This is a genomic window from Bartonella raoultii, from assembly GCF_019659805.1.
Classification (GTDB): Bacteria; Pseudomonadota; Alphaproteobacteria; order Rhizobiales; family Rhizobiaceae; genus Bartonella; species Bartonella raoultii.
Window position 1 is genome coordinate 115344 of the sequence record NZ_JAIFRO010000004.1, and the last position, 111234, is coordinate 226577.

The following is a 111234-nucleotide window of genomic DNA, read 5'->3' on the forward strand; positions in this document are numbered from 1 at the left end:
GCAAGCATAGATTTTCTATTCACTGCAATCCAAAATGAAACAATAAAATTCCAAGCAACTACACATTCCTATAAAAGTCAAAAAGCACTTATCAATCAGCGTAAACAGCAATTATATGCAACAGTATTCAGCCATACCAATACGCATATGCCCAGTCTACAATCTATTACAAAGAAATTTTAAGTAATACGATTGTCATTCCTCTTTGCGTGTGTGCTAACAAATTAATCCCTCCACCCTACTTGTGAAACACTGCAGACAAAAAGCAAAACATGCCCCAACTAAAAATTTCAGCACATCAGCAAAATGTTTGGAAGACAACGCATAAATGCAAATAACGCATAGGACATGTAGAAATGCCTAAAAATGATGAAAAAAATACGTGAAAGAGGAATATCATGGCTTTCCAATTGTTTACAGAGCTTTTCAATATCATTGAAACGGCAACACAAACATATATCACCGATATTTCAAAAACAGTGATTACTGTAGCAACACCCTTCATCTCTACCGGGCTTACAATCGCTTTTATCGTCTATGCTATACTCGTCATGCGCGGTACAATAGAAATGCCTGTCTCTGAATTCTTAAGCCGATGTCTAAGAATGAGTATTGTCATTTCCATCGCAATAACCTCTGGCCTTTATCAACAGGAAATCACAGACATTATAATCAAGACCCCTTCTGAGTTATTCCAAGCACTTATAAAAGACCCTGCCGATAACACAAAATTAAGTGATTTGCTTGATCAAGCCGCCAAAAACGGTTTCAGCTATGCTAACCAAAATTTCGAAGAAGCTGTCTATTTTAATTCCGACGGTTTTCTCTTTGCTCTCTTTGGTATCCTCATGTTGCTCGCAACATGCAGCTTCCTAGCAATTGGCAGTGCATTCATTCTGTTAGCAAAAGTTATAATCTCACTTCTCGCCGGACTTGGACCATTCTTCATTCTTGCACTACTCTGGCAAGCAACACGTCGCTTCTTTGACCAATGGATCGTACAAATCTTGAGCTATACAATTCTTATCGTATTCCTCTCCACTTTATTTAATCTCATGATGCGTATCTTCTTACTTTATACGCAAAGTATGCAAATTGATTACTCCTACAATATGGGTTACACGCTTGGCGGGGCAATTATCTTGTCTATTATTTTCACAATACTGCTGTTCAAACTCTCAGGCATGGCCCATTCTTTAGCAAAAGGCATAACGCTTGGGCATCTGTGGAGAGGTTCTTATAAAAACTAGAGGATCCAAACAATAATATTTCTTCATAAAAACAAGAAACCAATAAGCAAAGCTCTCCAATAAAAAATATCTAGGCGCCAAGTGAATATTTTCATCACAAAAAGTAAAATTAAGAAAATAAAAACTATCGCAAACTATACAATTTAATTTATAATCAAAATTGAAATAGTGACAAAAAAGTGCTAGGCTGTATTTTACAGTCATAAAAGATGGATTTTAAAAATGAAACCAATCATTTCTATCGTTTTGATTGCCGGTCTTTTATCAGCTTGTGCATTGGCTCCAAAGCCAAAACAACCAAACAATTAGAATCGCGTACCCATTAACAAAACAGTCCCTATTGAAATTCAACGAGAAGCAGTATGAGAAAAAAACAAGCTAAACCAGTCAAAGCAGAAAAACTCAATAGTTATTATGAAGAAAGCAGAGGTTTAGAATGGAAACGCGTTGGCAGTGGAAGTGTCAATCTTTCTGTAAAGTGGACAAACAAAATATTAAAGCTGCTTATGATAATAAGCGCCGTTGCGCTTTTAGAAATGCCAAAACTCGCAATTTCACAACCAGCAAATCCTACGCAACGCAAGGGGGGCCAAGCAGCTTCTCCGCAACGTAAGGGGAAACCAGCAACTCCTCCGCAACACCAGGGGGATATGGCGAATGTAAAAAGTGTTAAAGCCATGCAAGAACAAGCGCCCATTTTACAATCAAAAAACGGTATGGCAGAACTTTTTATGAGTCTTGGCCAGCTTGAAATTTCAATGCACGAACACGTGGAAAAGCTATCAGAACAAAGTGAGCTACTAACAAAACAATTTCAAACAATACAACAACAGTTTAAGAGAACAGAAAAAATATATGAATCTATAACAGGAAATCGTATAACGGAAGCTAATAAAAAAGCAATCAATACATTAGAAGAATATATACAAGCAATTTTAGGGCCAGATGCAGATATAACAAAATATATATCGGATAATGATATATTGCTAACGGCTGTTCCCACACAAGATGAAGCCAATAAAGTCAATAACATCTTGAAGAGCTATGAACTAAAGAATGCGCGACAATTAATTAGTAATTACAAGTATGACCGAAAATACATTTCTCAAAAGGTCCAAAATACAATCGCTTTTGGAGAAAATATAAGCAGAAAATCTTTTGTTATGGCGCATAATCGTTTTGAAGCACTCAAAAAATTGGTAGAAAGAATCGAAGACACAAACGATTTGAAAAGTATTGCTGAAATACAAGCAAGCATAAGATTTTTATCGAGTGCAATACAAAATGAAATAATAAAGTTCCAAATACTTACAGATTCTTATAACAATCAAGAAGAGCTGCTCAATCAGCGTAAACAGCAATTATATGCAACAGTGTTCCGCCATACCAATACGCATATGCCTAGTCTACGATCTATTACAAAGAAATTTTAAGTAATACGATTGTCATTCCTCTTTGCGTGTGTGCTAACAAATTAATCCCTCCACCCTACTTGTGAAACACTGCAGACAAAAAGCAAAACATGCCCCAACTAAAAATTTCAGCACATCAGCAAAATGTTTGGAAGACAACGCATAAATGCAAATAACGCATAGGACATGTAGAAATGCCTAAAAATGATGAAAAAAATACGTGAAAGAGGAATATCATGGCTTTCCAATTGTTTACAGAGCTTTTCAATATCATTGAAACGGCAACACAAACATATATCACCGATATTTCAAAAACAGTGATTACTGTAGCAACACCCTTCATCTCTACCGGGCTTACAATCGCTTTTATCGTCTATGCTATACTCGTCATGCGCGGTACAATAGAAATGCCTGTCTCTGAATTCTTAAGCCGATGTCTAAGAATGAGTATTGTCATTTCCATCGCAATAACCTCTGGCCTTTATCAACAGGAAATCACAGACATTATAATCAAGACCCCTTCTGAGTTATTCCAAGCACTTATAAAAGACCCTGCCGATAACACAAAATTAAGTGATTTGCTTGATCAAGCCGCCAAAAACGGTTTCAGCTATGCTAACCAAAATTTCGAAGAAGCTGTCTATTTTAATTCCGACGGTTTTCTCTTTGCTCTCTTTGGTATCCTCATGTTGCTCGCAACATGCAGCTTCCTAGCAATTGGCAGTGCATTCATTCTGTTAGCAAAAGTTATAATCTCACTTCTCGCCGGACTTGGACCATTCTTCATTCTTGCACTACTCTGGCAAGCAACACGTCGCTTCTTTGACCAATGGATCGTACAAATCTTGAGCTATACAATTCTTATCGTATTCCTCTCCACTTTATTTAATCTCATGATGCGTATCTTCTTACTTTATACGCAAAGTATGCAAATTGATTACTCCTACAATATGGGTTACACGCTTGGCGGGGCAATTATCTTGTCTATTATTTTCACAATACTGCTGTTCAAACTCTCAGGCATGGCCCATTCTTTAGCAAAAGGCATAACGCTTGGGCATCTGTGGAGAGGTTCTTATAAAAACTAGAGGATCCAAACAATAATATTTCTTCATAAAAACAAGAAACCAATAAGCAAAGCTCTCCAATAAAAAATATCTAGGCGCCAAGTGAATATTTTCATCACAAAAAGTAAAATTAAGAAAATAAAAACTATCGCAAACTATACAATTTAATTTATAATCAAAATTGAAATAGTGACAAAAAAGTGCTAGGCTGTATTTTACAGTCATAAAAGATGGATTTTAAAAATGAAACCAATCATTTCTATCGTTTTGATTGCCGGTCTTTTATCGGCTTGTGCATTGGCTCCAAAGCCAAAACAACCAAACAATTGGAATCGCGTACCCATTAACAAAACAGTCCCTATCGAAATTCAACGAGGAGCAGTATGAGAAAAAAACAAGCTAAACCAGTCAAAGCAGAAAAACTCAATAGTTATTATGAAGAAAGCAGAGGTTTGGAACGGGAGCTCATAAGCGAATTTATAAAATCACGCAGAACAGCTTGGCGTGTAGCAGGTGTTGTTGGCATTTTTGGATTATTCGGTATGATGTGCGGAGTGATTGGTTTTTCCCAACCCGCTCCTACTCCTTTGGTTTTACGCGTTGACAACACGACGGGGGCGGTTGATGTCATCTCTACCATACGCGAACATGAAACCAGTTACGGAGAAGTTGTAGATAGGTACTGGCTTAATCAATACGTATTAAACCGCGAAGCTTATGACTATGATACTATTCAGTTAAACTATAAAACGGCAGCACTTTTAAGTGCACCAACAGTGCAACAAGAGTTTCACAAAATTTATGAAGGTGACAATGCGCCTGACAAAATCCTTTCTAATAAAGCGCGCATTATAGTAACAGTACGATCAATCCAGCCTGATAGGCAGGGTCAAGCAACCATACGTTTTACAACACAACAATATGACAGCAACGGTGTAGTTGGACCAAAACAACATAAAATTGCAACAATTAGTTATACCTATGTTGGTGCACCAATGACATCATCTGATCGATTGCTTAATCCCCTTGGTTTCCAAATAACGAGTTACCGCACTGACCCAGAAGTACTTTTGAATAATTAAGGAATTGATTTTTATGAAAAAACTTGTGTTTGTGGCCTTACTCACCTCGTTTTCCTCCCTCTATACGATACCTGTTCAGGCGCTTAAAACCCCATCCAGTTCACAATATGATCATCGTATTCGCTATGTTTCATATAACAGTGATGATGTCGTTCAAATTGAAACCGTTCTTGGTGTAGCAACACATATCATTCTTGAAGAAGGCGAGCGTTATATCACCCATGCTTTTGGTGATTCTGAAGCCTATGCCTTTGCGCATAAAGGGCAGCATATATTTATTAAACCCAAAGCAGAACTTGCTAACACGAATCTTATCGTTGTCACTGACAAACGCAGCTATAAATTTCGATTACAGTTTCGCAATGACCGAGCTGGAGCAACTTATGAGTTAGCATTCCATTATCCTGATTCAACATCTAAAGATGTAGATGATAATAGCCAACATCTTGCTATTGAACGTGGTTTTCATCAAGGCGCAAAAGGTTATAATCTTCGTTACACTATGAGTGGTCACCAAGATATTGCCCCAATAAATGCTTGGGACAATGGACGTATTACCTATTTCAAGTTTTCCGCCAATATGGATATGCCCTCGATTTACGTAGTAGATGCTGAAGGCAATGAAAGCTTAATACCGCGTACCATTGTAGGCAGTTCCAATGATATTATCGCTGTTCATAAGGTTAACCCTAAATGGCTCATACGCCTTGGTAAACGTGCTCTAGCGGTTTTCAATGAAGCTTATGACCCTAATGGTATACCAAACACAACTGGGACAGTGTCCTCGATGGTTCATCGTATTAATAAAGGAGGAAAATAATGTTTGGTAAGAAGAAAGGAGATGAAATTAACAAAAGTACAGCATTGGACGATACCCAGCAAAGACATATTGAAGGTGCGTATGGTAGCTCTGAGCTCGGTTTAGAACGCCGTCCAACCATTCCTGGTGCACGTACATTGTTAATAGTAGGAATCATTGCCATAGTAGCAATACCAATCATGCTGTCTTGGAAAGCTCTAAAAATGCGTAACGCTGTAAATGTTGAAGAAGAAAAACCTCAACAAACGGTGCAACAAATTATTCCAAGCTATACCCCTCGGATCATAGAAGAACGAAAAACTATAGAAGAATTGGAACATCCAACACATCTGGATGAAACAACACAATCGATTTCACCGGCTTGGGCCCAACTTATTCAAACAACAATGCCCCCCCATTTGGTTAAAGATGCTGAGGATTTAGCACGCAAACGTATGCTCAGTTCAAGTCTTAACGGCGGTGGAAGTAGCGAAAGCACAGCAAGTGATACAAAAAATGATAGCGCGAACACCAATAGAGGTAATAGCGAATTATTCGATAATCTCCAACCTGTACGGTTAGGTCAATCATATGCAGGGCAACTCCATAACCGTGATCTCCTCATTACGCAAGGAACACAGATAGATTGCACACTGGAAACCAAAATCATCACATCACAACCTGGAATGACCACATGTTATTTAACACGTGATATTTATTCTACAAGTGGTCGTGTTGTGTTGCTTGATCGTGGTTCTAAAGTGGTTGGTTTTTACCAAAGCGGCATACAACAAGGACAAATGCGTGTATTTGTACAATGGTTGCGTATTGAAACACCTTCTGGTGTTATCGTTAATCTTGACTCACCTGGTACAGGCCCTCTTGGCGAAGCTGGTATCGGTGGTTGGGTTGATACACATTTTTGGGAGCGGTTTAGTGGTGCAATCATGGTGAGTATCATCGGTGATTTTGGAGAATGGGTGAGAAACAAAATTGGTTACGGAAATAAAGATAAAGATAAAGAAAGACTACAAAATGCACATAACGCCGAATCACTCGTAACCGATGTTATTCAAAATTCAATCAACATTATGCCAACACTTTATAAAAACCAAGGCGAGAGAGTAAATATTTTTGTTGCTCGCGATCTGGATTTCAGCAATGTCTACAGTCTCGTTACACGATAACCGAATACAGAAAGATCAAGCAGTTGCACAACTTTTGCAACCACTTGACCATTTCTTAGAAGATCCCCAAATTACCGAATTATCAATTTGTCGCCCCGGTGAAGTATGGACCAAAAGCTTTCAGGGGTGGCAGGTACACAATGTACCAGAACTAACAACCTCTTTTTTACAAACGCTTATTACAGCTATTATCGTTTATAACGGTATGGCTCCGCAAAGCATTAATTATGTTTTATTGCCTGGTGGACAGCGTGGTACAATTATACAAACACCTGCTGTCATCGAGGGCTCCCTATCCTTTATGATTCGTAAACATACTCTCACGGTTAAGACGTTAGAAGAACTCGATAAGGAAGGAGTATTTGATAACTGTGCCGATGTAAGCTTTAATAAGCCTTCAGAAAGAGAAGCAAAAAGCTTTTTACTGAAGCAAGATTTCACACGGTTAGAACCATTTGAAGTTCAACTCTTGCAATACAAACGTGATAGGAAAATTCTTGAGTTTTTAGAACAATGTATTCTTTACAAACGCAACATCATCATCGCTGGTAAAACAGGATCAGGTAAAACAACATTTGCCCGCTCCTTAATTGAAAAAGTTCCCGTAGAGGAGCGCATTATCACAATTGAAGATGTACATGAACTGTTTCTCCCGAATCATCCAAACCATGTACATATGATTTATGGCAATGGTGCAGGCCGTGTTCCTGCTGATGAGTGTTTAGATGCATGTATGCGCCAATCACCTGATCGTATTTTTCTTGCAGAATTGCGAGGCAATGAAGCATGGGAATATCTTAATTCCTTAAACACTGGACATCCGGGATCAATTACAACAACACATGCCAACAATGCTTTGCAGACATTCGAACGGTGTGCTACACTGATTAAAAGATCAGAAGTGGGTCGCCAACTTGACATAGAAATGATAAAGCTTGTGCTTTACACTACAGTGGATGTCATATTGTTTGTGAAGAATAGACAACTCTCTGAAGTCTTTTACGATCCTATTTTTTCCAAATCGAAAATAATTTAAATAAAGCTCTTTTCTTAGCAAAATTATAGCCGCAACAAATTGTTGCGGCTATTGATAAAATCTTTGAGAATCAGCCTTTTCTTTTACTTAACTTCTCTGATCAGTTTTTCGCACATTTAACAAACAGAGAAGATAAAAATTGATAATCATATCCTCACAAGAAGAATCAATCACTTAAAAGATTTTTAGTGTTTAGATTTATTTTTTTAAAATATGTGATTTACCGTATCAAAATTTCCGAAAAAGAAATAAAGTTGTCAATCATAGAGGAATAAAATATCTGATAAGATATGAACATTTACCTATTGCAAATAGTATCTATTCTTAAAACAATAGCTTATCGTTCAAAAATGCATTGTTTCCATTACATCGCACTTACATTATATGCTTTTCGATTAAACAATTATCCTATCATTTCTCAGAAAGCTCAAGATATCATTCAATTTCATTTCATAGAGATAAAAATTCAATACGATAATAGAAAATAGAACAGATATAATAGATTAGGAATTCTCTTTCTTAATTCTTCAAAGAATGCATTATAACACTTTTACTTTTTTATCAAAAAATGCATTTTCATAGATAAATGAGGAGTGCAAAATGAAAGCTTCTAAAATTACATCAGCATAAAATATCATTTTTATCATGATAGAGTCATCGAGAGCGCAACAAAACGTTACAAAAGCATTTGCATATTCACAATATACCCTCTCAAAGAAATCTATTTTCTTTTTAAAAGAACGATAATAACTTACCTTATGATAGTAATATGGAAAATCAATAAACTTTTATAGACTAAACACCATACAAGATATTAAAATACCAAAAGGTCACGCATGCCAATGCATATTTTAGAAGCTTTTTTTTAGCCTTTTAATCGATAAATTTTTAAAGACGCCGTTCAACCATAAGTTTTTTAATTTCAGCAATTGCTTTTGCTGGATTTAAACCTTTTGGACAAGTTTGTGCGCAATTCATAATGGTATGGCAGCGATAAAGGCGGAAAGGATCTTCTAAATTATCAAGACGTTCGCCACACATTTCATCGCGAGAATCTGCAATCCAACGATAAGCTTGGAGTAAAATCGCTGGCCCCAAATAACGATCACCATTCCACCAATAACTTGGACATGATGTCTGGCAACATGCACATAAAATACACTCATAAAGACCATCAATTTTTTGGCGATCCGAATAACTTTGTAACCATTCCTTTGCCGGCTCTGGTGAAACAGTTTGCAACCAAGGCTCAATGACCCGATGTTGCGCATAAAAACGTTTCAAATCAGGAACCAAATCTTTAACAACTGGCATAGAAGGCAAAGGATAGACCTTAATAGGATGCTTTACTTCATCCATCCCTTTTGTACAGGCGAGAGTATTTGTACCATCAATATTCATCGCACATGATCCACAGATTCCCTCACGACATGATCGGCGCAGTGTCAAGGTTGGATCGATATGATTTTTAATAAACAAAAGCCCATCAAGAATCATAGGACCACAAGCAGAGCGATCCACATAATAGGTATCTAAATGGGGATTTTCTTCATCATCAGGCGACCAACGATAAACATGAAACTCTGTCAGCTGCGTAGCACCTTCAGGCTTAGGCCAAATTTTCCCTGCTTTGACTTGAGAATTTTTGGGAAGCTTAATTTGTACCATAATTTATTCTCCCCTTAGTAAACACGTTTTTTAGGTGCAATACGTTTTAAATCGATTCCACCCTCTTCTTCAGGTGTTAAAGGATCAACGTGAACAGGCCGATAAGACAAAGTCACTTTTCCCTCTTTTGATAAACGTGAAACCGTATGATGCCGCCAATTTTTATCATCGCGGTCTGGATAATCTTCACGCGCATGGGCCCCTCGGCTTTCGAGACGCGCTTCTGCAGAATAAACAGTGCTAATAGCATTAATCATCAAATTCTCAAGTTCCAGTGTTTCAACCAAATCAGAATTCCATATAAGAGAACGATCTGTAACTTTGAGATCAGACAATTCCCCCCAAATTTTAGTCATCCGCTGACATCCTTGTTGTAAAGAATCTTCTGTACGGAAAACAGCAGCATCTTCCTGCATAGTACGTTGCATTTTTTCCCGCAATACAGCTGTCGGTATTGCTCCTTGAGCAAAGCGCAAGCGATCAAAGCGGGCCATAATTTTATCAACCGCCTCTTCATTTATAGGTGGAATATCTGCATTTCTATCAACCACTTCTCCCGCACGAATTGCGGCAGCACGCCCAAATACGACCAGATCAATCAATGAATTAGAGCCCAAGCGATTGGCACCATGAACGGAAGCACAACCTGCTTCCCCCACAGCCATCAAACCTGGTTGCACACGATCAGGTGCATCAGCTGTTGGATTGAGAACCTCTCCATAATAATTGGTTGGAATCCCCCCCATATTATAATGAACCGTTGGAAGGATAGGGATAGGTTCTTTTGTTACGTCAACCCCAGCAAAGATTCGTGCTGATTCAGAAATTCCTGGCAAACGTTCGTGCAAAATAGCAGGATCAATATGGTTTAGAACCAGATGAATATGATCCTTTTTGGGTCCCACACCACGCCCTTCACGAATTTCAAGTGTAATACAACGCGATACCAAATCACGTGACGCCAAATCTTTAAAAGAAGGCGCATAACGCTCCATAAAACGCTCACCTTCTGAGTTGATTAAATAGCCACCTTCACCACGGGCTCCCTCTGTAATTAAGCAACCAGAACCATAAATGCCTGTAGGATGAAATTGCACAAACTCCATATCTTGCAAAGGTAATCCAGCACGCGCAATCATTCCTCCTCCATCACCTGTACAAGTATGAGCTGATGTTGCAGAGAAATAAGCACGTCCATATCCTCCCGTAGCGAGCACAACCATCTTAGCAGAAAAACGATGTATAACTCCATCATCAAGATTCCACGCCACAACACCTGTACAGACACCATCAGTCATGATCAAATCAAGTGCAAAATATTCAATAAAAAACTGCGCATTATGCTTTAAGCTCTGTCCATAAAGGGTATGTAAGATAGCATGCCCAGTGCGATCTGCAGCAGCACAAGTTCGTTGCACTGGTGGACCTTCACCAAATTCTGTTGTATGGCCTCCAAAAGGACGTTGATAAATTTTTCCTTCTTGTGTACGGGAAAAAGGTACCCCGTAATGTTCTAATTCATAGACAGCAGCAGGTGCATTACGCACCAAATATTCCATTGCATCGGTATCGCCTAACCAATCAGATCCTTTCACGGTATCATACAAATGCCACTGCCAATTATCAGGTCCCATATTGGAGAGCGAAGCAGCAATACCACCTTGCGCAGCAACAGTGTGTGATCTTGTAGGAAAGACCTTTGTAATACAAGCTGTTTTTAAGCCTTGCTCAGCCATACCAAGTGTTGCGCGTAAACCCGCCCCCCCTGCACCGACGACGACGACATCAAATTTATGATCTACATAATGATAAGGGGCATTACCTGCTCTAGCGCCCAGAGATGATCCTGTGCTCACCATATGTTCAACCCCCTAACGCAATTTTTAAAAGAGAAAAAATAATTACACCGCCCAAAATAAAACAAAACAAAATATTTAATACTAAAAAAAATATTCGAAGACTTTCACGCGGTACATAATCTTCAATAACAACCTGCATTCCAAGTTTCATATGATAAAGAACGGAAAGAGTCATCAACCCCATTAAAACGGCGACAATAGGATGTGAAAGCCGCGTACGTATAAAAGTATAATCTTTTCCGACAAGCGAAAGAATAAGAACGATAAAAAAGATCAAAAGAGGCAGATTTATAAAGCCTGTCACACGCTGTAACCAAAAATGCTCTGTTCCCTCATGTGCACTTCCACGTCCTCGTACCTTTCCAAGTTCGGTTCGAAAATCTTTTTTCATATTCCTTTCCACCCCCATCTAAACAATGGTATATCCAATAATCCAAATTGCAAAAGTCACAATAAGAGAAATAAACACTGTTGTCCATGCCGTTGCCGTTGCTTTTTCCTTCATCAAAAGAGAAGGTTTCATATCCCACACAATATGCCGAATTCCCCCAACCATATGATGAACTCCAGCAAGGGTATAGAGAAATAAAATACAAAGGCCAAGCCAAGAACTATAAATGGCATGAACTATTTTAAAAGACTCCTCCCCACAAGCAATTGCAGTTAACCAAATGGCAAGAAAAATCATTCCAAAGTAAAGTGCCACCCCCGTGATACGATGAGCAATAGACATAGCCATCGTAATGGTCCAACGATAAATACTTACGTGGGGAGAACGGGGGCGTTCTTTTATCCTATTTGTTTCTATCATAAAATATCCTGACCTGATTTCACTGCAACCGCATTATACGTAAAAAAGCCCGCATAAAACGACCAAGTGCATTATCATTTATACCTATTTAGCATCTTAAGATGCAAATCTTACAGGTCGGTTATCTCAAATAACGGATTAAAGGTCGCGCATAAAAAAAACCGATCATTTTACAGACAAAATCCATAAAACGCGCCTTAATTTAATACAATTTTTTCTTCACGTCAAAGGCCTAACATTATTTCTTATAACATAAACATGTATTTTCTCAGCAATCTTCTCTTCTACGCCCCAAGATGCATGATATGCGCGATACTGTTTTACATCCCAATATTCCAAGTATTTTTGAATATTTTCCTGTTTTTGATGTACAAAAACGACTTCTTCAGTAACGAAGACAAATTATTTATGACATAAAAAAGCGGCTTTTCCGCCGCTTTTTTCATCAAATTTAGAAGAAACAAATTTTTATTCAGCAGCTTGCGTTTCCGCATCGGTGATGACAGTTGTTTTTTCTACACCCTCTGCAATCTTTTCAGTTTTTTTGCGATAATCTCTTTTTTCAGAGATACGTGCTGCTTTCCCTCTTAAATTACGAAGGTAATAGAGTTTTGCACGACGCACTTTTCCGCGACGCACAAGATCAACGCCTTCAATCAAGGGAGAATAAAGAGGAAACACACGCTCAACACCTTCACCATAAGAAATCTTACGCACTGTAAAGGTTTCATTTAAGCCACCGCCAGAACGTGCAATACAAACCCCTTCATAAGCTTGAACACGTGTCCGCGTACCTTCGGTCACACGCACCATGACACGCACTGTATCTCCTGCTTGAAATGTTGGCAGTTGGCGTTGTTTTTCAATTTTTGCACATTGTTCAGCTTCAAGCTGCGCAATAATATTCATTTCTTTCATCCTTCATGTTCTTTATCGAACAGTCAGAGCGCTCACCTCTTACCAAAAAAGCCTTTTCACACAAAGAAAAAGAAACTCTTTAGGCTATGCCTTACACAGGAGCGAATACACCATCCCTTAAATCTTTTATTTTGGAGTAATAGAAAACCCTTCCCAAGAAAACTCTCTCAAAAGAGAGCCATGCAATACACTACCTTACAAAAGGAATCAAGTTTTCTGACGATTTTTATCATAAAGAGCATAGAGATCAGGACGACGTTGATATGTCAACAATTCGGCTTGCTGTTGACGCCAATCTGCAATTGCTTTGTGATGACCTGACATCAACACAGACGGAATCTGTCGTCCTTCAAAAACAGCAGGACGTGTATACTGGGGATGCTCCAGCAAACCATGCTCAAAACTTTCACACTTTCCAGAAACTTCATTCCCCATTACGCCAGGAAGAAGACGTATAATGGCATCCAAAAGAACCAATGCAGCCGTTTCCCCTCCTGAAAGAATATAATCACCAATGGAAACCTCTTCTAGTTCTCGCGCTTCTATAATCCGCTCATCAACACCTTCAAAACGCCCACAGATCAACGTCACACCCGAATCATGTGCTAGAGAGCGTGCATAAGCTTGGTTAAAAGGACGCCCACGCGGACTCATCAATAATCGAGGCGAATCATTTGGACAACTATCAAGTGCAGCAGCCAACACATCCGCCCGCATTACCATTCCAGCACCTCCACCAGCTGGAGTATCATCAACACTATGGTGTTTATCCAAAGCAAAATCTCTAATTTGTATGGTCTCCAACGCCCATATGCCTCGCTTTAAAGCTTGCCCTGCCAAAGAATAACCCAAAAATCCAGGGAACATTTCAGGATAAAGTGTCAAAACACGTGCTTGAAAATTCATTTTTATTTTTTCATCCTTATTGTGAATCAGAGCGCATAAATAATTTATGTAAGTTGCTTGAGCTTAACTTAAGTGTCATCAACTTCACTTTATTTGCTTAAATAAAAATTCTTCATTCCCACGCTATTTGTCCTCATTTTTCTAAATTCTATGAAGAGAGATAATGCCCATATTCCTCGTTGTAAAAGCTTGCTGTGCTCAAAAATACTCCAAAATTTAAGAAATATTTCAAAAACCAGAAAAAACATCCAAAAATATATTTTAGGGTTCACGCTATTTCTTCTCTCTCACTTAAACCAGCAGCGACTGGATCAACAACAAGAAAACCGGAAGCAATACAAATGTGTGGTACTGCTACTTTGCTAAAAGGAATAAACGCAGTTTTGCCATCATTTTCACGTATTTCAAGCAAATCACCTGCCCCAAAATTACAGAAACCTTTCACCGTTCCTAAGGTTTGTCCAGCAGAATTTTGAACACGAAGGCCTATGAGATCAACTTGATAAAATTCATCTTCAGCCAAATCGTCAATTAATTGATCACGCGCAACATAAAGGCGAATCCCCTTTAAAGCCTCTGCAGTACTGCGATCTTCAATCCCTTTAAAATGTATAATAGCATTACTTTTTTGCACACGAAGGGTTACAATTTCATAAGAATGCCCCATATCATCATAAAGAATGCCATAGTTTTTTAAACGCTGTGGTTCACCGCTCAATACCTTAACCAAAACATTTCCTTTTATCCCATGAGGTAGACCAATAATGGCAAGATAGACTTTATTTTTAAGCTTTTTTCTATTATATTTCATACACAATATTATCTCTCAAAATTATCTCTCAAAAATGAATTCCTCAATCTCATAATTTTCTACTCAATCTTGTTGCCATATTAAAATTCTTTCCAAAAGACTTTTCTTGGTAACAAAAGCAAATGAATAAAAAGGAGAAGTCTTATGGCAAATGTTATGCTCTTTTACAAAGATATTACCCCAATCAACAAAGTTTCTCATAAAAAACTAAAATTTGCCCCTCCCAATGATATGTCCTTTGCCAAAGATACCCACTGGGTTCCTTTAGCAAGTAGTGAATATTTTCAAGCAGCACTAGACTATCCGATTTTATTTATGTGCGCAGAAGATGAACAAAAGAAAAAGCATTATACATCTGCTGCCCTTGTTGGTATTTCTAACGACGAAAATATCTATATTGTTTCTGATAAAAGCTGGAAAAAAAATACATATGTTCCTGCTTTTGTCCGCCGCTACCCTTTTGTTCTTGCACAATTTAAAAATGAAAAGGAACTTTCTGTTTGTTTTGATCAACAATCAGGTATGTTTAATGAAGTTGCAGGCACAGAGCTCTTTAATTCCGATGGATCTATTTCTCCCTTTATGGAAGAACGTATTCGCTTTCTTGAAAGCTTTAAAATTGCTATGGAAAAAACCTCTGAATTTATCGATACTCTTGTGGAAATGGATCTTCTCAGCCAAAAATCAATCAATGTAAAAAATGACCAAGGGCTTTCAGCACAATTGGAACATTTCTGGGTTGTTGATGAAGAAAAATTCAATAAACTCTCTGCAAGCCAACTGTCTAAGCTTCACAAAAATGGCTTCCTAGGGTTGATTTTTGCGCATTTAATGTCAACACACAATCTTTTAAAAATACTTTCCTTAAAAGGTGAAACACAAACGGCCAATCACGAAGAGCAACCTCAAAATCAGCTCGCAAACAAGAATGGTCACTTCAATGATGAAAAAATGAAAAAGAAAGAAACAATAAATTAGATTAGGATGCCTATAAAAAACGACAAAAGAAAAGACAAAAACGTTTTTCTTATACCAGCAGATCCTGCTGTTTTAACAGCGCGGAAAGATTGGTTAGAGTGTCTTACAAAAACACGTCGTATGGCAACACGAACAGTGCAGGCCTATGAACGTGATACACGACAATTTTTGTCTTTTCTTTGTCAACATTTAGGACATGAACCAACGTTTCATGATCTTGCCCATTTACGGGTGATGGATTTACGTGCTTATCTTGCTCATCGCCGCATATACGATATAAGCGCTCGCTCTTTAAGTCGGGCAATAGCCGGTTTGCGTTCTTTTTTTCGCTACTTATCACGTGAAGGAATCGTTCACATCTCTGTTGCAAAACTTATCCGTACTCCAAAACAACCAAAGTCACTTCCAAAGCCTTTGGCGATAAAATCGGCACTTCATATCGTTAAACAAGAAAATCAACAAGAAAATGAACCATGGATCATTGTACGAAATGCGGCTGTCTTAATGCTTCTTTATGGCTGTGGAATGCGGATATCAGAAGCTTTAAGCCTTACACCCGCACAATTTTCTGATCCAGAAAAAAACAGTTTATTCATAACAGGAAAAGGAGGAAAAACACGCCTTATTCCCCTCATAAAAGTTGTTTATGAAACTGTACAAAACTATCTCAAATGCTGCCCCTATCCTTTAGAAGATCATCAACCTATGTTCCGCGGTGCACGCGGGGGTGTTTTACAGCCCGCTATTATTCAACGAACTGTACGAAATTTGCGTGTAAGCCTTGGTTTACCAGAAACTGTTACGCCTCATACACTGCGTCACTCTTTTGCCACCCATCTTTTATCACGAGGAGGTGATTTGCGTACCATTCAAGAACTCCTTGGACATGCTAGTCTTTCTACGACTCAAGCCTATACTCATGTGGATACAGATTATTTATTAGAAATTTATAAAAAAGCCCATCCTCGTTCTTAAAGCAAGACAATCAAAATGAAACGCACAACAGAAAGGTTATGAAAAAACAGAAACTTTTTTAGTATCAAAAAGTTGAAAACTGTTTTTTATACGAACCACAGTTATCATAGGCCTTATTTATAAAAATTTTAAAGAAAATAGCCTTTCAAACATCCCCCACTCACTCTATAAATCAACAGAATGGAAAAGGAAAAAACAAACCTATTTTCATATAGCAGCCTATCACACCCCTATAAGCAATTTCTTGTATGCTTTTTAGCCAATATCATTCTAGCGCTTTTCCACGCGACATCCCCCTTAGCAACCAAAGCTTTGAAAACATTCAAGTTTATTTGCACAAAGAAAGATGTTAAACAGATTCCACTTCAAGTGCCAAAGCATGTACACAGGTTGCAAGCTCTTCTTTTAAAACGTGATAAATTGCTCGATGTATTTCCACACGCGTCATGCCTGCAAAAGAAGAAGACAAAATTTTTATCCGAAAATGTGTTTCCCCTTTACCATCAAAAGCATGCTCATCATGAGGATGCCCCTCATGGAGATGACTCTCATTAATCACCTCAAGTTTCTGTGGATGGAAAGCATCTTGGAGCTTCATCTGAATCACTGTTTGAACTGTTGTAGACATTTTTTGTTCCTTCACAAAACGAACAGTGCTATACTGTTCTTTCATGGCTATATAATGCATCTTTTTCATGACCAAATGAGTGTGAAAATAAATTTTTCAAAAGTCAATTCTTGTCAAATTGATTGATTTTGCATAAATCAAAGATATGAAAACAACATCTAAATTATTCGATTCAATTCGCATCAGCGCAAATAAAAAGCAAAAGGCTGAGTTAGAAACGCAACAGTGTCAATGGGAAGGTTGTGAGAAAACAGGTTCTCATAAAGCACCAGCAGGTCGAAATCATGAAGGGCAATATCTCTATTTTTGCATTGATCATGTGCGTGCTTACAATAAAAATTTTAATTATTTTTCTGGTCTTAGTGATAAAGACATTGCTAAATTTCAAAAGGATGCTCTTACAGGACACCGCCCAACATGGCCTACAGATTTTAGCAATGGAGAATCAAAAAAAACAGCTGCCAATTATGCAAAAATTCGCTCTGGTACAGCAGCCTATCAAAATCGTATACGCGATCCATTTTCACTTTTTACGCAACGCCATTCAGCCAATCATTTTTCAAGAAAATTAAAACCCTTAGAAGCTAAAGCTTTTGATACATTGGGGCTACAAGCAAATGCTTCTGCTGAAGATATCAAAATGAGATATAAAGAATTAGTAAAAAAACATCATCCTGATTCCAATGGTGGAAATCGTTCTTCAGAAGAACGTTTTCGTGATGTTTTAAACGCCTATAATTTATTAAAAAAATCTGGCTTGTGCTAGGAACATATGCTTTTATAAATTGGTTTTTCTTAAATACTGCATCATGTGCACAAAACAGTAAAAGTAAAGAGTAAAAATCCTCTTTCCTATCTAAGCCTCGCATTATAGGGCATTGCATAAGTGCTCTAACTCTTGTATCGTCATTTTAATGAGTGAAAATGAATAGCATCCCTTCCCTTTCAGAAAAGCAATGACAAAAATAAGTCCTACTGTAGAAAATATGCCTGACATTACCCTTTGTGCACGCGATTTGTTTCATATTGATACAGATATGCAGGTACCTGCTTTTAGTCTGTCAAGTCCCCATGTTCCAGAAAAAGACCCTGATTACCTTTTTGATAAACAGACAACTTTAGCGATTTTAGCAGGTTTTGCATTCAACCGTCGTGTGATGATTTCCGGTTATCATGGAACAGGGAAATCAACCCATATAGAACAAGTTGCTGCACGTCTTAACTGGCCTTGTCTTCGCATTAATCTCGACAGTCATGTCAGCCGTATCGACTTAATAGGAAAGGATGCTATCGTTTTAAAAGATGGCTTACAAATCACAGAATTTAAAGAAGGGATTTTGCCATGGGCGTATCAAAACAATATTGCTCTTGTTTTCGATGAATATGATGCAGGCCGCCCCGATGTTATGTTTGTCATCCAACGGGTTCTTGAAGCTTCTGGACGATTGAGTTTGCTAGATCAAAGCCGTGTTATTGTTCCTCACCCAGCATTTCGTCTCTTTGCAACCGCCAACACAATTGGTCTTGGTGATACAACAGGGCTTTATCATGGTACACAACAAATTAATCAAGCACAAATGGACCGTTGGTCTATTGTCACAATATTAAATTATTTACCCCATGATAAAGAAGTTGATATCATTTGTTCAAAGGTCAAATCTTTCCAAACACAAGAAGGAAAAAAGACAATTTCACAAATGGTCCATGTTGCTGACATGGTACGTCAGTCTTTTATTAATGGAGATCTTTCAACAGTAATGAGCCCGCGTACTGTTATAACTTGGGCAGAAAATGCAAAAATTTTTCAAAATATTGGTTTTGCGTTTCGCTTAACTTTTCTCAATAAATGTGATGAACTCGAACGTAGCACTGTTGCAGAATTTTACCAACGTGCCTTTGGAGAAGAGATTCCTGAATCATGCATTTATGGTGTTTTACCGTAAAGGGATCTATCAATTATGGCTGTGAAAACAAGTAATAACAGCAAAAGTCAAACAAACAATTCTCCCAACAACAAGCTTGATGGAAAAGTTTTTAAAAAAGCGCTTTCCACCTGTATGCGTGCAATTGCTGGTACATCTAAGCTTGAAGTTTGCTTTAGTCATAACAGACCATCCTTAAAAGAAAACTATGCACATTTACCGGAATTATCACAACAACCAACACATAAAGATATCAGCATTACCCGCGGATTAGGCGATTCTATGGCTTTACGCAAAGCATTGCATAATAACCGTATTCATATGCAATTTGCCCCTGTAGAATCAGAAGCGCGCGCTATATTTGACGCTCTTGAACAAACGCGTGTCGAAGCAATCGGTACATTAACCATGGAAGGCATTGCACATAATCTTGATATCATGCTGGCTGATAAATATGCAAGAGCGCATTATCAAAGGATAAATAGCCAAAATGAAGCCCCCATACAAGAAGCAATGGCACTTTTATTACGCGAAAAGATAACACAGCGCCCTCCCCCAAAAGAGGCTGGAGCTGTATTGGAGTTATGGCGTCAAGAAATCGAACAAAAAGCCTCCACACAACTTACTGAACTCACGCATCATATTCATAATCAACAAAGATTTGCACAGATTGTTCGTCACATGCTTGTTGCCCTAGAAATGGCCGTCCAACAAACAGAAACTTCTGAGAATGAAAATAATAAAAACTTAAAAAACGAATGGGAACCTCAAAACCCGACAGAAGAAGAAAGCAAAAATAAAAATCACAAAAAAAGTGAAGAACAAACAAACACTGACCAAGAAAGTGATACGCAAGGCAAGGGAAAAACGCAAGCAACACAAGCAAATGACAAAGACCAAACTGAAGAAGAGTACAAAAAAAGCCCTTTGCAAGAAAAAATGAGCAAATCCAAGTGTCTTTCTTCTCTTTCAGAACAAATGGGAAGACTTGCTGACTATAAAATTTTCACGCGTCAATTTGATGAAACTTTAGAAGCAACAGATTTGTGTTCTGAAAACGAATTAGATCAGTTACGCCATTATCTTGATAAACAAATCTGTCATCTTCAAAGCATTGTTGGACGTTTAGCAAACCGGCTCCAACGCCGTTTAATGGCACAACAAAATCGCAATTGGAATTTTGATCTTGAAGAAGGATATCTCGATACAGCGCGGCTTTCACGTCTTATCATTGATCCTCTCCAACCACTCTCATACAAAATGGAAAGCCCTACCCAATTCCGCGATACAGTGGTTTCACTACTCATTGACAATTCAGGTTCAATGCGCGGGCGTCCAATCACCGTTGCTGCAAGTTGTGCAGATATTTTGACGCAAACTCTTGAACGCTGCGGTGTAAAAGTTGAAATTTTAGGCTTTACGACCAAAAGATGGAAAGGAGGAAAATCACGTGAACAATGGCTTGCCCAAAATAAGCCCAATCATCCAGGACGCCTTAATGATTTGTGTCATATCATCTATAAAAGTGCTGATACACCATGGCGTCGAGCACGACGCAATTTAGGTTTGATGATGCAAGAAGGGTTATTAAAAGAAAACATCGATGGTGAAGCACTCATTTGGGCGCATCAACGTCTTTTATTACGGCGTGAACACCGTCGCATTCTCATGGTAATTTCTGATGGAGCACCCGTGGATGATTCGACATTATCTGTTAACTCCAGCAATTATTTAGAAAAACATCTACGTACAGTGATTCAAGAAATTCAAACACATTCACCTATAGAGCTTATTGCCATTGGCATTGGCCATGACGTCACACGTTATTACCAACACGCTGTCACAATTATGAATGCTGAAGAACTTGCCGATGCCATCACAAAACAATTAGCCATGCTTTTCAGCAACCAAAAACTTTCCCCACATCAGTATTTTTGAGAAAAAATAACATTCTATGCATTGAATTACTGAAAACAAAAAGAAGCAAAATCAAATAACAAATCATATTACATCATGAAAATTCATGGAACAGGAATTGAAAAACCTCAAACAGATTTAGATAAATATATTTGAAAAAAGAAAACCACTGAATTAATCAGTCGTTCTCTAAAATCCATTTTAGTCGCCGGATTTTAAAAATAAACATTGGAAATAAGCAATGTCCAAAAAAAGTGAACTAACTAGCCTAAAAAGACGTATTAAATATGCCAATTCACATCTTAGTACAACATTAGGTATTGAAACTATGGATGAATTTAATCCTAGTGTACCCGTTACGACTAAGAATGTTAAGAAAATGAGCAGAGAACTTAAAAAATGGCAAGAGAAAAAGAAGTTTTTACAAAAAAAAGAAAATTTTGCCATTCTCGCTTTAAACTTTAACGAAAAAATTCCTCATAATGCTTTTCAATTTAACGCATATCCTGAAACAACTAAACAACTTGAAATCTTCAACAAATATTTAAAAATGTTAAAAAAAATGTCATATTTAGTGAAGACAAAAAAGTAACATTTACAAAAAACTTTTTAAAAGTAAAAGATCAAATAATTTCAGATATACTGAAAAAAATATATTAGAAAAAAAGATCTTTACAAAAAATATGATAATTTACCAGATTCTGTTCAAAAAAACTTAGCAGATCTTACATATTCAATTTCAAAATTAAAAAAATTAAAATCAGAAAAAAATTTCTTCAAAGAAAGTGATTTAAAAGGATTTAGCTTAAAATATCACAAAACTTTTATGGATATTGCAAAATTATGTGGAATTCCTGAATTAGGAAAGTGGATTAAAGAGCAAGGTCCTCATATGTCCTTTTATCTTTACAAAAAGGGATTTTCAATTCCTGATTTTTACATTCAATTTCAAATTGGTGAGGATAAAACATCCATTATAAATTCTGTTATACAAGCCTTATCTGACTTATTAAAGGATACAGAAATTATCAAATTTAGAATTAATGAATATGACGAAGAAATTAAAAAGTTCGCTAGAAAAATAAGAAAAAAATTCTAAATTTTATGCTCATAATCTTAGTTACGATTATGCAATTATGAGATCATGGTGTCACTTTAATAAAGAAAATTCAATTGTACCTAAATTTAAAGATTTTATCATGCCAAATGACAAAATTTTAAAATCAACACTTTCATTTGGTTACAAAAAAATTAATTTAATAGATTCATTACCTTTATTCTCAACATCTCTAAAAAATATAATGGAAACTTTTACAGATTTAAAAAAAGGTGAAACACCTCTTTTTAAAAATATCGATGATGTCATTATCAAGGAAAAAGATATTGATTATTGTTTAAATGACTCCATTGGATTAGCTCTCGCATTAAAAGAAAGATTTAAATTTGGTAATCAAAAAATGACATTAGCATCAGATGCTAAATCTATATAGGAAAAGATAATTGAAAAAAATTTTAATAAAATCTTAAAAAGTAAATATTTGATACCTCCGTTAGATTTACAAGATGATCAATTATTAAGACCAGCTTATAAAGGAGGCTTCTGTTTTTTAAACAAAAATCAAGATAGTCTCATTAAAAAAGAAATTGAAGTTTATGATGTTAATAGTATGTATCCCGCAATAATGTTAAATCCATTGCCAATTGAAAAACCGATATATGTAACAGGAAAAATTGAAACAGAGGAAAGCATATTATTTGTGATGAGAAGCAAGAGAAGCCTTATCTTTTGAAAAGTTTTGATAAAGGGGAAGTTTCAAAATGCTCAGAATTGTTCCATAAGGAATCAACATAAACAAACTCATTACAATTTTTACCGAAAAATCGCCAAAGGCCAACGAGAGCCAAACTGGAATCTCAATCGCCCCTAAAACGGTATTCCCTATGAGGGAACTATTCGGATAGTGCGTTATGTGATCAAAAAAAGCAAAAAAACTAGAAAAAGCAAGAGAAAAAAATAAAACTGTATCCAATGCCGAACCAACCAACGCCGCAGCTAGAGGAGCTTTCCACCATGTTTTTCGCCGTAAAGGTGCAAAAACAACAATATCCAAGAGCTGTCCAAAGAGAAAGGCTAAACTAGAAGCAATTGCCAATCGTGGTGTCGCCAAAATCCAAGAAACAAAAATACCAGCAAAAAAACCAGCATAAACCACACGTCGCGCCGCAGTGGGACCATAAAAACGATTGGTTAAATCATTGACCAGAAAAGCAAACGGGTAGGTAAAAGCTCCATAAGTCAATAATTCATTCAAACCAAACCAATAGACAGGGTACTGAACCAAAATATTAGAAGCAGTCACAGTACAACACATAGCAAGAACAGAAAAAGCAATATATCTCCTCTTTTGCCATGCAAGTAAAAGATCGTGTTTTGAAGACATTTTTTTAACCTGGGATATGGAACCAATCAAAAACACTAATCAAAAAGCAAAAATAACATACCCTCCACTCAGATAACCTTGTTTAGGGTAAAAAAGCAATTACGCTGCTTGTTCGGTCTTTTGTTCAGCTTTTTTCTTAACGATTTGACGTTTTAACAAACGTGCACGTTGTGACAATTCTTTATCATCAGCTTTTATTAAAAAACCATCGAGACCACCACGGTGCTCAACAGAACGCAAAGCACTTGCAGAAATACGCAAGCGATAACTTTGCTGTAACACTTCCGAAATCAATGTCACATTGCAAAGATTTGGTAAAAAACGCCGCCGAGTTTTATTATTCGCATGACTAACATTGTTGCCATATAGAACCGCTTTTCCTGTCAATTCGCAAGCACGAGACATAAACTTCACCTTTAAACTCTAGAAACTCTTAAATCCCAAAATCCGCTAAAAAGAACGAATGCAAAATATGCAGAATATTCCCTTAAACGAGCATTCCTGAGGGAGTATTTTTCTAATAAGATGTCAACACCAAAAGGTCAAGTCTTTTATAACGCCTTTTACATCCCCCATATACCAATTTTTCTACCTTTTTGTATAAATAAAACGTAGAAAATGTTTTGTTTTAATATTTCCCATGTTAAAAGAACATATCCTCTTTATAAAAGGAAGTGTTCATCATGAGCAAAATAGACCACTCCATGACAGAGCTTCAACACAAAAGCACGCGTTTTTCCTCTTTTTTATTTAGCATTTTATGTTTTGTTTTTTTTCTTCTCTTCAGTGCGTTAGGCGTATGGCAAATACAACGCTTAAACTGGAAAACAAATCTTATCACCAGTGCCAATCAGCGTATTCATTTACCCCCTATTCAAGCACCCACGCAAGATAAATGGAAGCATGTTACTTTTGAAAACGATGAATATCGCCCTGTTATTATAACAGGCAAATTGTTGACAAATAAGAATATTTTTGTCACCGCCGTTGCACAAGATACCACGGGCTATTGGGTTTTAACACCTTTAAAAGCAGCTGATAACACGCTAACTTTTATAAATCGTGGGTTTATTCCCATGGATACACGCCATGATTTCCAAAACTTAGAGCAACCGCATAGGAACACTTCTCCTCAGCAACATTCTGATACAGATGCAAAGCAAACAACCATTGTAGGTCTGTTACGCATGAGTGAAAAAAACGGTTTTTTTCCACGTAAAAACAATCCAGATACGAATTTATGGTATACGCGAGATCTCCCTGCTATGGCAAAAAAACTTGGCCTTTCCACGGTCGCTCCTTATTTCATTGACGCTGGGAAAAAAACAGCACCTCAAGAAAAGCTTCCCATAGCGGGTCTTACTGTTGTTCATTTTCGCAACAACCATCTTGTCTATGCCATTACGTGGTTTATTTTAGCTGCCGGTGTTCTTGGGGCTTCTCTTTTTTTGATCAGACAGAAAGACTAAAAATGTACATCTCTCAGTCTGAAATCTAGAAACACCCCCCCTGTAAAAAACAGATACATAAAACTTTCCCATCTTCCTAACTACTAATGCATAAACACCGACACATTGAGCATTTTAGTTGCTTCTTTGTTTTTCAAAAACAACAGCACGTAAGCACCCGCATATATTCCCGTAAGAAAAATATGTTTTACAGCAGTTCTTTTTTATAAAAACAACACGCACGCATCACCTCATCCTTTCTTTACGGGCTTAAAAATAAATCCTAAAAGAACTTAAAAACAAATTTTAGAGAGGCTTACGAGAAAATTGCCGCGCAACTGAATCAATATTACCACGACAAATACCCATATCATTAAGTTCATATGTAGAAAGATGGCTTAATGCTTTTACTGTTCGACGATAACGCCGCCAATGATAATAAGAACGCAGAATATTCATCTCTTTTACTCTTAACTGTTACTGTTACACTCTAAGGTGCATTATAGAGTAAATAATAAAAAAGAGTTGTGTTATAATTGCATAACGGACATGTGTTTATCACATAAAAAAAGCGATTTAAAATTATCTTAAGGAAAGAATACATTGACTTATAAAGAAAGCATATGCATGTGCATGATATTAAAATTCCCTATACAATAAGTTTTTTTACAAATTTTACATGTAAAATGAAAAAACATCATACATTTTCTTAGTGAAAAATCTTTCCTCTTTTAAACTATCTTCAAATACCAAGAGCAGAAACAACATGAATTTAAAAGAGCATAATGATGCCGATATGCCCCTAAACACAAAAGATGATTCTCTACCATAAATCTTGGTGCAAAATTGTTGAGAAATGATTATCTCTCAAGCATAAAATGATTAATGGCGGAAATGCCGTACACCTGTAAATACCATAGCGAGTCCTTCTGCATCGGCTGCTGCAATGACTTCTTCATCGCGGATTGATCCCCCCGGTTGAATAACAGCTGTTGCACCTGCTTGAGCAGCTGCCAACAAACCATCTGCAAAAGGAAAAAACGCATCCGATGCAACGACACATCCTTTTGTGAGAGGTTCCACCAACCCTGCTCTTGTTGCACTTTCTTGTGCTTTAAGCGCAGCAATTTTAGCCGAATCGATACGGCTCATTTGACCTGCACCAATTCCAACAGTAGCACTATTTTTAGCATAAACAATAGCATTTGACTTAACATGTTTGGCTACCCGAAAAGCAAATTGCAAATCACGCATTTCTTCTTGACTTGGTGCCCGCTTTGTTACCACTTGCAATTTAAGATCATCAACCACCACATTATCACGCGACTGCACTAAAATTCCTCCTGCCAGTGTCTTTGCAAAAAGTCCTTCACTACGAGGATCAGGAACACCACCTGTTATGAGCAAACGAAGATTTTTTTTGCTTGCGATAATTTCACGTGCAGCCATTGTTGCTTCAGGAGCAATAATGACTTCCGTAAAGATTTTAACGATCTCTTTTGCACATTCTTCATCAAGAGGCTGATTTAATGCAACAATACCACCAAAGGCTGAAACATTATCACACATCAAAGCTTTCAAATAAGCCTCTTTCAAACTGTTCCCTTCTGCAACACCACAAGGATTTGCATGTTTAATCAAGGCAACAGCAGCAGTCTTTTTAGGATCAAATTCTGCCACAAGTTCGAAAGCTGCATCTGTATCATTCATATTGTTATAAGAGAGTGCTTTCCCTTGTAAAAGTTCGGCTGTTGCAACCCCAAAGCGTTTTTCACTATTACGATAAAATGCTGCTTTTTGATGCGGATTTTCCCCATAACGCATCACGCTTGCAAGATGTCCAGAAAGACTCTGCCACTCTGGTGTTTCAATTTTTAAATCCTTCGCAAACCACGCTGCTATAGCAGCATCATAAGCAGCCGTATGCGCATAAGCACGCATTGCGAGTTGACAACGCATAGAAAAACTTAAACATCCACTATATTTTTTTAATTCAGCAAGAATTGCATCATAATCACTCACAGTTGTGACAACACCAGTATAGGCATGATTTTTTGCCGCAGCACGAATCATGGCTGGTCCACCAATATCAATATTTTCAAGAATGGTTTGTCCATCAGCTCCTGATTGAACAGTTTCTTCAAAAGGATAAAGATTTACCACCAAAAGATCAATTCCATGAATACCATGCTTTTCCATAGCTTGCTGATGGCTAGGATCTTCTCTTACACCTAACAACGCTCCATGAATCAAAGGATGAAGTGTTTTAACACGTCCATCCATAATTTCTGGAAACCCTGTTATTTCAGCAACATCTTTTACTGGTAAACCTGCTTCTATTAAGGTTTTGGCTGTTCCTCCTGTTGAAATCAATTCAGCACCATAAGTATGAAGTGTTTGTGCAAATGCAACCAAACCCGTTTTATCAGAAACAGAAAGAAGAACACGACGAACCTGATGAAGATCAGGTATGGGAAAATTTTTTGCAACAACACCCATAATAAAAGCCCTAAAAATAAAAGAGTTAAAATTCAAGCAAAACCAGCTTATATATTCATAGCATACGCTTTTATCAAAATATACAAGCAAGGATAGAATGCTTCTTTTAACACACAAAGAATAACGTTCTTTCTCCTTATAAACTGCTTAAAAAAATCTTTTGCGGAGCATTTTATGGTAAAATGACAAAAGAAAATTAATATTCAAATCGAATACCTGCTCAACGGGTGTGAAAAAAATGCATTATTGCTTTACGGAATGACGCACAAAACGCCAACGTACTTTTTCTTGAAATGCGGGACGAAAATATAAAACGATTTGTTGTGTACGTTGCGGACCTGTAGGTTCAGCAAAATCGATTGAATCTTCAAGACAAATATCAGTATCGGGCGATATAAAAGACCATACTTGTTCGCCTTCAACAGTTAAACGTACACAGTTACCATCATAATTTACCTCAACCTGCGGATGGAGATGAAATCGAATAGCAACATTATTTTTTTCCATTTGACTGATTCTATGTCTGTTTAACCGCCCCTCATTTGGCATAAAAAAACGGTCAAATCCCTCAATAACTGCTCCATTTGTTGCTAAAATAAGACCACGCTCATGGATAAGATTAAAATGACGTACATAACCATTATGACGCGCAATAAAACCCGTCTTTTCTGCATCTTCTATACGGTGTACTTTAACATCTGTTGGCCCTCCCAGTAAAAGAGAAGTACCATTCTTTTTTTTATGAAAAGCACCAACCGAACAATCATTTACTGTAGCTGTTGAATGTGCGGCCGTGACCCTTCCAAAATGTCGATACTCTTCATGCCCATAAGGATCAACACCAATATTGATAATAAAACGTTTGCCTTGTGAAGACATTTCAAAAGACAAACATCCTGAACAAGCATGCTCTGCAGCAAAATGCGGTGGAAACTTTCCTGTATCTGCAAGCACTGTTGTTTGATTGGCTTTTAAACGTTGAAACCCTGAATAACGTGCATAACTAAAAGGATGACCCACTGTTTCATCCAGTTCCAAAAGGGCTAATAATTGTTGCGATACAAGTGGTCCAACCCCATTAAAATGCGCTAATGTTTGATCTTCATGGATAAAAAACCGCAAAGCGGGTAACATACGTTCAACAGAATCGATAAGAATTCGTGGTGCTGTTTCACTGCTGTGAACAAACAGATGACGTAAAGACAATAAATCCGCTAATAAATTAAGTAAAATAAGAGGGCTTCGTGAAATATGTCCACCATCAACCAAAATTTGACAGGAGAGCTCTTCTATAAGAAAAGTTTGCACCTTTTTTTTCATGGACGCAGAAACAGGAAGAGCAAGAGAAGCAAGCGTTAAGGCTATTGCTGCTTGTAACCGTTGAGCATTGTGTTCCATGCTAGAAATCGTGATACGCAAATAACGAAATTGCAAACCAAGCGCACGTAAAAAACGCTTTTCAAACCGCTCACTTGCTCCTTCCAACAACATTCTTGAATGACAAATCCATGAAATCAAGCGTCGTGCGACGACATCGCTACTCCAAGCAAGACCCTTTACTTTTTTGCCGTTATGGTCAAGCCAGTCTTCTAAAAGCGCGCGCGCATGTGCTGCAGCTAAATCACTCTCTGCTGCTGTCATATGGCGCAACCAATGAAAATCATGAAGAGCAGCTTCCCATTCTGACGTTGGTGGAAGTAATGAAAAAGGAGAATCAGCACCAGCATGAACGGTATATCCAGCAAAAGCAAAACGACCGTGATAAAATTCATGCACCACCTTGGGATCAGTTAAGTGCAAATCAATGGGATGCGCTAAAATTTTATGAGGACGAAATCCCGAAAATCGCCAATGAAACAGCGGTCCAATCGATAAACGCCGTATTAATTGGTGCATCGTATAAACAAAAGCTTCTGCCTTTGCTTGAGAACCATTTACCGCAACCGCCACAATTTCATCTCCATTCATACCTTAACTGAGCATAATTTCAATGATTTGAGTAAATGAAGCGTTAATTAAGCCACTTTTCGCAAACGTGCTGCAAAAAAACCATCCATTCCTAAAAAGATATTTTTTTCAGCATCAAAATTTTCCTGACAAAAATCTGCCGGTGTTGTACGCAAGACGCCTTTAACAGAAAGCAAATGCGCCATAGCACCCATTTCTTCTACACAAAAAGGCTCTAAAACAATATCATCACGTACTGATAAAATTTTTTCAATAAGATCTTCACCTTCTTCTTTTGCCAATGAACAATTGGAAAAAACAAGGCGGCCCCCTTTTTTTACCAAAGCAATTGCAGCGACAAGCAAATCATATTGCAATGCCGCTAATTTAACGACATCATCTTTTGATTTTGTCCATAAAACATCGGGGTGACGACGTATTGTTCCTGTAGAAGAACAAGGAGCGTCAAGAAGGACAGCATCAAAGAGCTGTATGGGATGAAAATTTCTTATATCTGCTTGACAAGTAGAAACTGTAAAATTTAACCGCTCCATATTTTCTTTTAAACGCTTTAATCGATTAACAGAAAGATCAACTGCTGTTACCTTCGCACCTTGTAAAGCCAATTGTGCTGTTTTTCCTCCAGGACTTGCGCAAAGATCAGCAACGTGTTTTCCTTGAATCTCTCCCAGCAAGCAAGCAGGCAATGCAGCAGCAAAATCTTGAACCCACCAAGCTCCTTGCTTATAACCTGGTAAATCAGAAACAGAACCCTCCAAACGGCTTAATCGAACAGAACCATTGGGTAAAACAACCCCTCCCAATTGCTCAGCCCATCCAACACTATCAGATTTAACTGTAATATCGAGGGGTGGTTCAAAACTTTGCATCTCTAAAATTTTATTTGCCTTTTTACGCCCATAGCTTGAAACTAAAAGCTGTCCAAACCATGTTGGAATATTTTCAAGGCTAGGCGTTTTTTGGCGCAAAAACACCACTTCACGTGCAACATTACGTAAAAGAGCATTCACCACCCCTGAGAATCTACGCATACGAGGATCACTTTTTGCCACACGTACTGCTAAATCAATGGCAGCATGATCAGGAATATCAAGATAAAGAATTTGTGCAACACTGATATGCAGAAGATGCTGCAGAGAAAATGCTTGGGAAGGCAAAGGACGTGTTAAAAAACGTGATAAAACTTCTGTAATCTGTCCGCGATGGCGCAATGCTGCTCCTAAAACAGCCCGACACAATAAACGATCTCTGTGTGAAAGCTCTAAATATTGTGGATGCCCATGTTCATGGTCCGTCAAACCAGAGAGCGACGTTTTTTTATCAAGCACTGCTCCTAAAAGGCGAACACATACCTGCCGAACAGCAAATCCTGGAGCATTCTTTTGAAAAACAGTCGCCGCTTTTTTATGTTTCAAAACAATACCCTTATAATTTTTTCTAAAAAGCTTTATGAACGCGTTTTTTTGGAATCTTCATAACGAAGCCAAGAAGGACGTTTTGTAGCATGTTGAAAATCATGTTTTTCCTTTTCACCTGATGCATTAATTTCCCCATTACGCTTCCAAGCTCCATAGATGAATTCTCTATTTTTTTCGTGCAAGTCATCTTTTTCATTCCATTCAGATGCTCTAGCACGCATTCCGTTTATCTCTTCTGCCCTTTTCATCTCTTCTGCTTGTTTATGAAGAGCAGCAATACGGTTTGCAGTCGCTGGATGCGTAGAAAAAAGACTATCAGCCCCTTCTCCATTCAAAGGGTTAATAATAAACAGGTGTGCTGTTGCTGGGTTATGCTCTGCCTGTTCATTGTATATTGCATTCCCCCCACCTGCAATTTTATGCAATGCTGAAGCCAACCATAAAGGATTTCCACATATTTGAGCACCTCTCCGATCAGCAGCATATTCACGTGTGCGACTAATTGCCATTTGCACCAGCATTGCAGCAAAAGGTGCCACAAACATGGCAATGAGTCCTCCAATTGCTCCTGCACCATGTGAATTCTCTGAAGAATGACGCGATCCTCCCATAAAAAAAGCAAAATTTCCAAGCATTGAAATTGCCCCTGCAATAGTTGCGGTCAGGGTCATTGTCAGCGTATCACGATGCTCGATATGCGCAAGTTCATGCGCCATAACACCAGCAATTTCTTCTTGACTTAACTGTTTTAATAATCCAGTACTTGCAGCAACAGCTGCATTTTGCGGATTACGTCCTGTCGCAAAAGCATTTGGCTGTGCGCTTTCAATCACATAAACTTTAGGTTGAGGAAGAGAAGCTTTTCTTGCAAGATCGCTTACAATCTTATAATAAATTGGTGATGAATGTTGATCAACTTCACGAGCACCATACATACGTAAAACGATTTTATCTGAATTCCAATAAGAAAAGAAATTGAGAGCACTTGCTAGCAAAAGTGCAATGACCATACCATTTCCCCCTCCAACGAGATAACCAACTCCCATAAAAAGAGCAGTCATAAAAGCCAAAAGCATGGCTGTACGCATTATATTCATTACGCAAAAAACTCCATGATAAAATACAAACAATATTATATGATGGGGTTTGTTTTCTGCTTCTTCAATGGAATAGGTGTAAAATGGATAAAAAAGATGAAAAAATAAGCAAAGAAAATATAATGTTGAGCAAACAACGGCCTCTTTCACCTGAAGCACAACGTGCTCTCAATGAAGCCGCGGAAAGACGTAAATGTGAAAAAAAAGAAGAACAACCACTAGAAAATGGTGGGCGCGGCGGCAAAGATCCTTCACGCTATGGTGATTGGGAAATTAAAGGCCGCGCTATTGATTTTTAGTCGACAACTGTCGACTAAAATAATCCGTCTTTTTAAGAGAAATTTTTTCAAAAGACGCAAATAGAGAATCGTTGTTCTTTTATATATAAGCTTTTAAAGGCACCGTTTTGTCTTAATAAGGGCCTTACTTCTCATGCTCATGACGCAGATTCTGCTTGGGCAGCAGCCGCTTCTTCAGCTGCTTGCTTTTCCGCCGCTATACGTTCTTGTGCTTTTTTTCCTGGTTGCCCTTTTTGTGGATTATTGCGGGTTGGACGTTTTTTTAAGCCAGCTGCATCTAAAAAGCGCAAAACACGATCTGTTGGCTGTGCACCCTGACCAAGCCAATATTGAATACGTTCTTCATGAAGTTTTACACGTGGTCCATCTTTAGGCAACATAGGGTCCCATGCGCCAACACGCTCAAGAAACCGTCCATCACGCGGACTACGAACATCCGCAACAACGATATGATAGTAAGGACGCTTTTTTGAACCTCCACGGGACAAACGAATTTTTAGTGCCATATTTTTTCTCCTATTGTCAATTCTGGCTTTCGTTTACATTAATTTTCTTTGTTTTATACTCCTCAGCAACCTCTTCATGATGCCGCACAACTTCTTTAATGATAAATTTTAAAAGTTTTTCAGTAAAATCTGGATCGACATGACTATCGACAGCTAATTGCCGCAAACGAGCGATCTGATTTTTTTCACGCAGAGGATCAACAGTTGGTAACGCATAACGGGCTTTTAAATGTCCTACGGCTTTTGTACAGCGAAAACGCTCTGCTAAAATATGAATTAACGCTGCATCAAAGTTATCAATTGATTTGCGTAAATATGTTAATTCTTGCAATATTTCTTCCTGCATCACATTTTTCCCGCTTTATCTCTTACTTTTTCTTAGGATGCTGAGGAAAATTTCCCCTCTCAGCAGAATCACTGGAAAGCCCAGGAAAGGAAACGCCGCCTCTAGGAAGCCCAGGTAAAACACTTCCTCCACGATCGCTTTCAATTTGCTTTTGAAGCATTGAAAGTTGCTTTGGATCAAACTTCGATAAATCCGGTATTGCTCCAGCATCTGCCTTAGATGTTCCCATACCTCCTAAGCCCAATTTAGAACCAAGACTACCGAACATTTTTCCCATCACAGAGCTTTTTCCTTTTCCCCCCATAGCTTTCACCATATCCGCCATTTGGCGATGCATTTTCAAAAGTTTATTAATATCCGCAGCATTTGTACCAGATCCTTTAGCGATTCGTTGTTTACGGCTATGTTTTAAAATTTCTGGATTGGCACGCTCTAGAGGTGTCATAGAGGAAATAATAGCCAATTGACGATCAAATAAACGATCATCAAGACCAGCAGCAGCAATTTGGTCTTTAACCTTTCCCAAACCTGGCAACATACCCATAATACCGCCCATACCACCAAGTTTTTTCATTTTTTGTAATTGTTCTGCAAGATCATTGAGATCAAATTTTCCAGCCTGCATTTTTTTTGCAAAAGCAGCAGCTTTTTCATGATCCATCGTTTCAGCAGCTTTTTCCACCAAAGAAACAATATCACCCATTCCAAGAATACGATCTGCAATCCGACGAGGATAAAATTCTTCCAGCGCCTCTATTTTTTCACCGGTTCCAATTGCCTTAATAGGCTTACCCGTAACAGCACGCATAGAAAGAGCAGCACCACCACGTCCATCACTATCCATCCGTGTTAAAATAATTCCTGTAATTCCGACACGTTCATCAAAAGAACGTGCAAGATGAACAGCATCTTGACCCGTTAAACTATCAGCAACCAGCATAATTTCATAAGGGAGAGAGCAGGCTTTAATTTCAGCCAATTCAAGCATCAAAGCTTCATCAATATGGTTACGCCCTGCCGTATCAAGAATCAGCACATCATAGCCACCCAATTTTGCTGCTTGCACAGCACGTGATGCAATATCGACGGGAGATTGCCCCGCAATAATAGGCAAACTTGCCAATTTTGCCTGTTCTCCCAATTGACGTAGTTGTTCCTGCGCGGCTGGACGGCGTGTATCTAATGACGCCATGAGAACTTTTTTATTGTTCTTATCCGTTAAACGCTTTGCAAGTTTAGCTGTTGTTGTTGTTTTCCCCGAACCTTGCAAACCAATCATCATCATAACAACAGGTGCTGGAGCATTCAAATCACTGAGAGCTTGTTCATTTCCGAGGATATGCACCAGTTCATCATGAACAATTTTCACAACCATTTGACCTGGTTTAATGGATTTAACAATTTCGGCTCCGACAGCTTTTTCACGAACCCTATCGATAAAAGAGCGCACAACATCAAGCGCAACATCGGCTTCTAATAAAGCACGACGAATTTCACGCAGGGCTTCTGCAACATCCTGATCCGACAAAGCACCACGCCCTGTTAAATGGGACAGGATAGAGCCAAGTCGCTCTTGCAAGGATTCAAACATTCTCTACCTCATTGCTACCTAACACACAAACCAAAATGGCACCCGAGAACGCATCGCGCCGTCGGGTGTTGACCTCTGAGATCTCTTTATACCCTTTCAACTGGGGTCTCAGTCGGTGGCTCCAAGTTAATTTTGTCACTGAAAGCTTGCTCTTTCAAACAATAAAACCCCATCTTTGTCAAGGTTTATCATATAATAACTTTTTCAATGGAGAAAAACCAGAAAATATTATACCTCAAAATTCTCAACCTCAATAGGTATAAAACGCCCTGTTTTCTGTTCCATACTCCACAACGCACCGCTTGAAATATCAAACCAAACACCATGTAATGTCAAAAGATTCTGCTCTATTCGCGCCTTGATCCACGGAAATGTCTCTAAATTTTTTAATGAATGATAAATAGAAAGTTGTTCTAATGCAGTGTGCTGTTCTGACAGTGTCAAGGATTTATTGTCCATAACTGTTTTGGCTGCAAACGTTAAAAGATTGATCCACGGACCAATAAAATCATGTGACTCTAAAGACTTGTGTCCCCATTCAAGAGCAGTACTTACTCCCCCACAATGCGCATGACCAAAAACAACAATGTGTTTTACTTTAAGCAACTGTACAGCATATTCAAGAGCCGCTGATGTTGCATGGTGTTGGTTATCAGGAGAAAAAGGAGGAACCAAATTCGCTACATTACGTAGCGTAAAAATTTCCCCTGGTTTAGCATCAAAAATTGTTTCTGGTACCGCGCGCGAATCACAACAAGCAATGACCAGAACTTCAGGCTTTTGCCCTTTAAGGGCCAATTGTTGATAATGTGCTGTTTTATGTAAAAAGTGATTTTTTATAAAGGATTTGTAACCGTTTAACAGTCTTTCTGGCAAAAGTGTCATTTTCTACTTACTTTCAATTTGCTCTTTTTTTAAAAAAAACTATTAACATACAAAAATACTAAAATGTCTCCTCATAAACACGAAGAATTTCTTTAAAAGCAAAAGAAATAACTTTATCCTCTCCTAATAAAAAACTATTCTCTTTAGAGAGAAGGTGCTACACTGCTCAAAATGATATAATGATCTTCTCCGATGAGAAAAAGTCTTCAAGAAAACATAAAAATAAAAGGGAAAACTATTGTGTTACAGGAAAAAACATCAGAAAAAAAAAGCAATCAAGATGAAATAGAACAAATCCTTTTTGCTCATACTGATAAAGAAGATATCAATTGCTATAAGGACGAAGAACTCCAAAAAGCGACAACCACCGCTATTGAAGCATTTAACCTCCATAAAGCAGGCAAAAGCACCATTTGCTTTGCTCAAAACTTAACCCGCAATAACAAACCTATAACAGTTATTACCCTCGTTAACGATAATAAACCTTTTCTTCTCGATTCCATTTTAAATATCTTTAACCAGCATAAAAACCGTATTTATTTAATTGCCCATCCAGTCCTTGATTGTGCTTCTGGACAACGCATCAGTCTGATGCAAATCCATATTGAGTCATTAAACGAGCAACAAATACAAAGCCTCAACAAAGAACTTACTTTAGTTTTTGAACAGGTCAATGCTGCTGTACAAGATTGGAAACCTATGCTTCAAGAAGTTGAAAAGCATATCCATGCCTATCAAACCAATCTTCCTGCACATTACAAAAAAGAAGGTGAAAAAGCCATTGCTTTTCTTAACTGGTTAATGGATGAAAATTTCATCTTCCTTGGTATGCGCACTTATGATTTTATTAAAAATAAAAAACCCATAAAATCCTTTACAGCTAGTAACGTCGAACTTGGTATTCTCACCGATAACTCTGTGCGTATTATTGGTGATTCTCGAGTGGAAGAGCCCCCCCAAGAAGTTCTCTCCTTTATGGAAAGTGATAACCTACTCATTGTAACGAAAGCCAATAGTCGTTCAAAAGTTCATCGCTCTGTTTGGCTTGACTATATTGGCCTTAAAATCTTTGATAAAGAAGGAACCCTTTGTGGGGAGTTGCGTATTGTTGGATTATTTACTTCTTCTGCCTACACACGTTCTATTTTACAAATTCCTTTCTTGAAAGAAAAAGCCCAAACTATCATTCAACGCCTTGGATATAATCGCACTGATTACTCTGGAAAAGCCCTTATTAGTGTTTTAGAAACCTATCCAAGAGATGAAATGTTCCGTTCCAGCGTTGATACCTTAACAGAAAACGCTAAACTCATCATGCAATTAGATGAGCGACCACGTTTACGCGTACTGGCACATACAGATTCTTTTGAACGCTTTGTTTCTATTCTTGTCTATATTCCTCGTAACCAATACAGCAGCACTATTCGCGAAAAAATCGGTGAATATTTCGTTGAACTCTACAAAGGTGATTTTTTTGAATCCTATCCACTGTTTTTAGAAAGTACACTCACACGCGTTTATTATATTATTCATCGCAAAGGAAGCGAGACTGCTCCTTTTATCGAGCGTAGCATACTTGAACAAAATGTACGTTCTATAGCACGCAGCTGGGAAGATAGTGTTGAAGAAATTGCCCTTACCCGTAAAGTAACAAATAAACAAATGCATTTGGCAAGCCAATTCCCTATTAGCTACCGTGATTTGTTTTCCGTTGAAGAGGCCATTGAAGATGCAGGACATATTTTAAGTCTTCATGACAACAAGCCTCTTTTTGTAACATTTTATCATGCACACAATAAAGAACGAAACATCATTTCTCTCCGGCTCTTTCATCGCCATGAAGCACTCGCTCTTTCCAAGCGCGTTCCTCTCCTTGAAAATATGGGATTTCGCGTTATTGCTGAACAAACACTTAAATTACCAGATGACAATGGACACTCTGTATATCTTCATGATATGCAACTGGAAAGTGCCTTTCAACTCCAGATTGATTTTGACAAAAATGCTCAAAAATATGCTGAAACATTTGAAGCTATTTGGGCACAAAATGCAGATAACGATGCCTTTAACGCTTTAACCCAAACAGCAGAACTTGATTGGCATAAAATTGTTATTTTACGCCATTATGGACGCTACCTCCAACAAGCTGGCATTCCTTATTCACAAGATCGTGTTGCTCAAACTTTAAATGCTTATCCTGATATTACCCAAGATCTTTATGCTTTATTTCATTTAAAATTTCATCAAAGCCATACAAAAAAAGAACGAGAAACAAATCAACCAATTATTCAGCAGCGTATTGAAGAAAAGTTACAAAAAGTATCAGGTTTAGATGATGATCTCATTTTACGTCGTTATCGTAATCTGATCGAGGCAAGTTTACGAACCAACGCCTTTACGCCTCTTAAAAATGGAAGTCCAAGGCGTATTTTAGCAACCAAATTGGATCCACGCAAAATTGAAGGTTTACCTGAACCACGTCCTTATCGAGAAATTTTTGTTTACGGCCCAGAAGTTGAAGGGGTTCATTTGCGTTTTGGTCCTATTGCCCGCGGCGGAATTCGTTGGTCTGACCGCGCCTTAGATTACCGCACCGAAATACTCAGTCTGGTCAAAGCGCAACAGGTTAAAAATGCCGTTATTGTCCCTGTAGGCGCAAAAGGAGGCTTTTATCCTCATCGACTTCCTCAAACCAATGATCGTGCTGTCATAATAGAAGCAGCACGACAAGCGTATATTGACTTCATCACAGCATTGCTTTCCATTACCGATAATTTGGTTAATGGTAAAATAAATGCTCCCCATGATGTCATCTGTCATGATGACCATGACCCTTATTTTGTTGTTGCTGCAGATAAAGGTACAGCGACCTTCTCTGATACAGCCAATACTCTTAGCCAAGAAAATCATTTTTGGCTCGATGATGCTTTTGCCTCTGGGGGATCCGCAGGTTATGACCATAAAGCCATTGGAATTACAGCCAAAGGTGCATGGGAAGCAGTAAAAAGACATTTTCGAGAATCTTTCCATCGCGATATTCAAACAACACCTTTCACCTGTGTGGGCGTTGGTGATATGTCAGGTGATGTTTTTGGAAATGGAATGCTCCTTTCCAAACAAACACAATTGATCGCTGCTTTTGATCACCGCGATATCTTTATCGATCCAAATCCCAATATAGCCGAAAGCTATGCAGAACGCATGCGTCTTTTTCAACTTCCGCGTTCCAGTTGGCAAGATTATGATCTGCAAAAATTATCAAAGGGTGGAGGCATCTTTTCACGTAAAGAAAAAACCATTACTCTTTCACCTGAAGCAGCACAAGCTATTGGTTTTGAAAAGAAAACAGGAACGCCCTTTGAAATTATCTCTGCAATTCTTAAAGCACCAGTTGATCTTTTATGGTTTGGTGGTATTGGCACCTATATCCGATCTGCAACAGAAACCGATGCTCAAGTTGGTGATCGTGCCAATGATGCACTTCGCATTACTGGTCAACAAGTACGCGCTAAAATTATTGGTGAAGGTGCTAATCTTGGTGTTACACAACGTGGCCGAATTGAATATGTCTTAAACGGTGGACGATGCAATACGGACGCGATCGATAATTCTGCTGGAGTGAATTGTTCAGATATTGAAGTCAATCTTAAAATTGTTCTTGCATCAGCCCTTCGGGCCAAAACACTTACCCGTGAAGCACGCAATCAACTCCTGAAAACAATGACCCCTCAAGTTGAACAGCTTGTACTACGTAATAATTATTTACAACCACTTGCTCTTTCTCTCGCAGAAAGCCAAAGCGCTGTTGATTTGCCTTATCAAATACGATTTATGCATGATTTAGAGCAAAAAAAGCTTCTCGATCGTAGAGTTGAAGTTCTTCCTGATGAGCAAACGTTGCAAAAAAGAAGAACCCAAGGACAGGGCCTTGTGCGTCCAGAACTTGCTGTTATTTTAGCCTATGCTAAATTAACCCTCAAAGAGGAAATTGCCCATAATCCCATCGTTGATGATGATTATTTCAACACAACTTTGTTGCATTATTTTCCAACCCAAATTCAAGAAAAGTTTGAGCAGGAGATCATTAACCACCAGTTGCGTCGTAATATTATCGCAACGCTTATTGCAAATGATATTGTCAACCGTGGAGGACCAACTTTTGTTAATCGACTACAAGATGCAAAAGAACAAAAGGTTGAAAATATTATTCGCGCTTTTATTGCTGTTCGTGACGGTTTTGAAATTCCCCAATTATCTGATCAAATTGATAATCTTGATAATAAAATACCAGGTTCTACGCAAAATAAATTCTATGCCGCAATTACTTCAATGCTTTTTGAAACAACCCATTGGGCTTTGTACAATATGAATTTTTCTGTTGCATTAGCAGAAGTTGTCAAAACAATCAAACAAGCCCGCACTCTGATTGAAAAACAACTCACACATTCAAATGATAAAGACATTAATCAAAAAATTAAGGAGAAAACAACACACTATCGTGAAGAAGGTGCTCCAGAAGCTTTAGCAAAACAATTGGCTCTCTTGGAAGCTTCTCCCATAATTTGTGATATTGCCTTAATTGCAAAACAAAGCGACAGCGATCTGATTAAAACGGCAGAGATTTATTTTTCATTGACTCAAATCCTTCGTGTAAACCGCATTTATGAAGCAAGCCGGACAATTCCTATCCTTGATTATTACGATAGTATGGCCTTAAACCAAGCTAAAGAAAATATTGTCGAAAGTTTACGGGAAATTGTTATAAAAATTCTAAAAAACCATGGCGCACAAAAAGATCCATTTGCTGCTTGGATAAAACCAAAAGAAGATCAAATTCATAATATAACGAACCGTATTGGTGCTCTTATTGAAAATGATCTCAATATTTCTCGTTTTACTTTTGCAGCAGGGTTGATTTCAAAACTTTAAAATCTAGTTTTTCAAGCTTAAAGCAGAATAAAGTTCCAAATTTTTAAAATTTCTTATTGCTTACTCCATTATGGGGTAAGCAATGAAAAATACAAGAAGAGTCATCCACATAATGAAGCATTTACATTTTTGGACAAAATGTTCAAAAGGAAAAGAATATCGACTTATACAAGAGACAAAAGCTATAAGAAGCTTTGCATACTGAGGGGTAGATTTAAAGCTTCTTCTAGATATCCCTTTATCATGAAGAAAAAAGCCTACTAATACGCAACATGAGCGCTTAAAAAAGCAATGTATTATAGTTTTTAATTTTTCAAAAAAGCAGAAACAAGAAAAGATCCATTTGCTGCTTGGATAAAACCAAAAGAAGATCAAATTCATAATATAACGAACCGTATTGGTGCTCTCACTGAAAATGCATCTCCATATTTTTTATTTTATCATTGCAAGTAATATTGGTTACACGACTTTAAAACCCAAATATTCAAACTTTAAAGGGGTGCAAGGCGTCCAAGTTTTACAAATCCTAGTTTTACCCACCCATGATTAATCAGCAAAGAAAAAACAGAAGAACCATCCGCATTTTGAGGAAAACTATTCAAAATAAAAAATAAAGTTTCAAGAGTGCGCTCTTGCGCAGGAAATAAGTGCTGTAAAGTCGTAAGCAGTTTTGTCTTTTGAAGAAAGGAAATTTGAAATTTTGCGGTCAAATACCCCTCATCATCAAAAGAGAACGGCCCGCTAACATGCAACACTCCCCCAGTTTGAAAAGTTAATTCGCTATGCTTTAAAAAACCACTTTTCCCATACAGATGCTGTTTCCAATTTCTTTCATTATGGGCATCAAATAAATTGTCCATATCATCAAAAGTCCACTGTAAATTGCCGTCTACTTTTGGAAAATCAGAAAAATAAGGTGAAAAAAGATAAGAAACATCAAAATCATCAAAAATCATATATCCTGATAATTGATTCTTCTCACGTTTAAGATCAAGTTTTAAAAATTCAGCTGCTATTTTGGGGAGTACATTATTCTGATCTAACGAATGTGTAATGATACCATAAGTATCTTTCAAAGAGACTTCATTTTCAGCATTTTCTTGTCTCATTTTTGTATCTGTTGCCTGTGTTTTCAATTTTCTTTGATGATTTTTCTTTTCAAGAAAAGAAATTTCAAGCCCTTCAGCCCTTAACTTTAATTTTTGATCTCTTTTCCAATAAGGCTCGGTTTCAATCACAAGCTTACGCCAATGTGATACTATAGGAGACTTTCCCATGAAAACAATTGATGCAGGCGAATGAACATTAAATTCTATCCAATGCGATGCATAAACTGGTGCATTAACGGTTAAATGTCCTGTTGATAAAGAAACTCCGCGTAAAGGCCAATCCAATTGAAATTTATCACAAAGAATACCGATACGGAATGGATAACCATTTTTACGCAGATGTACACACGTAGCTGTTATGTCATGAGAAGATATTTTTGCAAATAAATGGGAAACATGGTCTTCTATTTTACGTGAAAAAAAAACCACGTTGCACTATAAATAAATATGAGCATCAAACAAAAAAAACTGTAAAATAAAAAGCGCAAAGCGTGACTTTTCCGCAATAGCCGTAATTGAAAGGACGTAAACACAATAAAAGCTTTCCTTATCTCATAATGATAAACAGTCTTTTAAGCTTCACACAAGCGCATCAGATACGCCAAAAATCTGTTGTAATGCCTCTTCAAACCATTTGCTCAATGCCTGATCATAAATAAGGCGACCTTTGAAATGCGCAGCAGCAGGTTGTGCTCCCTTTTCGGTTAATTTATGTGCTGAACCAACCACTAAACGCTGTATCATAGCACGCGTAAATTCAGCATGAAATTGTAATCCCCACGCATTTTTTCCATAACGAAACGCTTGCGTAGGATATGTATTTCCTGTTGCCAAAAGCACTGCCTCTTTAGGTAAATCAAAAATACCTTCATCGTGAAATTGGTAAACCATTTCTGGCCAATTCATCAGTATTTTTCCTTGTGGAGTAGCTTGGAGTGGATACCATCCTACTTCAACTGTCCCATCACTTTTTGTTCCAACACTGCCTCCTAAATTTCGTGCCAACATTTGTGCTCCAAGACAAATTCCCAAAAAAGGTTTATCCTCTTTCAATGACAAAGAAATCCAATCAATTTCTTTGCTGATATAATCTTCTTTATCATTGACACTCATCGACCCTCCCAACATAACAACACCAGCATATTGCTCCAGTGTAGAAGGAAGGTTTTGCCCCAAAATTGGACGATAAATATCAAGATCAAAACCATTTTCTTGCAAGAATTTCCCCAAACGACCAGTGTATGTAGATGTACGACGATGCATAACAATTGCAATTTTTGGTTTATTGTTTTTTTGTTTTTTATCAGTACATTTTTGTATCAAAAACATTTTTTAACCAATCACTTTTACAACTTAAATGACATCTCACTTTTCAAATGAAAAAAATAGCCGTTTATAATACGCACTATAACCATTCTTTTAAAATAAACGAAACTTCTTTTTTAACAAAGATGCTCCCTCTTCTTCTGTTTTAACGCCTGGATCATCAACATTTAAGTGGGTTTGTTTTACCATTTCTTTTTGATGTGTTTTGACATCTTGTTTGTTTATTTGAGTAAGTCGCAAAGAATTATCTTTTTCTATAGAAAATTCTTCAAGCTTCTTTTCTGTAACAGTATTTTTTTTCACGATATTTTCTTTATCTTCTTTTTTGGGCACAATATTGTCAGCCTCTAATGTAAGAAGAGGCATTCGCGGAGGTGCTTTCCATTCAAAACAATCCAAGCGCCCACTTATAGGAGAAACAGCTAACCAAGAAGGAAAAATAGTGCCATCACACATCCATACTGGATCGCGCTCAGCACGCAGTGCCAAAGAAAGCCATTGACGCATATCCCCTTGCTTATTTCCCTGTGCCTCTTCAATATCTGCCAATAATAAATAAACACTTTCCCGTGGATGATACTGAAGTGCTTTTTGTGCCTGTTCTCTTGCTAATGCTATTTCTCCAGCATCTAAAGCCGCTTTAGCAATGAGAAAAGCCGATTCAAATGTATCTCTATTATAAGAGGCTAGTGTTTTTGCTTTTTTTAACCGTCCAGCAGCCCCTTTTTCTTTTTTTAAATAAAGTTTTCCTAAATCAGGATGAGGATTTTTCTGCCAAGCAGCAATAATCATTTTATCAGCTTTACGCGTTTCATTAAGCTTATAAAGAATATCAGCAGTAATGATGATTACCGGTATAAAATCAGGATCTAATTTATATGCTTTTAAGATAGCTTTACGTGCTTCCATAGGTTTTGTTTCAAAAAGATGGAGTGCTTTCCCACTTAACAGCAAAACTTGGACATGATGACGCTCTGCACTTGAACGAAGAGAACGTGGTAAAGTTTTTTGTGCTTTCTCAAAAAGGGTAAGTGCTTTATCCCACTCACCTTCAGCGCTTAATCGATCAAGTACAGTTTTATGCGCCCATAAAACTGTTGGTGATAAAGCTAGCGCCTCTTCTGCATATTGTTGTGCTGCTTCATAAGCTTTACTCTTCATAGCTTCACGGAACAAACCATAAAGCCCAACCAATTTTGTTTGTGGTTCCTTTCTCATTTCCTCATAAACAGCAATGGCGCGCAACGAATTATTCTGCAAAGACAATGTTTGAGCTTGTAAGAGTTTTGCTAAGGGTTCCTGTTTTTTTGCAAGATATTTTACAACACGTGCTTCCATTTTTTGTGCTAAAAGACCATCTCCTGCAAAAGCTGCAAGAATTCCTTGTGAAAGTGCTTCATAACCGCGCTTTTGGTTACGTTTGTCAAAATAATGAAAAAGAGAATGAGGTATAGAAAACAAGGCCGATAACAACAACCATAAAAGCACCAAAATTCCAACAAACAAAATAAGCAAACTTAAAACAGTAAGCAATGAAGCAGAAAATCTCAGGTGCAAAAATGTAAGGACAAAGATACCGTTGTGATTAGCAACCCATCCCAAAGCCAAACCAATTATACAAACAACAAAAGTATAAATAAAAATACGTATCATCTTAAGCCTATTTACATCTTTGTTGCCTTAACGGATCCTTGCTGTACAGACAGCAGCAACTGTTGAAGAGACCGCTGAACAGCCATGTGTGTTTCAAGTTGATAGATAAAATCTACCGAAACATCTTTTGCACTTTGAGGCAACGTTTTCCATTCACTCAAAGCTTTTTCATAATCACCCATTTGGATAGCAACCTCCATCCGCGCTGTAATTGCACCCAAGGTTGTACCTTCAACATTCCCAATAGGGCGTGAAATGACGAGTCCTTTTACCCATGCCAAAATCCGTTCAAAAAAACTAGCATTTGAAGCAACAATATTTTGCGTAGCAACAATGTCATCTGCAACATGCGCAAAATCAGCTGCAAGTTGTGCTGAACTTGGAAGCCCTATAGAGGCTGTCTTTTGTAATAGCTCAAGTCCATCCATCGAAGGTAATAATTGCTGTAATGTTTTTAATTCATTACTATAAGACCCACCACGCTCTACTGCATTTTTGAGTGAACTGATTGCAATAAAGAGCGCAGTATTTTTTTCTTTTGCTTTATCATTTTGAGCAGTAACCTTTTCCTGCATAGTCTCCACTTGCTTTTTTAACACAGCAAGATCATTTCTATTTTCCTGTCCAACAGATATGGCTTTTTCCATATTTTTTGAAACTTCAATTAAAGTGTTCACATATTCTTCAAGTTCATTTACTTTTTTCTCTAAAGCAGCAAAAGCTTGTTTATTTTCTTTTTGCGATGCTTCATTACTTTGCGTTGTAGCAACACGCTGTGATGAAAAAGAAGAAAGATCTGTTTTCAAGGCATCAATTTCTTGAAGCACATTCTTTAATTGCTCCCGTGTTTCTTCACTTTGATTTTCAACAGTTTTAGCAATTTGTAAGGCTTTTTGTTCTTGAGCATGATTTTCTACAAAAGAAGGAGAAAGAAAACCAGCCCATTGAAGCCCACCCCATAAAGCCAAAGTAATAATGCCCCCTAAAAGCCCTGAAATTGGCAAGAGAATCCACATCATATGCGTTGTAGGTATATTTTGTTTATATTGCTTATTTGGTTTTTCTTCTATATCCGATTTTACAGTATTTTGTATTGTTTGCTCTACATCATGATTCAAAGCTTCATCATTGTGCATACTATCCTGTTTAATCGTAGATTCTTTAGGGCGAGCACTTGTATCACGGGATTTACCTTTAGATTTTGAAGAATCAGCCATTTTAGTCACTTTTTTGTATTTCTTTTTAAAAATAAGATTATAAAATAAAAAAAGCTTTAAACATTAAGTATTTTTTGAATAATAGCGTTTATTTTAGACTTTTTTTATTAATAGTATCTCTTCATCAAAATTTTAACATTGTCTTCTCAAAGGAGATTCTTACAATTATATACTTTTATAAACAAGCTTTTTAGAAAAACATGAGCATTTTATACTAAAAAAGAAGTCTTAATTTTTTAATAAAGCACTTATTAGAGAAGAAAGAGAAGTTCTTTGCATCTTTACCTATCAAATGGTACGCATGCGAAGAAGAAATTTTAACATAAGGTTTTGTCTGAAATGCGCCTTTTGGGAATAGAAACAAGTTGCGATGAAACTGCTGCTGCTGTTATTGAATATCACGATGAAGAAAAAAGCCAAATTCTATCCAATATTGTTTTAAGCCAAATTGAGCATCATACGCCTTACGGTGGTGTTGTCCCTGAAATTGCTGCTCGTGCCCATGTGGAAGTTCTTGATGACTTGATTCTACAAGCACTAACACAAGCAAATACCAACTTGAAAGATATTGATGGTATTGCAGCCACAAGTGGTCCTGGTTTGATAGGAGGGCTTCTTGTGGGAGTCATGAGTGCAAAAGCACTCTCTCTTGCGACAGGAAAACCTTTTATTGCTGTCAATCATTTGGAAGGGCATGCTTTAACAGCTGTGCTCACACATAAGGTTAAATTTCCTTATTTATTATTGTTGGTTTCAGGTGGTCATACACAAACAATTCTTGTTCACGGAATTGGCAACTACCAGCGTTTAGGAACCACCATTGATGATGCGTTGGGAGAAGCTTTTGATAAAACTGCAAAACTCTTAGGTCTTCCTTATCCTGGTGGCCCAGCACTTGAAAAAGCAGCGTTATTGGGTGATAAAAATCGTATTCCTCTTCCACGTCCTTTAAAAGGTGAAAAGCGCTTAGATTTTTCTTTTTCCGGACTTAAAACCGCTGTACGGCAAGCCGCAACAGCAATGGCTCCCCTCACAGAAAATGATGTTGCTGATATTGCAGCAAGTTTTCAAGCTGCTGTAACTGATACAGTGCATGATCGTATTTTTTTAGCTTTGCAACACTTTATCAGTCAGTATCCTCTTTCTTATTATCAAGGGCATCGTCCTCCTGCGTTAGTTGTTGCAGGTGGAGTAGCAGCAAACCAAGCGATTCGTTCAACATTAAAAGACCTTGCACATCAACATGGTTTTGAATTTATAGCTCCTCCCCTTTCCCTATGCACCGACAATGCAGCCATGATTGCTTTTGCTGGTGCACAAAGACTTGCACGCGGAGAAACAAGCCCTCTCGATATTGCTCCTCGCTCACGTTGGCCATTAGATGAAAAAGCGCCTCCCTTAATTGGAATGGGACGCCGCGGAACAAAAGCATAAAATAACATACAAATAGGTTTCTCAGCCCATTACGCAACACTTTATAGTTTGATCTTTTATCAAAATCATCTTTCTATTTTTAAAACAGTTTTTTATTATTTTCCAACAAAACACGATCCATATTGGCTAAAAGCTTAAAAGGACAGGAAAGTAAAACCTTTTTATATGTCATTAAGCTTTTAAAATCGCTTTCCTAGTAAATACTCAATAAAGTGTAAAAAAGCATAGAATAACAAACAATAAGGATTATAAAATACATAAAAGATATCGTTTGTTTTTCCATTAAAATATGCTTATTTTCAAAAAGAAAAGACACAACAATACATCTATTCTTTACACCATTTTAAAGCAAAAATTATAACGAATAAAATAATATTAAGACTTATAAAAGGAACTCTTATGGCTTATTGGCTTTTTAAATCAGAACCCCATAAATGGTCATGGGATATGCAAAAGAAAAAAGGAGCTGAAGGCGAACAATGGGATGGTGTGCGCAATTATCAAGCTCGTAACAATATGCGTGCTATGAAATATGGTGATAAAGGCTTTTTTTATCACTCTAATAAAGGATTAGAAATCGTCGGTATTGTAGAGGTTTGTGCTGAAGCACATCCTGATTCTACAACCCTTGATCCACGCTGGGAGTGTGTGGATATCTGCGCGCTTTGTGATATGCCAACCCCTGTTTCATTAAAACAAATTAAAGCAAATCCTAAACTAAAAAATATGGTGTTGGTCAATGCCAGTCGCTTATCAGTACAACCCGTAACAAAAGAAGAATGGAAAGAAGTTTGTCTGATGGGAAATCTTAAAGTGGACATGTTGTCCATTTAAAGCAATGATAATGAGCATCTCTCTACAAATATTATACCAACTATCTTACATATGAAAAAGGAAACCGGAACACCCAAAAACATAAAAGCTATTGTGAAATCTCTCTAAATAACGATTTTTACAAAGGCATTGTACTCTTTCCGTCATGCTGACTTAACAACGAAAATATATCAATCTGCTTAAAGCATAAAAATGTTTTTTCTCCATACGTGAAAGACCCTATACACAAAAAAACACTTATCAGTACATCATTATAAAAGAAACAACAGGTTGATTTTAAATAATTTCTTTAATTTTCTGGCATAAACGACCATTTTTTACGAAACTACCCTTCATCAACAAGAGCATAAACATGACCTTATAAGGAAAGAATGAACTGCTATGCCCTTTTAATCGTTGAGAAAGATAATGATCTGCTCCCTATTTTGATAGAACAATTACAAATACACAAGAAATTTGAAATTTTTCAAGCCAAAGCAGAAATAACAATAGCTTAAGAGACAAGTATTGATCTGGCTATTTTTGATTTTAAGTTATCGGACCTTGAAGGATATCAAGCCATTAAAATAACGACGAAATTCGCCTCACAAAAAGCAATTCTTAAATACCCTGTACACCAATAACCAAATCGTAAATCGTGAAACACTCTTAGCGCAAGTTTTGGGCTATCACCAAAATATTATCACCCACACATTAGAACCCATATTTACCGTTTACGACAAAAATTGTACAAGCCCCATCTCATGCACAAACTTTTATCGCTTAAATCTTTCAATTTATGAGAATATTTATAACTACAAAATGATTTTTATCTCTTCACTTTTTTACTACAATGCCCATATATTTAAGATGAGGAATATCTCTTACGTAGTTATAAAATTGGCATTATCATGCTTTATGCTTTCCCAATTTATGTATAAAGATGCCTTTTTAAATGATTTTGTTTACGCACCAATCCAACATTTTTGGCATGCGAAAGGCAAATAGGAAAATTGAAAACGAAAGACTTTTATTTTATTGAAAGCGGTGCAAAACAATAAATAAAATTATGAATGATTTTTATAAACCAATGTATTGCTTGCTTGTGGCGATAATGCAGGAATAAAGACGCGTCGTGATTGGCGGCGTTGCACAAGTAAACCTTGATAAACGCGTTTTTGTGCCTGACAGATTAAGAGACCACCAAAATAGGGCAAAAGATAACGTGCAAATGGCTCATAAAAAAATGAAAATGACCGCGCAATATAGCCAGAAAAAGGCATATAATGTACAATTTCTTGCACGGATTCAGAAACAAAATTTGTTTTTTCAAACAAACGTGTAATCTGTTGCCGACTATAAGGCTGACCATAGCCAAAAGGTGTACAAGCATTTCGAGCCCAGAAGCCGGAACGATTAGGAACAATAACAATTAAATGACCATTAGGAGCTAAAACACGCCACATTTCATTTAATGTTTCGAATGCATTTTCTGAATACTCAAGTGCATGAATTAATAAAATACAATCAATCGAAGCATCAGGAAGTGGCAAATCTTCTTCGAAAACAAGCGCGCTAGCAACCTTATCGGGACAGGGCCAAGGAGAAGCTCCCTGAGCTGCAGGCATAAAAGCAAAACACTGCTGAGCACGTTGACGCAATACAGAAAGATAAGGAAGTGCATAACCAAAACCCATAACCCGTTTATCATCAAGATCTGGCCACCATATATTTAATTGACCACACAACGTCTCCTGTACGCGCAGCCCAAGTGTAGAAGCATAAAAATCTCTTAGTGTAACTATATCCAAGTCAATATACCATGTAGAAATAAATTTCGAACATTATAGGTTTATATACCTCATTCATACTTATATGGACTGCTGCTTATTCTCCGCAATAGTGAACAGTTTCAATATTTCATATTTTAAGCATCAAAATCGCATGAAATGTTTTAATGCTCATTTCATTATAAATGTTTTGATCATATTTTTGAATTTTAAAAATATCTTTTGAGTTTGAGAATTTGCATGCCCTAAAAGCTTTACCTACACTCTTTTTTGCACTTATGAAGAATAAAAACCAAGTGATTAATTAAGATGTAGTAACCGTTCAAGATAATTTTTTTCTTCTTCTGAAAGATGCTCTTTACCAAGACGTTTGCGAATTTCTTCTAAAATTTGCCGCGTACGCATTTGGTCACTTTCTTGTGGTGTAGAAACACCTTTCTGTTCTTGATTTGTTTTTGAAGAAAGTGAACGCCCTAATGGATCTTCAAAACTGGGAGCAGTCTTCTTATTTTCTCCCATTTTTTCAAGTTTTTCACGCATTTCTTTTAAAACACTTTGTGCACCTTCTCTTAAAGCTCCTAAAACATCTGATTGATTTTGGATAGATTCTTGGTGATTTTTATGATTAAGAGCCTCTTGTGCAGACTTCATTTTTTCTTCTGCTTTTTTGAATGCTTCACTTACTTCAAATCCTTGTTCTGACAATTCCTTTTCTAACTTTGATAATTCAGATTGCAACTCCGCCTGACGTTTTTGCAAAGATTTTCCTTGTTCTTCTGAAGCATTGTCTCCATGTTGTTGTGTTTTTAACTGATGCGTTTCATTAAGAATTTCTTGCTGACGACGCATCAAATCTCCAAGCTGATCCATTTGTTGTTTCATTTTTGCAGACTGGCTTTCACTCTTTCCTCCATTTTGTTTTTGAACATGCAAATTATCAAGCAACTGTTCAAATTCAGACAACAACTGTTCAGCTGCTAAAGAGGAGCCCATTTTAGCCATTTCCTCAATGCGATTCAGCTTTTCGTCTAATGTATCTTCAGAAAGATTTGGAGTTTCACCAGAGCTTTTAGAATCTTTAGAATTTTGAGAGAGCCTATTTTCTTGTTTTTCTTCAGCCAAAGCATGAATATAATCATCCATAGCTTGACGTAAATCTGCCATAAGGCGTTCAATTTCTGCAGGGGGCGCTCCATAACGCAGTGCATCACGCAAAGCAGCTTGTGCTTGTTTTAAGTTTTTTTGAACAGACTCGATCTGATTATCTTCAATACCTAAAGTAATTTGCCATAAATAATCAACCACATTGCGCAATTCATCTTCTTTTTCTGCCAGAGAAAGTCTTGTCCATGCACTTTGTAAAACGAGAAAATGTGTTGTATTTTGAATCCCCTCTTCTGGACGTACCAGCAAAGCAGAAAGCATATCGAGAACACGTTCTTTTGCAGAAGCATCAAGGGCTAGCAAACGACGCAATTCACTTACAGCACGTGCAACAGGATTTGAAAAAACACGCTGCGGTAATGTCATAACAAAAGTTTTACTACGGCTTTGTTGCCCAAAACCATCTTCTGCTACCAAAGTAATCTTAACTTTTGAACCAGCCCATGGGTGACCAGAGACATCTTGTACCATTCGCATTCTACCTTTGCCACCACGCGGTAAAAGAAGCTTTATTTCAGGAGCCTTATAAAGAGAAGATATCTTCTTGTGTGGATTAAAAAGGGGTTCTATTTCAACAAAAGCCTTTGTTACTCCGTAATCATCATCCAGTTCATATTGAAGTTCTAACGAACCCGTCAAAATTCGCCCTGGTTTTTCTACCCAATGAATTGTTGGAGGCTGATCTTTAATCACCTGCAAATGCCATTGTTGTTGTTTATGACGTGAGGACACAAACAAATCTACCGGATATTTTAAATGTGTTTCGAACTGAACAATTGGATCATTCCAGGGGGTTTTTTCACTTTTTTTTGAAAATAAAACTTTATGGGCGTTCTTTTCAGAAACTGCTTTTACTGTAATACCAGCGCCATTAACAACCCGTACAACGACATCACTGCCTTCAGGAACGGTAACCTGTGTTATCTCCCCTTTTGTTAAATAAATGGGTGCAACACCTGTATAAGCGGGTGGTGTGACCCAAGCATCAATACGCATCAATTTTTCATCAACGATAGGACGAAAATCAAAAGCATCAGATAAACGCCCTCCTAATGAACCAAAAGAAAAACTAAAAGCACAAATAAAAAGAAGAAAGCATAAAGCTCTCAAAGCAAGAGGATCAAAAGCAGCACTATTGGGAGAAACAAATCCCGTTTTCAAATGGTATAATTGTTCCGCCATACGACGTTGATGTTCACGCCAAATAACGGCACGAAAATCTTTATCATTTTCAGAATATAAATGGTCTGTTTGGACACTTAAAGGCTGATTCTTTAGATTATTTGCTTTTTCAAGCCGAAGATTAACATCTTTTATAGTCGGAAAGCGAAAACGAATAAGGAAAAATAAGCTTCCCACTGCGGAAAAAAATATAAGCAAAAGTAACAAGAGATGTGGCCAATATCCCAAAATACTAAAAACACCCAGCCAACTTAGCGAACAAAAGAAACTAAGAACTAAGAAAAATGGCAACAACCGCACCCATATCCTCTCAAATGAGAGAATAAGCCACATCAAAATGCGTACACACAAAAGTTTTATTTTTACAAAACTTTTGATGTTTTCATTTTTCATAGACAAGGATTTGTCCCCTTTTACAATGATAAATAAAGAGCATAAAACCCATCCAAGACAATTTCCAGCAAATAAATTGTTTCACTAAAGTTTAGTATAAATAAGACACAAAATATTTAACAATTCTCAATCCATTCTGGAATATGATCACAGGCTATCAATTGCGCATAATCAAGACGTGGCCGAATGACTGCAAAACGTGTCTCTTGGACGAGAACTTCCGGCACCAAAAGGCGGCTATTATAGGTGCTTGCCATCACTGCACCATAAGCACCCGTTCCCGTAATTGCCAATAAATCGCCAGCAGACAAAATTGGAAGACAACGATCTAATGCTAAATAATCTCCGGTTTCACACACTGAACCCACAATATCTGCACGAATAAGCGGTGTATTTTTAGGAACTTTTTTCACAAGAAGCACATTTTGCCAGGCATCATAAAGCGTTGGGCGTATAAGATCATTCATCGCCGCATCCACAATAACAAAATTCCGTCCTTCTCCCTTTTTTAAATAGAGAACAGATGTTACCAATACGCCTGCTTCCCCAACAATGCTACGCCCTGGTTCTACAATAATATTAAGTCCTAAAGGTGCAATATACTTCTTTACAAGCGCTGCATAATCAAAAGGAGATGGTACTGAAGAATCTTCATTGCCATATGCAATACCAAGCCCCCCTCCAATATCTATATGCGTTATTGCTAAACCATCGCTCAATAATTGACGCACAAAATCTGCGATAATCAAAAAGGCTTCCTCAAATGGTTTTAAATCACAAATCTGACTACCAATATGCATATCGATCCCACAAACATGTAATCCAGGTAAATGAACAGCTTTTTTATAAGCTTCTTTTGCCAACAATAATGGAATACCAAATTTATTCTCAGACTTTCCTGTGGTAATTTTTTTATGCGTCCTTGCATCAACATCTGGATTAATCCGTAATGAAACACGCGCTGTTTTTGAAAGAGCAACAGCACGTTGTGACAATTGTTCAAGTTCCGGTTCTGATTCAACATTAAAACAATAGATATCCTGAGAAAGAGCAAAATCTATCTCTTTTATAGTTTTTCCAACACCAGAATAAACAATACGATTCGCGGGAATACCAACAGCAAGAGCGCGTCGTAATTCCCCTTCTGAAACAACATCCGCTCCAGATCCATTTGCTGCTAAAAGCTGTAAAATTGCTTGATTAGAATTAGCTTTTACCGCATAAGCAATCCAACTTGGCATCTCTTTAAATGCATTTTGATAATCTTTAAAACGTGTAACCACTGCATGTGCAGAATAACAATAAAAGGGTGTTCCAATATTTTGAGCAAGATCAGCAAGTGAAAGAGCCTCAGCATGAAGTGTACCTTGATGATAGGGAAAAAAATGCATACTTTCCTCTATTGTATCAAGCGATCAAGAATAAAAGGTTTATCGTCTTCTCTTTTAAGAATAGACTTTCCTTGAACAGTCTTATCCATAGCTAAGGAAGGCGATTCTAAAGCGCCTTTGCGCCCACATCCAACTGTAACGACACTGAAAAACAGGACACTTATCAAACTTTTTAAAATAACTTTCATGTGTCCCCTTTTCTCATATCGCTTTTTCTACCTTTTGTCCTTAAAATGAAATGATTCAAACTGTTGCAAGACATTTTTTCCAATATGCAATTTGACGCAGCACTTCTGAGGGCGCTGTTCCCCCAAAGCTTTTGCGGCTTTCAACAGATTTCTCAACTGCCAAAATATCAAAAACTGTTACATTCACATTAGAACAAATTGTTTGAAGCTCCTCTAATGACAGGTCGTTAAGACGACACTGTTTTTTTTCTGCTAATGCTACAACACGCCCCGTAATATGATGCGCTTCACGAAAAGGCAAGCCCAATTCACGCACCAGCCAATCTGCCAAATCCGTAGCTGTTGCATACCCTAAATCAGCCGCCTGCTTCATAGCTTCTCTATTCACTTCAAGGTCGTTTATAATGCCTGTCATTGCTGCCAACGATAATTCTAAACTTGAAGCCCCATCAAACACATATTCTTTATCTTCTTGCATATCCTTTGAATAAGCAAGAGGTAAAGCTTTCATCACAGTTAAAAGCCCAACCAACGCACCATTTAATCGGCCTGCTTTAGCGCGCACCAACTCTGCTGCATCAGGATTCCTCTTTTGGGGCATAAGAGACGAACCTGTCGTAAAAGCATCTGATAAATGAATAAAATTAAATTGTACACTCGACCAAAGCACTATTTCTTCTGCCAAACGCGAAAGATGCATTGCGCACAAAGCACCAACGCTTAAAAATTCCAATGCAAAATCACGATCAGAAACACTATCAATGGAATTGCGTGTAGGTTCCCGAAAACCAAGTGCTTTTGCTGTCATAAAACGATCAATAGGAAAACCCGTTCCAGCTAAAGCCGCAGCGCCCAAAGGAGATTCATTCATGCGTTCAAGTGCATCATGCATACGTGATAAGTCTCTGCCAAACATTTCAACATAAGCCATCATATAATGGCCAAATGTAACTGGTTGTGCTGTTTGTAAATGGGTAAATCCAGGCATAAAAGTATCAACATGCTGCTCTGCTTGCATAAGCAATTGCTCCATAAGTTCTTTTAAGGCCTGCCTTATTTGCCGTGTTTTTTCACACACCCACAAACGAAAATCAACAGCTACTTGATCATTGCGTGAACGTGCAGTATGTAGACGCCCTGCAATAGGACCAATCAATTCGCTCAAACGCGCTTCAATATTCATATGAATATCTTCAAGTTTTTGTGCAAAGACAAATGTACCGTCCTCAATTTCGTGACGTATATGCTTTAAACCATCAGCAATTTTTTCATAATCGGATTGTGAAATGATCTTTGTTTGCGCTAACATAGCAGCATGAGAAAGCGAACCTTCAATATCTTGCCGATAAAGTTTTTTATCAAAATCGATCGAAGCATTTATTTTTTCCATAATTGCAGCAGGTTCTCTTGTAAATCTACCGCCCCATATTTGGTTTTTTAATTTTTCATCTGTCATATTCTAAAAATACACATAAAAAGGATAAAAATCATGGCTTCTCAAACTCTTAGCAGATCTCAAAAGAAAAACAAAAAAAGAAAAGTCTTCATCCTCTGCTTTTTTATTGCGATCATTTTTGCCATAGGTTTATACACAATAAAAAGCCCTCATGATAAAAGAATATCTCTTTTTACCAATTCTATTTCTGGAGATAATACTACAAAAATACAAGAAGAAAAAATAGCTCCAATAAAAAAAGCAGCGCAAGGCTTTTTTACCAACATACGATTTGCTGATAAGCTCTATGATATAAAGCCATTTGCCTTTAAGGATATTCAAGGAAACGAGCATACACTTGCCGAATTTACCGGAAAACCTCTTTTAATTAATCTATGGGCTATTTGGTGTGCACCCTGTCGTATGGAAATGCCAGAATTGGCACAATTAAAACATGAAATGAATGGGGAAAATTTCGATGTCATAGCTATTAATACGGACCAAACTGCTTCTGCTGAAAAAATTCAACAATTTTTACAAGATGTTCACGCTGATAATTTAGTCTATTATCGCGATGAAACAATGAGTATTTTCAACAATGTTAGAAAACAAGGGCTTGCTTTAGGATTACCTATCACACTTCTTATCGATAAAGATGGTTATCTCATTGCTTCATTCAATGGTGCAGCTCCATGGTCCAATGATGATGCTAAGGCGCTTATCAAAGCCATCATCATGAGAGAAATGCAATAATTTTAATAACCGCGTCTTTTTAAGCGTTGTATTACCAAATCCAACGCCGACAAAAAAGCAGAACGATCTTTATGACAAAAAGGGCGAGGACCGCCTGTTATATGTCCCTGCCCACGTAAATCTTTCAACAAATTACGCATTGCCAAAGCTGAACCAATAGAGTTTATATCAAAAATGCGCCCCGTTGGTGAAAGACAAATACCACACGCATTCACAACGCGTGCCACTAAAAGAATATCACTGGTAATCACAATACTTGCTTCATGCACATGTTCTACAATCCAATCATCTGTGCAATCATATTCGCTTGCAACGACAATTCGTTCAATGCATTTTTCATTTGGAAGAAACAAAAAACGATTTGCAACAACAAATGTTTTCAGTTGATAACGATTCATAACACGATAAACTTCATCTTTTACAGGACAAGCATCAGCATCAACCAACAACGTGATATTTGATGTTCTTTTTGTTTTCGTCTCTTGTCTTTCAAACAATAATAAATTCTTTCATTGTTTTGAAGGCTGCATATAGCCACGATAAAACATGATTGCCGCGTTTATTTCTCCTCCAAGAATAAAAATTGCACTCAGCATATAAAGAAAAATAATGGCAGCCATAATAGATGCTAATCCAGCATAAGTAGAATTATAATCAAACATTGTTAAATAATATGCAAAAGCAATAGAAGCCATAAACCATACAAACATCGTTACTATGATTCCTGGTAAGATATCTATAAATTTTCGTTTTTCAGCTGGAAGCCATTTATGAACAATCAAAAGACTCATAAATAAAACAATAACGGCGATTACGTAACGCCATAAACGAATGATAGTGATATATTCATTAATGAATAAAGAATGATCTCGCATAACTTTGATTAACACAGGTGCCAAAATTAACAAAAAACTGATTACAACAAGACCAATAGCTCCAAGTATGACAAAAAACAAACTTTGGAAACGACAAAAAAACCAACTACGTCGATCAACCACACGATAAGCTCTATTTAAAGCTGTACGCAAAGCCTCTACGCCATTAGAAGCAAAATAAGCCGCTCCAATAACAGAAAGTGTCAGCACTCCTCCTCGATGAGGAACTATAACATTGATAATTTCCTTCGATAAAGGATCCGCGATAACATCTGGTAATAAATGCATAACCGCTTTGATTTTTTGCGGCGTATATGTAAAAGCGCCAAAGAAACTGGCAAGAGATGTTCCAAAAATAAAAAAAGGAAAAAGTGCTAAAAGCCCTGAAAGCGCAACATGACTAGCAAAAGCACTCCCATTATCACGCCAATAATGACTTACTGCATTAATAAAAATACGATAGCTATACCAAAAGATATTTTTTAACAAATCCTAATACTCTCTGGTAATACTCTTTTTTCTTTAACCCATTCCCATCTTACAAAAATAACAAAACTCTAACAAAATATTCTCTAATATAAAGGGCAATGATCAGCACGGTCAAGTCTATCTATTTTCAAAAAATTGAAAAGAAAAATCAAAAAACTTTTTCTATAAAAAGCCAATAATCATGAAGAACTACATCCTCACCATCACTATTTATAGACCTACACATAGATCACAATAAAATATCCTGTAATCTTTATGCCATCACACATAATTTATGACACACTTAGATATGTATCAAATGATCTTTTTTTCATTTAAATCATATAAAAACCACAGTAAAAAACAAACACACTATACCATAAAAAATTATGCAAAAAAACAATTTGAAATGAAAATAACCAAAACACAAGACAATGGTACAGTTTAATTTTTTTAATCTTTTCCTTAAATCCACAGTGCTCTTTTATATATCACAACGGTAGAAGGATCCTAGGTGATAAGCTTACATATGCAAAATTTTAATCGATAAATCATTAATATGCAAAGGACCACCTCTTTTTTATAGCCTTCTCAACTCAAGAAAAAGAAGAATTCCTTATAAATCATAGACTTAAAAAAAACATCTATGCAATTGAATAAAACAATTTTTTGTTTTACACACTCTTTTGAGAAACACTCTCTTTAGCAATGCTATGACGCCCAAAGTCAGGAGCATCAATTTCCTGCCCCGCATCAATAATATTACGACGTACAGCACGTGTACGCGTAAAGAAATTAAACAATGTCTCACCATCTCCCAAACGAATTGCATTTTCTAAAGAAGCAAGCCCTTCACTAAAACGGCTTAACATTTCTAAAATGGCATCCTTATTATGCAAACAAATATCTCGCCACATCACAGGATCAGAAGACGCCAAACGAGTAAAATCACGAAAACCTGAAGCAGAATAAGCAATGACTTCTGAATTTGTTACCTTTTCTAAATCACTGGCTGTTCCAACGGTGTTGTAAGCAATCAAATGCGGCAAATGCGAAACAATTGCTAAAACAAGATCATGATGTTTTGGATCCATCTTTTCAACACGTGCCCCACAGGCTTTCCAAAATTCTGTCAATTTTGCTACAGCTTTTGCATCACTTTCAGCAAAAGGCGTTAAAATACACCAACGATTTATAAATAAATCAGCAAAGCCAGCATCTGGTCCTGAATATTCCGTTCCAGCAATCGGATGTCCTGGAATAAAATGAACTGTTTTAGGCAATAAAGGTGCCATTTCTGCAATAACCAATGCTTTTGTTGAGCCTACATCACTTACAATTGTCCCAGGCTTTAAATGATCACGAATAGTTTTTGCCACTTGTGCACTCGCCCCAACGGGAACAGAAAGGATAACCAAATCCGCTCCTTCAACAGCTTGTGCATTCTCTGTTGTATAAAAATCCCCAAGCCCCAATTCGCGTGCTCTTTTCAATGTTTCTTGACGGCGGGTTGCAATAGAAACTTGAGCTGCAAGCTTGTTCTTCTTAATGACCCTTGCTAAAGAAGACCCAATCAAACCAATTCCAATCAATGCTATTTTTTCAAATTGAATATGGGGCATTTTTCACCTTTAAAAGACTCGTCTTACACAGATACCAAGTCCTAATTAATCTATCCTTTATTCAAGAGTTATGTATCAAATATTAAAAAAAGCAAGAAAATGAATTATAAGGCCCCCCACAACTCATCATCATCTACACAAGCTACACATACATCATTTTTATCTACAAAATGTACCCTCAAAATGAATAAAAAAGTCTCATATTAAGCTTGTCTATTCAGCATACCATACGGAATATAGATACGCTCTTATAAATTCTTGATCAAGAATAATAACCGTTTCACGTAAAAGTATGAGACCTTTTTTCAAAAAGCACTTTTTGTGTAAGAAAGACCTATTTTCTGTAACAGATTCTGAGGTATCATAACAAAGTTTTTATAATAGAGCACATCAATATACCCCTTATATGTAAAGCCATTTACGAATAGTCACTACAAGATATTGTATTTAAAAATATTCTTTCTCTTTCTGTCATAAAATGAAGCAAATATGAAAAAATATAACCTTTTAAAGACAGCTTAATATTTTAAGTAGCCATTTGGCGTCGAGCAAAAATTGTAAGCCCTAGTAAAACTTGGCGAATGATAGCTTCTCCTAAAAGCGGATTTTTACGACTATCTAAAACAGCCTTCTGAATTCTTTCCATCGCATAAGAAATTTGTTCCAATTTCCAATATCTTAAAGCTTGTTCTACTATTTTTTTGCGTTGGAAAAAAATAGGAGGGCGCGCTTGAGAAATCACTGTAAAGGGCGTTTTTCTTTCAATTTCCACTTGATAACGCAAAAACTGTAATTGCTGAAAATGCCGTTGTGCCGTACTTAAAATAAGGAAAAGTGTCCCATGCAATGCTGCATGTCGACTAAAATGAAATTCAAAACCTCGTATATCACCCACTAAAAGAGCATCAATCACTTCATCTGGAGAAAGAGCACTCACATTGCTAATAACAGCTTTCACATCATCAAGAGTTATATGAACATTTGAAGCATAAAGGCAGAGCTTTTCTAATTCACTCCGTGAAACAAGGCGATCTCCTCCCAAGCTTCCATGTAGCCAATTGCGTGCATCCAAAGAAAGTGTTTTCTTAAAATATCCTAAAACTTCATCAATCAAAATATCAAGAGAATGCGTATCATCAGCAAAACAAGGCAAAGCCATTGCATTTGAAGCCATTTCAATAACATTGCGCAAACCCGTTCCTTTTTTTAAATCCCCTGCCTCAATGAGGATAAAACTGGTTTCCGGTATTTTTTCAATCAAAAGCTTCAGTGCAGTAAGAAAGTTTTTTTGGTTAGCAGCATTAGAAATCCATATTAAACGATTTCCCCCAAAAAGTGACAAAGTCTGTGCTTCATTTTCTAAACGTGCTGGATCTTTATCAATCTCAGCAGCATCTAAACGAATCGTTGCAAATGGATCTTCTATATTCACCTTTGTAAGCTTAGCAAAACACTGAGCACGTTCACAAACAAGACCACGATCCGGCCCATAAATAAGAACAATAGGAAAGGCATGTGAAAAACGCGTTAGAAAATGATCAACTTCATGCGCTTTTTTCTGAGCCAAAATATTTAATCCATTAACAATTCATCATCATCAAGAGCTTCCCCACGAACTTTTTGAAACATACCAATTAAATCGTTTACATTCAATCCCTTACGCTCTTCTTGACAGACATCTAAAATAATTTTTCCTCCATGCAACATCAGTGTTCGATCCCCATGATCAAGGGCCTGACGCATAGAATGTGTTACCATAATAGTTGTTAATTTTTGCTCTTCAACAATTTTTTCTGTCAATTGCATCACAAAGTTAGCCATTCCTGGATCTAAAGCTGAAGTATGCTCATCAAGTAATAAAACATCAGCATGGGCTAAGGTAGCCATAACAAGACAAATGGCTTGACGTTGCCCACCAGATAAACTGTCCATAGGATTATGAATATACGATTCAAGACCAATACCTAGCTGTGCAATTTTTTCTTGAAAAAATTGTCGCCTTTCACGATTTAAAGCTGAACGCAAACTATGTCGACTACCGCGAAGAGCAGCAAGAGCCAAATTTTCTTCAATTGTTAAAGAACCACAACTTCCCTTTAACGAATCTTGAAAAACGCAAGCAACTTTTCCAGCTCTCTGACTAACCGACTGCTGAGAAACATTTTGCCCATTGATCACCACTTTGCCTGCCGTAGGACGAATTGCACCGGCTAAAACACCAAGCAAAGTTGATTTACCTGCACCATTCGAACCGATAATAGTAACAAAACTTCCTCGATCAATTTTGAGGTTAATATCAATTAAAGCTTGTTTTTCCAAAGGCGTATGAGGTTTAAAAGTCACCCCTACATGAGAAAGTTCAATCATGTTTACGCCTCCTCCAATAGCGTGATAAAATAAGAGTCGCAACAACTAAAAGAGAAGTGATCAACTGAAGATCTGTTGAAGTATCAATACCAATACCGTTTGCTTCAAATGCAAACTGTACTGCCACACGGTAAAGAACAGATCCTGTAATACAACTCACAAGAATCCAAAAAATGCTGCGCGTACGAAAGAGCGTTTCACCAATAATAACAGCGGCTAATCCAAAAACGATTGTCCCTGCTCCACCAGTAATATCGGTAGCGATCGCTGTTTGAATATAAAGAGCCCCTCCAAGAGCTACACAAGCATTAGAAAGCCCCATTCCAAAATAAATGAATGCTGTCCTATGAATGCCTTGCGCCGTAGCCATCTGTGGATTCGTGCCCATTGCACGCATAGCAAGCCCCATTTCACTTTCCAAAAAGCGCCAAATGAACAACGTAACAATCAATAATACAATGCCAACAAAAAGTGGACGAATAAAAATATCAGACAGACCAAACAGACCATAAAAAGGCGTTAAAGCAGTATCAGAAAGTGCCAAATTAACATTAGAACCTCCTGTAATCCCCATAATACGAAGATTAATGGTGTAAAGGGCTGACATTGTCAAAATGGAAGCCAAAAGATTTAAAATGCCAAAACGCAAATTGAGCAAAGCCGTTAATAAACCAGCCACCATACCTGCTAAAAAAGCACATGCCATAGCCATCCATGCATTAAAACCCAGAAGGATCAAAACACCACAAACACATGAACCAAGAAGAAACGAACCATCAACCGTTAAATCAGGGAAATCCAAAACACGAAACGAGAGATAAACTCCTATAGCGACAAACGCATAAATCAGTCCTAACTCCACAGCGCCAGAAAACGCAAATATATTCATGCAAAGACCCCCTGAAAACTTAACGTATTTTATCGTATCAACATTATATCCATGAAAATTTATTGAAGAACCTTTGTCGCACGTTTAAGAATTGTTTGAGGAATAACAATACCAACTTTTTGGGCTTCTTTTGTATCAATGCGAATATTATCATTTGCTGCCAATACAACATCAATATCACCAGGTTTTTCACCTTTTAAAATACGCACAACCAATTTACCTGCCTCAACTCCAACATCGTAGAAACTTACACCCTGCGTCATAAAAGGTCCTCTTCCTATCGTATTAGAGTCAACCGTAAATAACGGCGTATGCGTTTCCTCAGTTACTTGTGCTGCTCCTTCTAAAACAGAAAGAACGGTGTTATCAGCAGGAACAAAGACAACATCCACTTTACCAACTAAAGCCCGTGTTGCGGCCTGAATATCAGAAGGTTTAGACGCTGATGAAGGAATCACTTCAATTCCAGCTTTATCTGCCAAGTCTTTTAAAACCTTAAGAGTTGAAACTGAATTGGCTTCAGAAGCATTATAAAGATAACCAATTTTTTTCAAATCTGGTTTTACTTCCTGCAAAATCTTAAGACTTGCTGCAACATCTACGCGATCAGAAACGCCCGTTACATTTCCACCAGGTTTGGTAAGAGAGGAAACGATTTTTGCTTCAATAGGATCACAAACCGCACCAAAAACAATAGGAATTGTTTTTGTTGCTGCAAACATTGTTTGCGCTGAAGGTGTACTGATCGCTACAATGACATCAGGTTTATCACCCACAAACTTACGTGCAACTTGGGTTGCTGTAGAAATATTGCCTTGTGCTGATAAAAAAGTGAGTTCTAAATTTTCACCTTCTTTATAACCATTTTCTGCAAGTGCATCTATCACCCCATGACGAACTGCATCCGCAGCAGGATGCAACATAATTTGCGTAATTGCTACTTTAACTTTCTCTGTTGTCTTTGCAAAGCTACTTGTCATTAAAATAGCCATAAAGGCAACGCACATACCTACAACTTTAAACATGATTATTCCACCCACCTTTTAAAAAAACCGCGAAAGAAGGAGAACCTATTAAAAATAGCTTTTAAAATCAATATTTATTTTTCTTTTTGAAACAAAAGCACAATAAATTAAATAGAAATATTATTTTTTTGTTGCAATTCGAAGAAGCCTAAGCCATACAAGCAACGTCTGAAGCAAAATATGTTTCGAATCGGTGAGCGGGTGTAGCTCAGGGGTAGAGCACAACCTTGCCAAGGTTGGGGTCGTGGGTTCGAATCCCATCGCCCGCTCCAGAATTTTAAAACGCTATAAGTTTTATGGTAGGTGTTGCTGTAGTGTAGCTTGCCAGCAGGTTTTGTATATTTTGAAACTTAGTTTTGTATTAATTCATTTTTTCCAAAGGGTTTTGTAAAGAGTTTCCAAAGATATTTTTGGGGCTTTAACAAACTTTTTAAAAAGCTTCAAAGAATTTTTAAAAACCTTTCAAAGCCTTCCCTCATTTTTATACCCGAGTTCTGATTTTATCGTTTTTAATTCTTCTCGACAATTTCAAGCGTCAAAATTCATTTTGAAAACCACACATATAATGCTAAGTGTTATACATAAAAACAACAAATTAGCACATATTTCTCCTTCCTCTTCCCACTGAGTACAAAATCTAATGTGAAGCTATATAAGTATAAGAATAGAATTTTCGAACATATACCTAAAAAGCACTTTCTTTTTTACCAACCTTCTCCAACAATTTTTTAAATTCTGCTCAGTTTTGTTGTAAAAATTCTCTATACAGATACCTTATTTGAAGCAATCACTATTATATCATAGGAGTACTCATGAACAATATCCCTACGCATCCTGTTACCCCAAATCTACAACTGATATACGTATCAAACATAGAGTATTCTACTGCTTTTTACAAATTCATCTTTAAGAAAGAGCCTGTTTTCACCTCGCCACGCTATGTTGCATTTGCTTCTTCAGGTAATACACTCTTTGCACTCTGGTCTGGAGGTGATGCACCTGAGAAAAATGTGCCTCGTTTTTCAGAAATCGGCATTATGTTGCCTCATGGAGAGGACGTAGATAAACTACATGCGGAATGGCAAGAACAAACCACCGTTGAAATAAATGTCTTGAAAGAACCATATACTGACGTATTTGGACGTACCTTCCTCATCAAAGATCCCGATGGCCATATTATTCGCGTTTGTCCACTAGATTAAAAAGCCTTAAGCCCAATCCTTAATCGCCTGAATTATAATAATTGTCTGTTTCCACAACTTATAAGCTATGCACACTAGAAGCTTACTTGTGATGCGTAACTTATCCATTTGGTCCTGTTCTATTACTTGCAGCCGCACAAACTACCCTTTCCCATAGGTGATCTGATTGGTTTGAAAATCTGTTGGCGTTATTGCATAACCAATATAAGAGAACTTGCGACATAGGAATCCAGCAGGATAGGAAACGTAGTTTAATCATCTAGCTATATTGAACATTCCCATCTCCTCTTCCACAGCACTTTTATCGTGCTATAACTTATTGATTTTATGGATCTGGTTAGCAAGTTTTATAGATTTTGATACCCAATTTTGTGCAATTCATTTTTTAAGACGCAAGATGCATAAAATATTCTCAGCCCGCCTATAAATTTAATGGAAGTTTTTTATCTCTCCAGCACATCTTATACGAGATCAATCATTTTTATTAATCTTCATTTATAAAGCATCAAATTCAGGCAAAAACACCACTTATTTTTTTGAGTTTTATAATAATTTCTTTTGCCATATTTCTGATAACCAAGAGCGCATCTGCTACGAAAAAACTTGTATCATTATTCTTTTCTATCCATAAAATATGCATTTCAATCACCAATACTAAACTATCCTACCGACACTTTTAGTATATCAGTAAATTTTTCTTTTTTAGTGATTACGTGTCACTCTTTAATAATTTCTGCTGTCTCATCATATAATGATTACTTTTTTGTTGCTAACTGTATTAGCATAAATTCCTTCGCGCGCAGTTTCCATATTGATATGGCCTACCAGCTTAAATTGTTGTGACTCATTCGTGCTAAATCTCATATCCCCTCTGACTACGTTATAGAAAAACCTTGGCTCACTTTAATACTGTTCTCTTTAACCAGTTGTCTCTACATTTTTAAAAAGTTGTTAATCCCATTTGCTTTCTCAAATGATCACGACTTTCATTCCTTCATATGACCTAGCATTGCATCTAAACCTGTTGACTTATCTCCAATGGATAGGCCAACGCTAACCATTTAGCGTTATTTTTTGTCCTAACTTAATGGATATGAAAGCAACTTCATTGTGATTTTGCGCACGCAATCAATACGCATTTTTATCATCCTTCCCAGCGTGCTGGTTTAAAAATATATACATTTCATCAGCAAGCCGTTCACAACGGTCTCGAACTTCTTTATTTATGAGCTTCCATGTACGTCCTTCATCATCCGATGCAAAATCCTCTCTAGCTGAAGCCACTTGGCATTGTAGTACATAACCATAAAGTGTACGCACTATCGGCAATAAATGCTCACACGGTTGTGTACACTTTTTAGCTGTATTACCATGAGAAATAAGCCCAACCGGTTTCCTTAAGAAAGCATCATACGCCAAATGGTCAAGAGCATTTTTTAAAACACCAGAATAAGATCCTTGATAAAGAGGGCTTGCAAGAATCACGCCATCAGCCTTTGCGATTGTTTGAATAAACTGACGCACTGCAACATTTGGATTATCCTCTACACAATGGTGATAATCTGGATCAGCAATTGGCAAAGGCTGTTCACGCAAATCAACCCAATGAAGAGATGCACCACGCATCAATAGGCAATCAGCCAAGCAATGAGCTAAAGTTCTTGTGAAAGATGGTTGACGCACAGATCCCAAAATAATTGCAATATTCAACAGAATTCTCCCTTATCTTTTAACCTGATAAATTAGACTAAATGCTTATAAACAAGTGTAAACAAAGTGACAAAGACCAAAAACACCATTTATAATGGTAGCAATCGTGCTTACATAGCATCACCTAAAAACACCAACCTTAACAATATTACTGATAAAATGAAAAGGAAAAAAACTTGCAAGCAAAACGAGAGGAGTAGCTCTCATCCTTTCCAAAATTTCAGACTAAAAAATAGCTTCCATCTCTCTTGTTATAATGAATAGAAAATTTCTATCACCTATCAATAACCATAAAGTTTGTTTGCTTTTTCAATTTTTTATTGTAAAAATAAATTCTAATAAAGTGCGCATTAGGAAGAAAAAAATCATAATAACAGGAAATTATAACCTCTTCCTATTTAATGAAAAACCGTATATACACTTATTTCGTTCGTTTTGAGCTGAAAACAGAAAGTATAGCAGAGCCATAAAAAGTTTCTGTTTCATACATTTTTCCATAAATCATAAAAGTGATGAAGAGGGCCTCGTCCTTTCCCTACTTGCAAATCACTTGAAGCAGATAACGCTCCATGCAAATAATCTTTTGCTTGTTTAACAGCACAAACTAAAGGCTGTGTTGGCAACAAAGCTGCAATCGCAGCAGAAATCGTACAACCTGTACCATGATCATGAGTGGTTACAAGACGAGGAGCTTCAAGCATAATATGCTTTTCACAATCACAATAAAGATCCGGACTAGAACAATTGTTATTCTCCATATTTTCTTTAGCAAGAGTGCTCAAATGCCCACCTTTTAACAAAACAGCGTTACAACCAAGTGCCACAAGTTGTGGAGCATATCGGTACATAGCATTTAAAGACCATTGTACTTCATATCCCAACAGCAAAGCTGCCTCTGGTAAATTCGGTGTAATCAAAGTTGCCATGGGAACAAGAACATCACGCATAACTTCAATCGCATCAGATGTTAAAAGAACATCACCACTTTTTGCTACCATAACGGGATCAAAAACAATGAACCGCGCTTTATGATAAGCAAGACGTTCAGCAATAATCTGCGCAATCTGAGCATTTGCAACCATACCAATTTTAACAGCATCAACCTGAATATCTTCAAAAACAGCATCAATTTGATCAGCCACAAAAGAAGCGTCTAGTGCCTGAAAAGCCCGTACCCCTTGTGTATTTTGTGCGACAACAGCTGTCACCACATTCATACCATAGGTTTTCATAGCTGAAAAAACTTTTAAATCCGCTTGCATTCCCGCACCACCAGAAGGGTCAGTACCAGCAATAGATAAAATCCGTGGAATAAAAACTTTCTCTTTGTTTTCTTGTGGTTTCATCAACCTTTTTTCCTTATGTTTTTAAATATCGGAAAATAGGTTCCCGAAAATAGAATTTTGAAAAAATATAAAGAAAGATGTTTTCTCATATAAATTACGTTATATATCTAGTCTTCTTATAAAGATAAAATAGGAAAGTATAGTGCTAATCCTTCGTTCTCTTCTTTTTACCTTCGCTTTTTATACAACAACTTTTGTACAAATGATTCTTTACGCCCCTGTCTATTTTCTCATGCCACGCAAAAAAGCTTGGATTGTTCCAAAAACATGGGCACGTGTTACACTTTTTTTGCAAAAATACATTGCTGGTACAACTTATGAAATTGAAGGATTAGAAAACCTTCCCAAAGGAGCCTATATCATCGCTCCAAAACATCAATCTGCGTGGGAAACCTTTGGCCTTGTCCCCTATTTAGATGACCCTGCTCTCATTTTAAAGCGTGAACTAACATGGATTCCACTTTTTGGTTGGTATATGGCAAAAACGCAAATTATCCCCATTAACCGAACAACACCGATTAAAGCTTTAAAAACCATTATACAAAAAGCCAAAGAAAAAGTAAAACAAGGACGCCAAATTCTGATTTTTCCCGAAGGAACACGTCGGAATCCTGGTCAAAAACCAAATTATAAATCAGGGATTGTTGCTCTCTACAATGAACTTGGTCTTCAAGTTGTCCCCATTGCACACAATGCTGGTTTATATTGGCCACGCGGTAATTTTCGCCGCTATCCTGGAACAATTCGTGTTCGCATTCTTCCCCCTATCGAAGCGGGTTTAAATAAACGTGATTTCCTAGATCAACTTGTTCAAAAAACAGAAAAAGCTTGCGATGAACTGCTTTTGCTAGCAGCTCAGGATCCTAACCCTCCACCTTTACCACCCAATGCTGTTAAAAAGCTCCCAAAACCAACGCTTTATGAAATATGATCTTAATTTATAAAAAGATTTCATCTTTTTGTATATTATACTAAAAACATCAAATATCGTAAATTTTTCTTATTCCAAATTGTCCTATTCAAAAATAAAGAACTTAAAAAAACTGAATATACTCCCTCCTCCTATGAGGAGTCTCTATGTAAAAGCAGGTACAACATTGAAAGTAAGAAAAAAGAATGATAGTATACATTTTATACTTTTATAAAAATAAAAAGGGTAATGTATAATGAACTTATTCTACCCTTCAGAATATATCATTGAAAAATAGGCATAAGTAAAAGATGAGCCTTTTCTTTAAAGTAAATATATAAATAACTCATACAATTATAAAATGAAAAATGGAATCTTCATCCTTAACGTGCGCTTTTTTTGCAAGAGATATCAAGTTTCATGAAAAATACAGTGAGCAAACAAAAATGTGTGCTTTCATTTCTATTTAAATAAAACATCGCTTACAATCGCTTTAAAAACTGAAAGCCCAATGAAATGCATTTTCTCTGTAAAGAGAAGATATCACAATATTAACCATCTATCCTCTCTGTTCATGGACTAGAAAACATTGTGTACTACAATTAAAAGAATTCTAAATAATTTATAACGAAAAATGGGGATTGATTGAATGCAGCGACTTTTTCATCATTTACTTTTATTATTCATTTTGAGTTTAACGAGTGTACCTGCTCTTGCACAACCCTTTATTTCTGTTGATGTTGAAACAGGACGCATCTTAGCACATAATCAAGCCTTTAGACGTTGGTACCCTGCTTCCTTAACAAAATTAATGACAGCCTATATTATTTTTCGCGCCATGAATGCAGGAAAGATTTTACCCAATAAACGTATCACCATTAGTAAATATGCAGCAAAAGCTCCTGCGCTCCGTTCAGGCTATAAAGCAGGTTCTGTTCTTACACTTGATACAGCTTTAAGCATTACTTTAGTAAATTCTACCAACGATTTAGCGATTGCCATGAGTGAATCGATTGCTGGTTCCCAACAAGCTTTTGTGAAAAAAATGAATGCTGAGGCGCGACGCTTGGGCATGTTTGGAACCCATTTTGCCAATGCAAGTGGTTTACCAAACCCACATAATTATTCCACAGCACGTGACATTGCTCTTTTAGCGGTTCAGATTCGTCGAGAATTTCCTCAATACGCCCATTATTTTTCTATTCCAGCGATTGATTTTACTGAAAAACATAAAATTCAACCCAATTCAAATAATCTTATAGGACGTTTTAAAGGAATAGATGGGATGAAAACAGGCTTTATTTGTGCCTCTGGTTTTAATCTTGTTGCCTCAGCCACCCGCAACAAACGCACAATTATTGCTGTTATTTTAGGGGCTAACAGTGTAAGTGAACGAGAAGAAAAAGCTGCACAATTACTTGAAATGGGATTTTTACATCAAGGATCCTCCCAATTAACCCTCAAGACACTAAAACCTTATGGGACCCAAATGACACAAGCAAGCGATATGCGACAACAAACATGCACCACAGAGGCCATAAAAATGCATGCAAACTCCTATGATGAGCAAGGCAATATCATCCTCACTTCACCTTTCATTGCCCCTTCACCTTCAGCTTCTTCTCCTTTACCAGTGCAGCTTCTTTATGCACCAAAACAATATCAGAAAAAAGAAAAGTCACTTAAAAAATTCTACATTCCAATTCCACAAAAAAAACAAATCTTCCACCCCATGACAAAGGCTGCAAGACATCACCAATGATAAAGATGAAAACAAAGCGCATTCCTCTCACGCTTATTACAGGTTTTCTAGGCTCTGGCAAAACGACTTTGCTTAATCGTATACTGCGCGATCCGCTTTTGACTGATTGTGTAGTGATCATCAATGAATTTGGTGAAGTAAGTCTTGATCATCTTCTGGTTGAAAAAACCACAGAGGGAATTATAGAACTTGCAAATGGTTGCTTATGCTGCACTTTGCACAGTGATCTCATCGACACATTGATTGATTTAATTCATCGCACACAAACAGGACATCTCAAAAAACTCAATCGCATTATTATTGAAACAACAGGAATAGCAGATCCAGCGCCTATTTTACAAGCTCTTCTAAGCCACCCTCTTTTCATGCAAACATTGTTCATTGATGATGTTCTTACAACATTTGATACATTAAGCCCACTTTCTGTCCTTAAACGCTATTCTGAAATACAAAAACAATTAGCACTTGCTGACAAAATTATTCTCACCAAAACAGACCTTATTGATCCCAGAATACCTTCCAAGACAGTTATTAATACACTCAAAACCATTAATCCCACGGCACAAATTATTGATGTTCATTCTGACCATTGCAACTCCAATATACTCACTAGTAAAATTTTCTGGGATCAAAAAGAAGAAAATACGCCAATAAAACAATGGCTTGCTCTTTCATCGCACAATCACGCTCCTCATAAGACCATTCGTACCTTTTCGCTAGATTTTGAAAAGCCAATCGCTTATGCTACTCTTGTAGCTTTTTTAGATCTCCTACAAGACCTTTATGGAGAAAAAATTTTACGTATTAAAGCAATAATCGCATTAGAGGATGACCCGCATCGCCCTCTTATATTACACGGTGTACAAACATTTTTTCACCCGCCCATAAGATTTCCAGCTTGGCCAAAAGGAATTACAAAAACGCGCTTTATCATTATTACTGATAGTATTGAAGAAGAAGCAATACAAAAGCTCTTTAATGCTTTTTTTAATAAACCAGCAATAGATACCGCAGATAGAGCAGCTCTCTTAGACAATCCTTTGATCATTCCAGGAACAAAGTTTTAATTTTCTTGCTCTTTTTAAGATATGAAAATTTCGTAATAAATATTATTACTGAATTTTAAACATACTTTTTATATCTCATCATAAAGGTACAACATTTCTTTACAAAGAGAACAAAGTCTTTAGCAAAAAGTAAAGGAATTTTTCTTATGCTGAAATCATTTTCACGGCATAAGAGATACTGAAGTTTTATTAATTTTATGATTGAAAACATAACGTTTTTCATAAACATCAACCGTTGGAGGCTTACGATTTTCTTCAAATAAATCATAACCTTCCTTAAGCATAACCCAAAACGGATAATGAGGATCCATGCTATAACGTGCCATGTTATCATCAGTCATACGGAAAGGAAAAGCCTGTAATTGAAACTCTCTTTGTCCCCCTTTAAAAGCATCTCGAGCAAAAGCATAAATTTCTGCCATATTTTTATCACTCATAGAATAACAACCAGCAGAAAAGCAAGAGCCGTGCACCATAAGATTGCTTCCTGTGCGACCATTTACCTGATCATAAAGGTTTGGAAATCCTATATTAAAAGAAAGATAATATTTTGAATAAGGATTCATTTGTTCCGCACGTACAGTATAAAAACCTTCTGGTGTTTGAAAATCGCCTTCCTTATATTTAGGTCCAAGTTTCCCCGACCATTTACAAATACCATAGCGCGCTACAAGTACAAACTTTCCAGAACGAGACTGCTTCCAAACTTCTGCAACATTTTCTTGCTTAAAAAAACGCATCATGATTGGTGCATAGGGATCAATATTGTACACAATCATTCTATTTTGGATTTCTTGCGGAAGTGGTTGTTCAACTTTAGCGCGAATAGAAGCAGGCAATCTTGTTTCGCATGCCGTCAATATTCCCATTACAAACAAAACACATACAGCGAAGAATCCTTTAAATGTCATTGAATACAACTCCAATCCATACTTCACAACACATATATTATGCAAGAGAGCGACCAATTTGAAGATATTTTTCCCAACGTTCTTGCTTAAGAACTTCACCTTCTTTTCCAGCCATCTCCTCTAAAGCTTCTGAGATAATATCACCCGTTGCATCAATCACAGTTTCTTTACCTCGATGTGCTCCTCCTATAGGTTCAGGAATAATACCATCAATAATTTTCAACCGATACAAATCTTGAGCAGTAATACGCATATTCATTGCAGCATCTTTTGCACGTGTTGGATCACGCCATAAAATGGAAGCTGCTCCTTCTGGAGAAATAACAGAATAAATCGCATGCTCCAACATATAAACTTTATTTGCAGCTGCAATTGCTATCGCTCCACCAGAACCACCTTCTCCAATAACAACCGATACAATAGGAACTTTTAAGCGCAAAGTTGTAGCAGTTGATTGAGCAATTGCTTCTGCTTGACCGCGTTCTTCAGCGCTCACACCAGGATAAGCACCTGCTGTATCCACAAAAGTAATAAGTGGCAAACCAAAACGATCAGCCATTTCCATAATCCGTACAGCTTTACGATACCCTTCTGGACGTGCAGAACCAAAATTATAGCGCAAACGTGTTTGCGTATCGTGGCCTTTTTCCTGCCCTATGTACGCAACAGCTTCTCCTTTAAAGCGTGCAAACCCAGCTTGAATAGCCTCATCTTCAGCAAATTTACGATCTCCTGCCAAGGGTGTAACATCACGTAATAATTTTTCAGAATAATCCATAAAATGGGGGCGATCAGGATGACGAGCAACCTGTGTTTTTTGCCACGGAGATAATTTTTTATAAAGATCACGCAATGCCGTTTTGGAACGCACTTCAAGACGCGCGATCTCATCACTCATATCAAGGCTACCTTCTTCTTCAGCAATCTTTTTTAACTCAAGGATTTTTCCATCAAGATCAGCAACTGGTTTTTCAAAATCAAGATAATTATACATTCTACTCAACTCATTTTATATTATTTATACATTTCTCATTCACCTTATAAAGCAATTTTCAAAAACATCACCTTTTCTTTACGGAGCTTTCTGCTCATCAACAAGAGGGTGATGTTCATTAACCAAACGATAGAGTCCAGCTTCCAATACATGTGTATAAATCTGAGTCGTCGCAATATCAGAATGCCCTAACAAATATTGAACAGCACGCAAATCGGCCCCATTCTGCAAGAGATGACTGGCAAAAGCATGACGTAACACATGGGGAGAAAAATTACGACTTTCTATCCCTGCTCTTTTAGCGAGACCTTTTAATTCCCGTGCAACCAATTGACGAGCAATATATCCTGTCTCTGAACGCGCAGGAAAAAGATAAGGGCTCGCTGCATCCTTTCCCTGATTACGTAAATTTAACCATTGCGAAAGAACCTGACATGCTTTTTTTGACAGCAGCACTATTCGTTCTTTTTTACCCTTACCGCGAACCAAAATACTGTATTTTTTTCCCTGAACAGCTTGCAACGGCAAACTGACCAATTCACTGATACGCAACCCTGTTGCATAAAGCATTTCACTCAACAGCTGAAGACGCAACGCACGAAAATAATCTCTAGACCCATATTCTGCTTGGTTCACCTCTAACTGAGCCAAATCAAGCAGTTTTATCACTGCATTTTCACTGACAATTTTCGGTAAAGAGTGCCCCAGACGAGGAGTATCGATATCGTCGGAAGGGTCATCTTTTCTCAATCCTTCTGCATAAAGAAACTGATAAAATTGACGAAAAGTTGATAAACGACGCGCTTGTGAAGACGCAGAAAAACCCAAAGTATGCATAAGTGATAAAAGATCAATTAAATCTTTTTTTTGTGCTGAAACAAGCGAAATAGAGCGCGAAGATAACGCCTCTTGTGCCCACTGCAAGTCATGCTGATAAGCATCAAGCGTATGAGCAGAAGCCCCCCGCTCCGCACTCATCATCTCAATAAAATGATCTATCACAGCTTCATTTTTCATGTTATTGATTCTCCTTTGAAGAAAAATTTAATGAATCCAAGGGGACATCAATAGACATATCTACAGTTACTGGTTTAACCCACACCACAAGAGCAACCATTATACTGCAAAGAATAACAAACAAAACGCAAAGAATCATTAAAAGTCTGGTCAATGTTGGCATAAGATAATACGGTATTCAAAAATATATTTTTTCTTATTATGCCTTATAAAGATTAACAGGAATTGACTTTAAAGCAGATAAATGTCGAAAAAAGCTATGAACAATTCTCAACCTCAACAAATGCTGATATCACAAGTAAAGCATCAACTCTTATCATCTCATGATAAACGCGCCCTTGTCTTTGTTGGGTTGATGGGCGCTGGAAAATCCGTGATCGGAAAACGTGTTGCAACCTTGCTGCATTTACCTTTTTATGACTCTGATCACGAAGTAGAAAAAGCAGCACAAATGACCATCACTGAATTTTTTAAAATGTATGGTGAACCAGAATTCCGTACGCTTGAACAGCGTATTATTCTGAATCTCATTCAAAAAGCTCCTCTTGTTTTAGCAACCGGTGGTGGAGCCTATATAAATAAAAATATACGAAAAGCTATACATCAACATGGCATTTCTATCTGGCTTAAAGCTGATCTTGAAATCCTTATGAAACGTGTCTCAAAGCGTCCCACACGCCCGCTTCTTCAAACAGAAAATCCTAAAGAAACCATGCAAAAACTTATGGAACAACGTTATCCTATCTATGCAAAAGCAAACGTAACGATTACCTCCCATAAAGAAAGCCGCAATACCGTAGCACAAAATGTTATACGGTCTTTACAACACTATTTTTCTACAGAAAATACAAACAGAAAGAACAAGCATGAATGCCAAGATCGTTACTGTTAAACTGGACAAACACAGCTATGATATCATCATTGGCCCTGATCTCATCGAGCAAGCTGCTTTACAGCTTAAGCATTCTCTGCACAAACAAGATTTTCATCAGATACGTTTAGCAATTGTAACCGATACAAATGTTGCTTCCCTCCATTTAGGTCCTTTACAAGAAAAATTAACAAAAAATAAAATTCATACTGTTCCAATAATTATAGAAGCAGGAGAACAATCAAAATCACTTTCGACTCTACAGACTGTCATAGATAAAGTTCTTGCAGCACGTCTAGAAAGAGGTGATTGTGTTATTGCTTTTGGTGGTGGTGTCGTTGGCGATTTAGCAGGATTTGCTGCAAGTATTATACGCCGTGGCATGAATTTCATTCAGATGCCCACAACACTTCTCGCGCAAATTGACTCTTCTGTTGGAGGCAAAACGGGCATTAATAGCCAATATGGTAAAAATCTTATTGGTTCTTTTTATCAACCACGATGTGTTATTGCTGATACATGTGTTCTTGATACCCTTCCCGCACGTGAATTTCGCGCAGGTTATGCAGAAATGGTCAAATATGGTCTCATTAATCAACCTGATTTTTTTGAATGGCTTGAAAAAAATGGAAAAGACGTTTTTTCTAATGGTCCTATACGCACACAAGCCATTATGCGTTCATGTCAATTCAAGGCCGATATTGTAGCACGTGATGAATATGAAACCGGAGAACGTGCACTCTTAAATCTTGGTCATACATTTGGACATATGCTTGAAACAGCCACCGCCTATGATTCAAAACGTTTAATCCACGGTGAAGCTGTAGCAATTGGGATGATTTTAGCCCATCAATTTTCCGCACAATTAAATTTAATAGATCCCATACTCACACAGCGTATAAAAGCACACTTTAAATCCATAGGATTACCCACAAAGCTACAAGACATCCCCGGCCAACTGCCAGATGCAGCAACCTTAATGTCTCTCATTTTCCAGGATAAAAAAGTTTCACAAAACAATCTGATTTTCATCTTAACACGTGGACTTGGCCAATCATTTATTGCAAAAAATGTTTCACCAGACGCAGTTTTGTCGTTTCTGAAACAAAAATTAGCGAAAATTCGTTAATTCATATTGAATATAATTGATTCGTTTTTATACTTCTATTAAAGAAAACAAATATGATGATGTCTGCGTAGCTCAGTAGGATAGAGCACAGGATTCCTAAAGAAATTGGGCGCCTTAAGAAGAAATTCTTAGAGTGGATCTGCTCAAATTCGGGGAAAGCTTCATAGGAAACTATATGCCAATCCCGAGCCAAGCCTCTCTTATGGAAAAAGAGGAAGGTGTAGAGACTGAATGGGCAGCACCTAAAGAGCAAAATGCTTTACGGTGAAGAGACAGTCCAGACCACAAACAGCTTATAAAGCTGGCGGTGAAAATCGAAGTGGTATGAATCCTGGGGTCGCAGGTTCGAATCCTGCCGTGGACACCATCATATCAGTCCAGTTATTCTTCTGCACAATACAGGGAAGCATTATGAAAAAACCTTTATATATCTTAAGACTTTTGATTACTTTAAGTCTATCATTCTTTAGTTTAGGCAATGCCTTGGCTGCTTCTTTAATTATTGAGGTTCCAGATAATCCAGAGCCAACAACAGAAACTGTTATTTATCAGTGTGATACAGGAATAAATAAAGAACGCGTTGAAGCAACTTATCACAATGCTGATAATATTTCATTGGTTGATTTCAAATGGAAAGGTGACCGTATTATCGCAGCCAATGTCATCGCTGCTTCTGGAGCAAAATATGTGGGGGAACAGTATATCTGGTGGGAGAAGAATAAAGAAGTCATGCTCTATGATCTCATTAACGATCCAGAAGAGAAAAAACCTATCCTTTGTAAGGATGAAACAACATTATTATTTTAAAGAACGCAAGGAAGCATTATGCAAAAAAACTCTTGTACTGTAAAATTTTTCACCACTTTAAGCTTATTTCTCTTTGGTTCACTCAATGCTTTTGCAAGTTCTTTAATCATTGAGGTACCAGACGATCCAGAGCCAACCACAGAAATTGTTAACTATCAATGCGAAAAAGGTTCAAATAAAGAATCTGTTCAAGTGACTTATCACAATGCTAGCAACATTTCGCTTGCTGATTTCAAGTGGAAAGGGAAGCATATTATCGCTTCCCGCAGCATAAGTGCTTCTGGAGTAAAATATGTGGGAGGACCATATATTTGGTGGGTGAAAGAGAATGAAGCTACATTTTCTGACCTTATCGATGATCCAGAAGAGAAAAATCTCATCTCCTGTGTAGAAGAACAAGGAAAAGAATAACAACAACACAAATATCAAAAATTGTGCTGGCTCTTATCAGGTGATATTTCTTCCGATGTAGGTGATTGTTCTTTCACTTGGTGTGATAAAAGAGCCAGCGGCTTTTCTCCTAATTTGTTTTCTGAATGATATCGATAAGCTGCCGCCTGTGACACCAACATAGAAGAGACGGGTATTGTCACAAATAAAAAGAGCATCAATAACACTTCATGAAAAACAAAATGATGATCTACAAACACTGAGTAAAGAAACGAAGCCACAAGAATACTTCCCGCTCCCCAACTTGTACTCAAAGAGAGCATATGTAAACGTTTATAAAAGCTAGAAAGACGCACTAATCCTATTGTTCCAATCAATGTAAGACCAGATCCTAATATTAAAAAAACTGTGACAGCAATAGCAACGACAAGTGATATATCATCTTTCATTCAATAATTTCCCCTCTCATCAAAAACTTCGCCAAAGCAATACTTGATACAGGACCCAAAAGCCCGATAATGAGAGCTGCGGTAAAATAGATTGTTGTTCCTGAACGAAGATCAAATGTCAGAAACAAAAGAATAGTGGTTATATAAAGAGTGTCCAATCCCACAATTCTATCTTGTGCCCGTGGGCCACGAATCAAACAAAAAAGTGCAAGCAGCATTGCCAAACTTAAAAAAAACTGCGAAAGAAAAATTCCCCAATAAAGAATCACCATACTCATGAGAAAATCTCCAAAAGTAATTGTTCATAGCGTTGTTTGATCAACTTTTGATAATTATATTCATTTTTAAAATTTAAAACATGAAGCAAAAGTTCATTATTTTTTCTATTGTAAGCAATCCAAACAGTTCCTGGAGTAACAGAAAGAATACATGCTAAAACAGCCAAAGCAGTACGATTTTTAAGCAAAAGAGGTACTACAATAAAACCAGACTGCTGCCTTTGTGCTTTTTTAGTTAAAATAAAGCAAGCTACAGAAAGATTTGAAGTTATAGAATCGATAAATACGCGAAAAATCAGACAAAAAACCGCACGCCAACTTTTAATAGTAATTTTTTCCGGTTCAAGAAACCGCATGACCCAACCACTAAATAAGGCAATTATAATTCCTAAAAGCAATTGACCGAAACTAAAACCATTTAAGGTTAACCACATAAAGACAATTGCCATGCTGAAAAAAGGAAAAGGACAAAAAGAGCTCATCGATTAATCTCCCTATTTTTGAGAGAAGAATCATCTAAAATGCTTCCAATATAATTTTGAGGATTATACAAAGTTTTAGCTGTTTCAGACATATAATGGCTAACAGAACCGGCTATAATCGTTATAAGAAAACACAAAGCAAGAAGCACAGCAATAGGTGCAAATTCAATCACTTGTACACGTGGAACCCTCCCTTCAAGAGAAACCCAAAAAGTGCGAATTCCTGTTCGTGTAAGAGAAATCAAAGCAGCAAAACCAGCAAGAGTGACAAAAATCACAAAAAGCCAATCCTGATAATCCAGTAGAGAAGTAGAAAAGTTTTCTTTACTATGATTTAAAACTGCCATGAACATCATAAATTTAGCGACAAAACCAGAAAAAGGCGGTAAACCAATAATTAAAAGAGCACACAGACCAAAACAAGCCCCAAGCAGCGCTAGGGTTACCGGCAAATAAGTTCCTACTTCCTCCTCTTCTTCTTCTTCATCATCACCATATACTTCCATTGTAACAGTCAAAACATTGGCCGCTACATCTTGACAACGTTCCACCAACTCTACAAGAAGAAAAAAAGCCCCCAGTGTTAAAGTTGAAGAAACAATATAAAAAAGTGCAGCTGCAATTAGTTTTACATTAGCTATCCCAATTGCTGTCAACAATGTACCTGCAGAAACCAGTACACTATAAGCAGCCAACCGTACCAAAACTTGGCTCGCCAAAACACCAATAAAACCAAAAGCTATAGTAGCAAGGCCACCATAAAATAAAATCATATGACCAAAATGGCTAAAGTATCCGCTTTCAGGGCCAAACCATAACAATGTTAAACGTAAAATAATGTAAATACCTACCTTACTTAAAAGCGCAAAAGATGCTGCAACAGGTGCTACTGCTGCACTATAAGTCGGCATCAACCAAAAATTAAGCGGCCACATACCTGCTTTGAGTAAGAAAGCAAGACCCAAAATCGCCACACCAATTTCAAATAAAAGAATATCTGATGGGAGTATATATTTTATTTTTACAGCTAAATCGGCCATATTAAGAGTACCAACAACACCATAAATAAGCGCCGTACCTACTAAAAAGAATAACGAAGCCACAAGATTAACGACGACATAATGCAACCCAGCACGCACGCGTAGCTGACCAGAACCATGCAAAGCAAGTCCGTAAGAAGCCGTTAACATTACTTCAAAAAACACAAATAAATTGAACAAATCCCCTGTCAAAAAAGCGCCATTTATTCCAACCATGAAAAATTGCATCAATGACTGAAAGTGAGGGCCAACTTTATACCAATGTGCTTGCGCAAAAACCAAAGCAGCAGTTATCAATAAACTGGAAAGTAATAGCATCATAGCGCTTAAGCGATCAAGGACCAAAACGATTCCGAAAGGAGATGGCCAATTGCCTAGCCGATAAATCTCTGAAGCAGGTGCAACTTCAAGAACCCGTATTATCAACAAAATAGCAATAACTACCAATGATACTGCTGAAAAAAGGCTTATAAACGATTTAAGTTTTGCACGCCGTTCATCATAAAAAAGTAGGAGAGCTCCAATAACAAGCGGTAACAGAATAGGCAAAATAAGAAGATGCTGTACGCAAGCTTCCATCACTGCACCTCACGTCCATCCACATGATCTGAACCTGTTAAGCCGCGTGAAACCAGCAAGATAACCAAAAAAAGAGCTGTCGTTGCAAAACCAATTACAATTGCGGTCAAAACCAAAGCTTGTGGAAGGGGATCAACATAATTTTCTGGATTAATCACTGTAGTAGGATCAACAATTGGTGCAGCATTACTACGCGGTCTACTCATTGCAAAGATAAAAAGATTAACACCATAAGAAATCAAAGACAAACCAAGAATAACTTGAAACGTTCTCGGACGTAAAAGTAACCAAATTCCTGATCCAACAAGAACACCAATACCCAAAGAAAGAACTATTTCCATTCATTTTCCTTCTCTTTCAAAACAGATTTTTTACCGATTCGGTAACTACGAATTGACTGATGTGCAAGTGCAATTAAAATGAGAACCGTGGCTCCCAAAACAAGAGAAAATACACCAAAATCAAATAAAAAAGCAGATGCTAGGGGAACTTTTCCAATCAATGGAAGATGTATATACTGAAAAAAAGAGGTTAAAAAAGGATAGCCTACAAGCCAAGCTCCCCCTCCAGTTGCAACAGACAATAATAAACCAAACCCCATCCAGCGTAAAGGTAAAACCCTCAAATGGCTTTCCACCCAACGAATATCACGGGCAAGATATTGCAAAATAAAACCTATAGCTAACGTTACACCACCTACAAATCCACCACCTGGAAGATCATGTCCCCGCATAAATAAATAAACAGAAAAAGCAATAATAATGGGGAAGAGCCAGCCCATAATAACAGCAGGTACAGTGAGATAATTCAATATTGTATCCCCCACATTCCGATCAGGCTGCGCCATATCAAAAGCTGCTTGTACACGTTGTTGAAAAGGTGCATCCATACTTTCAGGAGCAGGGCGAAATCGGCGTAAAAGAGCAAATACAGTAAGTGAAACAACACCTAAAACGACGATTTCTCCCATGGTATCAAACCCACGAAAATCAACCAATAACACATTCACAACATTACGACCACCAGCACGCGGATAAGCATTCTTTAGAAAAAAATCGGAAACCGTCGTACCTTGAGGACGTGTCATTACGACAAAAGAAAGCCATGCCACCCCAGCGCCTCCCACACATGCTATAATGAAATCACGAAAACGACGCAAACGAACACAAAACTGAACAGACGCTGGAACAGGATAATATAAACGCTTAGGCAACCACCGCAAACCAAGCAATAATAAAACAACTGTAACCACTTCAACAACCAACTGTGTTATTGCCAAATCAGGCGCAGAAAGCCATAAAAAGGTTGCACATGTCATCAAGCCGGCCCCTCCCAGCAACATGAGCGATGCAAGACGATGAAACTTTGCTTGCCACGCAACCAAAAGGGCACATAATCCACCAACCAACCAAAGAACAAGGAAAGGAAGATCAAGTGGAAAAAGCGGTAACGATCCCGCTGAAATAAAACCATCACGCCAAAGCAAAAGACCAACAAAAGCAAAGCATAGTAAAAAAATCCAGTGCAACTGCACTTGCAAGCGACGTGTTGAAAAAACAGTCTCCACAGCCCGAGCCCATTTCCAACAAATAACCACGAGAATACGTTCAAAGATACGTGGTCCTCTTAAATGACGAAAAAAAGGAGCTCCATCATCACAAGATAAAAAATAACGATACCCAACTGCATAAAGCAATACGCCACCTGATAAAGCTATAAAACTCATCATTAATGGCGTATTAAACCCGTGCCAAACAGCTAAGCTATAAGAGATCGTCATAGTCCCTAAAACAGAAACAACAGCATTATCTAAAATAGGTCCTATTGTTAAATTAGGAAAGATGCCAACTGCTAAACAAATGAAAACCAAAAGCTCCATGGGTAAACGCATAAAATGGGGTGGTTCATGAGGAACTTTGGGTAAATCGACAGGTTTTTTTCCTAAAAAAACACCATGAATAAAACGTATAGAATAAGTCACACTAAATAAGCTCGCCAAAGTTGCGATATAAGGAGCAATCCAATCGAGCCATGATTCCATATGCTTTTCAACGGCTTCAGCAAAAAACATCTCCTTTGAGATAAAACCATTCAGCAAAGGTACTCCAGCCATTGCAGCACTTGCCACCAAAGCGAGAGTCGCTGTAATAGGCATCGCGCTATAAAGTCCTGTCAATTTACGCATATCACGTGTTCCCGTTTCGTGATCAATAATGCCAGCTGCCATAAACAAAGAAGCCTTAAAAGTAGCATGATTTGCCATATGAAAGATTGCCGCAACACATGCAAGTGGACTACTTAAACTTAAAAGCGTTGTAATCAATCCAAGGTGACTAATCGTTGAATAAGCAAGTAATCCTTTTAAGTCCTGCTGAAACATAGAAAAATAGGCTCCAAGCAGCAATGTTGCCAATCCTGAAAAGCCAACCAACCAAAACCAAGCTTCTGTTCCAGAAAGGACAGGCCATAAACGAACAAGCAAAAACAACCCTGCTTTTACCATTGTTGCCGAATGTAAATAAGACGACACAGGTGTAGGGGCAGCCATGGCATTTGGTAACCAAAAATGAAAAGGAAATTGAGCACTTTTTGTTAATCCTCCCAGTAAAATACAAATAAGAACAGTACAATAAAGAGGATTTGATCGAATCATATCGCCAGATTGCAATACCTTATCCAAATCAAAACTACCAACGATATACCCAATTAATAAAACCCCAATAAAAAGAGCAAAACCACCAAAACCTGTGACCGTTAAAGCCATACGCGCTCCTTCACGCGCACTTGCATTGTGGTACCAATAACCGATCAATAAAAAAGAAAAAAGGCTAGTAAGTTCCCAAAAAACAACCAAAAAGATAAGGTTACCTGATAAAACTATTCCTGTCATCGACCCCATAAAGGCTAGAAAAAAGGAAAAAAAACGTGGTACAGAATCCGCTGGATTCATATAATAACGTGAATAGACAACAACAAGCAGTCCAATTCCTGTAATGAGCAAGCAAAAAAGCCAAGACAAACCGTCCATACGCAGAATTAAATTGCTCCCCCATTCTGGAAGCCAAGAAATATCCAAACGCACGACATGATTTCCACGGATTGCAGGATAAAGCATTATTGTAAAAAGAAGACTAAAAAGTGCAATGACTCCAGCAAACCACGCTTCATTATTTTTTGCCGTCGAATGAAAAAAGCCAATAATAGCACTGCCACCAAAGGGAAGCAAAATAAGCAATATCAACATTGCTTCCCGTATTGTCATTCTTTAAGCTCCATCCTACCTTTAACATTTTGTCTTAAACAAAATGAAAATTTACATTATCATCACCCTATCTCGCACTTACGATAATAAGATTTAATAAAACTTAAAAGCATTTAAAATTTTCATAAAACAACCGTTACACGAAAAAACTGCTCACTAAAAATACCTCTTTATTCTAAGAACGATAACGTACATGACAAGAAGCAAAAAAGATCTTTCATAGCGCACATCTTACCCCTTAAAAAAGCGAGAAAGACATTGCTTACGAGGCCCATGAAAAGGCTGAAAACTATTATCATTTTTATTATAAGAACGATAACGCGCACGACAAGAAGCAATATGTTGTTTAAGCATCCATGGTTCTTTTTTTTCTAAAGAAGAAGTGAAAAGCGCCTTTTTTGTTCCGGCCACAACTTTTAATGGCATATTTTTTGTATTAATATGGGAAAGTGTAAAGAATGCCGCTTCAGGATACCACCAATTATCCTTATACTTATGATACCCGCGTCGATAATGACGGTATCCCTTGAAACCATTCAGTTCTTTACGCCCTGTAAAAATCAAAGGAACGGAATATTCTTGATTGGAATTTTGATGGACCATTTTGGCTTTAGCATCACTCTTATTTTGCATTAAATCAATAATATTTATTGTTATAATGAAACAACTTCCAATAAACATAAACACCAAAACATAATATAATTTTTTTTTCATACCCATAACGCGAATCTTAAAAACAACAAAACTCAATCACAGAAAGTCTTTCATTTGCGAAATAAAAATAGATTCTTCTTATAAGATTCTTTTTTCTTGAGACATTCTGTTACTCTTTGTACTAAACGTTAATCTGAAGAATAAGATCCTTCAAAAAAAGAATGAATAAACAATGATAAAAACCCCCTACTATCTTATAGATAAATCGAAGCTTATAAAAAATATGAAAACCATTGCTCGCTTACGTGAAATATCAGGAGCGAAAGTTTTGCTTGCTTTGAAATGTTTTTCCACATGGAGTGTTTTTGATGTCATGTCTGAATTTATGGATGGCACGACATCTTCATCTCTTTATGAATTACGTTTAGGAAAAGAAAAGTTTGGCAAAGAAACCCATGCCTATTCGGTTGCTTGGGCAGATCATGAAATTGATGAAGCCTGTGGTTATGCAGACAAAATTATTTTTAATTCTATCCAACAACTTAAACGTTTTTCTGGTGCAACAAAAACTCTTCAACGAGGACTAAGACTCAATCCAGGAATTAGTGCATCCAATTTTGATCTTGCCAATCCTTCTCGTTCTTTTAGTCGCTTAGGAGAAACCAATCAAAACGCTATAAAAGAAGTCTTACCACTTATCAATGGTTTAATGATTCACAACAATTGCGAAAACTCTGATTTTAATCTTTTCGACAAAATGCTTAGATACATGGAAGAAAAATTTGCAGAACTTTTCGCTGCTGTTGACTGGATTAGCCTTGGCGGTGGAATTCACTTTACGGATGAAAATTATCCTTTAGAAACTTTCGCAAAACGCTTAAAAAAATTTTCAAAAACTTACGGTGTCACCATTTTTCTAGAACCAGGAGAAGCGGCCATCACAAAAAGCAGCACGCTAGAAGTCAGTGTTCTTGATACATTATATAATGAAAAAAAACTCGCTATTGTTGATAGCTCCATTGAAGCACATATGCTTGATCTTCTCATTTATCGTGAAAATGCAAAATTAAAACCAAATCAAGGGCCATATGAAATTATGATATGCGGGAAATCCTGTCTTGCTGGTGATATTTTTGGAACATTTCAGTTTCCTGAACCTCTTAAAATAGGCGACAGACTATCTTTCCAAGATACTGCAGGTTATACAATGGTCAAAAAAAACTGGTTTAATGGTGTTGCAATGCCTGCCATTGTTATCAAAGAATTTGATGGTACACTAACGCTTCAACGCCAATTTAACTATGATGATTATCAGACAAGCCTTTCATAAGAGAAAGACCATAAAAATATTATACAATAAACAGTATTAAAAAGGAGACGAACCTACAATGAAGAAAAATATTCTCATTATTGGTGCTGGAGGTGTTGCACAAGTCGTTGCACATAAATGTGCTCAAAACAACGATATTCTTGGTGAAATTCATATCGCTTCACGAACACTTAAAAAATGTGAAGCCATCATTGCTTCTATTAAAGAAAAAAACGCACTGAAAGAACAAGGAGTGTTTCAGAGCCACAAACTCGATGCAATGAATGTAGAAGAAACTATAAAACTCATCCAAAAAACCAAATGTGAAATTGTCATCAATGTTGGCTCAGCCTTTCTTAACATGTCTGTTCTTTCTGCTTGTATTAAAACAAAATGTGCTTACATTGATACTGCAATTCATGAAGACCCTTTAAAAATTTGTGAAACACCCCCTTGGTATGGCAATTATGAATGGCCTCGGCGTCAAGAATGTGAGCAAGCGGGCATCACTGCTATTTTAGGTGCGGGTTTTGATCCAGGTGTTGTGAATGCTTATGCAGCATTAGCACATGAACGTTATTTTGATAAAATCACCGATATTGATATCATTGATATCAATGCTGGCAACCATGGGCATTGGTTTGCTACAAACTTTGATCCAGAAATTAACTTTCGCGAATTTACGGGAAAAGTGTGGTCTTGGCAAAATAAAAAATGGGTTTCTAACCAAATGTTTGAAGTGAGTAATGAATGGGATCTTCCTGTTGTTGGAAAACAAAAAGCTTATATGTCAGGACATGATGAAATTCATTCATTATCTAAAAATCTCGATGTTGAAAATATCCGTTTTTGGATGGGATTTAGTGAACATTACATCACTGTTTTTACTGTTTTGAAAAATCTTGGACTCTTATCTGAACAACCTATTAAAACAGCAGAAGGTCAAGAAGTTGTCCCTTTAAAAGTTGTAAAAGCAGTCTTACCCGATCCAGTTTCCTTAGGACCAAAATATACAGGAAAAACCTGTATTGGAGATCTTATTAAAGGCGAAAAAGATGGAAAACCAAGAGAAATTTTTATCTATAATATAGCCGATCACAAGCAAGCTTTTAATGAAACTGGTGCGCAAGGCATTTCTTATACAGCTGGTGTACCAGCAGCAGCAGCAGCCCTCCTTATTGCGACTGGTGAATGGGATGTAAAAACCATGGTCAATGTAGAAGAATTACCAGCGCATCCCTTCCTCAAATATCTTGATCATATGGGACTTTCTACCTTTATAAGAGAACAACAAGAAGAAAAAAAATTACAGTTTTAAATTTATTCTTCGTAGATAAAACAGAATAAAGAAAACCGCCCTAAAAAGGGCGGTTTTTTAAAATACATAATGTATAAATTTGCAAAAAGTATTTTTTACGCTTTTTCGAAAAGCATTAAGGAGTGTTTAGCAACTTATCTAGATATGAAGCGGTTTAGCAAATGTAGCAAGGGCTGCTTCATGCACTGCTTCTGATAAGGTAGGGTGTGCGTGGCAACAGCGTCCTAGATCTTCGGATGATCCACCAAATTCCATTAAAACGGCAATTTCATGGATCATTTCGCCAGCACCAAATCCGAGAATGTGTCCACCTAGAACTCTATCTGTCTTTTTATCAGCGAGGATTTTAACAAACCCATCACTTTTTTGCATTGCCCGTGCACGACCATTTGCCATGAAAGGAAATTTCCCAACATTATATTCAATACCGGCGGCTTTAAGTTCTTCTTCTGTTTTTCCTACGCTTGCAATTTCTGGCTGCGTATAAACAACACTAGGAATAACATCAAAATTAACATGTCCCCTTTGACCTGCTAAAATTTCTGCCACAGCAATGCCTTCTTCCTCTGCTTTATGCGCGAGCATAGGACCTTTGACGACGTCACCGATTGCATAAATTCCAGGAACATTTGTTTGCCAATGTTCATCAATTGCAACAAAACCGCGTTCATCTAACTGAATACCAGCCTCTTCCAAGCCAAGCCCTTTAGTATATGGAGAGCGTCCCGTAGCAATAAGTACAACATCTGCCTCTAAAGTTTCCGATTCCCCACCTTTAACTGCTTCGAAAGTAACTTTAGCAGTTGAAGCGGATCGCGTAATCGCTGTTACTTTTGCACCCGTTTTATATTCAAGGCCTTGTTTTTCCATTAATTTTTGAAACTGCCGTGACACTTCACCATCCATTGCTCCTAAAGCTTTATTAAGATATTCAATAATGGTTACTTTAGCACCCAAACGGCTCCAAACCGAACCAAGCTCTGAACCAATGACACCAGCACCAACAACGACCATACGCGTTGGTACTTTTTCAAGCGCAAGTGCTCCTGTAGAAGAGACAACCACCTTCTCATCAATTTCTACATTGACACCAGGGATTCCTGAACTTTCTGAACCTGTTGCAATAATAATATTTTTTGTTGTAATTGTCTGTTTATTATTATCTCTTGCTACAACTTCTATTTGACCCGCGCCTAAAATTTTTGCTGTTCCAAAAAAAGTATCAACTTTATTTTTTTTCATCAAAAAAGAAACACCACTGGTATTTGCTGTTACAACAGCTTTTTTATGCGCCATCATTTGCTCAAGATTAAGCTTAGATTTTGAAATGGAAATACCAAGAGTTTCAAAACCATGCTGCGTTTCTGCAAATACTTCTGAAGCATGCAATAACGCTTTAGAAGGAATACAACCAACATTAAGACATGTACCACCTAATGTTGTACGCTTTTCAACAATTGCTGTTTTAAGCCCCAATTGTGCCGCCTTAATCGCTGCAACATAACCACCTGGACCAGCTCCAATCACCACCACATCATAAGACATCCGTTTTTCCTTTCATCCTGCAAACTTTATTTTACAAGTCAAGAACAAGGCGTTCCGGATCTTCTAAACTTTCCTTAACACGTACAAGGAAAGTCACCGCTTCTTGTCCATCAACGATGCGATGATCATAAGAAAGTGCCAAATACATCATGGGGCGAATTACAACTTGTCCCTCCACAACCATTGCTCGTTCTTTAATCGCGTGCATTCCCAAGATACCAGACTGTGGTGCATTTAAGATCGGTGTTGACATTAACGATCCATAAACACCTCCATTGGTAATAGTGAAAGTTCCACCTTGCATATCAGAAACAGCTAATTTTCCATCACGCGCAAGGCGCCCTAAACGACCAATTTCTTTTTCAATCTCTGCCAATGACATCTGATCTGCGTTACGAACCACAGGAACAACAAGACCTTTATCGGTTCCAACAGCAATTCCAGCATTAACATAGTTTTTGTAGACAATATCGGTTCCATCAATTTCTGCATTAACAGCAGGAATTTCTTTTAATGCATGACAAACAGCTTTGGTAAAAAATCCCATAAAGCCAAGCTTCACAGCATGTTTTTTTTCAAAAAGATCTTTATAACGCTTACGCAAATTCATTACTGCAGACATATCAACTTCATTAAATGTCGTTAACATTGCTGCTGTATTTTGTGCATCTTTAAGGCGACGTGCAATTGTCTGACGCAACTTTGTCATACGAACGCGTTCCTCACGTATTTCCTGAACAGGAGCAACAGAAGAACTAGATGCAGAAGTAGCAGGAGGAGATGTCTTTGTTCCTTGTTCCAAGGTACCAAGCACATCTTCTTTGAGAATTTGCCCACGTTTTCCAGAACCTACAACATCGTTTTTTGCAATATTACTTTCAGCCATCATTTTTGCTGCTGAAGGGGCGGGAGGCATCGTACTGACTGAAGCAGATTGCTTCGTTTCAGATGGAGATTTAGAAACAGGTGTAGCATCAGGAGAAAATGATTGCGTTACGCCAGCTGCTCCAGCTTCTAATACCCCTAAGAGAGCATTTACTTCAACTGTATCGCCTTCCTTAGCAGTAATTTCAGATAATTTCCCTGCAACAGGTGAAGGAACTTCAACCGTTACCTTATCAGTTTCTAATTCAACCAAAGGTTCATCCATAGCGACGGCTTCGCCAATTTTTTTAAACCATTTTCCAACCGTTGCTTCGGTAACCGATTCGCCCAAAGTAGGAACACGAATTTCAGTAGTCATAATCTTTTTCCATACATCAGAGTAGTCATAAATTAAGAACCTAATGCGTCTTCAAGAAACGCAGCAAGTTGTTCAAGATGTTTCACCATCAACCCAGAGGCTGGTGATGCACTTGCAGGACGCCCTGCATAACGCGCACGCGCATGTTGCGCATTAATATGCGTCAAAACCCATTCTAGATAAGGCTCAATAAATGACCAAGCCCCCATGTTTTTTGGCTCTTCTTGGCACCAAACAACTTCTGCCTGCAAAAAGCGCGATAACACATTCACCAAAACTTTTGCGGGGAAAGGATAAAGCTGTTCAATACGCAGCAAATAAATATCATCAATACCCCTCTTCTCACGTTCTTCATAAAGATCATAATAAACCTTACCGGTACAAAGAACAATACGGCGAATTTTATCATCTTTTTGTAATTTAATGACAGAATTTTTGAGGCACTCTGCATCATCAAGCAATAAACGGCTAAAATTCGTTTCCGGTCCCATTTCACTGAGAAAAGAAACAGCACGTTTATGACGCAACAGTGATTTTGGTGTCATCAAAATCAAAGGCTTACGGAAATCGCGTTTAATTTGCCGACGTAAAATATGAAAATAATTTGCCGGCGTTGTACAATTAGCAACCTGCATATTATCTTCCGCACAAAGTTGAAGAAAACGCTCTAAACGTGCTGAAGAATGTTCTGGGCCTTGCCCTTCAAAACCATGGGGCAACAAACACACAAGACCAGACATACGAAGCCACTTACGCTCTGCTGAAGAAATAAATTGGTCAAAAATGACTTGCGCCCCATTAGAGAAGTCCCCAAATTGTGCTTCCCAGAGCGTCAATCCGTGCGGTTCAGCAAGAGAATATCCATATTCAAAACCAAGAACAGCCTCTTCAGAAAGCATCGAATTAACAACTTCATAAAGCGCTTGTCCTTTTTGTAAATGATTTAAAGGAATGTAACGCGCTTCATTTTCCTGGTCATAAAGAACCGAATGACGTTGTGAGAAAGTTCCCCGCTCAACATCCTCACCAGAAAGACGAACTGGTGCCCCTTCTAAACACAGCGAACCAAAAGCTAAAGCTTCAGCAGTTGCCCAATCAACACCCTCACCTGTATCAAAAATTTTAGCACGATTATTTAAAAAACGCTGAATGGTTTTATGAATATGAAAATTTTCTGGAATTTCTATAAGTTTTTGACCAATTTTCTTTAAAGTGTCTAACGCAACACCTGTTGTTCTGGAGTGCTGTTCATCAGCATTACTAAAAGACTTAAGCCCTGTCCAGCTCCCATCAAGCCAATCTGCTTTATTAGGTTTATAAGAAGTACTTGCTTCAAGTTCAGTCTCAAGCTTATCGCGCCAGATCTTTTTTTGTTGCTCAATCTCTTCTGAAGCAATTACTCCTTCTGCTACCAATTGATCGCCATAAAGCTGAAGAGTGCTTTTATGATTACGGATTGCCTTATACATAAGCGGTTGAGTAAAGGATGGTTCATCGCCTTCATTATGTCCATAACGACGATAACAAAACATATCAATGACGACTGGTTTATGAAAAATCTGACGAAACTCTGTTGCTATTTTTGCAACAAAGACAACAGCTTCCGGATCATCACCATTCACATGAAAAATTGGTGCTTCAATCATTTTCGCCACATCAGAGGGATAAGGTGAAGAACGCAAAAAGCGCGGATCTGTTGTAAAACCAATCTGATTATTAATGATCACATGAAGTGAGCCAGCAACGTTATAACCTTTAAGACCGGAAAGACCAAAAGTTTCTTGAATTACCCCTTGTCCTGCAAAAGCAGCATCGCCGTGAATAAGTAATGGCATAACCTTTGAACGTTCACTTAATGGAAGTTCATCAGTGTATGTAGGACCCAAAAGTTGATCTTGCTTAGCACGCACTTTACCAACAACAACCGGATCAACAATCTCGAGATGAGACGGATTAGCTAAGAGTGATAAATGAACTTTTCTGCCTTCAAACTCAAGATCGGCTGAAGTTCCCAAATGATACTTAACATCACCGGACCCTTCTACATCATCAGGCTTATAAGAGCCTCCTTTAAATTCATGAAAAATGGCCCGATGTGGTTTTGCGAGAACTTGCGAAAGAACATTTAAACGACCACGATGCGCCATCCCTAAAACAATTTCCTGCACCCCCAAAGCACTACTGCTTTTAATAATCTGTTCAAGAGCGGGAATGAGTGCCTCACCACCATCAAGTCCAAAACGTTTTGTTCCTTTATATTTTGTATCTAAAAACTGTTCAAAGCCTTCTGCTTCAATGAGTTTATTAAGGATTGCTTTTTTGTCTTTCTGTGTGAAAGCAACGCGTTGATCTGGTTTCTCAATACGCTCTTGAAGCCATGCTTTTTGAGCAGGATCAGAAATATGCATATATTCTATACCAATCGTTGAACAATAAGTACGATTGAGAATATCAAGCATTTGCGGAATAGTTGCATATTCTAGCCCTAAAACATGATCAATAAAAATTGGACGCTCATAATCAGCAGGGGTAAATCCATAAGCTTCTGGAGAAAGTTCCTTATAGTCATCAAGTTTTTCCGCCAAGCGAAGAGGATCAAGCTTTGCACGAAGATGCCCCCGTGTGCGAAAAGCACGTATCATTTTCAAGGACTGAACAGAATCGCGTGTTGCTTGAATAATATCTTGTTCACTAGAAACTTTTCCTTTTTGAACAGAAGCAGTTGCTGCTTTTTCCTTTAATTTATCACCAAAATATTTTTCAAGGGCAGACCAATCACCATCAAGAGCAGAGACCAATTCTCCGTTTGCCTTTAGCGGCCAATGATCACGTTGCCATGTTGCTCCTTGAGCATTTTTGAGAACATCTTCCTTCTTATCCTGAAGATTTCCAAAAAAAGCACGCCACTGTGAATCAACACTTGTGGGATCTTTTTCATATTCAGCATAAAGTTGATCTATATAATCCGCATTTCCACCATATAAAAATGATGTCTGTGCAAAAAGACTATTTATATCATCCTGCCTTGCCATATGTCTTTCCGGAAAATTTATTCCGTCTCCTTATATTTTTTGGACCTTTTAACGCTTACCAAGCAAATGAGGATCAGAAAATTCAAAAAAAGCTGTATTTTCTATTTCTAATACTTCATCTACATCAGCATAAACTCTTTTTTAGATGCAGTTTCCTTTTACCCCTTTAAAACTTCCATCAAAGTCTTACCTATCTGTGATGGTGAAGGAGAGACTCGTATTCCAGCAGCTTCCATTGCTGCAATTTTATCTTCTGCTCCACCTTTACCACCAGAAATAACAGCACCAGCGTGTCCCATTGTACGCCCTGGAGGTGCTGTACGACCAGCAATAAAACCAACAACCGGCTTTTTACGACCTTTTTTCGCTTCATCTTGAAGAAACTGTGCTGCATCTTCTTCAGCAGACCCACCAATTTCACCAATCATAACGATAGACTCTGTTGCATCATCAGCTAAAAACATTTCCAACACATCAATAAATTCAGTCCCTTTAACAGGATCTCCCCCAATACCAATAGCTGTTGTCTGTCCAAGACCTTCATGACTCGTTTGAAAAACTGCTTCATACGTCAAAGTTCCCGACCGTGAAACGACCCCAACAGAACCTTTTCTAAAAATGGATCCCGGCATAATACCAATTTTGCATTCATCGGGTGTAAGAATACCAGGGCAATTAGGACCAATGAGACGTGATTTTGATTTTTCCAATTTTGCCTTTACTTTCACCATATCCATAACAGGAATGCCTTCTGTAATACAGATAATTAAACGGATTTCAGCATCAATAGCTTCTATAATCGCGTCAGCTGCTCCTGCAGGCGGAACATAAATAACAGAAGCATCTGCTCCTGTTTTTTCTTTTCCTTCTAACACATTGGAAAAAATAGGAAGTTTTTCACCTTTTGAACCTTCCCATGTTTCGCCACCTTTTTTAGGATGAACACCACCAACCATTTGTGTACCATGATATGCAAGTGCTTGTTCTGTATGAAACGTTCCTGTTTTCCCTGTAAGCCCCTGAACCAGAACTTTTGTATCTTTATTCACAAGAATCGACATAAACTTAAGCTCCCTTCACAGCTGTAACGATTTTTTGAGCAGCATCATCTAAATCATCGGCAGGAATAACGTTCAAACCACTCTCACTAATAATTGCTTTACCCTTCTCAACATTTGTACCTTCAAGACGAACAACCAAAGGAACCTTTAAACCAACTTCTCTAACAGCAGCAACAACACCTTCGGCAATAACGTCACAACGCATAATGCCACCAAAAATATTAACCAAAATCCCTTTCACATTGGGATCAGCAGTAATAATTTTAAAAGCAGCTGTAACTTTTTCTTTTGAAGCACCTCCACCAACATCCAAAAAATTTGCTGGTTCAGCTCCATAAAGCTTAATAATATCCATTGTTGCCATAGCAAGACCAGCACCATTAACCATACAACCAATGGTACCTTCAAGAGCAACATAAGCAAGATCATGCTTTGAGGCTTCTATTTCTTTTGGATCTTCTTCTGAAGTATCCCGTAATTCTAAAATATCTGGATGACGAAACAACGCATTATTATCAAAAGAAACTTTTGCATCAAGAACACGCAAATGCCCATCTTTCATGACAATAAGCGGATTAACTTCGAGAAGACTCATATCTTTTTCACAAAATGCCTTATAAAGAATAGGAAAAAGGGTTTCACCATCTTTGCGTGCATTATCGCGCAATTCCAATGCGTCACAAAGCTTTGTACAATCAGCAGAGGTAACACCGTTTATAGCATCAATAGGCAAAGTGAATATTTTCTCTGGTGTCTCTTCAGCAACCGTTTCAATATCCATCCCACCCTCTGTTGAAACAACAAAAGCAACCTGACCAACGCTACGATCAACTAGAAGTGAAAGATAAAGCTCACGCGCAATATCAGCACCATCTTCAATATAAAGGCGATTGACTTGTTTACCCTCTGGGCCAGTTTGTTTGGTTACCAACGTTTTACCAAGCATTTCTTTGACATTTGCAACAACTTCTTCAACAGATTTTGCAAGCCGAACACCACCTTTTGAATCAGGTCCTAATTCTTTAAATTTACCTTTACCACGACCACCAGCATGTATCTGACTTTTAACCACATAAAGCGGCCCCGGCAGTTTTTGTGCCCATTTTTCAGCTTGCTCTACAGAATAAACAGCAACACCATTTGCAACGGGTGCTCCATATTCATGAAGCAGACGCTTAGCCTGATACTCATGGATATTCATGCTTTTGTCCTTTTCTTTTACGGATTACTATTAATCCTTAAGTTTTTATACTATTTTAATGAACATTGCCCAATTTATTTGAGCTCAGGAACAAGTGCGACACAAGCCTCACACAGTTTTTGTACCGCATTCACTGATTTCTCAAAAGCGCTTCTTTCTTCTTTATCAAAATCAATTTCAATAATCCGTTCAACACCACCTGCACCAAGTACAACAGGAACACCAACATAGGTCTCTTTAACACCATATTGACCAGAAAGATAAGCTGCAACAGGCAAAACACGCCTTTTATCCTTCAAATAAGCTTCAGCCATAGAAACAGCAGAAGCAGCAGGTGCATAAAAAGCAGAGCCTGTTTTTAAAAAACTAACAATTTCTGCACCACCATCACGGGTACGTTGGATAATTTGATCGATTCTTTCTTGTGTAGTCCACCCCATTTTAACAAGATCAGGCAAAGAAATACCACCAACCGTTGAATAACGCATCAAAGGCACCATTGAATCACCGTGTCCTCCTAAAACAAACGCAGATACATCTTTAACAGAGACCTTAAATTCTTCAGATAAAAAATAACGAAAACGTGCCGAATCAAGAACACCTGCCATACCAACCACTTTTTCTGGAGGAAGACCGGAAAATTTCTGCAATGCCCATACCATTGCATCAAGGGGATTGGTAATACAAATAACAAATGCTGAAGACGCGTATTTTTTAATCCCTGCACCAACTTGTTGCATGACTTTTAGATTAATACCTAAAAGATCATCACGACTCATCCCGGGTTTGCGTGCAACACCGGCTGTTACGATAACAACATCAGCCCCTTCAATCTCTTCATAAGCATTAGCGCCTTTTAATTTGATATCAAAACCATCGACAGGAGAAGACTCAGCAATATCAAGAGCTTTCCCATGCGGGACACCTTCTGCAATATCAAATAAAACAACATCAGCAAGTTCTTTAAGGCCTATAATATGTGCTAACGTTCCACCAATCATACCCGAACCAATGAGAGCTATTTTCTTTCGTGCCATTTTATTTTCCTCATTTTAAATAACTTCAGTGCACTCTTAAATTGGTGCCAATATACTGAATGCTTTCTTTGATTTTAGCCATACTTTAAACAATATTATAAGAAGGAGAAAGGTATAAAAGTCTTCAAATTTTTCTCTTCATAGAAACAACAATCCTCTATAAAAACAACTCTTAGAAAATTACTATGGTGTATCGATAAAGTGAATTTCAAAAAAATACAACAGAATTATTACCCTTCTTTTAAATTCAAAGGGTTATTATTTTTATAATTTAAGAGTAAAGTAATAATCAGCTTTTGTCCTTCATAAGAAAATGCTCTTCCCAACATTTTAAATAATCTTGGCTTTGCATTTCAAAAAGACGTGATTGTGTTCTTTGAAACTCAAATGTTTCCGGTGTTTGCGCATGCCCCTGATATAAATTTTCAAGTTTTTCTGCTGCTGATAGAAACAATCTTATGTGACGCTCATAAAGAATATCAATAAACAAAATAAACCGTTTTGTTTCATTGCGGCATGTATCATCCATTACCGGTATATTATCAACAAAAATTGTATGATAGCGTTCTCCCAATGCTAAATATTCAGCTGCTGCTAAAGGTTTTGAACACAAATCTTGATAATTAAAGCGCGCACAACCTGCTCCAACACGTGGAACAGAGATAAGGCGTCCTCTTAGAGAAATTTCATCAGACATTTCTTTTTGTCCTTTTAGAACCAATGCCCATGCCCGATCCATATGTTCATTTGCTTTTACCCCTAAGGGTGTTACATAAACTTGTTGTAAATTTGATTTTTCAAGGCGATAATCTGTTTTTGCATCAAGATTAACCACACGAACATGTGCTTTCAAAACTTGAATAAAAGGCAAAAAGAGCTCACGATTTAAACCTTTATAGTAAAGATTATCTGGAGCGACATTTGAAGTTGCAATAAAAAAAACCCCTCGTTCAAACAAAGCAGAAACAAGGCGACCAAGGACCATAGCATCAGCGATATCTGTTACACTAAATTCATCAAAACAAAGAACCTTTGCTTCTTGTGCAAGATCTTCTGCAACTGCTAAAATAGGATTATTTTGTTTGGATTCTTCATGCGTAGAAGCTTGACGATAAACATTAATACGATCATGCACATCGGCCATAAAATCATTAAAATGCGCACGCTTTTTACGCTCTTGTGGCAAACAAGAAAAAAACAAATCCATAAGCATGGTTTTGCCTCTTCCCACTTCACCATAAATATATAATCCTTGAAAGGAGCTATCCACGCCATTTTGTTTTACAACAGCGGTTTGTTTTTTTTTCTTTAAAAACTTCCAAAATGCCCAAGGCTTAGAAACATTCTGTTGGGCAATTTCTTGTAATAAATGATCAAAATGTTCTGTTAAAGCTAACTGAGCTGGATCAAAACTGATTTTTCCTTTAGCGACCAGCTCCTTATAGCACCTTGAAACAAAAAGCATTCAAACAACCTTTTTTTTAAAACCATTGGCAATGGAAAAAGAGAAGTATTCTTCAAAGACTACCCCTTTTTTATAAACGGCTAAAAGCGATTTAACGTCTTAAAACAACTGGAAGATCATTAAGTGTACGCCCTTCAAAATGATCAATATTGGAAGAATAAAGGGCAGCGATAACACGTCCTGAGTTATCATAAAAATATAATCTTTTTCCTTTAATGGCCCACGAATTTATCCGAGAAATAATTCCTGGACAATGTAAAGGACCAGCACGATACCCTTGACCAAATTTTGTTTGTGGCGTTGCAATTCGGCAAACTTTACCATTCACAGACAGGTTCCATACTCCTGCAATACTTGCAGGAAACAAATTAACAGCATCACTTGGCACTTCAAGACCAGCTATTTTTTCATCACCACGAGGATCTCTTTTTTCATATCTAGGAGCCTCTGCTACTTCAGATTCTTGAGCGACTGATAGAACAGACATTGTTTCAGGTTCTGAGAGTTGCTGAAGTGGATAAATAACTTCTACAGCATTATCATTATTATCCTCAAACCGTGATGTTGAACAACCAGCTAAAGCTGTTATAGCGGATATTACAACGAAAAATGAAATTTTTGAAAATGTCATATCTAAACTCTTTCTCATGACAATAAAGAAGCTCATTTTTAAAAATGAATGAATATTTATTATATAAGCATTTTACAAAGATAAATTAATAAATTAAAAAGAACAGTATAAAATTTGGCTCTTTTAAAAGAATATAATTTTGACTCTCCGTTTTATATTCATTCAACACTAGAAATTTATAAGATTTTCAGTCATATTTATTATAAGTAGCATTAGAATTAGAGAAATTTCATGAAAACGCCATTTAGCAAAATGGACGGTCTTGGAAATCAAATCATTGTTGCAGATATGCGTGAAAGTGCCCACACGATCACACAAGAAGCAATCCTTTCCTTGGCAGCAGATCCTCAAACACATTTTGATCAGATTATGGCTATTCACGCACCAACCCAAAATAAAGCTGACTTTCGCATTGAAATATGGAATGCCGATGGTTCAATGGCTAAAGCTTGCGGTAATGGTACCCGCTGTGTCATCGCATGGCTCACAGATCATAATTTAGGTAAAAGCTTTCGATTAGAAACACCTGCTGGAATAATTGAAGGAAAATGCCAAAGCGATGGCCTTGTCTCTGTTGATATGGGATGCCCCAATTTCAATGCAAAAAAGATGCCTGTTTCACGTGAAATCATTGATACCAATCATGTAGAAATAACTGCTGGTCCCTTAAAAGATGCCTGCCTTGTGTCCGTTGGCAATCTCCACGCTATTTTTTTTATTGAAGATGATATTCAGCAAATTCCACTAGAAAAATATGGACCAAAACTTGAACATGATCCTCTTTTTCCAGAACGATGCAATATTTCTATTGCTTATGTTGTGTCACAAAAAAGCCTAAATTTACGAACATGGGAAAGAGGAGCTGGATTAACGCAAGCATGCGGTAGTGCTGCTTGTGCAAGTGCAGTAGCTGCATATCGACGTGGTCTCACTAAACGCCATATTGATGTAACTTTACCAGGAGGAAAACTGAATATTTTTTATCGAGAAGATGATCATATTGTCATGACAGGACCAATCAAATATGACTTTAGTGGTTTTTTAAATCCTCTAACAGGATGCTATAAAAAGGATCACTCTTGATGGCGATAGAAGTTGTAACATTTGGCTGTCGATTAAATAGCTACGAATCAGAAATTATACGCAAAGAAAGTACTTCTTCAGGATTAGACCAACTTAAAGATGGTGCTATCATTTTTAATACCTGTGCTGTTACTGCTGAAGCCGTAAGACAAGCAAAACAAGCTATCCGCAAAGCAAGACGTAAGAATCCAAATGCCCGCATTATTGTAACAGGATGTGCTGCACAAACAGAAGCGCAAAATTTTGCTTCAATGACAGAAGTAGACCTTGTTTTAGGCAATGAAGAAAAACTCCATGCACATTCTTATCGTCAACTTCCTGATTTTGGTATCAATCATTCTGAAAAATTGCGTATCAATGATATAATGGAAGTGCAAAAAATTGCCCCGCACATGGTAAGTGCAATGGAAGAACGTACACGCGCTTTTGTACAGGTACAAAATGGATGTGATCATCGTTGTACATTTTGCATTATCCCTTATGGACGTGGACCATCACGTTCAGTCCCCATGGGAGCTGTCATTGAACAAATAAAACAATTAACAGGAGATGGTATTCAAGAAGTGGTTTTAACAGGCGTTGATCTCACAAGTTATGGTCATGACCTTCCTGGAAAAACTAATCTAGGAAAATTAACTTCTGCCATTTTGCATCACATTCCTGACTTGCCTCGATTACGCCTTTCATCAATCGATTCTATTGAAGCAGACGAAGAACTTATTGATCTTTTAGCCTATGAAAAAAGGATCATGCCACATTTGCATTTATCCTTGCAAGCGGGAGATAATATGATTCTCAAACGAATGAAACGGCGACATTTGCGTGAACATGCAATTCAATTTTGTCAAGAACTACGTTCTAAACGTCCTACAATGGTTTATGGTGCAGACTTAATTGCCGGTTTTCCTACTGAAACAGAAGAAATGTTTCAAAAGAGTTTGGCATTAATAAATGATTGCTCTTTAACCCATCTTCATATTTTTCCTTTTAGTCCAAGAGAAGGAACACCTGCCGCACGTATGCCACAAATCAACCGTAGAGTTGTTAAAATGCGCGCAGAAAAATTACGAAAAGCAGGTGAGGAGGCTTATCAGAAACATCTTGCTCATTTACAAAATAGCATGCAAACAATTCTTGTTGAAAAAAATGAAATAGGACGGACCGAAGATTATACTCTAGCGCAGATCAAAGGCGCAAAAGCTGGAACAATTGTTCAGGCTCTTATTGTTAGTCATGACAGTGATAAATTAATCGCTGTCCTTCCAAAATTGAATGCAGCTTGAGCAGGAAAACCCTTATGACAAAGTCTTTTATTAAAAAAATATTCTCTTTTAATAAGCAAAAAGAGCAGGAAATAGAACAAGATTCCACATCTTATAAAACAGAGAGAGAAGAAAATGAATATAAAAACGAAAAAAACTCTCTTTCTTCTATAGACACAGAAAAAGAAGAATATACCGAAAATAAAGATATTCTATCTGAAAAATATGATGAAAAAACACCACCCCTTACACCCTATTCTGGCAAAATAATCATTACAGATACAATTCATGAAAAAAAAGTTGAAGAACTTTTACCTATATCTTCTGTTGAACAAAAAAAGGCAGCATGGTTTGAGCGTCTAAAAAACGGATTAGCCCTTTCTTCACAGCGTTTAAGTGGATCAATTGGTGACCTCTTTGTTAAGAGAAAACTTAATGGAGAGACATTGCAAGAACTAGAAGATATCTTGATACAAGCTGATTTTGGTGTAGAAACAGCGACACATATTACCGGTGTGTTGTCTTCCAGTCGCTATGGAAAAGATCTTTCCTTAGATGACATTCATACTATTGTAGCAAATGAAATTACAAAAATATTAGAACCTGTTGCCATTCCATTAGAGCTTGACCTTAGTCACAAACCTCATGTTATTTTGCTGGTAGGTGTCAATGGAACTGGAAAAACAACCACTATTGGGAAACTTGCAGCAAAACTCACTGCAGGAGGACTCAAAGTAACACTCGCCGCTGGTGATACATTCCGCGCTGCTGCTATTGAACAATTACATATTTGGGGGGAACGTACAGGATCTCCTGTTATTTCAACTAAACTAGGTGCAGATGCTGCTAGTCTTGCGTTTGATGCATATGAAAAAGCAAAAAAAGCAAACAGTGATATTTTAATTATTGATACAGCTGGACGCTTACAAAATAAAACTGAATTGATGGATGAATTGGCAAAAATTATCCGTGTTTTAAAAAAACATACTCCCCAAGCACCTCATACAGTTCTTCAAACGCTTGATGCAACCACTGGGCAAAATGCACTGAGCCAAGTGAATATTTTTCGTGATATTGCTGGTGTTAATGGTTTGGTTATGACAAAGCTTGATGGTAGCGCACGGGGAGGAATTCTTGTTGCCATAGCAGAAAAATATAAATTACCTATTTACTTTATCGGTATAGGAGAAAATATTGAAGATCTTCAACCTTTTTCTGCTTCCGATTTTGCTGAAACTATTGCAGGAAAACACGCATGAAACAATTTTCATCTGAATCTCGTTCGCAAAATAATTACAATTCTTCACATAATGACCCTAATTCAAAAGATATTGATAAAAATAAAAAAGCACCTCTTTCACCAACACTTAAATTTTTCTTAGAAATGGGACCATTGGTCGCTTTTTTTCTTGCCAACTATAAGGGCGAATGGTTGATAAATAATATTGAGATTTTTAAAAATTTTGAAAAAACGCTTTTCCCAGCAACAGCTATTTTTATGGTAGCGATTATTATTTCTCTAATCCTATCATGGATCCTTGCACGAAATATTCCCATAATGCCTCTTATCTCGGGAATATTTGTTCTCGTTTTTGGCTCTTTAACGCTTTGGCTTCACAATGAGACCTTTATAAAAATGAAACCAACAATTATTAATAGCTTATTTGCTTTCATTCTTTTCGGTGGTCTATTTTTAAAAAAATCACTTTTACGTTATGTTCTCGATTCAACTTTAAAACTCGACGATATAGGATGGCAGAAGCTCACCTATCGCTGGGCATTTTTTTTCATTTTCCTCGCCCTCTTAAATGAAATTATCTGGCGTAATTTTAGTGATAATTTCTGGACAAGTTTTAAAGTATTTGGTGTTATGCCCATAACAATTCTTTTCATGATTATCCAAATGCCTCTTATTATGAAACATTCACAAGGACTTTTTACAGAAAAAAATAAATCTGATTCTTGAATACAACATATTAAGCATTACAAATGATACTGTTCATGGAGAAAAAATATGTTGATTGAACAGTTCATTTGTAGAGAAGATAATTTTGGCGTTCTCATTCATGATGAAAAAAGTGGTTATACAGCCGCAATTGATGCACCTGAAAGTGTAGCAATTCATGATGCCTTAAAACGCCGTAACTGGACGCTTCAAACTATTTTTGTAACACATCATCATCACGATCATGTGGAAGCGCTGGTAGAATTAAAGAAAATTTATAATGCCGTTGTTATCGGACCAGAAGCAGAAAAAGATAAAATTCCTTATCTCGATAGAACACTTCAACCTGATGAAAAATTTTTCTTTGCTACACATAGGCTTTTAGCTCTCTCAACACCTGGCCATACGCTAGGAGCATTATCTTATTATTTTCCTGAAAAAAATTTACTCTTTGCTGGAGACACTCTTTTTTCACTTGGTTGTGGACGTCTTTTTGAAGGAACAGCAGCACAAATGCTAAATTCTTTAAAAAAACTTCGTCAACTTCCTGATGAAACACTTCTTTATTGTGGACATGAATACACAAAAAATAATGCTCTTTTTGCACTAACGATTGATCCACATAATAAAAAACTTCAACAAAGAGTAGAAGACGTTTTTTTATTACGTGCAAAAAATGCCATGACATTACCAAGCACTTTAGAGCAAGAAAAAGCAACAAATCCCTTTCTTCGCTGGGATGATTATACAATTAAAAGAAACCTTGCAATGATAAATGCAACAGATGAAGAAGTCTTTACTGAAATTCGAAAAAGAAAGGATCTCTTTTAATCATGCTGAGATATATATTATGCTTTTTTCTCCTTTTTCCTTTTACATCATATGCTCAAGAAATAAGAGAAAAAGAAACAAATAATCATTTCTTTATTTCACCTCTTGTTGCAAGTTATTCCTTAACAGAAGACTTTCTTTTGAAATTAGAAAAAATTGGAAAAGAATGTGAAAATTCATCTCCAACACCAGAAACAACCGATATAAAAAATAATGTTATCATTGATGATACTAACATTGAAGAATATATCATATATATTTCGAACAAACCAAAATTTGTAAATATTTTAAGAGAAAATAGCCTCACACCTAAAGAATTTGTTATTGGTCTCTTAGCACTTCAAACAACATTAGTAATATTGACAAATGAAAACCCCTCTTTAAAAAAACAAAACATTATATCTTCAAGCAATCTTGAGTTTGGTAAGAAGCATATGTATAGAATAATTAAGGTTTTAAGACAATCTTGTTAAGAAAACTCTTTTTATTTTGAATAAGTTATTAATTTTGCAAACGCCGACAAATATCATCCAGTTGTTCTAATGATGAATAATGTATTTTTAAATCTCCTCCTTTTTTACCATGTCGAATAATAACTTTCATACCAATCACGTCTGCAAGTAATTTTTCAAGAGATTTTGTTTCTTCATTTTTTTCTACAATAGTGCGTTTTTTAGCCTTAGGATTAGCCTGTTCATATGCAAGCATTTCTGTTTGCCGTACAGAAAGCCCTTCTTGAATAATTTTTTCTGCTAAATCTTGTGGATTATCAACGGTTATGAGACAACGCGCATGACCAGCAGAAAGTTGCCCATTTGTTAAGAATTGTTGTACTTTTGGTGGAAGTTTTAACAAACGAAGTGTATTTGCAACATGACTTCGACTTTTTCCAATCACTTGGGCTAAATCTGCTTGTGTATAATCATGTTCATTTAGCAAAATTTCATATCCCATTGCCTCTTCAATAGGATTAAGATCAGCACGTTGAACATTTTCAATTATTGCTAATTCCAAAGCAGTTTTATCATCTACATCTCGAACAATAACAGGCAATTGACTTAAATTAGCACGTTGCGCAGCACGCCACCGCCTTTCTCCAGCAATTAATTCAAAGCGATGTGGATGATCTTTTGAAGGTCTAACAACTATGGGTTGAACAACACCGTGTTGTCGAATTGATTGAGCTAAATTATCAAGTTCTGATTCCGTAAAATTGCGTCGTGGATTATGTGGATTACATGAGATAGATTCAAGAGGAACAAACCGCTCAGAAAATTTAGCAATAGTACCAGATTCTGTTACTTTATCTGTAGTTGATGAACGCACAAGATTATTGTTAAAATTGATATCGCCAATCAATGCAGCTAATCCGCGACCCAGTCTTTTTTTTGATTGATCATCATTCATAATTTTGCTCTTTATTTTTTTAAATTAAATATCTTTTTATATTTCTAAGCGGCTTCTTGTGCTTGTTTTTCACGTTGAATCATTTCTGATGCTAAACGCAAATAAGCTTGGCTTCCAGCACATTTTAGATCGTAGAGCAAGACTGGTTTACCAAAAGAAGGAGCCTCTGAAACTCTTACATTTCGTGGAATAACTGTGCGATAAACTTTATCTCCCATAAAAGAGCGCACGTCTTCAACAACTTGATTAGATAGATTATTTCGTCCATCATACATCGTAAGAACAATACCCTGAATTTCTAAAGATGGATTAAGAACAGATCTCACTTGTTTTACAGTTTCAAGCAATTGGCTTAAACCTTCAAGTGCTAAAAATTCACATTGCATAGGAACTAAAACAGAATCTGCAGCACCCATAGCATTAAGTGTTAAAAGATTGAGTGATGGAGGACAGTCAATTAAAATATAATTGAATTTTTTTTCCATTTTTGGATCATCATAGAGTGCTTGACGTAATCGTTGAATACGATCTTTCGATGAAGAAATTTCCATTTCTACGCCTAAAAGATCGAGTGTAGAAGGTACAATATAAAGATTAGGTACAGCTGTCTTTAAAGCAGCCTCTGTTACTGAAACTCCAGAAACTAAAACATCATAGGAAGACAAAGGACGACTATTACGATCAATTCCTAATCCTGTACTTGCATTTCCCTGTGGATCAACATCCATAATAAGAACATTTTTTCCAATAGCAGCTAAAGCTGTCGCAAGATTAATAGCTGTGGTTGTTTTTCCGACTCCACCTTTTTGGTTTGCAATAGCGATAATCCGTGTTTCGCTCATTTTGCTTTACCCTCTATATGACCGAACATGAGAAATTTCTAAAATAACAGAATTTTCATCAATTTTACTTTTATGTTTTAACAGATCAAAGCGCCAATTGGCAGAGGCATTTTTAATTTCTGTAGCGTAATCCCGACCTTTTTGCAAAAGAGCGATTGTTTTTTTTGTGAATAAAGGAGAAATAAGGTTTAAAAGGACATCAAGTGGAGCTAATCCCCGTGCTGTAATAACTTCTGGTGTAGATATTTTTTGATATACATCTTCGATTCTACAATGATAAACTTTTGCTGGCAAATTAAGTTTAGCAATAACCGTTCGTAAAAAAGCAACTTTTTTTCCATTACTTTCTACTAAATCGATATGTCCTACCTTTTTTTCTTTTAGAAAAATAGCTATAATAATTGCAGGAAATCCTCCACCTGATCCAAGGTCACACCAATGTGAAAAATGACTATGCAGAGGGTAAATTTGTGCTGAATCTAAAATATGACGCGTCCATAGAAATGGGATTGTTGCAGCAGACACCAAATTAATACGTGTATTCCACTGTGTTATTAAAGTTTCAAATTCTATTAAATCCTCCATCGTTTCACGTGAAACAGAAGGAATGATATTTGAAAGTGTTTGATATTTTTGTTCTCTAGAAATATTCATTAAGCTATTTTAGCCTTTTCACGTTTTTGACGTTGAATATAAGTAATGATGAGTGATAATGCTGCTGGTGTCATACCATCAATTTTTTGTGCATCAGCAATGGAACGCGGCGATATTTTCTGAATTTTCGTTTTAAGTTCATTTGAAAGTCCTGAAATTGCCTGAATATTAAGAGAAGAAGGAATTTCTAAACGTTCGTCTCGTTGAAGAGCAGCAATATCCTGTTTTTGTCTTTCTAAATAAACCGCATATTGCGCTTCAATTTCTAAAGATTCAACGGTTTTAGAATCAATTGATTGTAACTGTGGCCAAAACTGAGAAAGACGTTCTAAACGCATTTGAGGATAAGCAAGAAAATCATAAGCGGAACGCCTAACTCCGTCCTGATTAACATGCAATCCGTGGGCTGAAGCTTCATTTGGTGTTAAAAAAAGACTTTGACAAAGCGATCGCGCTTGGTCAAGACGTTTTTGTTTTTGTTGATAACAATCCCAACGATCTTTACTAACGATCCCCCATTGTTTGGCTAAAGGTGTTAAACGAGCATCAGCATTATCAGATCGTAAAGATAAACGAAATTCAGCACGTGATGTAAACATCCTATAAGGTTCACAAACCCCACGTGATACTAGATCATCAACCATCACACCAATATAAGCCGTAGAACGACTTATAATGATTTCATCTAAATTACTGACTTTACGTGCAGCATTTAATCCTGCCAAAAGTCCCTGCGCTGCTGCTTCCTCATATCCTGTTGTACCGTTAATTTGGCCTGCTAAAAATAATCCTGGTAAAGAACGTAATTCTAAAGTCTTCGTTAAATTTTGCGGATTAACAAAATCATATTCAATAGCATATCCAGGTTGTAAAATTGTTACATTTTCCAACCCTTCAATAGTTTTCAATAAAGAAATTTGAACATCTTCAGGAAGAGAAGTAGAAAGACCATTTGGATAAACGGTATCATCATTTAATCCTTCTGGTTCCAAAAAAATCTGATGTCCATCACGTTCACCAAATTTAACAATTTTATCTTCAATAGAAGGACAGTAACGTGGTCCTAATCCTTCAATATTTCCAGAATATAAAGCAGATTTTTGAATATTTTCACGAACAATTTTATGTGTTTGTGTATTTGTGCGTGTTATTGCACATTCAATTTGCGGTTGTTCAATTTTTTCTGTTAAAAAAGAAAAAGGGACGGGATCTTCATCAGCTTTTTGTTTTGGAAGATAATCCCAATGAATTGTTTTTTTACTCAAACGCGCAGGTGTTCCTGTTTTTAATCTTCCAAGCTTTATATGATAACTTTTCAATCTTTCTGCAAGTTGTACACTTGATTGATCTCCCATACGTCCTGCAGCCCATGTTTTATTTCCCATATGAATAAAACCGTTTAAAAATGTACCTGTTGTTAAAACAACAGCACCTGAAAAAAGTGTTCCTTGTTTTTTTAAAACAACACCTGAAACACAATTATCTTTAATAATCAAATCAATCACTTCATCTTCAATAAGAAGAAGATTTTCTTGTTCTTTTAAAAGTTTTTGAATCGCTTTTTTATAGAGTTGTCGATCTGCTTGCGTACGTGGTCCTCTTACTGCTGGACCTTTACGGCGATTAAGAAGCCTAAATTGGATTCCTGCTGCATCTGCTGCGCGTCCCATAAGACCATCTAAAGCATCTATTTCACGAACAAGATGTCCTTTTCCAAGACCACCTATAGCAGGATTACATGACATTGCACCTAATGCTGATATTTTATGTGTAACAAGTACTGTTTTTGCTCCTACACGCGCTGAAGCTGAAGCAGCTTCGCAGCCAGCATGACCACCACCAACAATAATAACGTCATACAAATGCATTTGAACCCATTTCTATAGAAAATTTACAATCAAGTTTCACGTGAAACAGAATATAGAATACATAATCTTTAGAATCTGTCTATCAAATAATCAATGTTTCACGTGAATCATTATTTACCTATACAAAATTCTGAAAAAATAATATCAAGTAAATCTTCAACATCTATATCTCCTGTAATTTTTCCAAGAAAATCACTTGCACGACGAAGATGTTCTGCACGTAAACTAAGATCAAGAGAAGAATTATTCACAGAAGCCTTAATTTCTTTAACAGCTTCTTTTAATAACTGAAGTTGCCTTTTTCGTGCTGGAACAAGATTTCCAATTTCAGCAGCACGATGGGAACAAAATAATTCAAGCTTTCTAATAAAAAAATCAAAATTTAAACCTGTTGATGCAGAAAACTCCATTAAAAAATGGTTTTTATTCTTTTCACAAAGATCAAGCTTATTACCAACACGCCATATTTCTGCTGATGTTTCTGGCAATTCAATTTCTTTTGGTTTTAGCATATCATAAACTAAAATAACTAAATCAGCTTCTATAACATGTTGTTTTGCAACTTCTATTCCTAATTGCTCTATTTTATTTTCTGTTTCTCTAAAACCAGCAGTATCTGTCAAAAAAACTGGTAAACCACCAAGAATAAGCCTCATTTCTAAAGCATCACGCGTCGTTCCCTCTTCATCTGTCACAATAGAAACAGTTTTTCCAGCCAAACGATTCATGATACTTGATTTTCCAGAATTTGGAGCACCTGCAATGACAATTTTTAATCCATCACGCAAGATACTCGCGCGCTCTCCTTCCACAATATGTTCTTGCAGAGAAATGCAAAGATCCTCCACTTCTTTCCAAAATTTATCAGATACTGAATCTGGAATATCAGCTTCATCAGCAAAATCAAGTTCTGCTTCAATAAAGGCACGTGCTTTCATAAGTTTATGGCGCCAATCACGATAAAGTGTTGTTAAACGTCCACTTGTACCCATAATTGCCAAACGACGCTGACTTTCTGTTTCCGCTTCTATTAAATCAGCAAGTCCTTCTGCTTGAACAAGATCCAATTTCCCTTCTATAAAAGCACGACGAGAAAATTCACCTGGTTCTGCACTACGACATCCAGAAAATGTAGATAGTTCATCAAGAAAACGATTTACAACTGCTTTTCCTCCATGCAAATGAAATTCTGCACAATCTTCCCCTGTAAAACTATGAGGAGCAGGAAAAAAAACAGTCAAAGCAGAATCTAAAAAACTACCATCACGAGCTGTGAGATTTCCATAATGCATAAACCGCGCTTTAGGTAAACAACCACAAAGCGTTTTAACAACATTCACTACATGAGGACCAGAAAGTCGAATGACAGCAACCCCTGAAGGCAACAATCCACTCGAAACAGCAAAGATTGTATCCACAGGATAATCCTAATAAAAAAATTAACACTCTTATGTATTCATTGAATCAAAGAATTCACTATTGTTTTTCGTTTGCTTTAATTTATCAATTAAAAATTCAATAGCATCTGTTACATTCATAGGTGCTAAAATGCGACGAAGAACAAAAATTTTATGTAAATCTTGCCGCGCAACCAATAATTCTTCTTTACGTGTTCCTGATTTCAAAATATCCATAGCTGGGAAAATACGTTTATCAGCAACTTTGCGATCAAGAACAATTTCTGAATTTCCTGTTCCTTTAAATTCTTCGAAAATCACTTCATCCATACGGCTACCTGTATCAATCAAAGCCGTTGCAATAATTGTTAAAGATCCACCTTCTTCAATATTACGTGCTGCACCAAAAAAACGTTTTGGACGTTGTAGAGCATTTGCATCCACCCCCCCAGTTAAAACTTTACCTGATGAAGGAACAACCGTATTATAGGCACGACCCAAGCGCGTAATAGAATCGAGAAGGATAACAACATCACGTCCATATTCGACAAGGCGTTTTGCTTTTTCAATAACCATTTCAGCTACTTGTACGTGACGTATTGCTGGTTCATCAAAAGTAGAAGAAACAACCTCTCCCTTAACAGAACGCTGCATATCAGTAACTTCTTCTGGTCGTTCATCAATTAAAAGAACAATAAGATAACATTCAGGATGATTTGTTGTAATAGAATGCGCAATATTTTGGAGTAAAACTGTTTTTCCTGTTCGAGGTGGTGCTACGATAAGTCCTCTTTGACCTTTTCCCAATGGAGATATTAAATCAATTACCCGCGATGACATATCTTTTTCCGTAGGATCTTGTATTTCCATTTGGAAACGTTCATTTGAGTAAAGAGGAGTGAGATTATCAAAATGAATTTTATAGCGAATCTTTTCAGGATTTTCAAAATTAATTGTATTAATTTTAAGAAGAGCAAAATAACGCTCTCCTTCTTTTGGACTCCGTATAGGGCCTTCAATGGTATCGCCTGTTTTTAAAGAAAATGATTGGATTTGTGCAGGTGAAAGATAAATATCATCAGGTCCTGGAAGATAATTAGCATCAGCAGATCTTAAAAAACCAAATCCATCTTGTAAAACCTCGACGACGCCTTCTCCAATAATTTCCACATCTTGTAAAGCAAGTTTTTTCAAGATAGCAAACATCAATTCTTGTTTGCGCATAAGAGAAGCATTTTCAACTTCTAATGTTTCAGCAAAAGAGACGAGTTCAACGGGATTTTTACTTTTAAGTTCTTGTAGTTTCATTTCTTGCATGAAATATGCTCTTTAAATTAGGGGAAATTATTTTGTAGAGAATTTAAAGAATGAAGCACTCTTATTAAGGTAAAAATAGTGTACACTTAACTTTTTTAAACTGCAAGCATTCTTCATAAGATTTATCTTCGTATATGGTTTAATAAATATATATAAAAATCGATTATACAAATTAAAAT

At 37.1% G+C, this 111234-nt stretch carries 101 protein-coding genes, 1 tRNA gene and 3 pseudogenes (1 of these 105 cut by a window edge); 44 read left to right on the plus strand and 61 right to left on the minus strand.

Annotated elements, in window-relative coordinates; genetic code table 11:
• From K3248_RS04830 to virB11, 11 genes and pseudogenes are all read left to right on the plus strand, one after another.
• Positions 1 to 183, plus strand: the end of a protein-coding gene (locus K3248_RS04830) for a type IV secretion system protein (protein ID WP_246588289.1). The gene continues 579 nt to the left of window position 1, outside the view; the window shows 183 of its 762 coding nt (coding positions 580–762); its start codon lies off the left edge, out of view; the stop codon is at positions 181 to 183.
• Between the two features lie 215 nt (positions 184 to 398).
• The gene (locus K3248_RS04835) at positions 399 to 1250 is read left to right on the plus strand and encodes a TrbL/VirB6 family protein (protein ID WP_220717267.1); all 852 of its coding nucleotides are present in this window, start codon (positions 399 to 401) and stop codon (positions 1248 to 1250) included.
• 222 nt (positions 1251 to 1472) lie between these two features.
• Positions 1473 to 1556, plus strand: a pseudogene (locus K3248_RS08750) (TrwH protein); the annotation flags it as partial.
• Positions 1557 to 1612: 56 nt separating this feature from the next.
• Positions 1613 to 1687 (plus strand): annotated as a pseudogene (locus K3248_RS08755) (TrwG protein); the annotation flags it as partial.
• Between the two features lie 321 nt (positions 1688 to 2008).
• The gene (locus K3248_RS08760) at positions 2009 to 2683 is read left to right on the plus strand and encodes a type IV secretion system protein (RefSeq protein ID WP_246588290.1); all 675 of its coding nucleotides are present in this window, start codon (positions 2009 to 2011) and stop codon (positions 2681 to 2683) included.
• 215 nt (positions 2684 to 2898) lie between these two features.
• The gene (locus K3248_RS04845; protein WP_220717267.1) at positions 2899 to 3750 is read left to right on the plus strand and encodes a TrbL/VirB6 family protein; all 852 of its coding nucleotides are present in this window, start codon (positions 2899 to 2901) and stop codon (positions 3748 to 3750) included.
• 222 nt (positions 3751 to 3972) lie between these two features.
• A complete protein-coding gene (locus K3248_RS04850; protein WP_220717271.1) occupies positions 3973 to 4116 on the plus strand; it encodes a TrwH protein in 144 nt (47 codons plus the stop codon).
• A complete protein-coding gene (locus tag K3248_RS04855; protein ID WP_220717272.1) occupies positions 4113 to 4811 on the plus strand; it encodes a VirB8 family type IV secretion system protein in 699 nt (232 codons plus the stop codon). Before K3248_RS04850 ends, K3248_RS04855 begins: the two co-directional genes overlap by 4 nt.
• Positions 4812 to 4824: 13 nt before the next feature.
• On the plus strand, positions 4825 to 5631 hold the full coding sequence (gene virB9, locus K3248_RS04860) for a P-type conjugative transfer protein VirB9 (RefSeq protein ID WP_220717273.1): 807 nt from the start codon (positions 4825 to 4827) through the stop codon (positions 5629 to 5631).
• Complete coding sequence (gene virB10, locus K3248_RS04865) at positions 5631 to 6797, plus strand: type IV secretion system protein VirB10 (protein WP_220717274.1); 1167 nt, start codon at positions 5631 to 5633, stop codon at positions 6795 to 6797. The genes virB9 and virB10 overlap by 1 nt, the downstream gene beginning before the upstream one ends.
• Positions 6772 to 7833, plus strand: coding sequence for a P-type DNA transfer ATPase VirB11 (gene virB11, locus K3248_RS04870; RefSeq protein ID WP_220717275.1), 1062 nt, complete (start codon positions 6772 to 6774; stop codon positions 7831 to 7833). Before virB10 ends, virB11 begins: the two co-directional genes overlap by 26 nt.
• 888 nt (positions 7834 to 8721) lie before the next feature.
• Here virB11 and K3248_RS04875 read toward each other — a convergent pair.
• The 7 genes from K3248_RS04875 to rimM form a co-directional block, all read right to left on the minus strand.
• Positions 8722 to 9501: a succinate dehydrogenase iron-sulfur subunit gene (locus tag K3248_RS04875; RefSeq protein WP_220717276.1), complete on the minus strand. Its 780-nt coding sequence runs from the start codon at positions 9499 to 9501 to the stop codon at positions 8722 to 8724.
• Positions 9502 to 9515: 14 nt separating this feature from the next.
• Complete coding sequence (sdhA, locus tag K3248_RS04880) at positions 9516 to 11360, minus strand: succinate dehydrogenase flavoprotein subunit (RefSeq protein WP_220717277.1); 1845 nt, start codon at positions 11358 to 11360, stop codon at positions 9516 to 9518.
• Between the two features lie 4 nt (positions 11361 to 11364).
• Positions 11365 to 11751 (minus strand): succinate dehydrogenase, hydrophobic membrane anchor protein, encoded by a 387-nt coding sequence (sdhD, locus tag K3248_RS04885; RefSeq protein ID WP_220717278.1) that lies wholly within the window; start codon positions 11749 to 11751, stop codon positions 11365 to 11367.
• Positions 11752 to 11769: 18 nt separating this feature from the next.
• Complete coding sequence (gene sdhC, locus K3248_RS04890) at positions 11770 to 12171, minus strand: succinate dehydrogenase, cytochrome b556 subunit (RefSeq protein ID WP_220717279.1); 402 nt, start codon at positions 12169 to 12171, stop codon at positions 11770 to 11772.
• A gap of 468 nt (positions 12172 to 12639) precedes the next feature.
• Positions 12640 to 13080, minus strand: coding sequence for a 50S ribosomal protein L19 (rplS, locus tag K3248_RS04895; RefSeq protein WP_220717280.1), 441 nt, complete (start codon positions 13078 to 13080; stop codon positions 12640 to 12642).
• A gap of 216 nt (positions 13081 to 13296) precedes the next feature.
• Positions 13297 to 13995 carry a tRNA (guanosine(37)-N1)-methyltransferase TrmD gene (gene trmD / locus K3248_RS04900; RefSeq protein ID WP_220717281.1) on the minus strand — a complete coding sequence of 233 codons (699 nt, stop codon included), beginning with the start codon at positions 13993 to 13995 and terminating at the stop codon, positions 13297 to 13299.
• A gap of 268 nt (positions 13996 to 14263) precedes the next feature.
• On the minus strand, positions 14264 to 14806 hold the full coding sequence (gene rimM, locus K3248_RS04905; RefSeq protein WP_220717282.1) for a ribosome maturation factor RimM: 543 nt from the start codon (positions 14804 to 14806) through the stop codon (positions 14264 to 14266).
• A gap of 144 nt (positions 14807 to 14950) precedes the next feature.
• Here rimM and K3248_RS04910 point away from each other — a divergent pair, with 144 nt between their 5' ends.
• The gene (locus tag K3248_RS04910) at positions 14951 to 15784 is read left to right on the plus strand and encodes a SapC family protein (protein ID WP_220717283.1); all 834 of its coding nucleotides are present in this window, start codon (positions 14951 to 14953) and stop codon (positions 15782 to 15784) included.
• A 6-nt stretch (positions 15785 to 15790) separates the two neighbouring features.
• Positions 15791 to 16759 carry a tyrosine recombinase XerC gene (locus tag K3248_RS04915; protein ID WP_220717284.1) on the plus strand — a complete coding sequence of 323 codons (969 nt, stop codon included), beginning with the start codon at positions 15791 to 15793 and terminating at the stop codon, positions 16757 to 16759.
• A gap of 349 nt (positions 16760 to 17108) precedes the next feature.
• Here K3248_RS04915 and K3248_RS04920 read toward each other — a convergent pair whose 3' ends face one another.
• Positions 17109 to 17387 (minus strand): BolA family protein, encoded by a 279-nt coding sequence (locus K3248_RS04920; RefSeq protein ID WP_220717285.1) that lies wholly within the window; start codon positions 17385 to 17387, stop codon positions 17109 to 17111.
• Positions 17388 to 17532: 145 nt separating this feature from the next.
• Here K3248_RS04920 and K3248_RS04925 point away from each other — a divergent pair, with 145 nt between their 5' ends.
• The 7 genes from K3248_RS04925 to K3248_RS09165 all read left to right on the plus strand — a co-directional run bounded on the left by K3248_RS04925 (position 17533) and on the right by K3248_RS09165 (position 23016).
• Positions 17533 to 18153 (plus strand): J domain-containing protein, encoded by a 621-nt coding sequence (locus tag K3248_RS04925; protein ID WP_220717286.1) that lies wholly within the window; start codon positions 17533 to 17535, stop codon positions 18151 to 18153.
• Positions 18154 to 18343: 190 nt separating this feature from the next.
• The gene (cobS, locus tag K3248_RS04930; protein ID WP_220717287.1) at positions 18344 to 19330 is read left to right on the plus strand and encodes a cobaltochelatase subunit CobS; all 987 of its coding nucleotides are present in this window, start codon (positions 18344 to 18346) and stop codon (positions 19328 to 19330) included.
• 15 nt (positions 19331 to 19345) lie between these two features.
• On the plus strand, positions 19346 to 21247 hold the full coding sequence (gene cobT, locus K3248_RS04935) for a cobaltochelatase subunit CobT (protein WP_220717288.1): 1902 nt from the start codon (positions 19346 to 19348) through the stop codon (positions 21245 to 21247).
• A gap of 220 nt (positions 21248 to 21467) precedes the next feature.
• The gene (locus tag K3248_RS04940; protein WP_220717289.1) at positions 21468 to 21818 is read left to right on the plus strand and encodes a hypothetical protein; all 351 of its coding nucleotides are present in this window, start codon (positions 21468 to 21470) and stop codon (positions 21816 to 21818) included.
• Positions 21819 to 22052: 234 nt separating this feature from the next.
• A complete protein-coding gene (locus K3248_RS04945; RefSeq protein ID WP_220717290.1) occupies positions 22053 to 22325 on the plus strand; it encodes a hypothetical protein in 273 nt (90 codons plus the stop codon).
• 37 nt (positions 22326 to 22362) lie between these two features.
• Positions 22363 to 22716 (plus strand): hypothetical protein, encoded by a 354-nt coding sequence (locus K3248_RS04950; protein ID WP_220717366.1) that lies wholly within the window; start codon positions 22363 to 22365, stop codon positions 22714 to 22716.
• A 30-nt stretch (positions 22717 to 22746) separates the two neighbouring features.
• Positions 22747 to 23016 carry a DNA polymerase gene (locus K3248_RS09165; RefSeq protein ID WP_371875514.1) on the plus strand — a complete coding sequence of 90 codons (270 nt, stop codon included), beginning with the start codon at positions 22747 to 22749 and terminating at the stop codon, positions 23014 to 23016.
• Here K3248_RS09165 and K3248_RS04960 read toward each other — a convergent pair.
• Both K3248_RS04960 and rpmB read right to left on the minus strand, forming a co-directional pair.
• Entirely contained in the window at positions 22978 to 23667 is a 690-nt protein-coding gene (locus tag K3248_RS04960) for a VUT family protein (protein ID WP_220717292.1), read from the minus strand. The two genes, K3248_RS09165 and K3248_RS04960, sit on opposite strands and share 39 nt — an antisense overlap.
• Positions 23668 to 23766: 99 nt before the next feature.
• Entirely contained in the window at positions 23767 to 24072 is a 306-nt protein-coding gene (rpmB, locus tag K3248_RS04965) for a 50S ribosomal protein L28 (RefSeq protein ID WP_220717293.1), read from the minus strand.
• A gap of 278 nt (positions 24073 to 24350) precedes the next feature.
• Between rpmB and K3248_RS04970 the strand changes: the two genes are divergently transcribed.
• Complete coding sequence (locus K3248_RS04970) at positions 24351 to 25136, plus strand: SURF1 family protein (protein ID WP_220717294.1); 786 nt, start codon at positions 24351 to 24353, stop codon at positions 25134 to 25136.
• A 285-nt stretch (positions 25137 to 25421) separates the two neighbouring features.
• Here K3248_RS04970 and K3248_RS04975 read toward each other — a convergent pair whose 3' ends face one another.
• The 5 genes from K3248_RS04975 to htpX all read right to left on the minus strand — a co-directional run bounded on the left by K3248_RS04975 (position 25422) and on the right by htpX (position 32097).
• Positions 25422 to 25574 (minus strand): DUF1127 domain-containing protein, encoded by a 153-nt coding sequence (locus K3248_RS04975; protein WP_220717295.1) that lies wholly within the window; start codon positions 25572 to 25574, stop codon positions 25422 to 25424.
• Positions 25575 to 25997: 423 nt separating this feature from the next.
• The gene (gene purH / locus K3248_RS04980; RefSeq protein WP_220717296.1) at positions 25998 to 27614 is read right to left on the minus strand and encodes a bifunctional phosphoribosylaminoimidazolecarboxamide formyltransferase/IMP cyclohydrolase; all 1617 of its coding nucleotides are present in this window, start codon (positions 27612 to 27614) and stop codon (positions 25998 to 26000) included.
• Positions 27615 to 27857: 243 nt separating this feature from the next.
• Entirely contained in the window at positions 27858 to 29582 is a 1725-nt protein-coding gene (locus tag K3248_RS04985; RefSeq protein ID WP_220717297.1) for a heparinase II/III family protein, read from the minus strand.
• A gap of 47 nt (positions 29583 to 29629) precedes the next feature.
• A complete protein-coding gene (locus K3248_RS04990) occupies positions 29630 to 30997 on the minus strand; it encodes an RsmB/NOP family class I SAM-dependent RNA methyltransferase (protein ID WP_220717298.1) in 1368 nt (455 codons plus the stop codon).
• 32 nt (positions 30998 to 31029) lie between these two features.
• On the minus strand, positions 31030 to 32097 hold the full coding sequence (htpX, locus tag K3248_RS04995; protein ID WP_220717299.1) for a zinc metalloprotease HtpX: 1068 nt from the start codon (positions 32095 to 32097) through the stop codon (positions 31030 to 31032).
• A gap of 83 nt (positions 32098 to 32180) precedes the next feature.
• On the opposite strand from htpX, the gene K3248_RS05000 reads away from it, so the two are divergent.
• On the plus strand, positions 32181 to 32396 hold the full coding sequence (locus K3248_RS05000) for a DUF1674 domain-containing protein (RefSeq protein ID WP_220717300.1): 216 nt from the start codon (positions 32181 to 32183) through the stop codon (positions 32394 to 32396).
• 137 nt (positions 32397 to 32533) lie between these two features.
• Here the strand turns inward: K3248_RS05000 and rpsP are convergent, their stop codons facing one another.
• The 4 genes from rpsP to K3248_RS05020 form a co-directional block, all read right to left on the minus strand.
• Positions 32534 to 32902 (minus strand): 30S ribosomal protein S16, encoded by a 369-nt coding sequence (rpsP, locus tag K3248_RS05005; protein WP_220717301.1) that lies wholly within the window; start codon positions 32900 to 32902, stop codon positions 32534 to 32536.
• 16 nt (positions 32903 to 32918) lie between these two features.
• A complete protein-coding gene (locus K3248_RS05010) occupies positions 32919 to 33248 on the minus strand; it encodes a chorismate mutase (RefSeq protein WP_220717302.1) in 330 nt (109 codons plus the stop codon).
• Between the two features lie 22 nt (positions 33249 to 33270).
• On the minus strand, positions 33271 to 34839 hold the full coding sequence (ffh, locus tag K3248_RS05015; protein WP_220717303.1) for a signal recognition particle protein: 1569 nt from the start codon (positions 34837 to 34839) through the stop codon (positions 33271 to 33273).
• A gap of 228 nt (positions 34840 to 35067) precedes the next feature.
• On the minus strand, positions 35068 to 35724 hold the full coding sequence (locus K3248_RS05020; protein WP_220717304.1) for a carbonic anhydrase: 657 nt from the start codon (positions 35722 to 35724) through the stop codon (positions 35068 to 35070).
• Between the two features lie 240 nt (positions 35725 to 35964).
• Here K3248_RS05020 and K3248_RS05025 point away from each other — a divergent pair, with 240 nt between their 5' ends.
• Entirely contained in the window at positions 35965 to 40653 is a 4689-nt protein-coding gene (locus K3248_RS05025; protein ID WP_220717305.1) for an NAD-glutamate dehydrogenase, read from the plus strand.
• 491 nt (positions 40654 to 41144) lie between these two features.
• On the opposite strand, the gene K3248_RS05030 is transcribed toward K3248_RS05025, so the two are convergent.
• The 4 genes from K3248_RS05030 to K3248_RS05045 form a co-directional block, all read right to left on the minus strand.
• Complete coding sequence (locus tag K3248_RS05030) at positions 41145 to 42191, minus strand: DUF2125 domain-containing protein (protein ID WP_220717306.1); 1047 nt, start codon at positions 42189 to 42191, stop codon at positions 41145 to 41147.
• 150 nt (positions 42192 to 42341) lie between these two features.
• Positions 42342 to 43091 (minus strand): glutamine amidotransferase, encoded by a 750-nt coding sequence (locus K3248_RS05035; RefSeq protein WP_220717307.1) that lies wholly within the window; start codon positions 43089 to 43091, stop codon positions 42342 to 42344.
• Positions 43092 to 43181: 90 nt separating this feature from the next.
• Entirely contained in the window at positions 43182 to 44741 is a 1560-nt protein-coding gene (locus K3248_RS05040) for a heme biosynthesis protein HemY (protein WP_220717308.1), read from the minus strand.
• A gap of 11 nt (positions 44742 to 44752) precedes the next feature.
• On the minus strand, positions 44753 to 45958 hold the full coding sequence (locus tag K3248_RS05045; protein WP_220717309.1) for a COG4223 family protein: 1206 nt from the start codon (positions 45956 to 45958) through the stop codon (positions 44753 to 44755).
• Positions 45959 to 46297: 339 nt separating this feature from the next.
• Between K3248_RS05045 and tsaD the strand changes: the two genes are divergently transcribed.
• The 3 genes and pseudogenes from tsaD to K3248_RS08765 all read left to right on the plus strand — a co-directional run bounded on the left by tsaD (position 46298) and on the right by K3248_RS08765 (position 48992).
• The gene (gene tsaD, locus K3248_RS05050) at positions 46298 to 47392 is read left to right on the plus strand and encodes a tRNA (adenosine(37)-N6)-threonylcarbamoyltransferase complex transferase subunit TsaD (protein WP_220717310.1); all 1095 of its coding nucleotides are present in this window, start codon (positions 46298 to 46300) and stop codon (positions 47390 to 47392) included.
• A 399-nt stretch (positions 47393 to 47791) separates the two neighbouring features.
• Positions 47792 to 48226 carry an EVE domain-containing protein gene (locus K3248_RS05055; RefSeq protein WP_220717311.1) on the plus strand — a complete coding sequence of 145 codons (435 nt, stop codon included), beginning with the start codon at positions 47792 to 47794 and terminating at the stop codon, positions 48224 to 48226.
• A gap of 371 nt (positions 48227 to 48597) precedes the next feature.
• Positions 48598 to 48992, plus strand: a pseudogene (locus tag K3248_RS08765) (helix-turn-helix domain-containing protein).
• Between the two features lie 280 nt (positions 48993 to 49272).
• Here K3248_RS08765 and K3248_RS05060 read toward each other — a convergent pair.
• The 5 genes from K3248_RS05060 to argH form a co-directional block, all read right to left on the minus strand.
• Positions 49273 to 50016: a class I SAM-dependent methyltransferase gene (locus K3248_RS05060; protein WP_220717312.1), complete on the minus strand. Its 744-nt coding sequence runs from the start codon at positions 50014 to 50016 to the stop codon at positions 49273 to 49275.
• A gap of 279 nt (positions 50017 to 50295) precedes the next feature.
• A complete protein-coding gene (locus tag K3248_RS05065) occupies positions 50296 to 52734 on the minus strand; it encodes a TIGR02302 family protein (protein ID WP_220717313.1) in 2439 nt (812 codons plus the stop codon).
• A 116-nt stretch (positions 52735 to 52850) separates the two neighbouring features.
• Positions 52851 to 54125, minus strand: a complete 1275-nt coding sequence (gene lysA / locus K3248_RS05070; protein WP_220717314.1) for a diaminopimelate decarboxylase — start codon at positions 54123 to 54125, stop codon at positions 52851 to 52853.
• Between the two features lie 8 nt (positions 54126 to 54133).
• Positions 54134 to 54313 carry a hypothetical protein gene (locus tag K3248_RS05075; protein WP_220717315.1) on the minus strand — a complete coding sequence of 60 codons (180 nt, stop codon included), beginning with the start codon at positions 54311 to 54313 and terminating at the stop codon, positions 54134 to 54136.
• 55 nt (positions 54314 to 54368) lie between these two features.
• Positions 54369 to 55769: an argininosuccinate lyase gene (gene argH, locus K3248_RS05080; RefSeq protein ID WP_220717316.1), complete on the minus strand. Its 1401-nt coding sequence runs from the start codon at positions 55767 to 55769 to the stop codon at positions 54369 to 54371.
• A gap of 33 nt (positions 55770 to 55802) precedes the next feature.
• Here argH and K3248_RS05085 point away from each other — a divergent pair, with 33 nt between their 5' ends.
• A complete protein-coding gene (locus tag K3248_RS05085; protein WP_220717317.1) occupies positions 55803 to 56501 on the plus strand; it encodes a TlpA disulfide reductase family protein in 699 nt (232 codons plus the stop codon).
• A gap of 2 nt (positions 56502 to 56503) precedes the next feature.
• Here the strand turns inward: K3248_RS05085 and K3248_RS05090 are convergent, their stop codons facing one another.
• The 7 genes from K3248_RS05090 to K3248_RS05120 form a co-directional block, all read right to left on the minus strand.
• Positions 56504 to 56998, minus strand: a complete 495-nt coding sequence (locus K3248_RS05090) for a YaiI/YqxD family protein (RefSeq protein WP_220717318.1) — start codon at positions 56996 to 56998, stop codon at positions 56504 to 56506.
• Positions 56999 to 57010: 12 nt separating this feature from the next.
• Complete coding sequence (locus tag K3248_RS05095; protein WP_220717319.1) at positions 57011 to 57865, minus strand: YihY/virulence factor BrkB family protein; 855 nt, start codon at positions 57863 to 57865, stop codon at positions 57011 to 57013.
• A gap of 653 nt (positions 57866 to 58518) precedes the next feature.
• A complete protein-coding gene (locus tag K3248_RS05100; protein ID WP_220717320.1) occupies positions 58519 to 59466 on the minus strand; it encodes a prephenate/arogenate dehydrogenase family protein in 948 nt (315 codons plus the stop codon).
• A 526-nt stretch (positions 59467 to 59992) separates the two neighbouring features.
• Entirely contained in the window at positions 59993 to 61033 is a 1041-nt protein-coding gene (gene holA / locus K3248_RS05105) for a DNA polymerase III subunit delta (RefSeq protein ID WP_220717321.1), read from the minus strand.
• Between the two features lie 5 nt (positions 61034 to 61038).
• Positions 61039 to 61833: an ABC transporter ATP-binding protein gene (locus tag K3248_RS05110; RefSeq protein ID WP_220717322.1), complete on the minus strand. Its 795-nt coding sequence runs from the start codon at positions 61831 to 61833 to the stop codon at positions 61039 to 61041.
• Positions 61826 to 62722: an ABC transporter permease gene (locus tag K3248_RS05115; RefSeq protein WP_220717323.1), complete on the minus strand. Its 897-nt coding sequence runs from the start codon at positions 62720 to 62722 to the stop codon at positions 61826 to 61828. Before K3248_RS05115 ends, K3248_RS05110 begins: the two co-directional genes overlap by 8 nt.
• 59 nt (positions 62723 to 62781) lie before the next feature.
• Positions 62782 to 63747, minus strand: a complete 966-nt coding sequence (locus K3248_RS05120) for an ABC transporter substrate-binding protein (protein ID WP_220717324.1) — start codon at positions 63745 to 63747, stop codon at positions 62782 to 62784.
• 197 nt (positions 63748 to 63944) lie between these two features.
• On the opposite strand from K3248_RS05120, the gene K3248_RS05125 reads away from it, so the two are divergent.
• Together K3248_RS05125 and K3248_RS05130 are read left to right on the plus strand one after the other, a co-directional pair.
• Positions 63945 to 64019 (plus strand) — tRNA-Gly (locus K3248_RS05125).
• A 540-nt stretch (positions 64020 to 64559) separates the two neighbouring features.
• Positions 64560 to 64949: a VOC family protein gene (locus K3248_RS05130; RefSeq protein WP_220717325.1), complete on the plus strand. Its 390-nt coding sequence runs from the start codon at positions 64560 to 64562 to the stop codon at positions 64947 to 64949.
• A 1128-nt stretch (positions 64950 to 66077) separates the two neighbouring features.
• On the opposite strand, the gene K3248_RS05135 is transcribed toward K3248_RS05130, so the two are convergent.
• Both K3248_RS05135 and thiD read right to left on the minus strand, forming a co-directional pair.
• A complete protein-coding gene (locus K3248_RS05135) occupies positions 66078 to 66659 on the minus strand; it encodes an NADPH-dependent FMN reductase (RefSeq protein WP_220717326.1) in 582 nt (193 codons plus the stop codon).
• 482 nt (positions 66660 to 67141) lie between these two features.
• The gene (gene thiD, locus K3248_RS05140; protein WP_220717327.1) at positions 67142 to 68005 is read right to left on the minus strand and encodes a bifunctional hydroxymethylpyrimidine kinase/phosphomethylpyrimidine kinase; all 864 of its coding nucleotides are present in this window, start codon (positions 68003 to 68005) and stop codon (positions 67142 to 67144) included.
• A 142-nt stretch (positions 68006 to 68147) separates the two neighbouring features.
• On the opposite strand from thiD, the gene K3248_RS05145 reads away from it, so the two are divergent.
• From K3248_RS05145 to K3248_RS05155, 3 genes are all read left to right on the plus strand, one after another.
• Positions 68148 to 68936 (plus strand): lysophospholipid acyltransferase family protein, encoded by a 789-nt coding sequence (locus tag K3248_RS05145; protein WP_220717328.1) that lies wholly within the window; start codon positions 68148 to 68150, stop codon positions 68934 to 68936.
• 628 nt (positions 68937 to 69564) lie between these two features.
• A complete protein-coding gene (locus K3248_RS05150) occupies positions 69565 to 70677 on the plus strand; it encodes a D-alanyl-D-alanine carboxypeptidase family protein (RefSeq protein ID WP_220717329.1) in 1113 nt (370 codons plus the stop codon).
• Positions 70678 to 70682: 5 nt separating this feature from the next.
• Positions 70683 to 71744 carry a CobW family GTP-binding protein gene (locus K3248_RS05155; protein ID WP_220717367.1) on the plus strand — a complete coding sequence of 354 codons (1062 nt, stop codon included), beginning with the start codon at positions 70683 to 70685 and terminating at the stop codon, positions 71742 to 71744.
• Between the two features lie 161 nt (positions 71745 to 71905).
• Here K3248_RS05155 and K3248_RS05160 read toward each other — a convergent pair whose 3' ends face one another.
• The 3 genes from K3248_RS05160 to K3248_RS05170 all read right to left on the minus strand — a co-directional run bounded on the left by K3248_RS05160 (position 71906) and on the right by K3248_RS05170 (position 74666).
• Complete coding sequence (locus K3248_RS05160; RefSeq protein WP_220717330.1) at positions 71906 to 72655, minus strand: L,D-transpeptidase family protein; 750 nt, start codon at positions 72653 to 72655, stop codon at positions 71906 to 71908.
• Positions 72656 to 72692: 37 nt separating this feature from the next.
• Positions 72693 to 73649 (minus strand): acetyl-CoA carboxylase carboxyltransferase subunit alpha, encoded by a 957-nt coding sequence (locus K3248_RS05165; RefSeq protein WP_220717331.1) that lies wholly within the window; start codon positions 73647 to 73649, stop codon positions 72693 to 72695.
• Between the two features lie 78 nt (positions 73650 to 73727).
• Positions 73728 to 74666, minus strand: coding sequence for a site-specific tyrosine recombinase XerD (locus K3248_RS05170; RefSeq protein WP_220717332.1), 939 nt, complete (start codon positions 74664 to 74666; stop codon positions 73728 to 73730).
• 244 nt (positions 74667 to 74910) lie between these two features.
• Between K3248_RS05170 and K3248_RS05175 the strand changes: the two genes are divergently transcribed.
• From K3248_RS05175 to K3248_RS05190, 4 genes are all read left to right on the plus strand, one after another.
• Entirely contained in the window at positions 74911 to 75558 is a 648-nt protein-coding gene (locus K3248_RS05175; RefSeq protein WP_371875512.1) for a shikimate kinase, read from the plus strand.
• Positions 75533 to 76666, plus strand: a complete 1134-nt coding sequence (gene aroB / locus K3248_RS05180) for a 3-dehydroquinate synthase (protein ID WP_220717333.1) — start codon at positions 75533 to 75535, stop codon at positions 76664 to 76666. The genes K3248_RS05175 and aroB overlap by 26 nt, the downstream gene beginning before the upstream one ends.
• A 411-nt stretch (positions 76667 to 77077) precedes the next feature.
• Positions 77078 to 77473, plus strand: coding sequence for an MliC family protein (locus tag K3248_RS05185; RefSeq protein WP_220717334.1), 396 nt, complete (start codon positions 77078 to 77080; stop codon positions 77471 to 77473).
• 18 nt (positions 77474 to 77491) lie between these two features.
• Positions 77492 to 77884 carry an MliC family protein gene (locus tag K3248_RS05190; protein WP_220717335.1) on the plus strand — a complete coding sequence of 131 codons (393 nt, stop codon included), beginning with the start codon at positions 77492 to 77494 and terminating at the stop codon, positions 77882 to 77884.
• Positions 77885 to 77898: 14 nt separating this feature from the next.
• Here K3248_RS05190 and mnhG read toward each other — a convergent pair whose 3' ends face one another.
• From mnhG to K3248_RS05225, 7 genes are all read right to left on the minus strand, one after another.
• Positions 77899 to 78312 carry a monovalent cation/H(+) antiporter subunit G gene (gene mnhG, locus K3248_RS05195; RefSeq protein ID WP_220717336.1) on the minus strand — a complete coding sequence of 138 codons (414 nt, stop codon included), beginning with the start codon at positions 78310 to 78312 and terminating at the stop codon, positions 77899 to 77901.
• Positions 78309 to 78590, minus strand: a complete 282-nt coding sequence (locus K3248_RS05200; protein WP_220717337.1) for a K+/H+ antiporter subunit F — start codon at positions 78588 to 78590, stop codon at positions 78309 to 78311. Before K3248_RS05200 ends, mnhG begins: the two co-directional genes overlap by 4 nt.
• A complete protein-coding gene (locus K3248_RS05205; RefSeq protein ID WP_220717338.1) occupies positions 78587 to 79072 on the minus strand; it encodes a Na+/H+ antiporter subunit E in 486 nt (161 codons plus the stop codon). The genes K3248_RS05200 and K3248_RS05205 overlap by 4 nt, the downstream gene beginning before the upstream one ends.
• Complete coding sequence (locus tag K3248_RS05210) at positions 79069 to 80691, minus strand: monovalent cation/H+ antiporter subunit D (protein ID WP_220717339.1); 1623 nt, start codon at positions 80689 to 80691, stop codon at positions 79069 to 79071. Before K3248_RS05210 ends, K3248_RS05205 begins: the two co-directional genes overlap by 4 nt.
• Positions 80691 to 81032, minus strand: coding sequence for a Na+/H+ antiporter subunit C (locus K3248_RS05215; protein WP_220717340.1), 342 nt, complete (start codon positions 81030 to 81032; stop codon positions 80691 to 80693). Before K3248_RS05215 ends, K3248_RS05210 begins: the two co-directional genes overlap by 1 nt.
• Positions 81023 to 83953, minus strand: a complete 2931-nt coding sequence (locus K3248_RS05220; RefSeq protein WP_220717341.1) for a monovalent cation/H+ antiporter subunit A — start codon at positions 83951 to 83953, stop codon at positions 81023 to 81025. The genes K3248_RS05215 and K3248_RS05220 overlap by 10 nt, the downstream gene beginning before the upstream one ends.
• A 231-nt stretch (positions 83954 to 84184) precedes the next feature.
• Positions 84185 to 84673: a BA14K family protein gene (locus K3248_RS05225; protein WP_220717369.1), complete on the minus strand. Its 489-nt coding sequence runs from the start codon at positions 84671 to 84673 to the stop codon at positions 84185 to 84187.
• Positions 84674 to 84839: 166 nt separating this feature from the next.
• Between K3248_RS05225 and K3248_RS05230 the strand changes: the two genes are divergently transcribed.
• Both K3248_RS05230 and K3248_RS05235 read left to right on the plus strand, forming a co-directional pair.
• Complete coding sequence (locus K3248_RS05230) at positions 84840 to 85937, plus strand: carboxynorspermidine decarboxylase (RefSeq protein WP_220717342.1); 1098 nt, start codon at positions 84840 to 84842, stop codon at positions 85935 to 85937.
• 58 nt (positions 85938 to 85995) lie between these two features.
• Entirely contained in the window at positions 85996 to 87234 is a 1239-nt protein-coding gene (locus K3248_RS05235) for a saccharopine dehydrogenase family protein (protein WP_220717343.1), read from the plus strand.
• 138 nt (positions 87235 to 87372) lie between these two features.
• Here the strand turns inward: K3248_RS05235 and lpdA are convergent, their stop codons facing one another.
• The 8 genes from lpdA to K3248_RS05275 form a co-directional block, all read right to left on the minus strand.
• Positions 87373 to 88779, minus strand: coding sequence for a dihydrolipoyl dehydrogenase (gene lpdA / locus K3248_RS05240; protein ID WP_220717344.1), 1407 nt, complete (start codon positions 88777 to 88779; stop codon positions 87373 to 87375).
• Between the two features lie 31 nt (positions 88780 to 88810).
• Positions 88811 to 90022, minus strand: coding sequence for a 2-oxoglutarate dehydrogenase complex dihydrolipoyllysine-residue succinyltransferase (gene odhB / locus K3248_RS05245; protein ID WP_220717345.1), 1212 nt, complete (start codon positions 90020 to 90022; stop codon positions 88811 to 88813).
• A gap of 32 nt (positions 90023 to 90054) precedes the next feature.
• Entirely contained in the window at positions 90055 to 93054 is a 3000-nt protein-coding gene (locus K3248_RS05250) for a 2-oxoglutarate dehydrogenase E1 component (RefSeq protein WP_220717346.1), read from the minus strand.
• Positions 93055 to 93212: 158 nt separating this feature from the next.
• On the minus strand, positions 93213 to 94115 hold the full coding sequence (sucD, locus tag K3248_RS05255; RefSeq protein WP_220717347.1) for a succinate--CoA ligase subunit alpha: 903 nt from the start codon (positions 94113 to 94115) through the stop codon (positions 93213 to 93215).
• 4 nt (positions 94116 to 94119) lie between these two features.
• Positions 94120 to 95316 carry an ADP-forming succinate--CoA ligase subunit beta gene (gene sucC, locus K3248_RS05260; protein ID WP_220717348.1) on the minus strand — a complete coding sequence of 399 codons (1197 nt, stop codon included), beginning with the start codon at positions 95314 to 95316 and terminating at the stop codon, positions 94120 to 94122.
• Positions 95317 to 95390: 74 nt separating this feature from the next.
• Positions 95391 to 96353 carry a malate dehydrogenase gene (gene mdh / locus K3248_RS05265; protein WP_220717349.1) on the minus strand — a complete coding sequence of 321 codons (963 nt, stop codon included), beginning with the start codon at positions 96351 to 96353 and terminating at the stop codon, positions 95391 to 95393.
• Between the two features lie 289 nt (positions 96354 to 96642).
• Positions 96643 to 97818, minus strand: coding sequence for a cell division protein ZapE (gene zapE, locus K3248_RS05270; RefSeq protein WP_220717350.1), 1176 nt, complete (start codon positions 97816 to 97818; stop codon positions 96643 to 96645).
• Between the two features lie 91 nt (positions 97819 to 97909).
• Positions 97910 to 98449, minus strand: coding sequence for an AprI/Inh family metalloprotease inhibitor (locus K3248_RS05275; RefSeq protein ID WP_220717351.1), 540 nt, complete (start codon positions 98447 to 98449; stop codon positions 97910 to 97912).
• 231 nt (positions 98450 to 98680) lie between these two features.
• On the opposite strand from K3248_RS05275, the gene dapF reads away from it, so the two are divergent.
• The 6 genes from dapF to K3248_RS05305 are packed head-to-tail and all read left to right on the plus strand — an operon-like array spanning position 98681 to position 104043.
• Positions 98681 to 99532, plus strand: a complete 852-nt coding sequence (dapF, locus tag K3248_RS05280) for a diaminopimelate epimerase (RefSeq protein WP_220717352.1) — start codon at positions 98681 to 98683, stop codon at positions 99530 to 99532.
• Positions 99532 to 100815, plus strand: coding sequence for a tRNA (N(6)-L-threonylcarbamoyladenosine(37)-C(2))-methylthiotransferase MtaB (gene mtaB, locus K3248_RS05285; protein WP_220717353.1), 1284 nt, complete (start codon positions 99532 to 99534; stop codon positions 100813 to 100815). Before dapF ends, mtaB begins: the two co-directional genes overlap by 1 nt.
• Before the next feature lie 14 nt (positions 100816 to 100829).
• Complete coding sequence (gene ftsY / locus K3248_RS05290; RefSeq protein ID WP_220717354.1) at positions 100830 to 102053, plus strand: signal recognition particle-docking protein FtsY; 1224 nt, start codon at positions 100830 to 100832, stop codon at positions 102051 to 102053.
• On the plus strand, positions 102050 to 102760 hold the full coding sequence (locus tag K3248_RS05295; RefSeq protein WP_220717355.1) for a septation protein A: 711 nt from the start codon (positions 102050 to 102052) through the stop codon (positions 102758 to 102760). The genes ftsY and K3248_RS05295 overlap by 4 nt, the downstream gene beginning before the upstream one ends.
• A 48-nt stretch (positions 102761 to 102808) precedes the next feature.
• On the plus strand, positions 102809 to 103570 hold the full coding sequence (gloB, locus tag K3248_RS05300; protein ID WP_220717356.1) for a hydroxyacylglutathione hydrolase: 762 nt from the start codon (positions 102809 to 102811) through the stop codon (positions 103568 to 103570).
• A 2-nt stretch (positions 103571 to 103572) separates the two neighbouring features.
• Positions 103573 to 104043, plus strand: coding sequence for a hypothetical protein (locus tag K3248_RS05305; RefSeq protein WP_220717357.1), 471 nt, complete (start codon positions 103573 to 103575; stop codon positions 104041 to 104043).
• 28 nt (positions 104044 to 104071) lie between these two features.
• Here K3248_RS05305 and K3248_RS05310 read toward each other — a convergent pair whose 3' ends face one another.
• The 6 genes from K3248_RS05310 to rho all read right to left on the minus strand — a co-directional run bounded on the left by K3248_RS05310 (position 104072) and on the right by rho (position 111055).
• Positions 104072 to 104977 (minus strand): ParB/RepB/Spo0J family partition protein, encoded by a 906-nt coding sequence (locus K3248_RS05310; RefSeq protein ID WP_220717358.1) that lies wholly within the window; start codon positions 104975 to 104977, stop codon positions 104072 to 104074.
• 44 nt (positions 104978 to 105021) lie between these two features.
• Entirely contained in the window at positions 105022 to 105819 is a 798-nt protein-coding gene (locus K3248_RS05315) for a ParA family protein (RefSeq protein ID WP_220717359.1), read from the minus strand.
• A 6-nt stretch (positions 105820 to 105825) separates the two neighbouring features.
• Complete coding sequence (rsmG, locus tag K3248_RS05320) at positions 105826 to 106473, minus strand: 16S rRNA (guanine(527)-N(7))-methyltransferase RsmG (protein ID WP_220717360.1); 648 nt, start codon at positions 106471 to 106473, stop codon at positions 105826 to 105828.
• Positions 106473 to 108341, minus strand: a complete 1869-nt coding sequence (mnmG, locus tag K3248_RS05325) for a tRNA uridine-5-carboxymethylaminomethyl(34) synthesis enzyme MnmG (RefSeq protein ID WP_220717361.1) — start codon at positions 108339 to 108341, stop codon at positions 106473 to 106475. Before mnmG ends, rsmG begins: the two co-directional genes overlap by 1 nt.
• Positions 108342 to 108451: 110 nt before the next feature.
• Entirely contained in the window at positions 108452 to 109759 is a 1308-nt protein-coding gene (gene mnmE, locus K3248_RS05330; RefSeq protein ID WP_220717362.1) for a tRNA uridine-5-carboxymethylaminomethyl(34) synthesis GTPase MnmE, read from the minus strand.
• A 30-nt stretch (positions 109760 to 109789) separates the two neighbouring features.
• Positions 109790 to 111055 (minus strand): transcription termination factor Rho, encoded by a 1266-nt coding sequence (rho, locus tag K3248_RS05335; RefSeq protein ID WP_034448516.1) that lies wholly within the window; start codon positions 111053 to 111055, stop codon positions 109790 to 109792.
• Between the last annotated feature and the right edge of the window lie 179 nt (positions 111056 to 111234).

Coding starts and splice junctions, on each gene's coding strand:
- K3248_RS08760 (WP_246588290.1), top strand. CDS start 2,009: ATGCACGAACACGTGGAAAAGCTATCAGAACAAAGTGAGCTACTAACA.
- dapF (WP_220717352.1), top strand. CDS start 98,681: ATGAAAACGCCATTTAGCAAAATGGACGGTCTTGGAAATCAAATCATT.
- ffh (WP_220717303.1), bottom strand. CDS start 34,839: ATGTTTGAATCCTTGCAAGAGCGACTTGGCTCTATCCTGTCCCATTTA.
- K3248_RS05295 (WP_220717355.1), top strand. CDS start 102,050: ATGAAACAATTTTCATCTGAATCTCGTTCGCAAAATAATTACAATTCT.
- K3248_RS05100 (WP_220717320.1), bottom strand. CDS start 59,466: ATGCCCCATATTCAATTTGAAAAAATAGCATTGATTGGAATTGGTTTG.
- K3248_RS05010 (WP_220717302.1), bottom strand. CDS start 33,248: ATGCAGGAAGAAATATTGCAAGAATTAACATATTTACGCAAATCAATT.
- K3248_RS04910 (WP_220717283.1), top strand. CDS start 14,951: ATGGCAAATGTTATGCTCTTTTACAAAGATATTACCCCAATCAACAAA.
- K3248_RS05045 (WP_220717309.1), bottom strand. CDS start 45,958: ATGGCTGATTCTTCAAAATCTAAAGGTAAATCCCGTGATACAAGTGCT.
- K3248_RS05310 (WP_220717358.1), bottom strand. CDS start 104,977: ATGAATGATGATCAATCAAAAAAAAGACTGGGTCGCGGATTAGCTGCA.
- trmD (WP_220717281.1), bottom strand. CDS start 13,995: ATGAATTTTCAAGCACGTGTTTTGACACTTTATCCTGAAATGTTCCCT.
- gloB (WP_220717356.1), top strand. CDS start 102,809: ATGTTGATTGAACAGTTCATTTGTAGAGAAGATAATTTTGGCGTTCTC.
- mnhG (WP_220717336.1), bottom strand. CDS start 78,312: ATGAAAGATGATATATCACTTGTCGTTGCTATTGCTGTCACAGTTTTT.
- K3248_RS04920 (WP_220717285.1), bottom strand. CDS start 17,387: ATGTCTACAACAGTTCAAACAGTGATTCAGATGAAGCTCCAAGATGCT.
- K3248_RS04845 (WP_220717267.1), top strand. CDS start 2,899: ATGGCTTTCCAATTGTTTACAGAGCTTTTCAATATCATTGAAACGGCA.
- K3248_RS05000 (WP_220717300.1), top strand. CDS start 32,181: ATGGATAAAAAAGATGAAAAAATAAGCAAAGAAAATATAATGTTGAGC.
- sdhD (WP_220717278.1), bottom strand. CDS start 11,751: ATGAAAAAAGATTTTCGAACCGAACTTGGAAAGGTACGAGGACGTGGA.
- K3248_RS05210 (WP_220717339.1), bottom strand. CDS start 80,691: ATGGAAGCTTGCGTACAGCATCTTCTTATTTTGCCTATTCTGTTACCG.
- K3248_RS05190 (WP_220717335.1), top strand. CDS start 77,492: ATGCAAAAAAACTCTTGTACTGTAAAATTTTTCACCACTTTAAGCTTA.
- K3248_RS04915 (WP_220717284.1), top strand. CDS start 15,791: ATGCCTATAAAAAACGACAAAAGAAAAGACAAAAACGTTTTTCTTATA.
- K3248_RS05075 (WP_220717315.1), bottom strand. CDS start 54,313: ATGAAAGTTATTTTAAAAAGTTTGATAAGTGTCCTGTTTTTCAGTGTC.
- K3248_RS04855 (WP_220717272.1), top strand. CDS start 4,113: ATGAGAAAAAAACAAGCTAAACCAGTCAAAGCAGAAAAACTCAATAGT.
- K3248_RS05120 (WP_220717324.1), bottom strand. CDS start 63,747: ATGTTTAAAGTTGTAGGTATGTGCGTTGCCTTTATGGCTATTTTAATG.
- K3248_RS04970 (WP_220717294.1), top strand. CDS start 24,351: ATGAGCAAAATAGACCACTCCATGACAGAGCTTCAACACAAAAGCACG.
- K3248_RS05250 (WP_220717346.1), bottom strand. CDS start 93,054: ATGGCAAGGCAGGATGATATAAATAGTCTTTTTGCACAGACATCATTT.
- K3248_RS05150 (WP_220717329.1), top strand. CDS start 69,565: ATGCAGCGACTTTTTCATCATTTACTTTTATTATTCATTTTGAGTTTA.
- mdh (WP_220717349.1), bottom strand. CDS start 96,353: ATGGCACGAAAGAAAATAGCTCTCATTGGTTCGGGTATGATTGGTGGA.
- K3248_RS05165 (WP_220717331.1), bottom strand. CDS start 73,649: ATGTATAATTATCTTGATTTTGAAAAACCAGTTGCTGATCTTGATGGA.
- thiD (WP_220717327.1), bottom strand. CDS start 68,005: ATGAAACCACAAGAAAACAAAGAGAAAGTTTTTATTCCACGGATTTTA.
- rho (WP_034448516.1), bottom strand. CDS start 111,055: ATGCAAGAAATGAAACTACAAGAACTTAAAAGTAAAAATCCCGTTGAA.
- K3248_RS04875 (WP_220717276.1), bottom strand. CDS start 9,501: ATGGTACAAATTAAGCTTCCCAAAAATTCTCAAGTCAAAGCAGGGAAA.
- virB10 (WP_220717274.1), top strand. CDS start 5,631: ATGTTTGGTAAGAAGAAAGGAGATGAAATTAACAAAAGTACAGCATTG.
- K3248_RS05185 (WP_220717334.1), top strand. CDS start 77,078: ATGAAAAAACCTTTATATATCTTAAGACTTTTGATTACTTTAAGTCTA.
- K3248_RS05040 (WP_220717308.1), bottom strand. CDS start 44,741: ATGATACGTATTTTTATTTATACTTTTGTTGTTTGTATAATTGGTTTG.
- rsmG (WP_220717360.1), bottom strand. CDS start 106,473: ATGAATATTTCTAGAGAACAAAAATATCAAACACTTTCAAATATCATT.
- K3248_RS05155 (WP_220717367.1), top strand. CDS start 70,683: ATGAAAACAAAGCGCATTCCTCTCACGCTTATTACAGGTTTTCTAGGC.
- rplS (WP_220717280.1), bottom strand. CDS start 13,080: ATGAATATTATTGCGCAGCTTGAAGCTGAACAATGTGCAAAAATTGAA.
- K3248_RS04835 (WP_220717267.1), top strand. CDS start 399: ATGGCTTTCCAATTGTTTACAGAGCTTTTCAATATCATTGAAACGGCA.
- K3248_RS04940 (WP_220717289.1), top strand. CDS start 21,468: ATGTCCAAAAAAAGTGAACTAACTAGCCTAAAAAGACGTATTAAATAT.
- mtaB (WP_220717353.1), top strand. CDS start 99,532: ATGGCGATAGAAGTTGTAACATTTGGCTGTCGATTAAATAGCTACGAA.
- argH (WP_220717316.1), bottom strand. CDS start 55,769: ATGACAGATGAAAAATTAAAAAACCAAATATGGGGCGGTAGATTTACA.
- zapE (WP_220717350.1), bottom strand. CDS start 97,818: ATGCTTTTTGTTTCAAGGTGCTATAAGGAGCTGGTCGCTAAAGGAAAA.
- K3248_RS05235 (WP_220717343.1), top strand. CDS start 85,996: ATGAAGAAAAATATTCTCATTATTGGTGCTGGAGGTGTTGCACAAGTC.
- K3248_RS04950 (WP_220717366.1), top strand. CDS start 22,363: ATGAGATCATGGTGTCACTTTAATAAAGAAAATTCAATTGTACCTAAA.
- K3248_RS04960 (WP_220717292.1), bottom strand. CDS start 23,667: ATGTCTTCAAAACACGATCTTTTACTTGCATGGCAAAAGAGGAGATAT.
- K3248_RS05205 (WP_220717338.1), bottom strand. CDS start 79,072: ATGAGCTCTTTTTGTCCTTTTCCTTTTTTCAGCATGGCAATTGTCTTT.
- purH (WP_220717296.1), bottom strand. CDS start 27,614: ATGGGTGTTGTTGCAAAAAATTTTCCCATACCTGATCTTCATCAGGTT.
- K3248_RS05305 (WP_220717357.1), top strand. CDS start 103,573: ATGCTGAGATATATATTATGCTTTTTTCTCCTTTTTCCTTTTACATCA.
- virB11 (WP_220717275.1), top strand. CDS start 6,772: ATGTCTACAGTCTCGTTACACGATAACCGAATACAGAAAGATCAAGCA.
- tsaD (WP_220717310.1), top strand. CDS start 46,298: ATGCGCCTTTTGGGAATAGAAACAAGTTGCGATGAAACTGCTGCTGCT.
- K3248_RS04850 (WP_220717271.1), top strand. CDS start 3,973: ATGAAACCAATCATTTCTATCGTTTTGATTGCCGGTCTTTTATCGGCT.
- K3248_RS05035 (WP_220717307.1), bottom strand. CDS start 43,091: ATGTTTTTGATACAAAAATGTACTGATAAAAAACAAAAAAACAATAAA.
- K3248_RS04985 (WP_220717297.1), bottom strand. CDS start 29,582: ATGAATGGAGATGAAATTGTGGCGGTTGCGGTAAATGGTTCTCAAGCA.
- K3248_RS05085 (WP_220717317.1), top strand. CDS start 55,803: ATGGCTTCTCAAACTCTTAGCAGATCTCAAAAGAAAAACAAAAAAAGA.
- K3248_RS05230 (WP_220717342.1), top strand. CDS start 84,840: ATGATAAAAACCCCCTACTATCTTATAGATAAATCGAAGCTTATAAAA.
- virB9 (WP_220717273.1), top strand. CDS start 4,825: ATGAAAAAACTTGTGTTTGTGGCCTTACTCACCTCGTTTTCCTCCCTC.
- K3248_RS04925 (WP_220717286.1), top strand. CDS start 17,533: ATGAAAACAACATCTAAATTATTCGATTCAATTCGCATCAGCGCAAAT.
- K3248_RS05055 (WP_220717311.1), top strand. CDS start 47,792: ATGGCTTATTGGCTTTTTAAATCAGAACCCCATAAATGGTCATGGGAT.
- K3248_RS05225 (WP_220717369.1), bottom strand. CDS start 84,673: ATGGGTATGAAAAAAAAATTATATTATGTTTTGGTGTTTATGTTTATT.
- odhB (WP_220717345.1), bottom strand. CDS start 90,022: ATGACTACTGAAATTCGTGTTCCTACTTTGGGCGAATCGGTTACCGAA.
- K3248_RS05110 (WP_220717322.1), bottom strand. CDS start 61,833: ATGATTGAACTTTCTCATGTAGGGGTGACTTTTAAACCTCATACGCCT.
- rpsP (WP_220717301.1), bottom strand. CDS start 32,902: ATGGCACTAAAAATTCGTTTGTCCCGTGGAGGTTCAAAAAAGCGTCCT.
- K3248_RS05170 (WP_220717332.1), bottom strand. CDS start 74,666: ATGAAAAATGAAGCTGTGATAGATCATTTTATTGAGATGATGAGTGCG.
- K3248_RS05200 (WP_220717337.1), bottom strand. CDS start 78,590: ATGAGTATGGTGATTCTTTATTGGGGAATTTTTCTTTCGCAGTTTTTT.
- K3248_RS05315 (WP_220717359.1), bottom strand. CDS start 105,819: ATGAGCGAAACACGGATTATCGCTATTGCAAACCAAAAAGGTGGAGTC.
- K3248_RS04945 (WP_220717290.1), top strand. CDS start 22,053: ATGGATATTGCAAAATTATGTGGAATTCCTGAATTAGGAAAGTGGATT.
- htpX (WP_220717299.1), bottom strand. CDS start 32,097: ATGAATATAATGCGTACAGCCATGCTTTTGGCTTTTATGACTGCTCTT.
- rimM (WP_220717282.1), bottom strand. CDS start 14,806: ATGAAATATAATAGAAAAAAGCTTAAAAATAAAGTCTATCTTGCCATT.
- K3248_RS05220 (WP_220717341.1), bottom strand. CDS start 83,953: ATGACAATACGGGAAGCAATGTTGATATTGCTTATTTTGCTTCCCTTT.
- K3248_RS04975 (WP_220717295.1), bottom strand. CDS start 25,574: ATGAATATTCTGCGTTCTTATTATCATTGGCGGCGTTATCGTCGAACA.
- sucC (WP_220717348.1), bottom strand. CDS start 95,316: ATGAATATCCATGAGTATCAGGCTAAGCGTCTGCTTCATGAATATGGA.
- sdhC (WP_220717279.1), bottom strand. CDS start 12,171: ATGATAGAAACAAATAGGATAAAAGAACGCCCCCGTTCTCCCCACGTA.
- lpdA (WP_220717344.1), bottom strand. CDS start 88,779: ATGTCTTATGATGTGGTGGTGATTGGAGCTGGTCCAGGTGGTTATGTT.
- K3248_RS05130 (WP_220717325.1), top strand. CDS start 64,560: ATGAACAATATCCCTACGCATCCTGTTACCCCAAATCTACAACTGATA.
- sdhA (WP_220717277.1), bottom strand. CDS start 11,360: ATGGTGAGCACAGGATCATCTCTGGGCGCTAGAGCAGGTAATGCCCCT.
- K3248_RS05175 (WP_371875512.1), top strand. CDS start 74,911: ATGTCGAAAAAAGCTATGAACAATTCTCAACCTCAACAAATGCTGATA.
- K3248_RS05115 (WP_220717323.1), bottom strand. CDS start 62,722: ATGAATATATTTGCGTTTTCTGGCGCTGTGGAGTTAGGACTGATTTAT.
- sucD (WP_220717347.1), bottom strand. CDS start 94,115: ATGTCGATTCTTGTGAATAAAGATACAAAAGTTCTGGTTCAGGGGCTT.
- lysA (WP_220717314.1), bottom strand. CDS start 54,125: ATGCATTTTTTTCCCTATCATCAAGGTACACTTCATGCTGAGGCTCTT.
- K3248_RS05215 (WP_220717340.1), bottom strand. CDS start 81,032: ATGGAAATAGTTCTTTCTTTGGGTATTGGTGTTCTTGTTGGATCAGGA.
- rpmB (WP_220717293.1), bottom strand. CDS start 24,072: ATGTCTCGTGCTTGCGAATTGACAGGAAAAGCGGTTCTATATGGCAAC.
- ftsY (WP_220717354.1), top strand. CDS start 100,830: ATGACAAAGTCTTTTATTAAAAAAATATTCTCTTTTAATAAGCAAAAA.
- K3248_RS05275 (WP_220717351.1), bottom strand. CDS start 98,449: ATGACATTTTCAAAAATTTCATTTTTCGTTGTAATATCCGCTATAACA.
- cobS (WP_220717287.1), top strand. CDS start 18,344: ATGACAAAAATAAGTCCTACTGTAGAAAATATGCCTGACATTACCCTT.
- cobT (WP_220717288.1), top strand. CDS start 19,346: ATGGCTGTGAAAACAAGTAATAACAGCAAAAGTCAAACAAACAATTCT.
- mnmG (WP_220717361.1), bottom strand. CDS start 108,341: ATGCATTTGTATGACGTTATTATTGTTGGTGGTGGTCATGCTGGCTGC.
- K3248_RS05160 (WP_220717330.1), bottom strand. CDS start 72,655: ATGACATTTAAAGGATTCTTCGCTGTATGTGTTTTGTTTGTAATGGGA.
- K3248_RS05065 (WP_220717313.1), bottom strand. CDS start 52,734: ATGAAAAATGAAAACATCAAAAGTTTTGTAAAAATAAAACTTTTGTGT.
- aroB (WP_220717333.1), top strand. CDS start 75,533: ATGAATGCCAAGATCGTTACTGTTAAACTGGACAAACACAGCTATGAT.
- K3248_RS05020 (WP_220717304.1), bottom strand. CDS start 35,724: ATGACACTTTTGCCAGAAAGACTGTTAAACGGTTACAAATCCTTTATA.